This is a genomic window from Phycicoccus endophyticus (assembly GCF_011326735.1).
Classification (GTDB): domain Bacteria; phylum Actinomycetota; class Actinomycetes; order Actinomycetales; family Dermatophilaceae; genus Phycicoccus; species Phycicoccus endophyticus.
The window spans coordinates 1-112102 of the sequence record NZ_JAANCN010000002.1 but is presented as its reverse complement, the minus strand read 5'-3'; the positions used below and the strand labels follow the sequence as shown (position 1 = coordinate 112102).

Below are 112102 nucleotides of genomic sequence, written 5' to 3'. Positions count from 1 at the left end.
AGGCCACGAGCATGCCCATGGCGAAGGCGCCGGTGACGTTGACGAGCAGGGTGGCCCAGGGCACCGTGCCGGGGATGTGCGGCAGCGCGAGGCCGACCGCCCAGCGGCCGAGGGAGCCGATGGCGCCGCCGAGGGCGACCGTGCCGAGCAGGGCACCGTCGAGCCGTGCGGGGACGAGCGCCACCGGTTACGCCCGCATGCTCGCGAGGTGCTCCGCGATCCGGCCGATCGCCTCGGTGAGCGTCTCCTCGTCGGGCAGGGTGACGAGCCGGAAGTGGTCCGGTGCGAACCAGTTGAAGCCGGTGCCGTGGGTGACGAGGATCTTCTTGGACCGCAGCAGGTCGATGACGAACGCCTCGTCGGACTCGATCGGGTAGACCTGCGGGTCGAGCCGGGGGAAGCAGTACAGGGCCCCCTGGGGCTCGACGCACGAGACGCCGGGGATCTCGGTGAGCAGCCGCCAGGCCAGCTTGCTCTGCTCCCGGAAGCGCCCGCCGGGGCCGATCAGCTCGTCGACCGACTGGTAGCCCCCGAGGGCGGTCTGGATGGCGTGCTGGGCGGGCACGTTGGCGCACATGCGCATGTTCGCCAGCAGTGTCAGGCCCTCGAGGAAGTCCTCGGCCAGGTGCTTGGGGCCGCTGACCATGACCCAGCCGGCCCGGTACCCACACACCCGGTAGGCCTTGGACAGGCCGCTGAAGGTGAGGCAGAGGACGTCGTCGCCGGCGAAGGAGGCGGCGTGGTGGTGGACGGCGTCGTCGAAGAGGATCTTCTCGTAGATCTCGTCGGCCATGACGACGAGGTCGTGCCGGCGGGCGATGTCGACCAGGGCGCGCACCGTCTCCTGCGAGTACACCGCCCCCGTCGGGTTGTTCGGGTTGATGACGACGATGGCGTGCGTGTTCGGCGTGATCTTGGCCTCGATGTCGGCCAGGTCGGGGTTCCACCCGTTGTCCTCGTCGCACCGGTAGTGGACGGGCGTGCCGCCGGAGAGCGAGACGGCGCCGGTCCACAGGGGGTAGTCGGGGGCCGGGACGAGGATCTCGTTGCCGTCGTCGACGAAGGCCTGCAGGACCATGGTGATCAGCTCGGAGACGCCGTTGCCGATGAAGACGTCGTCGACGCCCGTGCCTCGCAGGCCCCGGGACTGGTAGTACTGCGCGACGGCCGTGCGGGCCGAGTAGATGCCGCGCGAGTCGGCGTACCCCTGGCTCTGGGGCAGGTTGTGGACCATGTCGGCCACGATCGCCTCGGGGGCCTCGAAGCCGAACGGCGCGGTGTTGCCGATGTTGAGCTTGAGGATCTTCTGCCCCTCGGCCTCGAGCCGCTGGGCCTCGACGAGGATCGGGCCTCGCACGTCGTAGCGGACGTGCTGGAGCTTCTTGCTCTGGACGATCCGGCGCATGGGGACAGTCTTCCAGCCCGGGCCCACCGGGCGGGTGAGGGTCCACCCCGTGCCGGGAGCGGCGGGGCGCAGCGGCCGGCGGCCCGGGTTGCGGGCGGCTTACCGGTGCCGGCGGGACGGGGGCGGGCGGCCGGGGCCGGCCCTAGCCTGGGCCGGTGGCCCGGATCCTGCTCGTCGAGGACGACACGACCGTCCGCGAGGCCGTCGCGGCGTACCTCACGCGCGCCGGCTACGACGTCGACGCCGTCGGGGACGGGACCGAGGCCGTGCAGCGGTACGCCGGGGCGCCGGCCGACCTCGTCCTGCTCGACCTCATGCTGCCCGGGCTCGGCGGGCTCGAGGTCACCCGCCGGCTGCGCTCGATGCGCCGCGACCTGCCCCTGATCATGGTCACCGCACGCGGCCAGGAGCACGAGCGGGTCCAGGGCCTCCAGCACGGCGCCGACGACTACGTGACCAAGCCCTTCAGCCTGCGTGAGCTCGAGCTGCGGGTGCGCTCGCTGCTGCGGCGCACCGCGGCGCCGGCGGCGGAGGTCACCGACGTGCTGCGGGACGGTGACCTCGTCGTCGACCTCGGCGCCCGCGCGGTGCACCGGCGGGGCGAGCCGCTGCCTCTCACGGCGCGCGAGCTGGACCTGCTCGCGTGGCTCGTCCAGCACCCGGGGGTCGCCTGGTCGCGCGACCAGCTGATCCGCGAGGTGTGGGGCTGGCAGGTCGGTGACGCCTCGACGGTCACCGTGCACGTGCGGCGGCTGCGGGAGAAGGTCGAGCTCGACCCCAGCGCCCCGACCCGGCTGGCGACGGTGTTCGGCCGGGGCTACCGGTGGGACCCGACCCCGCCGGAGGGGGGCGAGGCGTGAGCCCGGACGCCAGCGCCGTCCTGCTCTCGGCGGTCGTCACCGCGCTCGCCGGGGTCGTGGGCGCCCTCGTCCTCGCGCGGCTCTCGCGGCACCGCCCTGTGGTCGCGGCGCTCGGCGCGCCCCTCGTCCTCGTGGGGTCCCTGGCCGCCGGGGTCGCCGTCGCCACCCGCTCGATGCTCATCGGCGAGGACGACTACCGCACCCTGGTGTTCGTCCTCCTCGCCGGTGCGCCCATGGCCGTCCTCGTCGGCGTCGTCCTCGCCCGCCGGGTGTGGCGCCTCGAGCGTGAGTCGGCCGCCGCCCGGGCGGCCCACGAACGTGACCGCGAGGTCGAGCGGTCCCGCCGGGAGACCATCCGCTGGCTCTCCCACGACCTGCGCACCCCCCTGGCCGGGATCCGGCTGCTCGCGGAGTCGCTCGAGGACGACGCCGTCGCCGAGCCGCACGCGGCGCACGCACGGATCGTCCACGAGGTCGACCGGGTCGACGGGATGGTCGACGACATCGCCGAGCTGTCCCGGCTGCAGGCCCCGACGGCGACCCGGCGCGAGCGGGTCGAGCTCGACGACGTCGTCTCGGACGCCGTCGCCGGTGTCGGCCCACTCGCCGACGCGGCGTCGGTGGCCGTCGTCGGCGGCGAGCTCGCCGGGACGACCGTGCTCGGCGACGCTCGCGCACTGACCCGCGCGGTGAGCAACGTGCTCCGGAACGCGGTCCAGCACACCGACGCCGGCGGGCAGGTCCGCGTGGTGACGAGGAGGGAGGGCGACGCGGTGGTCGTCGAGGTCACCGACGGGTGCGGCGGCGTGCCGCCGGAGGCCCTCGAGCACCTCTTCGAGCCCGGGTGGCGGGGCGACCACGCCCGGCACGAGCGGGGCATGGGCCTCGGGCTGACGATCACCCGGGAGGTGGCGCGTGCCCACGGCGGTGACGCGCACGCCGCCAACCTGCCCGACGGCTCGGGGTGCGTCGTCGCGCTCAGCGTGCCCCGGGGCGGCGCCACGGAGTGACCACCGCCGCCGCTGGTGCCACAATCGCGCCCGTGGACGACCTCGTCGTGGAGCGCGTGCTGCGGGCGGTCGAGCAGGTTCCCCGCGGCCGGGTCGTCTCCTACGGGGACCTCGCGGCACTCGTCGGCATCGGCCCGCGGCAGGTGGGCTCGGTCATGCGGGCCTACGGCGGGAACGTCACCTGGTGGCGGGTCACGAACGCCTCGGGGGACCTGCCGGTCCCCCTGCGCGAGCGGGCCCGGCAGGCCTGGGCGCAGGAGGGCATCCTCGTCAAGCCGAACGGGCGCGGCTGCGCGATCGCGCGCTACCGCGCCGACCTGGGCGCGCTCGCGCTCGCGTACGAACGGGTCTGCGCCGACCTGCCGTCCTGACCCTCACCACGACGCGGACCGCCGGGCGCGCGCGGGTCACGCCGCCGCGGCCGGGTGTGAGACTGGGGCATGCGCCCGCTGCCGACCCTCGCCCCGCGACGCCGGTCGACGCGGGCGCTCGCGCTGCTCGCCGGCCTCGCCGTCGCGGCCGGGTGCTCGCCCGTCGGCCCCGCCGACGAGGAGGACCCGGCTCCGCCGAGCAGCACGAGCCCGTCAACGAGCGCAGCCCCGACGACCGCGTCGAGCAGCCCTGCACCGCGCAGCACCCGGGCGCCCGCGCTCGACGTCGAGGTCGTCGCCGACGGGTTCGAGCACGGGTGGGACGTCGGCTTCCTCCCCGACGGCAAGGCCCTGGTCACCGAGCGACCGGGCCGAATCTCGCTCGTCTCCTCGCTGCGCGAGGGGGCGAAGGTCACCCGGGTCGAGGCCGACCTCGAGGACCTGTTCGTCGCGAGCGAGGGCGGCCTCATGGGGATGCTCGTCCACCCGGACTTCGCCTCCTCCCGCGAGTTCACGACCTGCCAGACCCACGCCGAGGGCGGCAATCCCGTCGACATCCGGCTCGTCACGTGGACGCTGTCCGCCGACGGGTCCTCGGCGACGCGCGAGCGGACCCTGCTCGACGGCCTGCCGCTCTCGACCGGTCGGCACTCCGGCTGCCGGCTCGAGCTCGACGCGGGCGGTGCGCTCGTCGTCGGCACCGGCGACACGGCGGTCGGCTCGCTCCCACAGGACCGGACGAGCCTGGGCGGCAAGACCCTGCGGCTCGACCTGGAGACCGGCGACCCCATGCCGGACAACCCGTTCGCCGACTCCGACGACCGCAACGAGCGGCACGTCACGAGCTACGGCCACCGCAACATCCAGGGCGTCGCCCTGCAGCCGGGAACCGGGCGGGTCTACACCGCCGAGCACGGGCCCTCCTTCGACGACGAGGTCAACGTCCTCGTGCCCGGAGGAAACTACGGCTGGGACCCGGCGCAGGGCGGCACCGTCGGCGGCTACGACGAGAGCGTCCCGATGACCGACCGCAAGCGCTACCCGGACGCCGTCCCCGCGATCTGGCAGTCGGGGAAGACGACCCAGGCGATCTGCGGGGCGGAGTTCCTCGAGGGCGAGCAGTGGGGCGCCTTCGACGGGGCGCTCGTCGTCACCGCCCTCAAGGGCGCCAAGCTCCTCGTCCTCACCCTGAAGGACGACGGCTCGCTCGCCGACGTCGCGATCCCCACGGCGACGAACGGTCCGTACGGGCGGCTGCGCGCGGCTCGGCTCGGACCCGACAAGGCCCTCTACGTCACGACGACGAACGGCGACGACGACACGCTGCTCCGGATCACCCCGCGCACCTGAGCGGGGTGGCACCGGCCACGGAGCTCAGTGGTCGACGATCGTCGTCGTCACCGACGTGACCGACGGGCGGCGCGGCGTCGAGGAGAAGCCGAACCGGCACGGTGGGTCGACGGGAGCGAGCCGGCCGAGGTCGCTCCCCTCGAACGACCCTCGCAGCGCGGTGACGGCCCGCACGTCCGTCGCGCCGTAGTACTCGCGGCGTCCGGCCCGGGCGGTGCCGCGGGTCCGCACGCCGCGTAGGACGACCCGGGCGACGGGGTCGGCCGCGGTCGCGAAACCCGGGCTCTCGGCCACCGGACGCGGCAGCACGCGCAGCAGCCGCCCGAGCGCGGTGCGACGGCCGACCTCGAGCGACAGGTCGAGCGAGGGGGAGGCGATCCGCCATCCGCCCGGGGCGTCCTCCACCGCGACGGGCTCGAGCCGCACCTCGTCGAAGGTGTAGGTCGTCGCGACGAGGTCGGCGACCTGCTCGGTCGGCGCGAGGAGCACCCGGTGCCCGTCGGCCCGCTCGACCATCGCGTCCGCGAACCCCCCGAACGGCGACTCCTGCCACCGGCCGACGACCACCCGGACCCCCGAGGTCGAGCCCACCCCCGCGATCCGTCCGCGGAACCGTCCTCGCTCGCCCACCCGCCCATCATCGCCGACGACCTGCATCGCCGACCGCCTCGGGCCCGCCTCCTGGGTCCGTGTGGCCTCGATGCGGAGGGCCGCCCGGCTAGGGTCCGGTCATGGATGCGCAGGCAGCGGCGTCGAGGGCCACCGGCGGCCTGCCGCCGTCGGCCCGCCGCGGCTACGGGCTCGGCTCCGTCGCGACCGGCTCGTTCGGCACCGTCCCCGGCTTGTTGCTCCTGCCGTACCTCACCGACCGGCTCGGCGTCGCGGCCGGGGTCGCGGGGCTCGTCGTCTTCCTCCCCAAGGCGTGGGACGTCCTGCTCAACCCGGTCGCCGGGCGGGTCAGCGACCGCTCGAGCCACCCCGGGGGTCGCCGACGCCCCTTCCTGCTGCGGGCCGGGATCCTCCTCGCCGTCGCCTTCGTGCTGCTCTTCTCCGGCCCGACCGCGCCGACCGGCATCGCGGCGGCCTGGGTCGTCGTGCTCTTCCTCGCCTGCGCGACGGCCTACGCGTTCTTCCAGGTCCCGTACGTCGCGATGCCCGCGGAGATGACCGACGACTACGACGAGCGCACCCGGCTGATGACCTGGCGGGTGGCGGTCCTCGCGCTGGCGATCCTCGTGTCCGGCGGGCTCTCGCCGGTCGTCCGTGACGCGCTCGGCCCGACGTGGGGCTACCGGGGCGTCGGGCTGTTCGTCGGCGTCCTCATCCTCGTCGGGACCGTCGGCGCCTGGTGGGGGACCCGGACCGCGCCGACCCGGCGGGCGGCGACGGCGGGCGGAAGCCTCGCCGACCAGCTGCGGGTCGTCGGGGCCTCGCAGGAGTTCCGGGCGCTGCTTGCCGTGTTCGTGCTCCAGGCCCTCGCGACCGGCGCGATGCTCGCCGGGGTCGACTACGTCGCCCGGGTCCTGCTCGGCAGCACCGGCGCCTCGACCGTCCTCTTCGTCTGTTTCGTCGGGCCGGCGCTGCTCGTCACCCCGCTCTGGCAGCGGCTCGGGGAGCGGCGGGGCAAGCGCACCGGGTACCTGTGGGGCTCGCTCCTCCTCGGCGCGGGCGCCCTGGCGACCCTGGCCGCGACCGGCCTCGGCACCGTCGCGACGGCGGTCACCGTCGGCGTCGTGGGCGTCGGCTACGCCGCGTGCCAGATGTTCCCGCTCGCGATGCTCCCGGACGTCGCGGCGGCCGACACGGCGCGGACCGGTGAGGACCGGGCCGGCACCTACACCGGCGTCTGGACCGCCGGCGAGACCCTCGGCCTGGCCCTCGGGCCCTTCCTCTACGCCGCGGTGCTCGCGGTGGGTGGGTACGTCTCCTCCACCGACGCCGCCGCCGTCCAGCCCGACTCGGCGCGATGGGCGGTCGCCCTCGGCTTCACGGTGCTGCCCGCGCTGCTCGTCGCGACCTCGCTGCTCCTCCTGCGCCGCTACCGGCTCGACCCGAAGGTGACCCCATGACCGGCCCCGCCGACACCGACCCCACCGGCACCGACCCCACCGGCCTCGCCGCGGGCCGGGGTGCGGGGCACGTGCTCGCCGAGCTGCGCGCCCTCCAGGCGCACGACCTGCCGACCCACGGCGGTCGCACGCTGGCCTACGTCTACGACTCCGGGCTCGCCGACGCCGACGCGCTCGGGCGCGAGGCGCTCGCGATGTACTCCTCGTCCAACGGCCTGGACCCCACCGCCTTCCCCTCGCTGCTCCAGATGGAGAACGACCTCGTCGCCGAGGCCGCCGCGCTGCTCGATGCACCGCCCGGCGCCGTGGGGTCGGTGACCTCCGGGGGGACCGAGTCGATCCTGCTGGCGGTGCTCGCCGCCCGCGAGGGCGCGCCCGGTGTCGAGGCGCCGAGCATGGTCCTGCCCTCGTCGGCCCACGCCGCCTTCCTCAAGGCCGGGCACCTGCTCGGGGTGCGCCCGACCGTCGTCGACGTCGACCCCACCACCCTGCGGGCCGACCCGGCGGCGATGCGCGCTGCCGTCGACGCCTCCACCGTCCTCGTCGTGGCCTCCGCGCCCTCCTACGCCCACGGGGTCCTCGACCCCGTCGCGGACGTGGCGGCCGTCGCCGCCGAGCGCGGGGTGCGCTGCCACGTCGACGCCTGCATCGGCGGCTGGGTGCTGCCGCACCTGGAGGTGCCGGAAGCGTGGACGTTCGCGGTCGACGGCGTGACGAGCGTGAGCGTCGACCTGCACAAGTACGCCTACACGCCCAAGGGCGTCTCCCTGCTCGTGCACCGCGACGCGGCACTGCGCCGCGGCCACTTCTTCGCCTCGGCCCGGTGGCCGGGCTACACGATGCTCAACAGCACGGTGCAGTCGACGAAGTCCGGCGGCCCGCTCGCGGCGGCCTGGGCGGTGACCCGGCACATCGGCCGCGAGGGGTACGCCCGGCTCGCCCGCGAGGCGCGCGCGGCCACGGTGGACCTGACCCGCGCGGTGCGCGACGTCGAGGGCCTGCGGGTCGTCGCCGAGCCGGACTCGACCCTCCTGGCGCTCGCCACCGACGGCTCGTGCGACGTCTTCACGCTCGCCGACGAGATGCTCGCCCGCGGGTGGTTCGTGCAGCCGCAGATGACCTTCGGCGCGCTGCCGCCCACCCTGCACCTCACCCTCTCGGCCGCGACCGCCCCGTCGGTACCCGAGTTCGTCACGGCTGTGAAGGAGGCCGTGGCGGCGGCCCGCGCGAGCGGCCCGGTGCCGGTCGACCCGGGCCTGGCGGGGATGCTCGCGAGCCTCGACCCGGCCGCCCTGGACGAGGCCGGCTTCGCCCGGCTGCTCGCGGCCGCGGGCCTGGCCGGGCCGGACGGGGAGCTCACGCTGCCGCAGCGGATGGCCCCGGTCAACGCCCTCCTGGACGTCTGCCCGCCACCGCTGCGCGAGGCCCTGCTCCTCGGGGTGCTCGACCGGCTCTCCAGGCCCACGGCGCGGTGAGCACTGTTGCCTCCGGGGCCGCCCGGCGTGTTGGCTAGGGCCACCCAGGCACCGCTGCCGGAAGGACGACGATGGCCACGACCCCCGACCCGCACCTGTCGCACACCGTGGGGGTCCTCGAGCCCCCGCTGCTCGAGCAGACCATCGGCGACAGCCTCGACGCGACCGTCGCGCGCCACCCGGGGCGCGAGGCACTCGTCGACTGCGCCCAGGGGGTGCGGCTGACCTACGCCGAGCTCGGCGCCGAGGTCGACCGGCTGGCGCGCGGCCTCGTCGCCGCGGGGCTGGAGAAGGGGGACCGGATCGGCATCTGGGCCCCGAACTGCGCGCAGTGGACCCTCGTCCAGCTCGCGACGGCCAAGGTGGGCGCGATCCTCGTCAACATCAACCCGGCCTACCGCAGCCACGAGCTGACCTACGTGCTCGGGCAGGCGGGCATCCGGATGCTCGTCACGGCCGAGTCCTTCAAGACCTCCGACTACGTCGCCATGGTCGAGAGCGCCCGCCCGCAGTGCCCGGCGCTGGAGCAGGTGTTCGTCATCGGCCAGGAGTCGTGGGACCGGCTGCTCGAGGGCGCCTCGGCGGTCAGCCCCGAGCGGCTGCGGATGCTCCAGGCCGCGCTCGAGCCCGGCGAGCCGATCAACATCCAGTACACGTCGGGCACGACCGGCTTCCCCAAGGGCGCGACGCTCTCGCACCACAACATCCTCAACAACGGCTACCTCGTCGGGGAGCTGTGCGACTACACCGAGGCCGACCGGATCTGCATCCCGGTGCCCTTCTACCACTGCTTCGGCATGGTCATGGGCAACCTCGCGGCGGTCACGCACGGTGCGTGCATGGTCATCCCGGCGCCGGGCTTCGACCCCTCCGCCACCCTCGCGGCGGTGGCGCAGGAGCGCTGCACGTCGCTCTACGGCGTGCCGACGATGTTCATCGCCGAGTGGGCCCTGCCGGACCTCGAGAGCTACGACCTGTCCTCGGTGCGCACCGGGATCATGGCCGGCTCCCCGTGCCCGGCCTCGATGATGACCCGGCTCATCGAGTCCGGCATCGAGGAGATGACCATCTGCTACGGGATGACCGAGACCTCGCCGGTGTCGACCCAGAACCACACCGACGACACCTTCGAGCAGAAGGTGAACACCGTCGGGTCGGTGCATCCGCACCTCGAGGTCAAGGTCGTCGACCCGGTGACCGGCGAGACCGTTCCCCGGGGGACGCCGGGTGAGTTCTGCACCAAGGGCTACTCGGTCATGCTCGGGTACTGGGAGGAGCCGGAGAAGACCGCGCAGGTGCTGCGCGACGGCTGGATGCACACCGGGGACATCGCGGTCATGGACGAGGACGGGTTCGTCCAGATCACCGGCCGGATCAAGGACATGGTGATCCGCGGCGGCGAGAACGTCTACCCGCGCGAGATCGAGGAGTTCCTCTACACCCACCCCGACGTCGAGGACGTCCAGGTCGTCGGGGTCCCCGACGAGCGCTACGGCGAGGAGCTGTGTGCCTGGGTGCGGATGAAGGAGGGCGCCCCGGCGCTCACCGCCGAGGCCGTGCGCGAGTTCTGCACCGGACAGCTCGCCCACTACAAGATCCCGCGCTACGTCAAGGTCGTCGACGAGTTCCCGATGACCGTCACGGGGAAGGTGCGCAAGGTCGAGATGCGCGAGCGCTCGGTCGCCGAGCTGGGGCTCTGACCAGGGCCGACAGGGCACTTGCGCGTCCCGGCGGTAGGTTGTGGGCCAGCGCCGTCCGGCGCCGTCCATGACAGGGAGGACCGCATGACCACCGACCAGCTCCTGCTGCTCCTGCTCGTCGTCGTCGTCGCAGTGCTCCTCGTGTGGCTGCTCGTGCGCCGCTCCTCGGCGCGCCGTGACGAGGCGCGCGCGCAGGCCGAGGGGCTACGTGCCGAGGCCGAGGGCCTGGCGCCGGCCGTCGCCGGTCAGGAGGCCTTCGCCGAGCAGGCCGAGGAGCGCGCCGACGTGGCCCGGGCCGAGGCCGACCGGCTCGCCGCGGAGGCCGCCGAGCACCGGGAGAGCGCGGAGAGCACGCGCACCGACTACGACGCGATGCTGGCGCGCGCCGACGCCGTTGACCCCGACGTGCGGGCCTCGGCCGACCTCACCGAGGAGCGCCGGCCACAGACCCGCGCCGAGGCTCGCCGGTTGCGTGAGGAGGCCGAGCGCAGCTCGTGGGCCGGCCGCCCCGCGGTGCCGCTGCCCGGCGCCGCGAGTGCCGTGGCGGCCGGGGCCGGCGCGGCCGAGGGCCTGGCGCGGCGGGAGGAGCCGTCGGCCGAGCCGTCCGACGTGCTGACCGAGGACCCGAGCGCCCGGATCGCCGCGGCCGCGGACTACCGCGACGACCCCGGCGAGGACGCCGTCGCCGACCCCGGCGAGCAGGCTGCCCCCGACCCCGACGAGGTGTGGAGCGCGGCCGAAGCGGGTACGGAGCCGGCGAGCGGCGACGAGGCCGAGCGCGTCTCGTCCGCGGCCACCGACGCCCAGGAGCCGACCGGCGAGTGGGGCGGCCCGCGCGAGCCCGCCGAGGAGAGCGAGCAGGTGGAGGACATGAGCGAGCACCACGCCGAGGAGGACCGGACCCCCGCCGAGCAGGCCGAGCAGGTCCCGGCCGAGCAGGCCGACCCGCCCGAGGGGCCCGAGGTCGCCGAGGACCCGGGGTCGGCCGCGTTCGCCGAGCCGGAGCCCCCCGGGGACGAGGAGCCCGCGCCGCAGGAGGAGCCCGAGCGGGACTGGGCCGCGGACGAGGGGGAGATCCTCGCGGACACCAGCGACCGGGCCGACCGCCTCGCGCAGGAGCGCGAGGACATGCAGCGTGAGGCACTCGACGCCGGGATGGACACCGGGTCGCTGCCCGAGCCCCCGCCCGCCGACGAGCCGACCTCGACGGGCGACGAGCCGACCGCCGACGAGCCGACCGCGACGGGGGACGAGCCGGAAGAGGACCCGACCGAGGACGAGGCGCCGAGCCCGGACGACGACGAGGCGCCGGCCGCCGCCGGCCGGCGGGTGAGCGACTTCCGCGAGATCCGCGACGGCGGGTACGGCGTCGGCTCGGCCGCCCCGATCGAGGACGGTGCCCAGCCGATGGACCATCCCGTCCAGGCCTACCGCGACACGATGACCTTCCGGCTGCCGGAGGACCCCGGCTACGACTCCACCGAGCCGGACGTGTGGTTCTACGACGCCGGCGCGGCCGAGCGCAGCGGGTTCCACCGCTCCGAGGGCTGACTCCACCGGCGCGCGTGCCCGGGTCCTCGGCGCAGGTCCCGGGCACGTCGGCGTGTGCCGCGTGACACACCCGCTGACGCGCTCAGCCCGACCCGATAGGTTCGGTCCTGGTCTGCCCAGCGAAGAGGAGTCTCAGTGCGTATCGGTGTGCCTCGTGAGTCCCGGCCCGGGGAGACCCGTGTCGCGGCGACCCCCAGGACCGTCGAGCAGCTCGAGGGCCTGGGGTACACCGTCTTCGTCGAGGACGACGCCGGCGCCGCCGCCGGGTTCACCGACGACGCCTACCGCGAGGCCGGTGCCGACGTCATCGGCGAGGCGGTGTGGAACGCCGACGTCATCCTCAAGGTCAACGCCCCGACCGAGGAGGAGACCGCGCGCCTGCGGCCCGGCCAGCTCGTCGCGGCGCTGATGTCGCCGGCGCTCGACCCCGACCTGCTCGAGCGGCTCGCCGCCCGCGGCGTCACGGCGATGGCCATGGACGCCGTGCCACGGATCAGCCGGGCACAGTCCCTCGACGTGCTCTCCTCGATGGCGAACATCGGCGGCTACCGCGCCGTCATCGAGGCCGCCCACGAGTTCGGGTCCTTCTTCACCGGCCAGGTCACCGCCGCCGGCAAGGTGCCGCCGGCGAAGGTGCTCGTCGTCGGCGCGGGGGTCGCCGGGCTCGCGGCGATCGGCACCGCGAGCAGCCTGGGCGCCGTCGTGCGCGCCTTCGACGCCCGCTCCGAGGTCGCCGAGCAGGTCGAGTCCATGGGCGCGCAGTTCCTCCGGATCCAGGTCGAGGACGAGGGCCCCTCGGCCGACGGCTACGCCCGGGAGACCAGCGCCGACTTCGACGCCCGGGCCGCCGAGCTGTACGCGGAACAGGCCCGGGACGTCGACATCGTCATCACGACCGCGCTCATCCCCGGCCGCCCGGCACCGCGGCTGCTCACCGAGGAGATGGTGGCCTCGATGAAGCCCGGCTCGGTCGTCGTCGACATGGCGGCCGCCAACGGTGGCAACGTCGCCGGCACCGTCGCGGGGGAGAAGGTCGTCACCGAGGGCGGGGTGACCATCCTCGGCTACACCGACCTGCCCGGACGGCTGCCGACCCAGGCCTCGCAGCTCTACGGCACCAACCTGGTCAACCTCGTCAAGCTGCTCACGCCGGAGAAGGACGGCGAGGTGGCCCTCGACCTCGAGGACGTCGTCCAGCGCGGGATGACCGTCGTCCACGAGGGTGAGGTGCTCTGGCCGCCGCCGCCGGTCCAGGTCTCGGCCGCGCCGAGCCCGGGCACCGACGTCGTCACCGTCGACACCACGAGCGCCGCCACGCCGCGCGCGCCGATGGGCGCGCAGACCAAGCTGGCGCTCGCCGGGGTCGGCGCGGCGCTCTTCCTCCTCGTCGCGGCGTTCTCACCGGCGCCCTTCCTCGGGCACTTCATGGTGTTCATGCTCGCCGTCGTCATCGGCTTCTACGTCATCGGCAACGTCCACCACGCGCTGCACACGCCGCTGATGTCGGTGACGAACGCGATCAGCGGCATCATCGTCGTCGGCGCGCTGCTCCAGGTGGGGCACGACAGCGTGTGGGTCTCCGTGCTCGCCTTCGTCGGCATCCTCGTCGCGAGCATCAACGTCTTCGGTGGGTTCCGGGTGACCGCGCGAATGCTCGAGATGTTCAAGCGCGAGGAGGCGGCCCGATGAGCGCGACCCTCGTCCAGGGCGCGTACATCGTCGCCGGGCTGCTGTTCATCCTCGCCCTCGCGGGCCTCTCGCGGCACGAGACGGCCCGCCGCGGCAACCGGTTCGGCATCGCGGGGATGGCCATCGCGCTCGTCGCGACCGTCCTGTCCGCGACCGCCGGCGACGGCGGGTCGGGCGGGCTCGGCTTCCTCCTCATCGCCGCCGCCATGCTCATCGGCGCGGGGATCGGGCTCGACCGGGCGCGCAAGGTCGAGATGACGGGTATGCCCGAGCTCATCGCGATGCTGCACAGCTTCGTCGGGCTCGCCGCCGTGCTCGTCGGGTGGAACAGCTCCTACGAGCTCACGGCGTACCCGACCATCCACGACGTCGAGGTGGCCGTCGGCGTCTTCATCGGTGCGGTCACCTTCACCGGGTCGATCGTCGCGTTCCTCAAGCTCTCGGCGCGGATCGCCTCCCGCCCGCTCACCCTGCTGTTCCGCAACCAGCTCAACCTCGGGGCGCTCGGCCTCTTCCTCGTCCTCACCGTCGTCTACGCCGTGCTGCCGCAGGACGCCACCGTCGGGCGGCACCTCGTGCTCGGGCTGCTCACGCTGCTCGCGCTCGCCCTCGGCTGGCACCTCGTGGCCTCGATCGGCGGCGGCGACATGCCCGTCGTCGTCTCGATGCTCAACAGCTACTCGGGGTGGGCGGCGGCCGCGGCCGGGTTCCTCCTCGACAACGACCTGCTCATCATCACCGGTGCGCTCGTGGGCTCCTCCGGTGCCTACCTGTCCTACATCATGTGCCGGGCGATGAACCGTTCGTTCATCTCCGTGATCGCCGGCGGCTTCGGGGTCGAGGCGGGCACGTCGGCCTCGGGCGACGAGGACTACGGCGAGCACCGTGAGGTGACCGCCGAGGGGGCTGCCGCGCTGCTCGAGGGTGCGCGGTCGGTCGTCATCACGCCCGGGTACGGGATGGCCACCGCGCAGGCCCAGCACGCCGTGGCCGAGCTGACCACGCGGCTGCGGGCACAGGGCGTCGACGTGCGCTTCGGCATCCACCCGGTCGCCGGACGGCTACCCGGGCACATGAACGTCCTGCTCGCCGAGGCCAAGGTGCCCTACGACATCGTCCTGGAGATGGACGAGATCAACGACGACCTCGCCGACACCGACGTCGTCCTCGTCATCGGCGCGAACGACACGGTCAACCCGGCCGCGGCGGAGGACCCCACCTCGCCGATCGCCGGGATGCCGGTGCTGCGGGTGTGGGAGGCGCGTGACGTCGTCGTCTTCAAGCGCTCGATGGCCACGGGGTACGCCGGCGTGCAGAACCCGCTGTTCTTCCGGGAGAACACCCAGATGCTCTTCGGCGACGCCAAGGAGCGCGTCGAGGACATCCTCCGCGCCCTCTGACCCCGTCCCCTCCTCCTCTCGCCCCGCCCCCGCCCCCGCCCCCCGGCTCCCCGGCGCGAGTGCGCAGGTGGTCGCTCTGGCAACCATCTGCGCACTCACGGCAGGTGGGGCGCCGGCCCTTCCCGGCGCGAGTGCGGACGTGGTCGCTCTGGCAACCACCTGCGCACTCGAGGCGGGAGGCGGGGCGCGGCGGGGCGCCGGTAGGCTGCGCGGCGTGAGCCAGCCGAGCGTGCCCGACCAGCCCACCGCCATCACCTACGCGGCCGCCGGCGTCGACGTCGAGGCCGGCGACAAGGCCGTCGAGCTGATGAAGGAGTCGGTGCGCCGCGCCACCCGGCCCGAGGTGCTCGGTGGCCTCGGCGGCTTCGCCGGGATGTTCGACGCCAGCGCCCTGGCGCGCTACCGGCACCCGGTGCTCGCGACGTCCACCGACGGGGTCGGCACCAAGGTCGCCATCGCGCAGGCGCTCGACCGGCACGACACCATCGGCTACGACCTCGTCGGCATGGTCGTCGACGACATCGTCGTCTGCGGCGCCGAGCCGCTGTTCATGACCGACTACATCGCCTGCGGGCACGTCGTCCCCGAGCGGATCGCCGCGGTCGTCGGCGGCATCGCGGCCGCCTGTGCCCAGGCCCGGGTCGCCCTCGTCGGGGGTGAGACCGCCGAGCACCCCGGCCTGCTCGGACCCGACGACTACGACGTCGCCGGAGCCGCGACCGGGGTCGTCGAGCACGACGCCGTGCTCGGTCCCGACCGGGTGCGCCCCGGCGACGTCGTCCTCGGGCTGGCCTCGAGCGGGCTGCACTCCAACGGGTACTCCCTCGTCCGGCGGGTCGTCGCGCAGGCCGGCTGGGCGCTGGACCGGCACGTCGACGAGCTCGGGCGCACCCTCGGGGAGGAGCTGCTCACCCCGACGCGCGTCTACACCGCCGACCTGCTCGACCTCCTCCGCGCGGACGGGGCCGAGGTGCACGCGCTCTCCCACGTGACCGGGGGCGGGCTCGCGGCGAACCTCGCACGGGTGCTGCCGCCCGGGACGCACGCCCGCCTGGACCGCGCGACCTGGACCCCGCCGGCGGTGTTCACCACCATCGGCCGCCTCGGCGCGGTGCCCCGAACCGACCTCGAGCGCACCCTGAACATGGGCGTGGGCTTCGTCGCCGTCCTGCCCCCGGAGGCCGTCGACGCCGCGAGGACCCACCTGACCTCCCGCGGCATCGGCACCTGGGTCATGGGCGAGGTGCGCGACGCGGCCGCGGTCGGGGCCACCGGCGGGGACGTGACCCGCGGCGCCAAGGGAGTCGACGGCGGCGCCGTCGAGCTGGTCGGCGAGCACCCGCCCGCCTGAGCCGGCACCCCCGAACGGGCACGCCCGACGGGCGCCGCTCAGACGACGGTGACCTGGGGGGCGAAGAGCGCCATCGCCGCCAGCGCCCGCACGTGGTTCTGTGGGGTCGAGCCCGCGCACGCGTCGGCGGCGACCTCGACGGTGACGCCGGCGTCGGCCATCGGCAGCGCCGTGGAGATCACGCAGCAGTCCGTCGACACCCCGGCCAGGGTGACGTGGGCGTCGGCGCCGAGGAGGTCGCGCAGCACCGGCCACTTGCCGAAGGTGCCGGCCGTCACCACGTGGGACGCCATGCCGGCCAGCTGCGGGACCACGGCGTAGAGCGGGTCCGCATCGGGGACGAGCGCGAACGGCCACTCCTCGTAGTACGGGCCCCACGACCCCCCGAGCGACGGGTCGGCGACGAACCGGGTGACGACGGTGCGCTCCGGGCCGTGCTCGCGCGCCAGCGAACGCATCCGCCCGACCGCACCGGCGAACATCGGCGAGCCCCAGGGCGAGGCGCCGGGGTCGGCGAAGACGACCTGGGGGTCGACGACGACCAGCCAGTCGTCGCGGTCCGGCATCAGGCCACCGGCTCCGACCCTCCGGCACCCGGAGCACCGCCCGGCGCGGCCTCGGCCCCCGCCTCGGCCCCCGCCTCGACCCCGGCCCCGACCGGTGCCGCCTCCTGCCGGGCGACCCTCCCGCGGCGCAGCACGAGGGAGCCGAGCAGCCCGAGGACGAGCGCCACGAGGACGCCGAGGTTGGCGTACGCCCAGGTGCCGTCCTTGCCGCCGATCGGCCCGAGGAGGTAGCCCTGCCAGTTGTTCCACGAGGCGTCCTCGCTGAACAGGTTGACGACGAGCCCCCAGCCGACGAGCGAGGCGACGACGAGGGTGCCGGTGGCCACCGGGTCCCAGGCGCCGTACCGCCCGCGCGTCGTGAACAGGTCGTCCTCGGCGTAGTCGCGCCGGCGCAGCCAGATGTCGCCGATCATCAGCCCCGCCCACGCCGCGAGCGGCACGCCGAGGGTGATGAGGAAGGACTGGAACGGCCCGAGGAAGCTCTGGGCGAAGAAGACCACCCAGATCGTGCCCAGGGTGAGGATGACGCCGTCGACGAGTGCCGCGGCCGGCCGCGGGATGCGCACGCCGAGGGAGAGCAGGGTCAGGCCGGAGGAGTAGATGCCCAAGGTGGCACCGGAGACGAGCGAGAGGATGACGGCGACGAGGAAGAGCACGAGCAGCCACGTCGGCAGCAGGGTGGCGAGGGTGCCGATGGGGTCGTCGGCGATGCCGTTCATCAGCTCCTCGTCCGACCCGGCGAGCAGCAGCCCGTAGAGGACGAGGACCACGGGGGCCACCGCACCGCCGATCGTGTTCCACGCGACGATCGCGCCGCCGGGGGCGTCCCGGCGCTGGTAGCGCGACCAGTCGGCGGCGATGTTGATCCAGCCGAGCCCGAAGCCGGTCATCACCATGACGAGCGCACCGACGACCGCCGCCGGCGAGCCACCGGGCAGCGCGGAGACCGCGGACCAGTCGACGTGGTCGGCCGTCAGGGCGATGTAGCCCACGGTGACCAGGCCGGTGACCCAGGTGAGCACCGACTGCAGGCGCATGATGATGTGGTAGCCGGCGACCGAGGCGCTGACGATCAGCGCCGCCACGACCGCGGCCGCGACGATCTTCGTCCCCGTGCCGCCGCCCCAGCCGAGGCGCTCGAAGATCGTCGAGGTCGCGAGCACGGCGAGGATGGCGAGGAAGGTCTCCCAGCCGATCGAGGTCAGCCAGGAGACGACGCCGGGGACCTTCTGGCCGGTGACCCCGAAGGCCGCCCGGGAGAGGACCATCGTCGGGGCCGAGCCGCGCTTGCCGGCGATCGCGATGACGCCGCACAGGGCGAACGAGACGGTGATGCCGACGACCGCGACGACGACGCCCTGCCAGAAGGAGACGCCGAACTGGAGGACGAACGCGGCGTAGGAGATCCCGAAGACCGAGACGTTCGCCGCGAACCACGGCCAGAAGAGGTCGCGAGGGGAGGCCGTGCGCTCGGCCTCGTCGATGATCTCGATGCCGGTCGTCTCCACGCCGAGACGCCGTGTCTCGGCTGCACTGGGGGTGCTCATGGGGCGAGCATGGCAGACGCGCCGATGCTGCGGCGGCACCCGGGCCGGCGGCTCAGGTGCCGCGCGGCCCGCCGTGAGGGGGTCCGGGGCGGCTCAGCGCCGCCCGGATACCCACTGCCCGTCGTCGTCCTCGTCGTCCCAGCCGCGGTCGCCCACGGTGTCGCCGTCTCCGGTCTGGGAGTGCAGTTCCCGCTCAAGCGCTGAGAGGTCGGTGTCCGGGCTGAAGTACTTCAGCTCCCGGGCGACCTTCGTCTGCTTGGCCTTGGCTCGGCCGCGCCCCATGGCGTGACCCCCTCGTGCGTCTGCCGGGGCGGCACCGCAGGGTCGGACGGCCCCGCCGGGGGTCATCCCACGCCGCGGGGCGGCTCCGGGAATGGTGTGCATATCGTGACGCCAACGATACATGGCCGAACAGGCCCTCGGCGACGTCACCCGACCGGGCGGCGGCCCTCGCCCTCGCGTCCCGACCCGTGAGACGCGACGGACCGGGCTGGAGGTGCGGTCAGCGCCGCCCGGGCAGCCACGGGACGGGCCCACCGGCCGCGATGCGGGCCTCGGCCAGCCGGTCGGCGGCGACGGCGGGGCTGACCCGGTCGGCGTCGGCGGCCTGCAGGACCGCCAGCGTGCTCTCGAAGATCGCGCGGGTGCGCTCGCGGGCCCGATCCAGGTCGAACCCGTGCAGCTCGTCGCTCACCTGGATGACACCACCGGCGTTGACGAGGTAGTCGGGGGTGTAGACGATGCCGCGCCGGGCGAGCCGCTGCGCGGTGCCGTCGCCGGCGAGCTGGTTGTTCGCCCCTCCGCACACGACCCGGGCCCGCAGGACCTCGACGGTCTCGTCGTCGAGGGCGCCGCCGAGGGCGTTGGGGCTGAAGATGTCGAGGTCGGTGCGGGCGAGGACCTCCGCGTCGGCGACCTCGCGCACCGCGGGGTGCCGCCGGCGCAGCGCGTCGACCGCGGACCGGTCGACGTCGCAGACGACCACGTCGGCGCCCTCCTCGAGCAGGTGCTCGGCCAGCCGGGCCCCGACCTTGCCGACGCCGGCGAGCCCCACCCGCCGCCCGGCGAGGGTCGGCTCGCCCCAGACGTGCTGCGCCGCAGCCCGCATCCCCTGGAGGACGCCGAAGGCCGTGAGCACGGAGGAGTCGCCCGCGCCCCCGCGCTCCGGGGAGCGGCCGGTGGCCCATCGGGTCTCCTCGGCGACGACGTCCATGTCCGCCACGTAGGTGCCGACGTCGCACGCCGTGACGTACCGGCCCGCGAGGGACTCGACGAACCGGCCGTAGGCGCGCAGCAGCTCGGGGGTCTTGTCGCGGTGCGGGTCCCCGATGACGACCGCCTTGCCGCCGCCGTGCTCGAGCCCGGCGAGGGCGTTCTTGCTCGACATCGCGCGCGAGAGGCGCAGGACGTCGGCGAGGGCAGCGTCCATCGAGGGGTAGGGGTGGAAGCGGGTACCGCCGAGCGCCGGCCCGAGCGCGGTCGAGTGCAGCGCGATGACCGCGCGCAGGCCGGTGTCGGGGTCGGAGCAGAACGCGACCTGCTCGTGGCCGGCGAGGTCGACCAGGTCCGTGGGGGGCATGCGGCCACGGTAGCCCCGCGCCGACGTCCTCGGGCGGACGCAGCGGTTTCGCAGCGGGGGCGTAGCGCGGGCGCCCAGGATGGTCCCATCGCGCTCCCGGGGGGACGGAGGCGCGAGGCCCGCGCCACCGGGGGGATGGTGGCGCGGGTGCACCACCGAGCGGGGTGCGGACCGGTCGAGGGGGTCGGTCCGCACCCCGAGGGGGCGGCCCGGCCCGGTGGGGTGTAGCAGGATGACGTCATGACGGCAGCGCGCAGCATCAGGGTCGGGTACAAGGCGTCGGCGGAGCAGTTCGCCCCGGGGGAGCTGGCGGGCTTCGCGGTACGGGCGGAGGAGCTGGGGCTGGACTCGGTGACGATCAGCGACCACTTCCAGCCCTGGCGCCTCGAGGGTGGTCATGCGCCGAGCTCGACCGCGTGGATGCCGTGGGTGCTCGCCCGGACCGAGCGGGTCATGGTGGGCACCTCGGTGCTGACCCCGACGTTCCGCTACAACCCCGCGGTGATGGCGCAGGCGTTCGCGACGATGGCCTGTCTGGCACCGGGGCGGGTGATGCTCGGTGTCGGCACGGGCGAGGCGCTCAACGAGATCGCGGTCGGGTCGGTGCGTGCGGGCGAGTGGCCGGAGTTCAAGGAGCGTTTCGCCCGGTTGCGGGAGGCGGTGGCGGTGATGCGGCGGCTGTGGACCGAGGACCGGGTGACCCACGAGGGGGAGTACTACCGGCTCGAGGACGCGGCGGTCTACGACCGCCCGGAGGTGCCCGTGCCGGTCTACGTCGCCGCCGGGGGGCCGATGGTCGCCCGGTACGCGGGCCGGCACGGGGACGGGTTCATCTGCACGTCCGGCAAGGGCGAGGAGCTCTACCGGGACAAGCTCGTGCCCGCCGTCGACGAGGGCCTGGACAAGGCGGGGCGCGACCACGGCGAGATCGACCGGATGATCGAGGTCAAGGTCTCGTGGGATCCCGACGCGCAGCGGGCGCTGGAGAACACCCGGTTCTGGGCACCGCTGTCGCTCAGCCCGGAGCAGAAGCACTCGATCCACTCGCCCGAGGAGATGGAGCGGGCCGCCGACGAGCTGCCGATCGAGCAGGTCGCCCAGCGGTGGGTCGTGGCCAGCGAGCCGGAGCAGGTCGTCGAGACGCTGCGGTTCTACACCGACCTGGGCTTCGACCACCTCGTGGTCCACGGCCCGGGCCAGGACCAGGAGCGCTTCCTGACCACCTTCGCCGAGCAGGTGCTGCCGGGGCTGCGCGAGCTCGTCCCGGCGACGCGGTGAGCGGACCGCTCGCCGGCGTCCGCGTCGTCGAGCTGGCCGGGATCGGGCCGGTGCCGTTCGCGGCGACCTACCTCGCCGAGCTCGGGGCGGACGTCGTGCGGGTGGACCGGCCGGGCGAGGCGAGCCCGCTCGCGCTGGCCGGGGGGATGCGGCGGTCGCGGCCGAGCATCGCCGTCGACCTCAAGCATCCTGCTGGCGCCGACGTGGTGCACCGGCTGCTCGCGCAGGCCGACGTGCTCCTCGAGGGGAACCGGCCCGGGGTGCTCGAGCGGCTCGGGCTGGACCCGGTGCTGCTGCTCGAGCGCAACCCGCGTCTCGTCGTCGGGCGGATGACCGGCTGGGGGCAGGACGGCCCGTGGGCCCGGCGGGCGGGGCACGACCTCACGTACGCCGCCGTCTCCGGGACGCTGCACGCGCTCGGTGCCCGGGAGCGGCCGGCCACACCGCTGCCGCTCGTGGCCGACTTCGCCGGCGGGGCGATGTACCTCGTGGCCGGGGTGCTCGCCGCGCTCGTCGGGCGCGCCTCGACGGGCCGGGGCCAGGTCGTCGACGCGGCGATGTCCGAGGGCGCGGCACATCTGGTGACGATGGTGCACGAGATGCTCGGGGCCGGGGACTGGCGGGACGAGCGCGGGGTGAACCTGCTCGACGGTGGGGCGCCGTTCTACGACGTGTACGAGTGTGCCGACGGTCGTTTCGTCGCGGTCGGCGCACTGGAACCGGGGTTCTGGCGGGAGCTCGTCGACGTGCTGGGTGTCGAGGTCGCCGGTGAGCAGTACGACGCGGCGACGTGGGACGCGCAGCGGGCGGCGTTCGAGTCGGCGTTCGCGGCGCGCACCCGGGACGAGTGGGCCGCGGCCTTCGAGGGCAGCGACGCGTGCGTCGCCCCGGTCCTGTCCCTGCACGAGGCGCCGGACCACCCGCAGGCCGTGGCGCGCGGGACGTTCGGTGCGGCCGGCGACCCGGGGGCCGCCCCGGCCGTCGACGGTGGGCATCCCGTGCCCCGGGTGGTGCCCCGGTTCTCGGCCACCCCCGCCCGCCCGCCGGGGTCCGCGCCGGCCCCCGGAGCGGACACCACGCGCTACCTCCTGGCCCACGGGTTCACGGCCGACGAGGTGGCAGCGCTCATCCGCAGCGGGGCGGTCCGCCAGCCCTGAGGTCGGCCGGCCCGCTCCGTCCGGCCTGCCGCGAGAGGGCTCCCGGCAGGTCGTGCGCTTGGATGGGGGCATGAGCACCGCACGGGTCCGCGTGGAGGCGGACGGAGCCATCGGCCGGATCACCCTGGACGCCCCGGAGCGGCTCAACGCCGTCGACCCCGAGATGTGCGAGGCGGTCGTCGAGGCCGTCCGCACCTTCGACGCCGACCCGGCCGTCCGGGTCATCGCCCTCACCGGCGAGGGGCGAGGGTTCTGCTCCGGCGCCCCCCTGACCGCCGAGGGCGCCCAGCTCGGCGTGCTCGAGGCCGGGGCCGAGCTCGTCACGACGGTGCTCGGGGCGCGTACCCCGGTCGTCGCCCTCGTCCACGGTGTGGCGGCCGGCATCGGGGTCCCGATCGCGCTCGCGTGCGACTACGTGCTCGCGGCGGACGAGGCCCCCTTCGTCCTCGCCTTCGCGCGGATCGGCCTGATGCCGGACGGCGGAGCCACCGCCCTCGTCACGGCGGCGGTCGGCCGGGCCCGGGCGATGCGGCTCGCGATGAGTGGTGAGGCGCTCCCGGGCGCCACCGCGGCGCAGTGGGGTCTGGTCGCCGAGAGCGTCCCCGCGGCAGGGTTCGCCGACCGGGCCGAGGAGCTGCTCGCCCAGCTCGCGAGCGGGCCGACCCTCGCGCTCGCCGAGACCACCGCGGCGGTCAACGCCGCGGCGCTCGACCTCGAGGCCGCCCTCACCCGCGAGGACGCCGGTCAGCGCCGGCTCGCGGCCACCGAGGACCACCGTGAGGGTGCCGCCGCGTTCGTCGTCAAGCGGGCGCCGAGCTTCCGGGCGCGCTGAGGGCCGCAGGCGCGGTGCCCCTCAGCCCCCGAGACGCTCGGCGAGCTCGGTGAGCGAGCCGACGGTCAGTGTCGGCGGGCGCATCGTCGCCGGGTAGGGCACCCCGAGCCGGTCGACGTACGCGGCCTGGAGGCCGGCGCTCACCGCGCCGTGGGTGTCCCAGGGATGGACCGCGACGAGCATCGCCGCCGCCGGCTCGACCCCGCAGACCTCGAGGGCATACCGGTAGGCGGAGGCGTCCGGCTTCCACCGGGGGGCGTCGGCGACCGACAGCACGTGCTCGACGAGGCCGTCGAGCCCGGCGCGCCCGAGGAGCCCCTCGGCGACCGCGGACGCGCCGTTGCTCAGGGTGACCAGTCGGATGCCGCGCGCCGCGAGCGCACGCAGGCCCGGCTCGACGTCGGGGTGCAGGGGGAGGGCCATGAACGTCTCGAGGACGGCGTCGGCGGCCCGCTGCACGTCCGCCGGCGCTGCGGGGGTGGTCGCGGCGAGGGACCCGAAGGAGGCGCGTGCGAGCTCGGCGAAGGAGGGGTTGTCCCCGGTGACGGTCAGGGCCATGCCGTCACGCAGCAACCCGGCGAACCAGGTCGCGGCGAGGTGCTCGGGCAGGCCGACCTCGGCGAACCGGGCCCGGACCGGCGTCATGTCCGAGAGGGTCTCGTTGACGTCGAGGACGAGCAGCTGGGGGGCGCGGGGGTGGCTCATGTCCCCATCGTCACCCCGAGGAGCGCCCGGGATGTCGGGAGCGACGGGCAGGATGTCCGGATGGACGTCACGCTCGGCGAGCTCGTCGCGGTCTCGCGCGAGGTCGCCGCCACGCGCTCGCGCACCGCCAAGACGGAGGTGATCGCGGCCCTGCTCGCCCGGGCGGACGCCGCCGAGGTGGGCACCGTCGTGGCCTTCCTCTCGGGCGTCCTGCCGCAGCGGCGCCTCGGGGTGGGGCACCGCTCGCTCGGCACGCTGCCCGCGGCCGCTGCCGAGGCCTCCCTCACGGTCGCCGACGTCGACGCCGCCTTCGACCGGCTCGCCGCGCTCGCGGGCGAGGGGTCGGCCGGTGCCCGCCGTGCCGAGGTCGGCACGCTGCTCGGGCGGGCGACGGCCGACGAGCAGCACTTCCTCGCCGCCCTGCTCACCGGCAACCTCCGGCAGGGGGCGCTCGACGGCGTCGTCCAGGCCGCCCTCGCGCGAGCCTTCGAGATCCCCGACGCCGTCGTGCGTCGGGCCGTCATGCTCGCCGGGTTCACGCATGTCGTGGCGGGCATCGCGGCCCGCGGGGGCCGGGCGGCGCTCGAGGAGGTCGGGCTCGTCGTCGGGCGGCCCCTACGGCCGATGCTCGCGGCCTCCGCCAAGACGACCGACGAGGCGGTGGGGTCCTTCGCCGGCGAGCGGATGCTCGTCGACGGCAAGCTCGACGGCATCCGGGTCCAGGTGCACCGGGTCGCCGGCGCGGTGAGCGTCTTCACCCGCAGCCTCGAGGAGATCACCGAGCGGGTGCCCGAGGTCGTCGAGGCGGTCGCCGGGCTGCCCGGCGGCGACCTCGTCCTCGACGGCGAGGCCATCGTCCTCCTCGACGGCGGGCGGCCGGCGCCCTTCCAGGTCACCGGTGCCCGCACGGCCAGCACGGCCGACGTGGGGCGGCTGCGCTCGCAGGCCCCGCTGACCACCGTCCTCTTCGACGTCCTGCACGCCGACGGGCGTGACCTCGTCGACGTCCCCGCACTGGAGCGGCACGAGGTGCTGGCGGCCCTCGCCCCGCAGCTGCTCGTGCCGCGGGTCGTCACGGCCGACCCGGCCGAGGCCGCGCGCTTCTTCGACGAGCTCGTCGCCGCGGGCCACGAGGGGGTCGTCGTCAAGGACACGGCCTCTCCGTACGCGGCCGGGAGGCGGGGGAGCGGCTGGGTCAAGGTCAAGCCCCGGCACACCCTCGACCTCGTCGTCCTCGCCGTCGAGCGGGGCTCCGGGCGGCGCCGGGGGTGGCTGTCGAACATCCACCTCGGGGCTCGCGACCCGGAGGGCGGTGGGTACGTGATGGTCGGCAAGACCTTCAAGGGGATGACCGACGAGATGCTGCGCTGGCAGACGGCGCGCTTCGGCGAGCTCGCCGACGGCCCGATCGACGGGTACGTCGTGCGGGTGCGCCCCGAGCAGGTCGTCGAGGTGGCCCTCGACGGGGTGCAACGCTCGTCGCGCTACCCGGGCGGGGTCGCCCTCCGGTTCGCCAGGGTGCTGCGCTACCGCGAGGACAAGGGCCCGGACGAGGCCGACACCATCGCCACGGTGCGGGCGCTTCGCGGCTGAGCGGGCGGGCTCAGCGCCGGGCCACCGCGCCGACGAGCGCGCCGACGAGCCGGCCCAGGGCCACGAGGATGCCGATGGCGCTGCCGACGAGGGCGACCACGAGCAGGCCACGCACGAGCAGGTGCCAGCCCTCGGAGAGCTCGAACGGGAAGACCGCCCACACCCGCAAGGTGGCGCCCAGCCCGACGAGGGTCGTCACGACCTCACCCGCCGCCCGCACGGGGCCGGTGCCCCGGACCACGTAGACGGCCTCGGCCGCCGCCGACACCCACAGGGCGGCGTTGACCAGCCCGAGCACCCGGGGGGTGGCGTCGGTGAGGAAGGGCAGCGTCTGCCATCCGGGTGCGACGTTGACCAGGTAGAGGACGACGAGGTTGACGAGGGCCCCGACGACGTGCCCGGCGGGCGAGACGGGCACGCGGGACGGGGCCCGGGTCGGCGTCGACCCCGGGTGCACGGCGTCCATGACCACTCCAGCCGGCGGTGACGCTGGAGCCCGCCCGGTCGGCGGGCGCACGCCCCGCCGGCCCCAGCATCCCATCGGTCACGGGGCGCGGCTGCCGACCGTCGCCAGGCTCACACCGGCGGCGGTGGAGGGCCCTCCAGCAGAGGCGCCAGTGCCTCGGCGAACGGGGCCAGGCGGGCCCGCATGACGACGTCCAGGTCCTCCGCGGGCGTGCCCTCCTCGGCCCAGGACCGGGTCACCGAGTCCGCCACGGCGATCAGGGCGCGGACGACCTCGGCGACCCGCGCGGGGTCGGCGGTCGTCCGGGCGCGGACGGCGCCCACGAGCCCGGCGGAGAGCCGCTCGACCCCGGCGGCGTGGTGGGCTCGCAGCTCCTCGACGGAGCGGACGACGCCCCAGCGGGCTGCCATCGCGTCGTGCTCCGCGCGCGGGAGCGCGACCCCGGCGACGATGGCGGCGGTGAGGGCCTGCAGGACGGGCAGGTCCTCGCCGGCCTCGAGGGTGGCCACGACCCGACGCTCGATGTCGGGCAGGTCCTGGGCGAGCAGGTCGCGCTTGCTCGGGAAGTAGTTGAAGACCGTGCTGCGGCTCACCCCGACGGCGCGCGCGACGTCGGCCATCGACGTGCGGTCGTACCCGTGGGTGGTGAACAGGCCGACGGCGACGTGCCGGATCTGCGCGCGCGTGGTCTCCGGTGGTCGTCCCGGCGTCCGTCGGCTCACGGTGCTCCTCGGTGCTCGGTCGGCCCGGTGGGCGGGGCTCCCACCCGCAGCGCGTAGAGTTTCTGTACTGAGTACAAGTATAGGAGGCCCCATGAGGTCCGTCCGCGTCACCGGCCCCGACCGCGTCGAGTGGGTCGAGGTCGACCCGCCCGTCGCCGGCCCTCGCGACGTCCTGCTCGCCATGAGGGCCTGTGGGATCTGCGGGTCCGACGCCTTCTACACCCACGTCGGCGGCATCCCTCCCCGTCAGGGGGCCACGCCGCTCGGTCACGAGCCGGCCGCCGAGGTCGTCGAGGTGGGCTCGCAGGTGACGGGCCTCCAGGTCGGCGACCACGTCGTCGTCGACACGATGCGCCTGCGTGACGGGCTGCTCGGCAGCGGCGGGGCGCAGGGCGCCCTGTCCGAGTACGTCCTCGTCGAGGACGCCGCGCCCGGGGTGCAGCTGCGGGTCATCCCCGAGCACATCCCCTGGGAGGTCGCGGCACTCAACGAGCCGATGGCGGTCGCCCACCATGCGGTGCGCCGCTCCGGCGCCGCTGAGGGAGACACCGCGGCGGTCTTCGGTGCCGGGCCGATCGGCCTCGGCGCCGTCCTCAGCCTCAAGAGCCTCGGTGTGGGGCACGTGGTCGTCGCCGACGTGCAGCCCTCGCGGCTCGAGAAGGCCCTGGCGGTCGGAGCCGACGCCGTGGTCCGCTCCGACGAGGAGGACGTCGTCGCCCGGCTGCGCGAGCTGCACGGCGAGGCGACCGACGCCCTCGGTCACGCCGGGAAGGCCGGCACCGACGTCTACCTCGACGCGGCCGGGGTGCCGGCGGTGGTGCAGGACGCCCTGCGGGCCGCCAAGCACCGCGCGGTGCTGTGCATCCCCGCCGTGCACAAGGAGCCGGTGCCCGTCGACTTCGCCCAGGTGCTGGCCGCGGAGGTCGACATCCGGCTGGCGATGGGGTACCCGAGCGAGATCTTCGAGGTGACCGACGCGATCATCGAGCACTGGGAGCGGTACGCGCGGATCATCAGCCACACGCTGCCGTTCGAGCGCGCCCTCGAGGCGCTGACCCTTGCCGCCACCCCCGGCGCCGCCGACAAGGTCGTCGTGACCTTCTGAGTGGCCAGGGGCGGGGTCGAACCGCCGACCTTCCGATTTTCAGTCGGACGCTCGTACCAACTGAGCTACCTGGCCGGACCCGCACGACGCGGCCGCCGAAGCGGCGCATGCGTGGAGGAGCGACCCCGACGGGACTCGAACCCGCGACCTCCGCCGTGACAGGGCGGCGCGCTAACCAACTGCGCTACGGGGCCTTGGCTGTGCAAGACCGTATCCCCAACGGGATTCGAACCCGTGCTACCGCCGTGAAAGGGCGGGGTCCTGGGCCGCTAGACGATGGGGACCCGACTCTCGTCGAACCCTCCACGTCGCGCGGACCGTCGGCGCTCGGATCCGTCGAGGACTCGGAAAGCATAGGGGACGCCGCGTCCGCCGCCAAAACCGGGTCCCGCCCCGCGTCAGCGCCCGGGAAGGGGCCCGGGAGCCCCGCGCAGCGCGGCCCGGACGAGGTCGATCGTCTCGACCTCGCTCAGCCCTTCGCGCCGCGCGAGCCCGGCGAGGTCGCGGGCCGCGCGCCGCACGGCGTCGTCGGCGGCGGGCACGCCGGCGGCGACGACGGTGCCGGTCCGGCGGCGCGTCGTGACCAGACCGGCCGACTCGAGCTCGCGGTAGGCCCGGGCCACCGTCCCGGTGGCCACCCCGAGGTCCCCCGCGAGGGCGCGGATGGTCGGGAGCCGGTCGCCGGGGCCGAGGGCCCCGGTCGCGATGTGCCCGGCGACCTGCGCCCGCAGCTGCTCGTACGGCGGCTCCGCGGCGCCGAGGTCGACGGTCAGTGTGGTCATCGCGCGACGACGCCCGGCGCCGATGCTCGAGGCCGCGGCTGCGCCTCGTCCCGGCGGGTCGGGGCCGAGACGAGGGCCACGACCGCGAGGCCGAGGGCGAGGACGGCGACCACGAGGAGGGTGACGGCGAGGTGCTGCCGCCAGTCGAACGGAGCCTGCCCGGGGATCGGTGCGCCGTTGTTGCGGAGGGACTCGGCGAGCGACCGGAGGGAGGAGCTCGCGACGAACGCGGTGCCCGCCAGGGTGAGGAGTGTCCCGACCGTGCTGACCCGCAGCAGTCGAGCGGTGCTCGCGACGCGGGCCGCCCGGTCGAGCTGCGCGTGCTCGGCATCGAGCGCCGGCCGGTGCTCGACCGTGCGCAGCCCCCACGAGGTCACCAGGACGCAGAGCAGGAGGGCGGCGAGGATCGGGGCGGCGTACCGCGCCCCCGGGAACGGCGAGCTGGCCGAGGATCCGGTGGCCCACTCGGCCCCGACGCTGCGCCCGTCGGGGCCGGCGAGCAGGGTGCCGCCGACGCATACTCCGGCAAGCGACCAGGTGGCGCCCCACCACAGGCGGTGGAGCAGGCGCGGTGGTTCCGGCCGGGGCCGGATCCCCGCCGTGCGGAGGGTGCCCGACGGCCGGGGCCACGTGCGTTCGAGGACCGTCGCGGCGAGGACGACGAGGGTGGCGATCGCCAGCGGCGTGACGGCCAGGGCGCGGTCGTCGGCGACTCGGAGGGCGAGACCCCCGAGGACCATCGAGACGAGGACCGTGGCGCCCGTGGCGAGATGGACGCGTCGGCGGGCGGCGCGGCCGACGTCGTCGGACGCCCGGGGGAGACCGGCGGTGACCCCGGTGAGGAGGCCGACGAGCAGCACCCCGAGGACGAGGGCGAACGACACGGGCAGGACGACCAGGGCCAGGAGGCTCATCGGATGCTCCTCACGCAGACGGGAACGGGTACGGCCCCAGCATGTCCCTCAATGAAACATTGTGTCAATACATTGATTCAATGATTCGACCTCGGGACGGGCCGGCGGACCGCCTGATCCGCTACCCGTCGCCGGCCGCCCACGCGCGGACGCGGTCGACCTCCCAGGTCGTCACGACGCGCTCCGCCGGCACCCCGAGCCGCTCCGCCCGCTCGCACCCGTAGGCCTTCATGTCCAGCTGGCCCGGGGCGTGCGCGTCGGAGTCGATGCTGAACAGGCAGCCGAGGTCGAGGGCGAGCTCGACGAGGTCGTCGGGCGGGTCGCAGCGTTCGGGGCGGCTGTTGATCTCGACGGCGGTGTCGTGCTCGGCGCAGGCCTCGAAGACCGCGCGCGCGTCGAACTCCGAGGGCGGGCGGGTGCCCCGGGAGCCGGTGACGAGCCGCCCGGTGCAGTGCCCGAGGACGTTGACGCGGGGGTTGCTCACGGCCGCCACCATCCGCGTGGTCATCGGCCCGGCGTTCATCCGCAGCTTGCTGTGCACCGAGGCCGTGACGAGGTCGAGCCGGCCGAGCATCTCGTCGGTCTGGTCGAGCGAGCCGTCGTCGAGGATGTCGACCTCGATGCCCTTGAGCAGGGTGAACCGGCCGGCGAGCGAACGGTTCACGCCGTCGACGATCTTCAGCTGACGGCGCAGCCGCTCGACCGAGAGGCCGTTGGCGACGCGCAGCTGGGGGCTGTGGTCGGTGAGGACCATCCACTCGTGCCCGAGCTCGACACCGGTGAGCACCATCTCGTCGATGGGCGAGCCGCCGTCGCTCCAGTCCGAGTGCAGGTGGCAGTCCCCGCGCAGCGCGGCGTAGAGCTCCTCGCCGCCGTCGACGAGCGGGCCGCCGGCCTTGTCCTGGAGCGAGCCGAGGTAGCCGGGTAGGTCACCGGCGACCGCCTCCGCGATGACGCCGGCCGTGGACTTCCCGATGCCGTCGAGGTCCTGGAGCGTGCCCGCGTCCGCGCGCTCGGCGAGCTCGCCCGGGTCGAGGGCGCGCACGGTCTTCACCGCGTTGCGGAACGCCTCGACCCGGTAGGTGCCCGCCCGGGTGCGCTCGAGCAGGAACGCGATGCGGCGCAGGGCGTCCACCGGGTCCACCGGCGCCTCGAGCGGCTCGAGCAGCGCGACCATACGGCCGATGCTGTCACACCCGGCCGCGTGCTCAGCCCGTGGCGTCGAGGGCGGTGAGCAGCCGGTCGACGTCCTCGGCGTCCGTGTACGGCGCGAGCCCGACCCGCACCCCGCCGGCGTCACCGAGGCCGAGGTGGCGCGAGCACTCGACGGCGTAGAAGCTGCCCGCGGGGGCGTTGACGCCGCGGGCGGCCAGCGCTCGGCGCACCTCCTGCGGGTCGTGCCCGGCCAGGGTGAACAGCAGCGTCGGCGTGCGCCGGGCGGCGTTGGAGAAGACCCGCACACCGGGACGGTCGCGCAGCGCCGGCTCGAGCACGCCGAGCAGCCGCTCCTCGTGCTCCTCCAGCGCCGCGACGGAGGCCCGCAGCCGGGCCCGCCGGTTCTCGGGGGTCACCGGCGCGTCGAGGTCGTCGAGCCGGGCGAGCAGGTCGACGGCGGCGGTCGTGCCCGCCATGAGCTCGTAGGGGAGGGTGCCGAGCTCGAAGCGCTCCGGCACCACCTCCGGCGACGGGAGCAGCTTGTCCGGGTGGAGGGTCTCCAGCCAGCCCGGGTCGGCGGCGAGCACCCCGCAGTGCGGGCCGAGGAACTTGTACGGCGAGCAGGTCCACACGTCGGCGCCGACGGCCTCGACGTCGACCGGGACGTGCGCGGTGGCGTGCACGCCGTCGACCCAGTGCACGGCCCCGACGGCGTGCGCCGCTCGCGAGATCGCCGCGGTGTCCGGGCGGGTGCCGATGAGGTTGGCCGCCGCGGTCGTCGCGACGAGGCGGGTCCGCGGCGTCAGCGCCTCCTCGACGGCCGCGGTGGGCAGCTCGCCGGTCTCGGGGTCGAAGTCGACCCAGCGCACGCTCGCCCCGGCGGCGGCGGCCAGCTGCACCCACGGCCGGATGTTCGCGTCGTGGTCCAGCCGGGTGACGACGACCTCGTCGCCCGGGCCCCACTGCGCCGCGAGGGCGCGCCCGACGTCGTAGGTCAGGGCGGTCGCACTGCGTCCGAACACGACGCCCCGGGGGTCGGCGCCCAGCAGGTCGGCGACCGCGGCACGGCACTCGGTGACCACCTGCTCGGCGCGGCGCTCGGAGGCGGTCACCGTGCCCCGGTTGGAGATCGCCGAGGTCAGTGTCCGGGCGACGGCCTCGCCGACGACGTCCGGCACCTGGCTGCCTCCGGGGCCGTCGAAGTGCGCCGCCCCCTCGGCCAGGGAGGGGAAGTGCGACCGGATGCGAGCGACGTCGTAGGCCATGGACTCATCCTCGCGCACGCCCGCCGGGTGCCGGGTGGGGCGGGCCGGCCGCGGCACGGCCCGCCCGGACTACCAGGAGGTGTGCAGGGGGCGGCCCTCGGCGAAGCCGGCCGTGCTCTGGAGGCCGACGGTCGCCCGCTCGTGGAACTCCTCCAGGGTGGCGGCCCCGGCGTACGTGCACGCGCTGCGCAGCCCGGCGACGATCTGGTCGATGACGTCCTCGACGCTCGGCCTCTCCGGGTCGACGTACATCCGGGCGCTGCTGATGCCCTCCTCGAACAGCTCCTTGCGGGCACGCTCGTAGGCGGTGTCGGTGGCGGTCCGGTGGCGCACCGCCCGGGCCGAGGCCATCCCGAAGGACTCCTTGTACTGCCGCCCCTGCTCGTCGGTGTAGAGGTCGCCGGGGGACTCCAGCGTGCCCGAGAACCACGAGCCGACCATGACGTTGGACGCTCCGGCCGCCAGCGCGAGCGCGACGTCGCGGGGGTGCCGCACGCCACCGTCGGCCCACACGTGCTTGCCGAGCTCGCGTGCGGCCGAGGCGCACTCGAGCACCGCGGAGAACTGTGGCCGACCGACGGCGGTCATCATCCGGGTCGTGCACATCGCCCCGGGGCCCACGCCGACCTTGACGATGTCGGCGCCTGCCCGAACCAGGTCACGGGTCCCCTCGGCGGAGACGACGTTCCCGGCGACGAGCGGGACCCCGAGGTCGAGGGCGCGCACCGAGCGCAGCACCTCGAGCATCTTCTCCTGGTGGCCGTGCGCGGTGTCGATGACGAGGACGTCCGCGCCCGCCTCGGCGAGGGCCGCTGCCTTGGCCGCGACGTCGCCGTTGATGCCCACGGCGGCGGCGATCCGCAGCCGCCCGGTGTCGTCGACGGCCGGGGCGTAGAGGTGGGCCCGCAGTGCCCCGGCCCGGGTGAGCAGGCCGACGAGCCGCCCGTCGGGGGCGATGACCGGCGCGAGCCGCCGGCGCGCGTGCGAGAGCACGTCGAAGGCCTTCTCGACGTCGACACCGTCGTCGAGGGTGACCATCTCGCGCACCATGACGTCGGCGAGCTGGGTGAACCGGTCGACCCCGGTGAGGTCGGTCTCGGTGACGATGCCGACCGGCCGCTCGCCCTCGACGACGATGCCGGCACCGTGGGCGCGCTTGTGCAGCAGGACGAGCGCCTCGCCGGCGGTCGTCGACGGGGCGAGGGTGATCGGGGTGTCGTAGACCAGGTGGCGCGACTTCTGCCAGGCGATGACGCCACGCACGACGTCGACCGGGATGTCCTGGGGGATGACGGTGAGCGCGCCCCGTCGTGCCGTCGTCTCGGCCATCCGGCGCCCCGCCACGGCCGTCATGTTCGCGACGACGAGGGGCACGGTGGTGCCCGTGCCGTCGCTGCTGCGCAGGTCGACGTCGAGCCGGCTGGTCACCGAGGAGCGGCCCGGCACCATGAAGACGTCGTCGTAGGTGAGGTCGAGCTGCGGCTGGAGGCCGTTGAGGAAGCGCACGTCATCAGGGTAGGTGCGCCCCGGGCCGGCACGTCACCCGTGGGGGGCGGGTGCGGCAGGATGCGGCGGGTGAGTCTCATGGAGCCCTCGCCGGCCGACGTGCGCCGGCGTGCCGGCCTGCGCCGGATGCGCCTCGTCGCGCTCTCGCTCCTGCTCCTCGCGGCGGCCGTCTTCCTGGCCACCCTGCGCCTCGACCACGGCGGGGCCTGGGGGTACGTCAACACCGGGGCCGAGGCGGCCATGGTCGGCGCCCTGGCCGACTGGTTCGCCGTGACCGCGCTCTTCCGCCACCCGCTCGGCCTGCCGGTGCCGCACACGGCGATCATCCCCCGGCGCAAGGACGACATCGGGCGCAACCTGCAGGAGTTCGTCACCGAGAACTTCCTCACCGACGAGATCGCCCGCGAGCGGCTCGCCGCGGCGCACGTCAGCGAGCGGGTCGGCGCCTCCCTCGGCCGGCCGGCCACCCGGCGCCGGATCCTCGCCGAGGTGGTGCGCGTCGTGCGCGCCGGCCTGGGCAGGTTCGACGAGGCCGAGGTGCGTGCGCTCCTCGGCGACCTCGTCGTCCCCCGGCTCGTCCGGGAGCCGGTCAGCCCGATCGCCGGCGCCCTGCTCGAGGGCGTCGTCGAGGAGTCGACCCACCACGGGCTGGTCGACCTCGGGCTCGAGCAGCTGCACGACTGGCTGCGCGAGAACCCCGGCACGTACGCCGACCTCCTGGGCGCCCGGGCCCCCTGGTGGACGCCGCCGTGGCTCGACGACCGCGTCATCGCCTGGACCTACGAGCAGGTCCTCGGCTGGCTGCGGGAGATCCGGAGCGACCCCCGGCACCCGGCGAGGCTCGCGCTCGACGACCTGCTGCGTCGCCTGGCCGAGGACCTCCAGCACGACGAGGGCGTCATGGCCCGGGCCGAGGCGCTCAAGGAGCGCCTGCTGACCCACCCCCAGGCCACCGAGACCGCGGTCGGCCTCTGGCGCTCCTTCCGGGCCGCGCTCGAGGGAGCGATGGCGGAGGAGACCTCGTACTTCCACGCCCGCGGGGAGGAGCTGCTCGAGCACCTCGGCCGCCACCTCGTCGAGGACCCGCAGTGGAAGGCCGTCGTCGAGGCCCGGTTGGCCGAGGCCGTCTCGTTCGTCGTCAACACCTACGGCGACGAGCTCGCCGAGGTGATCTCGGTGACCGTGCAGCGGTGGGACGCGCGCGAGGCCTCCGAGCGGATCGAGCTGCACGTCGGCCGGGACCTGCAGTTCATCCGGATCAACGGGACGGTCGTCGGCGCCCTTGCCGGGCTCGCCATCCACGCCGTCGCCCGGCTCCTCGGCTGACCTGCGTCAGCGGCGCTTCGGCGGGAGCGGGAGGAACATGCTCGTGCGCTCCATGTACGCGCGGTAGCCGGGGCGCTCGGCCATCTGCGACTCGAGCAGCCGGGCCCCCGTCGCGAACGCCAGGAAGTACGTCATGAGCACCGGGGAGAGCACCGTGAGCACCCCGGGCCACGCCCCGGCGGCGAGCAGCCACAGGCCCCACCAGACGGCGGAGTCGCCGAAGTAGTTGGGGTGGCGGGTGTAGCGCCACAGCCCGCGGTCCATGACCTTGCCCTGGGTGTCGGGGTCGGCCTTGAACGCCTTCAGCTGGGCGTCGCCGACGGCCTCGAACGTCACGCCGACGAGGTAGACGAGCACCCCGAGAGCGGCGACCCAGCCGAGCCGGGAGTCCGTGGCCGCCGCGACCTGCAGCGGCAGCGAGACGAACCACGCGGCGACGCCCTGGGTGCCGAACACCCGCACGAGGGCGTAGCGGAACCGACGGTCCTCGGGCACCTGCGACAGCATCGTCTCGTACCGGGGGTCCTCGCCCCGGCCGAGCGCCCGGCCGCGGATGTGCCACGCGAGCCGCCCGCCCCATGCCGTGACGAGCAGCGCGAGGAGCAGCGACCGCCCGGACTGCTGGCCCAGCAGGTACGCCACCCACCCGATGAGGACGAAGACCAGCCCCCACGTGATGTCGACGACCGCGACCTTGCCGGCCCGCTTCGCGAGGACCGCCGTGACGGCCATCGCGAGCAGCGACGCGAGCGCCGAGCCGACGAGGACGACGCCGAGCGTGCCGAGCGAGAACCCCTCGCCCATCAGCGGGCCGGGTCCGTGACGGCGGGCTCGCCGCCGGGGCGGCGCAGGAGCAGCTGGTCGACGCCCATCCGGTGGTCCCGGAAGGCCTGCGAGCCGCCGACGAGGTAGAGCCGCCACACCCGGGCGCCCTCCTCGCCGATGAGACCCACGACCTGCGCCCACCGCTCCTCGAGCGTTCGGTGCCAGGCGTCGACCGTCCACACGTAGTGCTCGCGCAGCGCGTGCACGCCGCGCACCTCGAGCCCGGCGCCCTCGAGGAGGCCGAGCGTCTCCCCGACCGGGCGCATCGTCATGTCCGGGGCGATGAACGCCTCGATGAACGGGCCGCCACCGGGGTGCGCGCCCCGCCGGGACATCTGCTGGACGAGGACGTAGCCGCCGGGGCGCACGCTGCGGTGGAGCATCGCCGCGTACGTGCCGTAGTTGCGCTCGCCGACGTGCTCGCCCATCTCGAGGGAGGCCACGGCGTCGAACGGCTCGTCGCGGACCTCCCGGTAGTCCTGCAGCCGCACCTCGACCCGGCCCTCGAGCCCGCGGCGGTGCACCCGCTCCTGGACGAAGGCCTGCTGCTCGGCGGAGATCGTCACCCCGGTCACCCGCGCCCCGAAGTGCTCGGCCGCGTGGAGGGACAGGGCGCCCCAGCCGCAGCCCACGTCGAGCAGGCGCATCCCGTCGGAGAGGCCGAGCTTGCGGCAGACGAGGTCGAGCTTGGCGGCCTGCGCGTCCTCGAGGGGCATCTGCGGGCCGTCGGCGAAGAACGCCGCCGAGTAGGCCAGGTTCGGGTCGAGGAGGAGCTCGTAGAACGCGTTGGACAGGTCGTAGTGGTGGCTGACCGACGCGCGGTCGCGCGCGAGGGAGTGCAGCCGACCCGAGACGACCGCCTGGGTCGCCGGAGGCGCGGGCGGGCGGCCGAGAGCCCCGGCGTCCCGGGCGAGCCGGACGAGGTCGGGCAGCAGGCGGACCACGCGAGTGGCGGTGAGCGGCGGGATGCCGCGCTCGGCCACCGCCGCGCGGACGGTGTCGAGCGCGGTGCCGAGGTCGCCGTGGACCTCGAGCTCGCCGGTGACGTAGGCCTGGGCGGCGCCGAGCTCGCCGGGGTGCCAGAGCAGCCGGGTGAGGGCTCGCGGCGAGCGCAGCTCGACGAGCGGCCGCTCGGGCACGCCGCCGGGTGCGCCCGGGTCCGGTCCGGCGTCCGGCCCGGCCTCCGAGCCGTCCCAGGCCCGCAGGCGCACCGGCAGTGGGCCGCCGAGGAGGGGCCGCAGTGCGGCCTCGATCCGCCCGGCGACCCCGGGCGGGGTCGTCGTCGTGGTCACGGGCGGGGTTCGGAGTCGGACGGCCCGGTGGATGGGGCGCGCTGGAGGCCGCGGCGCCGCTCGCGGGCGGCCTCGGTCAGCTCGGAGACGCTGGCGACCAGGTCGGGCCCGAGGTGGTGGGCCGCGATCTCGTCGAGGACCCGCGGGGTCGTGCCCCGTCCGGCGAGCCAGAGGGGGTGCCGCTGCGCGATCCGCCCCAGGGTCGGCCCGTGGGCGCGGAAGCCGGCGGGGCGGCGGGCCGCGAGCACCACGGCGTCGGGCTCGATGAGGTCGGCCGCCGAGGAGAGCGAGGCGATGGGGGTGTCCGGGCCGAGGTAGCGGATGCGCCAGCCGGCCCGGCCGAGGAGCACGCCGAAGCTGAGCAGGATGATGTCGTGGAACTCGCCGGGCGGGCAGGCGAGCACGGCGACCGGGCCGGTGCCGATGCCCCAGGTGAGCGAGAGCGCCCCGAGCCGCCGGCGCACGAGGCTGCTCGCGAAGTGCTCCTGGGCGACGCCGATGCGGCCGAGCTCCCACATCTCGCCGACGCGCGCGAAGAAGGGGACGACGACCTCGACGATGGCGCTCTCGACGGAGCGGTCGAGGAAGGCGGTGTCGAGGACGGCGTGGGCACGGTCCTCGTCGAGGGCGGTGACCGCGTCGAGGAGCTGGGCGACGAGCACCGGCGGGTCGGTGCGCATGGGGTCGGTGTCGCGCCGGCTCTCGCGCGCGGCGTGGGCACCGTCCCCCTCGCCGCCCGTGGCCGCGTCGCCGGCCCGCTCAGCGGCGAGCACCTGGCGGCAGGCCTCCATCGCGCTGACCCCCTGATCGCGCAGGCTGACGACCTCGCGGACGCGGCGCTCGTCGTCGCTGCCGTAGAGCCGGTAGCCGCCGGGGGAGCGCACGGGCGTCAGCAGCCCGTACCGGGACTCCCACGCGCGCAGGACGTGCGTGCTGACGCCGACCCGGCCGGCGAGCTCGCCAATCCGCATCGACGGTGGGACCGAACGCCTCATCCCGCTTACGGTAGGCGCTCGTCGCAGATTTGACAAACCTTTGACGAGACTCGACGGAAGGCTCTACGGTCATGGACATGCCCGCCTCTGCCACGGTGCCCCCGCATGCCCGGCGACGGGTCGCGGTCGTCGGATCCGGGGTCTCCGGGCTCACCGCCGCGCACGTCCTGGCAACTCGCGACGACGTGACGCTCTACGAGGCGGACGACCGCCTCGGCGGCCACGCGCACACCCACACCGTGGCCGGCCGGCACGGCGAGCTGGCCGTCGACAGCGGCTTCATCGTGCACAACGACCGCACCTACCCCCTGCTCTCCCGACTCCTGCGCGAGCTCGGCGTGGCCACCCGCGACACCGAGATGTCGATGAGCATCCGCGACGAGCGCCGGGGCCTGGAGTACGCCGGCGGGCGCGGGGTGCGCGGGTTCGTGGCCCGTCCCCGCCAGCTGCTCGACGCCGAGTACCTCGGAATGCTCGGCGCCGTGCGGCGCTTCCACGGGCTCGCCGCGCGCTTCCTCGCCGAGACCGACGACGAGGACACCACGACCTACGGGGAGTTCATCCGCGACGCCGGTCTGCCCGAGGCGTTCACCCGCCTCTATGCCGTGCCCGTCGTCGCGTGCGTGTGGTCCAGCGGCGGCGGTGCGGCCCTGGAGTACCCGGCGCGCTACCTCTTCCGCTTCCTCGAGCACCACGGGATGCTCTCGGTCGGTGACTCCCCGCAGTGGCGCACCGTCGTCGGCGGCTCCCGCACCTACGTCGACCGGCTCGTGTCCCGGCTGCCCGCCGTGCACAGCGGAGACCCGGTCACCGCGGTCACGCGCACCGACGACGGGGTCGAGATCCGCTCCGCCTCGGGCCGACTCGACCGGCACGACGGTGTCGTCATGGCCACCCACGCCGACGACGCGCTCCGCCTGCTCGTCGACGCCACCCCGGCCGAGAAGGAGATCCTCGGCGCCTTCCGCTACTCCCGCAACGAGACCGTGCTCCACCGCGACGGCTCGCTCATGCCCCGCGCGCGCCTGGCCCGCGCCTCGTGGAACTACCTCGTCGACGAGGACGAGAGCCGGGGCGCGGTCGTCACGTACTGGATGAACCGCCTCCAAGGGCTGCCCGCCGACGACCCGCTCTACGTCACGCTCAACGCGACCGAGCGGATCGACCCGGCGCGCGTCGTCGCCACCATGGAGTACACCCACCCCCTCTACGACCTCGAGGCAGTGCGGGCCCAGCGGCGGCTGCCCGAGCTGAGCACGGAGCGCACCGCGTTCGCCGGCGCCTACCACGGCTGGGGCTTCCACGAGGACGGCTGCCGGTCGGGGGTCGAGGCCGCCCGCGCGTTCGGGGTCACGTGGTGAGCGCGTCATGACCACCGTCGCCGACCTGCCCCCGCTGCCGGCGCTCGTCGTCGGCCGGGTCCACCACACCCGCCACCGGCCGTTCCGGTACGCCTTCAGCCACCGGCACACCCAGTGGCTGCTCGACCTCGACGCCCCGCCGCGGCTGCCGCGCTGGCTGCGCCCGCTCGCCGGCTTCCGGGGCGAGGACCACCTCGCCGGCGCACCGGGGCTGGCCGCCCTCAAGGCCAACGTCCTGCGGGTGCTCGAGCGCGACGGCGTGGGCACGAGCGCGGGCGACCGGGTCGTCATGCTCGCCCACGCGCGCGTGCTCGGGCACGTCTTCGACCCGATGTCCGCGTTCTGGGTGTTCGCCCCCGGCGGCGCGCTGCGGGCGGTGCTCGTCGAGGTGCACAACACCTACGGTGGCCGGCACGCCTACGTGCTGCGGCCGGGCGCCGACGGCCGTGCCGAGACCGACAAGGACTTCTACGTCAGCCCCTTCAACGACGTCGAGGGCGAGTACGCCATCCGGCTGACGATGACGCCCGAGCGGGTCGGGGTCGCCATCCGGCTGCTCGTCGGCTCCGAACCCCTGCTCACCGCGAGCGTGTCCGGGGCGCCCCGGCCGGCGACGACGGCCCGGGTGGCCCGCACCGCGGCGCGGTACCCGTTGATGCCCCAGCGGGTCAGCGGGCTCATCCGCCTCCACGGCATCCGGCTGTGGCTGCGCAGGCTGCCCGTCCGGCCCCGTCCCGAGAGCTCCCTGGAGTCCGTGTCATGAGTGCCCACGCCCCCCACCTGCAGCTGGCCAGCCCGCGGCTGCGCTTCCCGCGCGTCCTCACCCGCGGTGCGGTCGCCCGGCGGGTCACCGAGCTCGCCGTGCGCCCGATGCCCGTGCGCCTGCGCTACCCGGACGGCACGGTCGTCGGGGCCGGCGGGCCGGACAGCCCGGTCCTCGAGGTCGTCCGCCCCGACGCCCTCTACCGCCGCCTCGAGGAGCACCCGAAGATCGGGCTCGGGGAGGCGTACATGGCCGGCGACTGGCGGGCCGCGGAGGGCACCGACCTGGCCCAGGCCCTCATGCCGTTCGCCGCCCGGATGGGCGAGCTCGTGCCGAAGCCGCTGCTCTCCCTGCGCGGCCTCGTCGACCGCGCCATCCCGCGCACCCAGCGCAACACGCTCGAGGGGTCGCGGAGCAACATCAGCGCCCACTACGACCTCTCCAACGACCTGTTCGCCGCCTTCCTCGACCCGTCGATGTCCTACAGCTCGGCGATGTTCGACCCCGCCGCCCCGCTCGCCGGCCAGGACCTGCACGCGGCCCAGGTGCGCAAGGTCGAGGCCGTCCTCGACGCCGCCGACGTGCGGGCGGGCACCCGCCTGCTCGAGATCGGCACCGGCTGGGGCGAGCTCGCCGTGCGGGCCGCGGCGCGGGGGGCCCGCGTCACCTCGGTGACGCTCTCGGCCGAGCAGCGCGACCTCGCCGTCTCGCGGGTCGCCGCGGCCGGGTACACCGACCGGGTCGAGGTGCTGCTCCAGGACTACCGGGAGACGACCGGGACGTTCGACGCCGTCGTCAGCGTCGAGATGATCGAGGCCGTCGGCGAGGAGTACTGGGAGGAGTACTTCCACACGATCGACGGCCTGCTCGCCCCCGGTGGGGCCGTCGCGATCCAGGCCATCCTCATGGAGCACCACCGGCTGCTCGCGACGAAGGGGTCCTTCGGCTGGATCCAGAAGTACATCTTCCCCGGGGGCCTCATCCCCTCGTTGCAGGCCATCCGCGACGTCACGCATGGGTCGACGACCTTGCGGGTAGGTCGGGTGCAGGCGTTCGGTGTCGACTACGCCGAGACCCTGCGGCGGTGGCGCGAGAGCTTCACCGCCCGCTGGGCCGACATCGAGCCTCTCGGGTTCGACGAGACCTTCCGTCGGATGTGGGAGTTCTACCTCGCGTACTGTGAGGCCGGGTTCGCCACGGGCTATCTCGACGTCGCCCAGATCCGCTTCTCCAGGAGGTAGACCCGTGTCCACGACGATCGAACGCACCATCACCACCGCGGCCCCGCCGGCCGACGTGCTGCCGTACCTCGCCGACTTCCGCAACGCCACCGAGTGGGACGCCGGCACCGTCTCCTGTGAGCGCGTCAGCGGCGACGGCGGGGTCGGCACGCGCTACCGCAACGTCTCGAAGTTCGCCGGGAACACCGTCGAGCTCGAGTACACGACCGAGGAGCTCGGGGAGGACCGGATCGTCATCGTCGGGCGCAACGCGACGACGACGAGCCACGACACGATCACCGTGCGGCCGGAGGGCACCGGGTCGGCGGTCACCTACCGCGCCGAGTTCGAGTTCAGCGGGATGGCCCGCTTCCTCGGCCCGGTGATGACCCCGCTGCTCGAGCGGCTCGGCGACCGCACGGCCGCCCAGCTCGAGGAGGTGCTCGAGCGCCGGTGAGCGACACCCCCGGCGCCGGTCGCCGTGCCCTGGTCACCGGCGCGACCGGCTACATCGGCTCGCGCCTCGTCCCCGCCCTGCTCGAGGGGGGGTGGACCGTGCGCGTCGTCACCCGCGACGCCTCGCGGCTGGCCGACCGGGCGTGGGTCGAGCGCGCCGAGGTCGTCGAGGGTGACGCGACGTCGCGCTCGACCCTCGCCGAGGCGCTGGCCGACGTCGACGTCGCCTACTACCTGCTGCACTCGATGGACAGCGACGGCGGCTTCGTCGAGCGCGACCGCGAGCTGGCGCGCACCTTCGGGCGGGCCGCGTTCGAGGCCGAGGTCGGCAGGATCGTCTACCTCTCCGGGCTGCACCCGCAGGAGGGCCCGCTGAGCGACCACCTCGCCTCGCGGGTGGAGGTCGGCGACCTGCTCATGGCCAGCGGCGTCCCGACCGCCGTGCTCCAGGCGGCGGTCATCCTCGGGTCGGGGTCGGCGTCCTTCGAGATGCTGCGCCACCTCACCTCGCGGCTGCCGGTCATGGTCACCCCGAAGTGGCTCGAGAACCGGATCCAGCCGATCGCCGTGCGCGACGTCCTGCACTACCTCGTCGGGGCGGCCGACCTGCCGCCGGAGGTCAACCGCACCCTCGACGTCGGCGGCCCCGAGGTGCTCACCTACCGCGAGATGATCACCCGCTTCGCCCGCGTGGCCGGGATGTTCCCGCGCACCATCGTCACCGTCCCGGTGCTCACCCCGCGGCTGGCGAGCCGGTGGGTCGGCGTCGTCACGCCGGTGCCCACCGGGCTGGCCCAGCCGCTCGTCGAGAGCCTGCTGCACGAGGTGGTCTGCCAGGAGCACGACGTCGACGAGCTCGTCGGGCCGCCGCCCGGTGGGCCGCTCGGCTACGACCGCGCGGTCACCGACGCGCTGGCCGGCGACGACGCCGACCCACGGCCCGAGCCCGGCACCGTCGACCCCGCCCGGGTCACCGCGGCCGACCCCCCGTGGGCCGGCGGTGGGGGCGGGTCCTGAGGATGGACCCCCGTGGCTGAGGTGCGCCCGCTCGCCGAGCTGCGCGCCTTCGTGCGCGCCGCGCTCGTCGACCCCGTGCCGCGCGACCACACCGAGCCGGACTGGGCCTTCCGGCGGCGACGGGTCGTCGCGGTCGTCACCCTGCTCGTCGGGGCCGCCGTCCTCGGCTGGGCCCTGCGGATCGAGCCGGGCGACCCGACGTTCTACCTCGCCACCTTCGCGCTCGCCGGGGTCTGGGCCGTCGGGGCGTTCGCCTCGGGCCCGCTGCACCTCGGGCACGCCCGCACCCGCACCGGCCACGGCGAGAGCCGCGCGGTCGTGCAGTCCCTCACGCTCGGCGTCGTCCTCCTCCTCGTCTTCCTCGCGGGGGCGGTCGTCGTCGCCCAGCTGCCGGCGCTGCGCGACCCGGTGCAGGAGCTGCTCGACCACGCGCGCTTCGGCTCGCTCGTGGTCGTCACCGTGGTCACCGTCGTCAACGGCATCGCCGAGGAGCTGTACTTCCGCGGCGCCCTCTACGCCGGCGTGGGCCGCCGGCACGCCGTCGCCGTGACGACGCTCGTGTACACGCTGGTCACCGCGGCCTCGGGCATCCCCCTGCTCGTGCTCGCGGCCGCCCTGCTCGGCGTCGTCGTCGGCCTGCAGCGGCGCGTGACCGGCGGCATCCTCGGGCCCGTGGTCACCCACCTGACGTGGTCGCTCGGGATGCTCTACCTCCTGCCGTACGTCCTGGACCGGCTCTCGTGACCGGGGAGCACCGATGACCTCCGTGCTGTGGCTACGCCGCGACCTGCGCCGCCGCGACCACCCGGCCCTGCTCGCGGCCCGGGAGGCCGCGGGCGAGGGCGACCTCGTCGTGGCGTTCGTCGTCGACCCGCGGCTGTGGGCCACGGCCGGGCCGGTGCGGCGGGCCTGGCTGGCGGGCACGCTGCGGGCGCTCGAGGACTCCCTCGGCGGCGCCCTCACCCTGCTGCACGGCGACCCCCGCCGGGTCGTGCCCGAGCTCGCCCGCCGGGTGTCCGCGTCGTCGGTGCACGTGACCCGGGAGAGCACGCCCTCGGGGTCCGCGCGGGACGCCGAGGTCCGTGAGGCCCTCGGGCGCGCCGACGTGGCCTGGGCCGAGACGGGCACGCCGTACGCCGTCGGCCCGGGGCTGGTGCGCAACGGCTCGGGGGACCCCTACCGGGTCTTCACCCCGTTCGCGCGGGCCTGGCGGCGGCACGGCTGGCCGCAGCCGGCGCCGACCCCCCGGGAGCTGCCGCTGCGGCACGCCCGCAACGACGCCGACGCCACCGCCGCCCTCGACGCCGCGCTCGCGGCCACCGACCTGCCCGAGCTGCCGACCCCGGGGGAGGAGGCCGCGCTGCGTCGGTGGCGCCGCTTCCGCGACGAGCACCTCGCGGGCTACGACACCCAGCGCGACCGGCCGGCGGCCGACGCCACCTCCCGGATGTCGCCCTACCTCAAGCTCGGGGTGGTGCACCCGCGCACCCTGCTCGCCGACCTGGAGCACCGGCCCGGGCGGGGCGTCGAGGTCTTCCGCGACGAGCTCGCGTGGCGGGAGTTCTACGCCGACGTGCTGCACCACAACCCGGGCAGTGCCTGGCGCGACCTGCGCCCGCTGCCCGGCATGCGCTACGACGAGCCGGAGGACGCCCTCGAGGCGTGGCGCCGGGGCGAGACCGGCTACCCCGTGGTCGACGCCGGGATGCGCCAGCTGCTCTCCCAGGGGTGGATGCACAACCGGCTGCGGATGATCACGGCGAGCTTCCTCACCAAGGACCTGCACGTGTGGTGGCCGGCCGGCGCCCGGCACTTCCTCGACCGGCTCGTCGACGGCGACCTGGCGTCGAACAACCACGGCTGGCAGTGGGTCGCCGGGACGGGCACCGACGCCTCGCCGTACTTCCGGGTGTTCAACCCGGTCACCCAGGGCCGCCGCTTCGACCCGAGCGGCGACTACGTGCGCCGGTGGGTGCCCGAGCTGCGCCACCTGCCCGGAGCGGCCGCGCACGAGCCGTGGGAGCACGACGACGGCTACGCGCACGGCTACCCCCGCCGGATCGTCGACCACGCCGAGGAGCGCCGCGTCGCGCTCGAGCGCTACGAGGCCACCCGCCGGTAGAGTGGGTGGCGACGAGGGGAGTACTTCCCAAGTCCGTCACCGGTCAGGACGAGCGCCCCACGGCGCTCCCGGTGCGGCGCCGCGCCTCGCGGTGAAGGAGACCTCAGGACCGCCCGCGCTGCCCTGAGGAGCCTCATGCCCCACCTCTCGACCGTCCGCACCCTCCTTCCCGCCGCCGAGCCGGCCGCCGCCCAGGAGTCGGTCGGCACCCCGCTGCTGTGGGCCGTCACCCTCGGCGCCGTCCTGGCCCTCTTCGCCCTCGACTTCGTCCTCACCCGCCGCCCCCACGAGGTCTCGATGGCCGAGGCGGTCGGCTGGTCGGTGTTCTACATCGCCCTGCCGCTCGCGTTCGGGGTCCACGTCTGGCTGCTGCACGGGGGTGAGCGCGGGCTGGAGTACTACACCGGCTACCTCGTCGAGAAGTCGCTGTCGGTCGACAACCTCTTCGTCTTCATGCTCCTGCTCGCCGCCTTCGCCGTGCCGGAGGAGCTCAAGCAGCGGGTGCTGCTCATCGGGGTGGCCGGGGCGCTCGTCCTGCGCGGCGTCTTCATCGCCGTCGGCGCCCAGCTCGTCGCGTCGTTCTCGTGGACCTTCCTCGTCTTCGGCCTCGTCCTGCTCGCCACGGCGGTCAAGGTGCTGCGCGACGCCCTCTCCCCGCACGAGGCGGAGGTCGACGTCGGCTCGCTGCGCACCGTGCGGCTGCTGCGCCGGGTCTTCCCGGTGGTCGAGGACTACCGCGGGCCGAGGCTGAGCGTGCGGGAGGGGGGCCGGCGGGCCCTGACCCCGCTCGCGCTCGTCGCCGTGGCCCTCCTCGGCACCGACATCGTCTTCGCCGTCGACTCCGTGCCGGCGGTGTTCGGCATCACCGGCGACCCCTACCTCGTCTTCGCCACCAACGCCTTCGCGCTGCTCGGCCTGCGCGCGCTCTACTTCGTCCTCGAGGGGGTGCTCGGCGCGCTGGAGCACCTCGGCCACGGGCTGGCGGCCATCCTCGCGTTCATCGCCGTCAAGCTCGTCCTGCACTGGGCGCACGGCATCTGGCCGAGCACGCCAGAGGTCCCGACGCTCGCCTCGCTCGCCGTCATCGTCGGCATCCTCGCGCTCGTCACGGTGACGAGCCTGGTCGCCCGGCGGCGCCGGGAGGAGGACGCCGCCGACGGCCGGGAGCCGACCCGGCAGGGGTGAGTGGTGTCCGGGCCGACCGCGTCACTACGGTGGGGTGGTGAGCCCCGACGCGCCCTCGACCCGGGCCGTCGACGTCCCCGACGGCGCCGGGGAGGTGCTCGACCAGGGGGCGCTCGTCCTGCGCTGGGCCCCCACGGGCCAGGCGCCGGTGCTCTTCGCCCATCCCACCGTCCCGGTGCGGGCGGGCCGCCCCCCGCACGCCGGTGTGCCGGTGTGCTGGCCGTGGTTCGGGGGCGGGCCGAGTGGTGACGCCACGCCCTCCCACGGCTGGGCCCGGAGTGCCACGTGGGCCTTCGTCGGCGAGGACGTCGACAGCCGCGAGACGACGCTGCGCTACCGGCTCACCTCACAGGACGCCTCGGGGCCCCGGTGGCCGCACCCGTACCGCCTCGACCTGGTCGCCCGCCTCGGCGCGCACCTGGAGGTGGCGCTGACGACGACGAACACGGGGCCGGAGCCGGTGACCTTCGAGGAGGCCCTGCACGCCTACCTCGCGGTCGGAGACGTGCGCGAGGCCACCCTCACCGGGCTCGACGGTGCGCCCTTCCACGACAAGGTGACCGGCGAGGACGCCGTCCAGGCCGGTGACCTCGTACTCACCGGCGAGACCGACCGGGTCTACCGCAGCGAGGCACCCGTCGTGCTCACCGACCCGGTGCTGGGACGTCGGCTGCGGGTGGAGACCACGGGGGCCGCCGACCGGGTCGTGTGGAACCCCTGGTCGGACGCCGCGGCCGGGCTCGACGACGTCGGGGACCAGTGGCCGCACCTGCTGTGCGTCGAGGGGGCGAACGTCCTGGGCGACGCCGTGACGCTCCCACCCGGCGACGCCCACACGCTCACCTACCGTCTCTTCGTGGAGGATCTGTGACCAGCTGGCTCGACACCCCGACGCACCGCGAGTGGCTGGGCCGTGGCCTGGCCGACGTGCTCCGCTTCGCGATGGGCTCGATCCGCCGCGAGGGGGGCTTCCACCACCTCGCGGCGGACGGGACGCCGCTGCCCGGCCGCGCCCCGCTGCTCTTCCTCACCGCCCGGATGGCCTACACGGCGGCCACCGGTGTGCGCCACGGCATCCCGGGCTCCGGTGAGCTGCTCGAGCACGCCGTGACGTCACTGACCGGGCTGCATGCCGACCCCGTCCACGGCGGCTGGCTCACCGAGCCGGGCGTGGAGACGCGCAAGTCGACCTACGACCACGTGCACGTCGGGCTCGCCGCGTCCGCCGCGCTCGGTGTCGGGCACCCCGGTGCCGCATCCCTGCTCGAGCAGGTGGTCGAGGTCGTCGACTCCCGGCTGTGGGACCCCGACACCGAGACCCTGCGGGAGTCCTTCGCCCCCGACTGGTCCGACCCCGAGGACTACCGCGGGGCGAACGCCAACATGCACGGGGTCGAGGCCTTCCTCGCGATGGGCAGGGCCACCGGCGACGCCGTGTGGCACCGGCGTGCGCTCGCCGTCGCCGAGCGGCTCGTCGACGGCTCGGCCCGCGCGCACGGCTGGCTGCTGCCGGAGCACTACACGGCCGCATGGGAGGAGCTGCCGGAGTACAACCGGGAGGAGCCGATGCATCCCTTCCGGCCGTACGGCGCCACCTTCGGGCACTCCCTGGAGTGGGCCCGCTTCCTGCTCCAGCTCGAGTCCTCCCCGCTCGTCGGGTCGCCGGCCTGGCTCCTCGAGGGGGCCGAGGCACTGGCCCGGCGCGCGCTCGACGGCGGCTGGGCGCTCGACGGGCGACCGGGGCTGGTCTACACCGTCGGGTGGGACGGCGAGCCGGTCGCCGACGTCCGGCTGCACTGGCCGGTGTGCGAGGGCATCCAGCTGAGCGCCTCGCTCGCGCGCCGCACCGGGGATGCGCACTGGGAGGGCTGGTACCGGCGGCTGTGGGACCACGCCGTGCGCTACTTCGTCGACGAGCGCGGGACGTGGCGCAACGAGCTCGACGCGGACATGCACGAGGCCGGCCGGATCTGGCCGGGCCGCCCCGACGTGTACCACTGCGGCGGGGCCCTCGCCGGCCCGCTGGAGGCGTGACCGGGGCCCGGGCGCTCAGAGCAGCCCGGCGCCCTCGGCGACGAGCACGAGGCCGAACACCGCGAACAGCGCGGCCGCGCCGTAGCGGATCGCCTTCTCGGGCAGGGTGCGGCCGAGCAGCGCGCCGACCGCGATGGCGAGCGCGTCGGCGGCCACCATCCCGACGGTGCTGCCGACCCAGGTGCCGAACCAGCCCTCGCGGGTGGCGAGGGTGATCGTCGCGAGCATCGTCTTGTCGCCGAGCTCGGCGAGGAAGAAGGCGCCCCCGACGGCGAGGATGGCGGCACCGGTGCTGCGCCGTGCCTTGTCGCGCTCCTCGTCGGTGAGCTCGTCGCCGCGCAGGGTCCAGGCCGCGAAGGCGAGGAAGGCCAGCCCGGCGAGGACCGCGACGACGCCCTGGTAGTCGGCGAACGCGGTGCCCACCGCGGCGCCGATGCCGACGGAGGCCAGGTGGACCAGCGCCGTGGCGACGGTGATGCCGACGAGGACGTCGCGGGCGCGGTAGCGGGCGGCGAAGGTCATCGCCATGAGCTGGCTCTTGTCGCCGAGCTCGGCGACGAAGATCACCGCGGTGCTGAGGAGGAAGGCATACATGGTGGAGGCCAACGTACGGGGTCGCGGACGCCACAGCCGCACGGGGTTCACCCGGGAACGCCTGTGGTGCACCCTGGAAGAGTGACCTCGGTGTCGCAGGCGCACGGCTCCACCGCCTGGCACACCCTGCCGGCGGAGGTCGTCGCCGAGCGCGTCGGGGCGGACGCCGTCCACGGCCTGAGCGCCGAGGAGGCGGCCGCGCGCCTGGCCCGGTCCGGGCCCAACGTCCTGCCCGAGGGTGGCGGGCGGCGGCTGCGCGACCTCGTCCTCGAGCAGCTGCGGGACGTGATGATCCTGCTGCTCCTCGCGGCCGCGGTCGTCTCCGGGCTGCTCGGCGACGTCGTGGACACCGTCGCGATCGTCGTCATCCTCGTGCTCAACGGGGTCATCGGGGTGGTCCAGGGCTACCGGGCCGAGCGGGCGCTGGAGGCCCTGCGCGCCCTGGCGGCGCCGCGCGCCGCCGTGGTGCGGGACGGCCGCCCGCTCGACGTCGACTCCGCAGAGGTCGTCGTCGGCGACCTCGTGCTGCTCGAGGCCGGCACCGTCGTCGCCGCCGACCTTCGCCTCGTCGACGGTGCCGCCCTCCAGGTGGCCGAGGCGGCGCTCACCGGTGAGTCGGTGCCGGTGAGCAAGTCCGTGCGGCCGGTCGAGGACGCCACGGCACACGTGGGGGACCGCACGTGCATGGTCCACCGGGGGACCGAGGTGACGGCCGGCCGTGGGGCGGGGGTCGTCGTCGCCACCGGGACCGACACCGAGATCGGCCGGGTCGCCCAGCTCATGACGAGCACCGACGAGGTCCGTACCCCGTTGCAGCGCAGGCTCTCCCACCTCTCGTCTCGGTTGGCCGTGGCAGTCGTGGTGATCTCGGCCGTCGTGTTCGTCAGCGGCCTCCTGCGCGGCGAGGACCCGCTCCAGATGCTGCTCACCGCGGTGAGCCTGGCGGTGGCCGCCGTTCCCGAGGCGCTGCCCGCCGTCGTCACCATCTCGCTGGCGCTCGGCGCGTCCGCCATGGTGCGCCAGCAGGCCCTCGTCCGCCGGCTGCCCGCGGTCGAGACCCTCGGGTCGGTCACCTACATCTGCTCGGACAAGACGGGGACGCTGACCCGCAACCGGATGTCGGTCGAGGAGACCTGGACCCCGGGCGGCGACCTCCCGGGGCTCTCGCGTGCCCTCGTGGCGTGCAACGACGCCGTGCTGCTCGACGGCGAGGCCTCCGGCGGCCGGGGCGACCCGACCGAGCTGGCCCTGCTGCACTATGCCGCCGAGGGTGCGGGGGGCGGCCCGGACGTGGCCCCGGTGCCTCGACGGGCCGAGATCCCCTTCGACGCCGAGCGCCGGCGGATGCTCACCGTGCACGACGCGGCGGTGGGCGAGCCGGGGGGCTACGTCGCCTACGCCAAGGGCGCGCCCGAAGTCTTGCTGCCCCGGTGCGCGGCCGACCCGGCGACCAGGGCGCGGGCGGAGGAGCGGGCCCGGCGGATGGCCGGGGACGGGCTGCGGGTGCTCGCCGTGGCCCGGCGTGGCCTCGACCGGCTGCCCGAGGACCTGGCCGACGTCGAGGACGGGATGACGCTGCTCGGCCTCGTCGGGCTGCTCGACCCGCCGCGCGAGGAGGCCGCGGCCGCGGTCGCGGAGTGCCGGGCGGCGGGGATCGTCCCGGTGATGATCACCGGCGACCACCCGGACACGGCGCATGCGGTGGCCGCCCGGGTCGGGGTGGCCGAAGCCGACCACGACGCCACCGACGTCCTCACCGGGCGTGAGCTGGCGGCCCTCGACGATGCGGGGCTGGCCTCCCGGGTGCTCGACGCACGGGTGTACGCGCGGGTCGACCCGGAGCAGAAGATCCGCATCGTGCGGGCACTGCAGGCGGACGGCCAGGTGGCCGCGATGACGGGTGACGGGGTCAACGACGCGCCCGCTCTGCGCCAGGCCGACATCGGGGTGGCGATGGGGGCCGGGGGTACGGACGTGGCCCGGGGTGCCTCGGCGATGGTCCTGCTCGACGACAACTTCGCGACGATCGTCAGCGCGGTGCGCGAGGGCCGCCGGATCTACGACAACATCCGGCGCTTCGTGAAGTACACGCTGACGAGCAACGCCGGCGAGATCTGGGTGATGTTCCTCGGGCCGCTGCTCGGCCTGCCGCTGCCGCTGCTGCCCCTGCAGATCCTGTGGATCAACCTGGTCACCGACGGCCTGCCGGGGCTGGCGCTGGCCCGGGAGCCGGCCGAGCCGACGGTGATGCGCCGGCCGCCACGTCCTCCGGGGGAGAGCATCTTCGCGCACGGCGTGGTCTGGCACATCGGCTGGGTCGGGCTGCTCATCGGCGGGGTCTCGCTCGGCGGGATGGCGTGGGCCTACCTCGCCGGCGAGGACAACTGGCAGACGGTCGTCTTCACCGTGCTCGTCCTCGCCCAGCTCGGGCACTCGCTCGCGGTGCGCTCGGAGACCCAGCCGTCCTTCGGCCGGCGGTTCGCGACCAACCCGGCGCTGCTCGGTGCGGTCGTGCTGACCGTCGGTCTGCAGCTGGCCGTCGTCTACCTCCCCTGGCTGCAGGGGGTCTTCAGGACCGACGCGCTCAGCGCCGCCCAGCTGGCCGTGTGCGTCGCGCTGGCGCTCGTGGTCCCGGCGGCCGTCGAGGTGGAGAAGACCCTGGTGCGTCGCGGTCTGCTCTACGCCCGCCCGGCAGCGCCGGTGGCGTGACCCGCTGCGGCCTCGAGTCCGCCCCGCGGGCGGCAGGTGAACCCTGGAGCCGGACTCGAGGACGGGTGGCGGGGTTGACCAAACGACTGCCAGTCCCGTGCCTGGCACCGGGCGCTCTCGTCATCTCCCCTCTCGGGCTCAGCGCGCGTCGCGCACGACCGCGCCGCGCACGGCGGTGACGAGCACCTCGCGCAGCTGCTCTGCGAAGCGGAGCGCGGAGTGCGCCCACTTGGGCTCCTGCTCGTAGAGCAGCCGGAGGGTGGGGCTCGGCCGGGACAGCTGGTAGAGGTGGCCGGCGACCCCCATGGCGGTGGCGAGCACGGTTTCGGCCCCGGGGCGCGACAGCCCCTCGACCGCGCCGACGAGGGCGGCCACCATCTCCTCGTAGGCGGCGTCGGCGGCGCTCTTGTAGGCGCGAGCGCGTTCGAGGCGCACGGCCCCCTCGAGGCTGAGGACCGTGTGGAGGAGCAGGTCGCAGAAGACCGGGTGCCGGGTCAGGGACTGGGCCAGCGCCGCGCCCGCCTCCGCGGGGCCGAGCCCGGTCCGCCCCGCGAGGAGACCGAGCAGTTCACGCCGCCAGTCCTCCCATCCGCGCTCGGCGAGGGTGAGGAGCAGCTCCTCGGTGGAGTCGTAGTAGCGCCGCAGCGCCGAGGGGTGCAGGCCCACCCGCGAGGTGACCGCCGTGAGCGTCACGCCCCGGACGCCGTCCTCCGTCGCGAGGTCCAGCGCCGCCGCGAGGAACGCCTGGGCGCGGTCCTCCTTGGCCTGCGCCGAGCGGGCACGGCGGGCGGCAGCGGGCATGCGCCGACGATAACGCACGTCGTTTGACATATCCGCCGCGGTCTGCCTAGCCTGACAACGCAAGGGCATTGCGTTAAATCGGAGAGGATGACGGGATGGACCAGGTGTACTTCGTGACGGGCTCCTCGCGCGGGCTCGGCCGGCGGGTCGTCGAGGCCGCGCTCGAGGACGGCGCCCGGGTCGCTGCGACGGCCCGCGACCCGCGCACCCTCCAGGACCTCGTGGCCCGCTACCCCGGACGGGTACGCGCGCTGCCCCTCGACGTCACCGACGCCGACGCCGCCGCGGCCGCCGTCGGTGCGGCGGTCGAGGCCTTCGGGCGCCTCGACGTCGTCGTCAACAACGCCGGCCAGGGCGACCGGGTCGCGTTCGAGGACACCTCGCTCGAGGTCTTCCGCCGGCAGCTCGAGACGAACTTCATGGGAACCGTCCACGTCACCCGGGCGGTCCTGCCCGTGCTGCGCGAGCAGGGCGGGGGGCGGATCATCCAGGTCTCCTCGCTCGGCGGACGGATCGGGAGCCCGGGCATGACGGCCTACCAGTCCGCCAAGTGGGCCGTGGGGGGCTTCAGCGAGGCCCTCGCGGCCGAGGTGGCGCCCCTGGGCATCCGGGTCACCGTCCTCGAGCCCGGCGGGATGCGCACGGACTGGGCGGGCTCGTCGATGACCACCCCGCCGGTCAGTGCCCCCTACGAGCCGACCGTCGGAGCCGCGGCGCGCGCCATGGCCGGCTTCGAGCACATGGCGACGAGCGACCCGGCGAAGGTGGCCGCGCTCGTGCTGCAGGTCGCCCGGCTCGACCGGCCGCCGCTGCGGCTGCTCGCGGGCAGCGACGCCTACGAGTACGGCCGGGAGCGGTGGCGGCAGCGGGTCGAGACCGACGCCCTGTGGGAGCGGCTGAGCCGCAGCACGGACGCCGACGATGCCCGGGGCCGCTGGCAGGAGCAGCGGGGGACCAACCTCCCGGCCGCCGAGGCATGACGTCGCCGACGGGGGGTACTCCGTCCTCCGACTGATGCCGGTGCGCGCAACAGCCCGCGAGGGGCCCCGACCCCGGGGCGACGGGCGGGCTCGGCGAGGCGGCGCCAGGTCGCGCGCCGTCCGGGGAGTGAGCCCCAAAGAGAACGATCGGTTTGCCACGACCGCGGACGTGTGTCACAGTGAGAACGACCGATCGTTCTCTTTGAACGACCAGTCCGGGTCGGAGCAGCTCCGACCCGCCCCTCGATCTCTGGAGCACTCCCATGGCAGCTGTCCCCGACGTGACGCCCACGTCGTCCCCCACCACCGTCCTGCGCCGGCTCTACCTCGGCCGGTTCGTCTTCGCGCTCCTCTGGGCCGCCCTCTTCGGCGCCGTCGCCGGCGACCTCGGGGCCCCCGCGCGGCTCCTCCTCGTCCTCTACCCCGTCGTCGACCTGGCCGCGGCGCTGGTCGACGTGCGCTCCCGTGGCACCGACGGGCGCAGCCCCGCCGTGCTGTACGCGAACGTGGCCTTCAGCGCGGTCGCCGCCGTGGCCCTGGCCGTCGTCGGCGGCGAGCCGACCGGCGTGCTCGCCACCTGGGGCCTGTGGGCCGTCGCCGCGGGCGCCACCCAGCTCGCGGTCGGTGTCGCACGGCGCGCCGTCGGGGGGCAGTGGCCCATCATGCTGAGCGGCGGCCTGTCCGTGCTCGCCGGCATCGCGTTCCTGGCGATGTCCTCCGGCGGCTCGAGCGTCACCGGGATCGCCGGCTACGCCACCCTCGGCGGCATCTTCTTCCTCGCCTCGGCCCTGCGCCTGGGCCGGGGCTCCGCCGACCGGACGGCGGCCGACCGATGACCGCGACGCACGAGAGCGTCGACGTCGTCGTCATCGGCGGCGGGCCGGCGGGCGAGAACGTCGCCGACCGGGTCGTGCGCGGCGGGCTGAGCGCCGTCGTCGTCGAGGCCGAGCTCGTCGGTGGCGAGTGCTCCTACTGGGCCTGCATGCCCACGAAGGCACTGCTGCGCAGCGGCAGTGCGCTGCGGGCGGCGCAGGCCCTCCCGGGGCTGCCTACGCTCACCGGGGCCACCCTCGACGTGCCGGCGGTCCTGGCGCGCCGGGACCGGTTCGCCTCGGGCTGGAGCGACGAGGGGCAGGTCTCCTGGCTCGACAGCGCGGGCATCTCCCTGGTCCGTGGCCGCGGGCGCATCGTCGGCCCGCGGCAGGTCGAGGTCCGCACCGTCGACGACGAGGATGTCGTCCGCCTCACGGCCCGGCACGCGGTGGTCGTCGCCACCGGCACCTCGGCCCTCGTCCCGCCCATCCCCGGGCTGGCCGAGGCCCGGCCGTGGACCAGCCGCGAGGCGGCGGCGGCCGACCACGTCCCCGCCCGCCTCGCGGTCGTCGGAGGCGGTGTCGTCGGCGCCGAGATGGCGACCGCCTTCACCCGGCTGGGCTCCCAGGTCACCGTCCTGGCCCGCGACGGGCTCCTCCCCACCGTCGAGCCGTTCGCCGCCGAGCTGGTGGCCGACTCGCTGCGGGCGGCCGGGGTCGACCTGCGCCTCGGCGCCGAGGTCACCTCGGTCCGCCGCGAGCAGGGCGTCGTGCGGGTCGGGCTCGGTGACGGCCGCGAGGTCGAGGCCGACGAGGTGCTCCTCGCCGTGGGGCGCACCCCGAACACCTCCGGTCTCGGTCTGGCCTCGGTCGGTCTTCGCGACGGCGACTGGCTGCGGGTCGAGGAGTCCCTGCGCGCGCTCGGGGCGGACGGGTCGGTCCTCGAGGGCGGGTGGCTCTACGCCGTCGGTGACGTCAACGCCCGCGCCCTCCTGACCCACCAGGGCAAGTACCAGGCGCGGGCGGCGGCCGACGCCATCGTCACCCGCGCCGCCGGTGGCCCGCTCGAGGAGGGTGAGTGGGGGTGGCACGTGGCCACCGCGGACCACCGCGCGGTACCTCAGGTCGTCTTCACCGACCCGGAGGTGGCCGCCGTCGGGCTGACCGCCGCCGCCGCGGAGCGGGCGGGGTACCGGGCCCGGGCCGTCGACTACGAGATCGGCGACGTCGCCGGGGCCTCGCTGCACGCGGACGGGTACCGCGGGCATGCGCGGATGGTCGTCGACGAAGGCCGCGGTGTGCTCCTCGGTGCGACGTTCGCCGGGCCCGACGTCGCCGAGCTGGTCCACGCCGCCACGGTCGCCGTGGCCGGTGAGGTGCCGATCGCCCGGCTCTGGCACGCCGTGCCGGCGTACCCGACGATCAGCGAGGTCTGGCTGCGCCTGCTCGAGGCCTACGGGCGGCCGCACGCCGCACCGGGCATCGGCTCCGCCGGTGGCCGCGGCCGCGGGACCGGGGCTGGCTAGGATCCCCGGATGAGCACCAGCGAGGCCGTGGTCTCCGAGCCGCGCGAGCGGCTGCTGCGGGTCGCCAGCGAGCTGTTCTACGCCAAGGGCATCCACGCGGTCGGGGTGGAGGAGATCGTCTCCAGCGCCCACGTGACGCGCGCGACGCTCTACCGCCACTTCGAGGGCAAGGACGCGCTCGTCGCGGCCTACCTGCACGCGGCCGACCGGTCGATCCGCAGCACGGTCGAGTCGATCATCGCGGCCGAGCCCGGCCCCGAGGCCCGGGTGCGCGGGGTCGGCGCGATGGTGCAGGGGCAGATCCGCTCGGAGGGCTTCCGCGGCTGCGCCTTCCTCAACGCCGCGGCGGAGTTCCCCGACGACGACAACCCCGTGCACCGCGCGGTGCTCGAGCACCGGGACTGGTTCCAGACGACGATGGCCGAGCTCTTCGCCGAGACCGACGTCGCCAACCCCGGGCCGGCGGCGCGGCACTTCGTCATGCTCCGCGACGGCGCGATGGCGGCCGGGTGCCTCACCGACCCCGAGGGCGTCTGTGCCGTGTTCGAGCGCGGGGTCGAGGGGCTGCTGGCGGCGCGGGGCCCCGCGCCGGCGGGTTGAGCCTGCTGGGCCCGGACAGCCCAACCGGAACTGTGCCTCCCCGTTCGGCTCCATGGGTCAACGGCAGAGCGTGTTACCGCGACCTCTGCGGTCGCCCTTGCCACCAGGCGAACGCCGACAGGATCGCGAGCCACACAAGGGTGGATGCTGCCGCAAGTGGTGCGGGGGTGTTGAGGCGCAGGCGATACGACGGCCCGCGATAGAGGAGCGACCACACGCCTCCGAGAGGGTGGCACAGCAGCAGGGGCCGCCATGCTTCCCCCGCGCTCACGGCCAGCAACAGCACCCCGCTCGCGACGACAGCGAAGATCACCGTCGAGGTGCGCCGCGTCGACCAGCGCCCAGCCATCGACAGAAGAACCGCCAGCGCCGCAGCAACCACCGTGAGCAAGAGCGGCAGCAGGCCGGTCCACGACATGGATGCCGGTGCCGGCGGCGCTGACGGGCCCACCATGCCTCGCCGAACCGAGTCAGCGACCCCGAACAACAGGCCGCCGACGGCCATGACGCCGACGCACGTGACGCCCACAGCCAGAGCGAGGACGACGTCACAGAAGACACGTTCGCTGCGGGGCACTCCGGCGAGGTGATACTCACGGCCCACCCCCGAATCCTCGTCGCGGCCAAGGAAAGCAACAGCGCTGAGGAAGGTCGCCACCGGTGCCACGAGCGCCGCGGCGCTGAGCGAAGACGCCAAGCCCGCCAGCGGTGGGACCGACGTGTCGACACCGCTGATCACCGGTGGCCACACGCAGACCACGACGGCCGCAACGACGGCCCCGCCGACGACGGCGACCGGCAGGTTGCTCCTCGATACGACCACTGCCCGCTCGCGAAGCACCTCACCGTTCACGAGCACACCTGCCGCGTCGAGAGGGACTCGACAATCCACGCACCTCGGCGTCGGGACATGCAGAAGGTCACCGACTGCGCGAATCCATCAGCGACGACAGCTGCCGTGCCCTCAGAGCCGATGTCAACGACATGCACGTCCAACGTCGGGGGGCGAGCCCCCACCACTTGGCGAAACGGCCCAATGGTGCGTGCAGCGGACGCCTGCGCCGTCAAGGAGTCAGCCGCCGCGGTGTTGTGCGTCCACACCGCCTCCAGAAAGGTGCGGGTCCGTGCGGCGGGATCCGTCCCGCTGAGTTGTTGGAGGACAGTGGACGGCCGAGACGACCACGGCAGCGTCCGCGTCAGAAACGTCGGCAGCACAGAACCAGCGGCCACGCAGGCCGCAACCCCTACCGCCGCAACAGAGCGGAAGGTCAGGCGGCGCCCATCACCACCAGGGGACGTGGTGCCGCGACTGGGCGAGGACTCGGACATCGACAGTCGAAAGACGGCCCACAAGGTCACGAGACAGATGGATGCCACGGCCGTCGCCCCAACCTGTGGGGCGACGCCTTCACCGCCACCCGCTATGACGCGCAACGCCGAAACCGGCCACAGGCTTCGAACCAGATCACCGAGGCCGCCTCTCGGCGCGAAGGCCACAGCCACAGTGATCATCACCGTGGTCAAGGACACCATCAACGCGGTGGCCGTCCGCCGACCTCGCAGCAGCGACCCCGCCCACAGACCGAACAGTGTCGAAGACAGCACCGCAATGGTCAGAAGACGGGGGATCGCGACGTCGGCAGAGGGAGGTGATCCCGGCAGCAGTAACGCAGCAAGGCTACGGGTCACGACGAAAAGGCCCAGCCCCACCAGCAGGACTGCGCAGATCAGCACAACCCGGGCCGCCGTCCATCGCACGGCGTCCAGCCCCAACGCTTGCCGGTCAGCGCCGACACGGTCGTCGGTATCTGGGCACATCATCCACAGCGCCACGACGAGGGCGAAGGGAAGCAACAACCGGGGTGCCGCGTCCGCGGCCGCGCCGAGCGCAGACGACACGGCACGCGCGGGCGAGGCGCTGCCCACGGCGGTGACGACGACGAGCAAGGCGGAGACAGTGAGGACTGGCCCTCGCCGAAGGAGCACGAGCGCTTCGCGGATCACGGAGCGGCTGCGCCTGTCTCAACCGTGGCGAAGTACAGCTCTTCTAACGACCCCACCCCGGTGATGCTGCCGGTTTCGCCCTCCGCGACCACCACGCCCCGGTTCAGCATCACGTAGTCGTCGCTCGACGCCTGCACCTCGTGAAGCATGTGGCTGGACAGCAACACGGCTCGTCCGTCGGCCTTCAGGCTCGCAACAAGTCGCCGGAACCACCGAATCCCCTCAGGGTCGAGCCCGTTCGTCGGCTCGTCAAGGACCACAACGTCGGGAGCGGCCAGCAGGACACGAGCGATCCCAAGCCGCTGCCGCATCCCCTGGCTGTACCCCCCGACTGGTCTCTCTGCCGCACCGGCAAGGTCCACCTGGTCCAGCAGCTCGGGGATCCGCTCGCGCCGTGCCCGGTCACCGCCACACATCACGAACAGGTTCTCTCGCCCGGAGAGGCGCGGGTGAAAGCGTGGCTCCTCAATCATCCCGGACAGGCCCGGAACCGGGCGCTCCGCCTGAACGTCTCGCCCACACACGACGACGGTGCCGACGTCGGGCCGCTCCAACCCCACGACCATCTTCATCAGCGTGGTCTTGCCGGCACCGTTGGAGCCGACGAGCCCGAGGCACCGACCCCGTGACATCTGCAGGCTGACTGGGCCGACCGTGCTCCCCGAGGGGTAGTCGCGCCGAACGCCGTCCGCAACGACGAGGGTCTCGACGCTCACAGCCACTTCACGCCACCCGCAGTGCCCAACGCGACGAGTTGTCCGGACGGCAGGTATACCGCGTGGCTGACGTTCTCAACGGTTCGTTGGAGGCTGCCGTCTCCGGCATAGACGCGGGCCGTCTTCCCATCGGTGACGACGAAGGCATCCTCTCTCGGGTTGGCCGAGACCCGGGCCTCGCCCTGGAACTCTCGCGTCCACCTTGCCTTGCCCGCAGATGTCGAGACCTGCACCGTCGTGGTCGTTGCTGAGGCACCAGCCGAGAACTGCGCGACCACGAGACCGGACCTGGTGAAGGAGCACTCGCTGGGGTCTTTCACGCCCGGCACCACGGTCCGTGTACCGCCCTTGGCGATCAGCACACCGTCATCGCCCCCGAACGCGACTCGCCCACCGGCTCCGGCGCAGCCAAAGAAGCCGTGCGCAGGCAGTTCCGCTCCCAGGACCCACCCATCGTGCCCCGCGGTCAGAGAGCGCACGACGGATGCACCATCGGGACGTGACCCGATCACGAGGCTGGCCCCGGAAGACCCCTGCACTACCGCGACCTGCGCGGACGCCGCGGGCACTCGACTGCCTCCGATACTCACCCACGCGCTGCCGCTCGCGTCACCTTGGACCAGCACCGACTTGGCGCCAGTCGCGGCCACAACGGTTGACTTGAACGCCGAGGGGTACGACGCGGTCGCACCACCAAGATTCAACGGGGTGACTGTGGGAGTTCCCAGGCCGTTCAGGGCGTCGATGCCGCCGCTGGCCACAGCCGCGGGGCACGTGCCCGCACAGACCACGGTGTCGCCGTCGGCGAATGCGCGTGTCGACGTCCACGCGTCGCCTCCGCTGCGGGACACCCCGCGAACGGTCTGGCGCTGGCCGTCCAGCACAATCGCCCCCGCGTCATCGGCAGCGACAATGTAGGACGGCTCACCGCCAGGCTTGCCCGTGGGCGGCCCACTGGATGTGCTTCCTCCCCCGCGGAAGAAGGACCACAGGTACACGCCGAGCGCGCCGACAACCACGACGGCTAGCGCGCGTACTGCGCCCCGAACAGCAGGAGACCGGTCCACGGAAGGAGCCTAGGACCCCCGCAGAGGTTCTTCGTGTAGGCGTTGCAGGACGGGTCGCCCCCGACGGTGGCGACCCTCCAGGAGACCCACTCGGGGTCCGGTCCGGTCGGTGGTGTAGGCGTCGGCCCGCGCCTCGAGGCGTTCGTGCGCCTGTGCAGGCTGTCGAAGACGGTGTCGCTGATGAACTCGGGTTTCACGGATCCGCCGAAACACCTGGCACGCATCAACCGGAACACTGTCGCCGATCGCCCGACAGCGAAACGTCCAAAGATCAGGCGAAGGCATACAGCGATGTTGGTGGGCCCCGTGGGTCTCGAACCCACAACCTACGGAGTGCTGAGTCGCCCTGTTGGTCAAGACCGGGCACAGGCGCTGACCTGCGAGAACGGTGGTCGCTGTAGCTCGCTGGTGGTGGTTGCTCAGCGCTGCATGTGACCCCACATGTGACTCCGGTGAGAGACGACAGTCCATCCGGCAGTTCGCTCATCTCGGGGTGGGAAGCTCCGAACCTCGCACGGAGCTTCTCGTTCGTGAGGCATCCACATCTCTGCGGCTGTCGGAGCCGCAGGCGGAACCGTCTACGCCCGCCTCGGGCGGGGGCGTGGGGCAGCCGCCCTGCGCTGACTCGGCGCGACACGGAGGTTTGCCGTCGCGTAGTTTCTGACCCAAGTAGCCTGTCAATTGCCTAGAGTGTGGCCATGCCGCCGGAAGAGCCGCCGTTAGAGCCGATCCATGCGGACACCCTAAAACCGTACGTATCCGTTGTGGTTCTTACCTTTCCATCAGGGACTTTCTCCCCGTTGAAGGTCCTTCGGAAGGCGTTGCTTCGATTTGTAACGACGCAACGCGCTCGAAACGGCGCGGAGGTAGTGTCAGATGGCCTCGAAGGGCTGGATGAAGCCTTGGATGACGAGGACTCGCAGGTCAGCGCCGATGCCTTTGCTTACAGGAAGCAGACACGGCCGGGATGGGCCCAGAAGGATTCGCCTTATCTCGACACCACCTATTCACTATGTGTTTGGATCGCGCGCGAAAACTGGATTGCCATAAGTTGCGATGGAACCATTGAAGCCAAGCTGCAGAGATGGCTCGACGCATCGCCGCGTCCAGTCTTTCGGCGCGTGCCCGCAGGCATCATCAATTCCACGCTTCTTTCCGGAGACGCCAAGAACCTCTGGCTCCGCGGGGCTCATGGACGTAGACGGACAAAGGCGGACTCGAAGACGTTAAGCGGCCAAAGCGTTGGCGAAGCGCTGAATCCTCTAGATGATAGCACTTTCGCACTGGGTTCGGCACGCGCTAGTGTCAATGTCTCACCCGAGTTCAGCGCATTGACCGGAATAGTGGGAACAACGCCACGAAGGTCAAAAATATGGTTCTCCTCAACACATACGTTTGCAGAGTTTCGCGAGACTTGTCTTGATCTGCTTCGCGCCCTAGCCCACGCGTCTGCTTCGGGTGCAGAGGACGAACACCCGTTCCCGCTCTTGGCAACCGAATCAACAGATCTCGGTGGAGTATCTGGCGCCTATGAATTGACCTGGTGCGACCCGGATGACCTGCCGTCAGCGGAAGTGAGTAGCGAACTCTTGGCAGCCTGGGACACCTTGAACCGTGCGACGGTCATCGTCACAGGGGGCCCCGACGCGCGGTTCACAGCCTTGGTAGGACTTGACGGCACTGTTGGCGGCAGCCTCAGCTGTACGCCTTCGATTGCGAAGTCCAAGGTGGACCTATCCTTCGGCTACCACGGCGAACCAACGGACTCGGCTCAAGTGCGTCCTGTGCTGGCCGCCCTAAAATTCACCCAACTTCTCACTGTCCACTATGACTCGGGCCATTCGGTGACACAAGAAGCGGTTTACAAGAGCAAGATCGAAGATCACGAGTTTCGTTCTTGGCGATGGGAGTCCTTCAGCGGATATGACATTTCCCGCGAGAAGCCCTCTTTCTCTGTGGCTCAGAAAATTCATGACGCGATCGGAGACGGCGACAAATCGCTGTTCTCATGGGTGCTAAAGACTTTCGGCAAGCGAGGGTATCTCACCTGTGATGACGGGTCCAACGAGGTGGCCGATTTCGTCCTCGTCGCAGACGACGGCGAGCTCTCATTGATCCATGTCAAGGGCGCAAACTCGGCCAGCCCCATGAGGCAAATCAGTGCCAGCAGCCTCGAAGTGGTAACTGGGCAAGCGGTAAAGAACCTACGACACCTAGATGCGGAGCGATTGAGTCAAACCCTAAGGCGAGCTCCTGTCGCGTCTCCTGCCGTCTGGCTATATGGTCGCCGGGAGCGCGACCGAGCCGACATGATCGAATTTCTTGAGACGAGGAACTCTAGGGCTCCATCGAAAGTGATAATTGTGCAGCCGCACATCACTGAACCCGCCAGAGCCCGTGCGTTGATGGCCGCGGGGCGGCCGTTTGAGCTGCAGCGGCTGCGCTTGGTGGAAATGTTGCTCAATCACGCTCGCGCGGGGGCGATCGGCCTAGGTAGCGACCTAGTCGCGATCGGAGATTCGCTCGAGGAACCCGTGAGCGTTTAGGTGCTCACAGGCCGGCCTTAACCTGATGTGTTGCCGCTGGGAGAAGCCTCACCGTGAGGTCTGGGGTGGGCCGCCTTGGTTGGCGCGAATCAGCGCTCCAGCGGGAGGGGTGAAGACGCGCCGAGGACGGCGCGCCAGCGCCGCCCGCAGGCGCAGCCGAGCGCAGCCAGGCTCTTGATCCGTAAGAGGTCTATTCGGCAGTTCCCGTGCGCAAGCGGTCGCGCTGGCACCCAGTGTGGTGCAGACCTACTGCCTGGAGACCGGAGGGGCAAGATGGTTGGCGGGTGGGGCTAGGCTGAGACCTCAAGGGTCCACGATTGGGAGTCGCCAGTCCGAGTCCTGAAAGTGGAGTAGTGGCAAGGTGCGCGATTCTGTAGCGCGAGATTGGCAGGCCGCAGTGACATCAGGGGCTTTCGTAAATCCAAAGGTGGGCACCATCGGCGATGCTGTCGACGCCTGGTATCGCTATTACGCGGGCTACTCGTCTGCATTCGTGGAGCATGCTCTCGAAGAATTGGCCGGCGCCGAGGACTTGGTGTTGGATCCCTGGAATGGCACCGGAACGACGACCGTTGTCGCGGCCAGTAGGAACGTTGCCGCCGTCGGCTTCGACGTGAATCCAGCACTCGTGGTCGTCGCCAGAGCAAGGCTGCTAGGCATGGGCGCGTGGGCGAGCATCGGCCCACTAGGGCAAGACGTTGTGTCTCATGCGGCTAGGGTCGATCTGGACGAAGACCCCCTTCTTTTCTGGTTCACACCAATGGCCGCGGGATCTCTTCGCGGTGTGCAGCAGAGCGTTGAGCGACTCCTCGTCGATCCTGGTTCCGCCTCTCGACCCCCGTACCAGGGCGCCTCAGGCATGAGCACGTTGGCCGCCTTCTTCTACACCGTCCTGTTCCGGACGGTTCGGGTTCTCATCGCGCCCCGCGCCGGAACCAATCCGACGTGGTGGAAGCAGGTTGCCGAGGCAGACCGACTCGACCCGAGCCCTGAGACGATCGTCAATCAGTTCCAGGCCTCAGCGGCGGAGCTAGCCGCCGGCCTCCACCGGGACAACTACGTCGGCGGTGTCGACGTGCAGGCACGGCTCGGCGACAGCCGCGACCTGCCCCTTGAAGCCCGCACGGTGGGCGGCGTGATCACCTCTCCGCCCTACTGCACCCGGATCGACTACGGGGTGGCTACCCGCCCGGAACTGGCCATCCTTGGTGCCGGCGAGCGCGACCTCAAGGAACTTCGCGATCAGATGGTCGGCACGCCCACGATGACCGGCAAGCGAGGCACGGCTGAGCAATGGGGGGCCACGGCGACCGCCTTCTTGGACGGTGTAGCCGCTCACGCCAGCAAGGCATCGGCCGGCTACTACACCAACTACTTCCGGCAGTACTACGCCGGGATGTGGGACTCCCTGGCTGAGCTCCACCGGGTCATGAAGGAGGGCGCACCCGCGGTCCTGGTCGTGCAGGACAACTACTACAAGGACCTGCACAACGACACGGCGAAGATCTTGGGGGAGATGGCGATCGCACTTGGGTTTGACAGGGCCGAGCGACACGACTTCCCGGTCATCCGTAACCGGGCGAGCATGAACCCTCGCACCCGGCAGTACCGCAACAAGGCCTCGGCTGTGGAGAGCATCCTGGTCCTTCGCTAAGAGTAACGTGGAAAACATGGAAGACGTGGTAGCATGGCTTTCATGGAATTCGCTCATGAGCTCGTCGAGGTGGTCGCGGCGCTCAGCGACGCCAACGACGCGCTGATCGAGGCAACCACCTCCGGCGACGCGACCGAGGTGAGTCGACTGCTCCAGCACGTCGCCGTGCTCGAGCGGCGCCGCAACCAGTTGGTCCACCCCAAGCGGGACCGGACGCCCGTCCCTTCCCCGTACGAATCCTCGACCCCGCTGCGCGACCAGGTGATCCGGGCCCTGCAGCTCACGGGACGTCCCTCCAGCGCCCGGCTGGTTTCCGATGCCACCAAGGCGCGCTGGGCCGAGCGCGTCGACACCGCCAAGCTCTCCTCACTGCGCCGAGACGAGGCCAGAAGCTGGCGCAAGTCGCAGGAACTGCCCGGTCGGCAGGAGCGCGACGTGTACATCGTGCCGGCCCTGACCTACGACCGGTTCACACCTGTGCGCGGGACGGTTGCCCTTTCCACCTGGCCCACCAGTCTGCGACTGATCGCACCGCTGTCCCCACGCGTCGACATGCTGCACAGTGCCATCGCGCTGGCAGGCGAAGCCACGAGCGTCGCCAACACGAACTATGAGGCGCCCATGCTGCGCCTGGTCGCCCGGCTGGGATCAACCATCCCCGGCGTCAAGCCCTTCGGGGCCGACCCCAGCACGGTGACCGATGCTGCCCGAGCGGAGCTGGAGGAGATCGAAGAGACCGACGAGCTCGAGCGGTCTCATGCCTCCGAGCGAGCCCACGCCCAGCTGGACCGCGAGTCGCTCCTGTTCGGCACCGCGATCCGCACCCTCACCTCCCGCGCCGCCGGAGGATCGCGATGACCAACACGCCGGTCACGCTCGAGGGCTTCCGCGGGGAGTTCCCGCGCCAACCCCTCAACGCCCGTCGGGTCGCCGGCGCGCTCGAAGCACCCGGGTGCCAGCGCCGGACCGCCCTCGACGCCGCCGGCGTCAACCTCGACAAGCTCGGCAGCCTGATCAGCGGCGAACCTCGCGACCGTCAGTCGCCGTTCGCCCTGACCCGCGGCAACCAGTTCGAGCAGCAGGTGGTCGCCAACGGGATGGCCGAGATCGTCGCGCTCGCACGGCGACACCTCGACCTGGCGATCCCCGAGGTCCGCCAACACGACCTGTCTGCCGCTGCCGTACGCGAGGCCTACCCTGGCGTTACCGGCGCCAGGATGAACGAACTCCGAGCGCGGCTTACCCGTCAGCGCACCGAGGAGATGCTCACCGACCCGGCCCAGGCCTACAACCTCATCCGCCACGCCATGACCCGGCTCGACTTCGGCGGCGAGACCGTCTACCTCGAGCAAGACGTGTTGGCCTTCGCAATCGACGGGCGCATCCACGTCGTCGAGATCAAGTCCTACCCGCGTATCGATGGCCGCGCCGACCCCACGAAGGCGTCGGCCACCGTCCGCCAGACCGCGGTCTACGTGCTGAGCCTGCAGCAGCTCGTGGTCGAGATCGGCGCACCGCCCGAGGTCGTCAAAACCACCACGATGATCGTACTGCCGGAGAACCTCTCGTTCCGGCCGACCGCGGTGACCATCGATATCGACATGTATGTGCGCCGACTGGCCCGCCAGCTCGCCTCGGTCCCGCGCGCCGCCGACATCCTCGACGCCATCCCCGCCGGCACCCAACTGCCGGCCCACCCCGACAACGGGGCCGACAACGACGAGGTCGGCGCGGCTGCCACCGCAGCCCGCGAGGCCCTCGCCGTCCTGCCCCCGCGATTCACCGATGGCTGCGTCTCCTGCCCGCTGTTCCACTCCTGCCGAGACGAGGCAGAGCGCCACGGCTCCATCGCCCGGCTCGGTACCGCGGTGGCAGGTGCGTGTGGCGACGTCACCAGCATCGCCGCGGCGCTCGACCTCGCCGACGGCCGTCGAGCACCGGCCAGTCCCTCCGAAGCCGCGGTCGCCGCCGCCCTCGCCCGCGGAGCAGCCGCTGCCCGGATCGCCACGGGGGGACTCGCATGAACGCCCTGCGCACCCACCAGGCCCTCCAAGCCGCCGCCGAGCGACGCGCTGTCACCACGACGACCCGGCGGCACGTCCACCTCAGCTCTAGTCCCCTCGTCGTCGTCGGCTACCACCTCGCCGGCGACCCCGGCGCCCCCCTCGCCTTGGTCTGGGGCACGGCTCGAGACGAGACACCGCACTGCATGGTCGTGCCCGAACCCCGCAACCGCGCCCTCCGATTCGAGGCCCTCGACGAGTTCGCCATCGACCTTCTGGCCTACCTCTCGAGGTTCGAGGTCCGCGACGATGGCGGCACCTGCGTGGACGCCCCGCAGCTCGTGGTCCCCAACGCGGGGACTGCGGAGTGGCTCGGGGGGATCGTGGGTCGCTTCACGCGCAACCTCCGCACCGACGGAGACGCGCCGCCTCCGGCATCGGTACCACTGGCAGGAAAGCACCTGTCCTTCTTCGGCGATCTGCTGCCGGGAAGCAGCCTGATGATCGCAGCCACCGATGCGCTCACCCTCCACTGGCAGACAGGTCAGCTTCCCTCCGAAGACCTCAACTTGGCAGCCCTGCTTGGGTGGATCGACCCGCCCGACGGGCTGGACGGCCCCGCGGCAGCCCGGCTGGGCGAACAGGCACCTCCCGCTGGCCCCGACTCCGACCCCAACTGGGACGCCGACGTCCTCGCGGACCTAATCCGGAGTTGGCACGTTGCCGGAGACGACCCAGCCGCGCAGGCTGCGGTGCGCGGCGAGCTCGAGGGGGAGATCCGCGAGCAGCTGGTGCCCGCGTGGATGGACTGTTGGAGGGCGCTGGACCAGCTCGTCGCCCTGCCGGCCGGAGACCACGTCGCCGGCCGGTGGTTGTCCGACCGCAAGGTGTGGACGGCCCACAGCGCCCGCATGGCAGAGGGGCGTGCCTTCTTCCGCAACATCCCGACTCCGGTCCAGGCAGCAGGTCGGTTGCGCTTCTTGGAGTCGCGCACCCAGAATCTTCAGCGAGAGATGGCGTGGGATGACCCGCTGGTCATGGCGGCGCTGGTTGCCTCCGGTGAGGCGCTCGCCGGACGAGTCGTCGCCGTGGATGCCGACCGCCAGACCTTCAACGCCAACGGGCGCAGGCAGCGTCGACCGATGATCACCCTAGAGCCCACCCTCGACTTCGCACGGCCAGCCGGAACCAACCTCTACCTCTCGAGGCATCCGAGCGTGAAGCTGGAGGTCCTGCCCAACGACGCCAGCGGACTGATCCGCGTCGAGGTGCTCAAGGGCGCCAACCAGACCAAGACCCTCGGCCTTCTGCCCACCGCGGGCGACGAGATCGTCTTGAGCCCCTACGGACGGCCCGAGTTCTACCAGCGCTCGACAGTCCAGGAGATTCCCTGGACCCACCTGCAGCTCGTCGAAGACAGCGAGGAGTCGTAATGCACGCCGAGCCCGTGACTCCCGCGGAGGCGGCCGCCGCCACCCGCGAGCAGATCTGGGGCACCCTCACCGCGGGCGCCCGCTCCACGCTGGTCGACAGCCCTCCCGGCGCCGGCAAGTCCACCCTCGTGCGGGAGATCGGTCGGCGCGCCCACCGACGGGCGCAGGTTCCGATCGTCGTCCAAACCAACGACCAGGCTGACGACATGATCCGCGGATACGTCGCCGACCAACGCCGCGGTGCTGCACCCGTGCGCCTGGGGCGCCTCCACGCCGGCGACTACCTCCCACCTGCAGACATCCGCACCCAGCAGGGCTTGACCTTCAGCAAGTCGCTCACCGACCTTCACGACTGTGACGTCATCGTCGCGCCCGCGGCCAAGTGGGCCACGGTCGACTTCGACCACTCCTGGCCCTTCGCGATCGTGGACGAGGCATATCAGATGCGCTCCGATGCACTGCTCCCGATCGGGGCGATGATGAGCTCGCTGCTGCTGGTTGGTGACCCCGGCCAGCTCGCGCCGTTCACCACCGCGGACGACACCAGATTCCGCGGCCGGCCGCTGTCACCGCTCGAGACGGCCGCCGCCACTATCCTGACTACCCAACCCGAGACTGTGCGCCTGGCCCTGCCCGTCTCATGGCGGCTACCCAGCCAAGCAGCCGACCTGATCTCCGACGCCTTCTACGAAGTTCCCTTCACCGCCGGCACCCAACCACATCAGCGTCGCCTCAGCCGGGGCATCGCGTCACTCCACCGCGGACGGGCAGCAGATGCCGTGAACACGGCAGCGCGACGCGGTTGGGCCTACGTCGAGCTCGACGACGTGCCGATGCCCCCAACCGATCCCGATGCCGTCCAGGCGATAGTCGATGTCGTAGAGGAGCTCATCAGCGCCGACATCGCGCTGGAGGACGAGTACGGCACCAGGCCGCTGTTGCCGAGCGATATCGCCGTCGGGGTGACCCATCGCGATCAACGAGACCACGTCCGGACCGCGCTCCAGGTTGCCCGCGCCCGGACAGGGATGCCCGTCGACGAGGTCGTGGTCGACACCGCAAACGTGCTCCAAGGGCGTGAGTTTCAGATCGTCGTGGTCTGGCATCCACTCTCTGGTCGTCGTGACGCGAGCCAGTTTCACCTAGATGCCGGTAGGTTGTGCGTGCTGTTGAGCCGACATCGGCAAGCCTGCATCGTCGTCTCGCGCGGTGGAATTCGTGACCAACTAGCTGGTCACTCGCCGACTGAACCGGTCTGGCTGGGAGAGTCGGCACCCACGCTGGACGGGTGGCATGCGCACCTGGCGGTACTCGACCACCTAACTGATCACGCGGTCTGAGCCGAGGTCAAGGACCTCGAGCACGTTGAGCGACGAGCAGCCGAAAGGTCGCACTGCCTGACACGGGCGGCGGCTAGTTGGATTTTGGTCAGCAGCTGGTGATTGATCGTTGTCGCGCTTCAGGCGAGAGAACGACTCCAAGCACGATCTTTGACGGAAACTGCAGGGCCATGTCTCCAGACTTTGGGCTGGTTCCTCGTAGCGGAGCATCTGGAGGGCCGGGCGGGTTGGGTCAAGGGTGGCCGAAGGCCATCACGGAGTGACGCCGGAGGCGCCCTTGACGCGTTCCGGCGGGCCCGGATGATGAGGAGCGGGGGAGCCAGACTCTCCGCGACGTCCGCGCGTGAGGTGCGTCGAGCGGCATCGCCTTCCAAGACTTTGTAAAATTTCGGCTTCTCCTTGAACGAGCACCCCGCGGTTTGGCGGACTTGATCGCGGAGGTCCTTCCGGGCCGCCTGCCGTTCGACCAAGGGGACACCATGAACACACTCGCGGCGCTGTCCAGCGCCACCGGCGACACCGCCAACCTGCAGGCGTGGATCAAGGAGAACATCATCCCGCTGCTCCTCCTGCTGATCGCCGTGATGCTCTTCGTCTTCGCCCAGCGCGGAGACAACGCCAAGGCCATGCGCGTCGTCGCCGGCGTCGTCATCGCCCTCGCCGTGCTCGGCGTCGCCACCACCGGCCGGGCCGACGACGTCGGCACCTGGCTCGCCTCGCTCGTCACGGGCTGAGCCATGCGCCTGCCCGTCGACGACGAGATCTACAACGTCAACGCGGTCTGGCTCGGCCCACCGGGCAAGACCCTCCCGTTCCGCGCCCGCTACGTCGCCTACGGCGTGGGTGCCGCGGTCTTCCTCCTGCTGCAGATGCTTGAGCGCCGCCTCGGCATTGGCCTTGGGTTCTTCGCCTTGGCGTACACGCTCCTGATCACGATCGCCGTCACCAAGGTGATCCTGCGAGTCGTCGACCACGACCGCCCGCTCGGCTCGGTCCTGCGGGGGTTCGTCAACGAGGTCAGCGCACCCCGCGACCACACGCGTGCTGTGACCTCCACCCTCCGTCCGGCCCGGGTCCGCGCCGTCCTCTCGCGCCCGGGCCGGGCTGCCCCTCGAGGGCGCCACTCCGCCAGAGGGACCACACAGGGCGGAGCGGAGTCGTGAGCAGCCGGGGCCTCGCGCTGCGGCGGATTGTCGGCCACTGCTCCAGCGCCGGTGACCGCATCACCGCCTGGTACCGCCTCGCGCCGCAGGGCTGGTCCTTCCGACCCGACAGCGCGCGTGAACGGCTCATCGTGGACACCGCCGACGCCCTCGCACAGCTCACCAAGCGCTCACTGCACCTGCGGATCACTACTCGCCCGTACCCGGTCTCACGCTGGGCCGAGTCGCACGACACCAACGCGCCTGCTCCGCTGCCCGGGTGGCCCGAGCACCTGATCCGAGACCAGATGCATCTGGCGAGTCGGTCCATGGCGGACAAGGAGGTCTACCTCGGGGTCGACCTCGGTGCCACCAAGCGGTTCCTTCACAGCATGAGTGGAATGGTCGGCCCCGCGGGTGACCGAGAGGTTGCGGCTATGGCGAAGCCGATCCGCGCCCTCGACGAGTTGATGCGGCACCCGGGGCTGGCTGGGGATCCGGCAACTCCGCGGCAGCTCGAGTGGCTGCTGCACCGCTCGTGCTCCCTCGGCCTCCCCGCCCCACTCACGCTGGGTGCCGCTGAGCACCCGGAGTGGGAGCGGGAAGACCTGCACGAGTTCACCGATCACGTCACCTGGACCGCAACGCCTTACGGACGCACCATCCAGGTTCGCGGCGAGCACGACGGAGCACAGGTGGAGCGTCACGTGTGCGTCCTGTCCGTCGGCCGGATGACCGATCTCGACATCCCGCTGGGGGTGCCGTGGATCCAGCGCACCGACCAGCTGTCGTTCCCTGTCGAGTGGTCCGCACGGGTGACCATTGAGGGGGCTGCCCGATGCGGCCGGTCCTGCAGTCGAGCCGACCTCGAGGTGCAGGCCAATTGCCCTCAAGCGGTGTCGAACTCCCCGGCGTTCACGCGTCCGACGAGTTCTTCCACTACAGGCTCCTTTGCCTCGCCGGGTTGGAGGGTGACCTTGTGGACGACCTTGACTCGCCTGGCCCCACCCGTGGCAACACGCACGACTCCGACCTTCCAGGGCCGCTTGGCGCGAATGTCGTCGACCAGGCCACTGAGCAGCAAGTATGCGATCAAGGTGGGCACATCCAGCGGAGCGAAAGAGCTGGCCATCATCTCTCCGCGGTGCACTGCTCTCACGAAGTATTCGTGCTTTCCTCGGACTATGCGAACGTCCTCGTCTTGCGGGGTGAACGGGAGCGCGGCGTCTCCCCTGAAGTCGAAGAGCTCTCGGATCGTCGACCGTCCGGTCGCCGCGAAGGACTGCCATCGGTCGGACGCCATGGTGGAAGTATGGAGGGGCGAGGGGAGAACCGGGACGGTTTCGGTGGCACCACTGGCTTGCCTCGACAGAACCAACCCACGTCGATTGCCTGCTTGCGGTGCGGAGATCGAGCCTCGTCCAAGGGGCTCTGTTCACAGCCGTGTGTTCCCTCAGGTGTTTCCTGAGCCGAGATGAGTCGGCTCGAAGAGCACGGCGCAAGTCGCTGACCTGCGGCTTTGGTGGGCCCCGTGGGGCTCGAACCCACAACCTACGGATTAAAAGTCCGCAGCTCTGCCACTTGAGCTAGAGGCCCGCGCCGCCCGGAGATGACCCCGGCGGGCGCCGGGCGACAGTATCGCGCACCCACGGCCGAGCGCGGCCGCCCAACACCTGGCCGGGCGACCGCCGGGGCTCAGGCGCAGTCGCGGCAGATGTTCGTGCCGGGCTTGGACTCCTGCGAGCGGTGGACGAGCAGGAAGCAGCTCATGCACGAGAACTCGTCGGCCTGCTTGGGCACGACCCGCACCTCGAGGGAGAGGTCGGAGAGGTCGGCCCCGGGGAGGGTGTGCCCGTCGACGGCCTCGGTGTCCTCCTCGAGCAGGTCGGTGGTGGGGCGCGAGCGGGCGGCGTCGAGCTCGAGGACGTTGTCGCTCTTCTCTTCCTCGCCGTCGCGAACTCGAGGAGCGTCGTAGTCGGTGGCCATGGGATGCACCTTTCGTTCGGCGAGGGAGGGCGAGTCCCGAGCAGTGGACCCCGCGCGGGTCCGGTCGGATGAACGGGTGATGCCCCCCGCGTGTTCCCGGCAAACCCCCGGCTCAGCGCCCGAGCGCGAGAACCACGGTGATCACGGCGAGCACGAGCGCCGTCGGCGCCCAGGCCCAGTGCACCCGGCGGGCCGCGGCCTGCGCCCGCCGCCGCTGCACGTCCCGCCGGCGCACGCGCACGAGCGGCGCATCGAGCGAGCTGAGCGTCGGCGTCGGGTCGGACGCGGCCCCGGCGTCGGAGGCCCTCGTGGACGCGGCCACCTCCGGACCCTCCTCGTCGACGAGCGCGGCACCGACGACCTCGGCGGCCGGGTCGTCGCCGACGAGCTCGGACTCGGGTAGCCCGAGCCGCTCGCCCAGCTCGCGGGCGCTGGCGGGCCGGTCCTCGGGCCGCTTGGACAGGCACTGCTCGACGAGCGCCCGAAGCCCCGGTGGCACGTGGCCCGGCAGCGGCGGGGGCGGGTCGTTGACCTGGGCGAGCGCGGTGGCCACGGGCGTGTTCTTCTCGAACGGCCGCCGGCCGGTGAGCATCTCGTGCGCGACGATGCCGAGCGCGTAGAGGTCGCTCGCCCCGGTGGCGACCTCGCCGAGGGCCTGTTCCGGGGAGAGGTAGTGCGGGGTGCCGACGACCTCTCCGGTCTGGGTGTGCCCGGCGCCGTCGAGGGCCCGGGCGATGCCGAAGTCGGTGAGCTTCACCGTCCCGTCGGAGGCGATGAGGATGTTCGCCGGCTTGACGTCGCGGTGGACCACCCCCGCGTCGTGCGCCGCGCCGAGGGCGAGCGCCGCCTGGCCCATGAGCGAGCGCACCCGCGCCGGCTCCAGCGGCCCCTCACGGCGGACGAGCTCCGAGAGCGGCTCACCGTCGACGAGCTCCATGACGATGTAGGCCAGGGCGTCTTCCTCGCCGTAGTCGAAGACCGTCGCGATGTTGGAGTGGCAGAGGTTGGCCGTGTAGAGCGCCTCGTCCCGGAAGCGGCGGGCGAACACCGGCTCGCCGTCGGTCGTCGGCCGCAGGACCTTCACCGCGACCTGCCGGTCGAGGACGGTGTCCTCGGCGCTCCAGACATCGCCCATCCCGCCGGACGCGACCCGCTCCGACAGCGTGTACCGACCGCCGAGGCAGTACCCCTGCGCGAGGCGGTTCACCGGTGAGGACCCGTAGACACGCCCCCGACAGTACCGCGTCGGCGCAATGACCTGCAATGTCGAAGGTTCGTCGAATCATCCCTGCCCGGTCTCGCGGTCCCGGGCGACCTCGGACGGCAGCGGCTCGAGCTCGACCGGGTGCCGCGGCCCGTCGTGCGCGGCCTCGGCGCGCCGCCGCCCCGGCGGGCTGCCGCGACGCTCCGCGGCGAGTGCCCGGCGGCGGATGGCCCGCCCCTCGCGCACCCGGTCCTCGAGCTTCTCGCGCGCCTTCTCCGACTGCGTGGTGTCCCGCGGCGGCAGGAGCAGCTCCCGCTCGGCCGCCATCCCCGCCTCGAGCTCGCGCACCCGCTCCAGCTCGGCGTCGACCTCGGCACCGAGCAGCAGGGCGATGTTCGTGATCCACACCCACAGGAGGAAGACGATGACGCCGCCGAGCGAGCCGTACGTCGACTCGTACTTGCCGAAGTTGCCGACGTAGAACCCGAAGGCCACCGAGGCGAGGACCCACACGACGATCGCGAGCACGGCGCCGGGGGAGATCCACCGCATCCGGGGCTGACGGATGTTCGGGGTCGCGTAGTAGAGGACGGCGACCATGGCGATGACGAGGACGAGCATCACCGGCCACTTGACGATGCCCCACACCGTGACGCTCTGGTCGCCGAGCCCGATCGTGTTGCCGACCGCCTCGGCCACCCCGCCGCTGACGACGAGGCCGACGAGCACGAGGGCCGCCCCGACGACGAGCCCGAGGGTGACCGCGAAGTTCACCGGCCGCAGCTTCCACACCGGACGGCCCTCGTCGATGCCGTAGACCCGGTTCAGCGCCCGCCCGAACGCCCCGACGTACCCCGAGGCCGACCACAGCGCGGTCGCCAGGCCGAGGACGAGGGTGACGCCGGCCGCCTGGCTGCCCACCATGTCCTCGATCGGCCCTCGCAGCTGCTCGGCGACGTCGCCCTGGCCGAGCTGGCGGAGCAGGTCGAGCATCGTCGCGACCGTCTCCTGTCCCTGCCCGAAGACCCCGAGCAGCGAGACGAGGGCGAGCAGTGCCGGCGCGACCGAGAGCACCGAGTAGTACGTGAGCGCCGCCGCGAGGTCGGTGACCTGGTCGCGCTGGAACTCGGCGAAGGCCGCCTTGAGGGTGACCATCCAGCCGCGTGGGGGCACCTCGGTCGGGGAGCCCGCCTTGCGGGCGTCGTCGGCGTGCGGGGCGCGTCGCTCGCGCTCGGCGGCCGATCCCTCGCTGGCCATCTCGTCCTCCACGGCGTCGGGGTGGTGCCACGGGCACCCGGGTCGGCCCCAAACCTAGCGGCGTTCCCGGCCCGTGCCACGCGCAGTGACCAGCGCGAACCCGGTGGGCCGCGCTCACGGCCCGATGCCTCCCGGGCCGCACGGGCGTCCCCACCACCTGACACACTCGAGGGATGACCAGCGACGGAGGCCGCCCCGTGCCCCGCCGGCCCGTGCACTTCGGGCCGGAGGAGCTCGAGGCGCACGGCGGGACGCGCCCCGGCCCCGCGGAAGCCACCGAGGTGGCCCACCAGACCGCCGCCATCCTCGTCGGCGCCGGGCGCGCCGCCCACGACCCGCAGGTCACCTCTCGGCTCGTCGCCCTCGTCGACGACCTCGGCCTGCCGACGGTCGCCGACCTGTGGTCCTCGCGCCCCGCGCGCACCCTGCCCGGCGCCCTGTGGCGGCTGTACGCCCTGCGCGAGTGGGTGCAGCGCCGCCCGGAGGAGGCCAGCCGCGAGTACGTGGCGGGCATCCGGTTCACCGACGTCGCCCACGCCGTCGCCGGCATCGCCGAGCCGCCCCGCCCCGAGGAGCTGCGGCGGGTCGCCGACCAGATCCTCGCCGGGGTCTTCGACGGCGACCTCGCCATCGCGCTCGAGCGGGCCGCCGCGTTCTGCGCGGTCACCGCCGCCGGCCGGGCCGAGCTCGCCCACGACACCGAAGGGCTCGACCCCGCCGGGGCGAGCGGCCTGACCCGCAGCGGCGGCGCGCTGCTCGCCACCGGGGAGGACCTCAAGGCGTGCGCCAACCTGTGGCGGGCCGGCGACCTGGACTGACGGGCCCGGTGTGGTCGCAAGGGCGCTCACCGTGCCGACCACCGGCGCACGCGGGGTGCGCGGCGGGAACATCTGCGCCGCCAGGAGACGTTAGGGTCAGTCGTGGTGCCGGGCCGCGGCAGCCCCGGGTCCCAACATCAGCCGCTACGAGCGGCCACGCGCCGTGAGGCGCTCCCGGCCCGGCACCCTCTCCTTCACGGCTCCTGAGAGCCTGCGCGCCCACCCCCCGTCGCCGGACAGTCTGCGGACAGGTTCGCGCCGTACCGTGTGCGGATGGCAGGGGACCCCTCGCTCACCGACGACGACCTCCAACGCGAGATCGACCTCGTCGGCGCCCTCGTGCTCGCCGCCTCGCAGACCGACGGCCCGCTGAGCCAGGAGCGCATCGACGAGATCCTCGGGGTGGACGACCCGCCCGGGGCGGACGCGGACGCGGACGCGGCCGAGGCCGCCCCGCCCGCCGCCGGCTGACCCCGCCCGCCATCCCGCCTTGAGTGCGCGGGTGGTCGCCCCGGCGACCACCCGCGCACTCGAGGCGGGAGAATGAGGGTGGTTCGGCATGGGTGCGCGCCTGGGCCTAGCCTGTACCCCGACCACCAGGGCCGTCCGGGAGAGGAACCGTGGCCTTTCGCCGCACCGCGCAGGACCCCACGTTCTACGAGCTGTTCACCGCCTCGGCGCGCCAGCTCGTCGAGGGTGCTGCCCAGCTGACGGCGCTGCTCGGTGCCGAGGGGGAGGAGCGCGAGGCCATCCTCGCGCGGATGCACGAGATCGAGGGCGCCGCCGACGACGCCACGCACGCCATCGTCCGCAAGGTCGGCGGGGCGTTCGTCACCCCGTTCGACCGCTCCGACATCCACGCCCTCGCCGTCGCCCTCGACCAGTGCGTCGACCTCATGGAGGCGGCGGTCGACCTCATCGTCCTCTACCAGGTCGACGAGGTGCTGCCCCGCGTGGCCAAGCAGGTCGAGGTGATCTCCCGGATGGCCGACCTCACCGTCGACGCCATGCCGCAGCTGCGCTCGATGAAGGAGATGGGCGACTACGGGGTGGAGATCGCCCGGCTCGAGAACCGTGCGAACAAGCAGTACCGCCGGATGCTCGCCGAGCTGTTCAACGCCAAGAAGGCCGACCCCCTGACGGTGATGAAGCACAAGGACATCATCGACGCGCTCGAGGCGACCGCGAACGGCTTCGAGCAGGTCGCCCTGACCGTCGAGGCGATCGCCGTGCGGGAGTCCTGACGGCCGTGGAGTGGTGGCCCACGGCCCTGGTCGTGCTCCTCGCGCTGGGCTTCACGTACACCAACGGCTTCCACGACGCCGGCAACGCCATCGCCACGTCGATCTCGACCCGGGCCCTGACCCCCCGGATCGCGCTCGCGCTCGCCGCGACGATGAACGCCGCCGGCGGGCTCGCCGGGGTGCGCGTCGCGGAGACCATCGGCGGGGACATCGTCACCGTCCCGGACGACGCCTCGGGCACCCTCGTGTGCGTCGGCGCCCTGCTCGGGGCCACCGCGTGGAACCTGCTCACCTGGTGGCGGGGGCTGCCCTCGTCCTCCTCGCACGCCCTCGTCGGCGGCCTCGGTGGCGCCGCGCTCGTCGCCGGCGCGGTCGTGCACTGGGGCGCGGTGGTCGACAAGGTCGCCATCCCGATGGTGCTCTCCCCGCTCGTCGGCGCGGCCGGCGGCTTCCTCCTCATGGCGCTCATCCTGCGGGTGTTCCGGTCGGCCGCGCCCGGGCCGACGGTGCGCGGCTTCCGCTACGCCCAGACCGTCTCCGCCGCCGCCGTCGCCTTCGGGCACGGGATGCAGGACGCGTCCAAGACCGCCGGCGTCGTCGTCCTCGCCCTCGTCGCCGGCGGCCACCGCCCGGGCTCGGACACCTCGACGCCGTGGTGGGTGCTGCTGCTGCTCGCGCTCGTCCTCGGCCTCGGCACGTACGCCGGGGGGTGGCGGATCATGCGCACCCTCGGCCGCGGGCTGATCCACCTCGACCCGCCGCAGGGCTTCGCCGCCGAGACCGCCGCGGCCTCCGTGCTCTGGGTGGCGACGATCACCGGGGCGCCGATCTCGACGACGCACGCCATCACCGCGGCGATCACCGGCGCCGGCGCCACCCGCTCGGCCAAGGCGGTGCGCTGGGGGGTGGCCCGCTCGATCGTCGTCGCCTGGCTGCTCACGGTGCCCGGCGCCGCCCTCGTCGCGGGCGTGCTCGTCCTCGGCGGCCTGCTCCTGCTCTGAGCCCTGCCGACGGGCGGACGGCGCCCCACGCGCCACGCCCGGGCGGGAGTTCACAGGTCGGTCACCGGGCGTTCACCCTCGTCCGCACGCGGCGACACCTGCCCTCCCTAGGTTTCGAGGCAGTCGGCAACGGTGCTGGCCTCCTCGCGGCCTGCACGGGCCGCAGCCGAAGATCAGAGAGGGACCTTTCGTGAAGCTCCACCGCATCGGGGTGACGGCCGTGGTCGCCGTGGCATCCCTGGCTCTCGCTGCCTGTGGCAACGACAACCCCACCGGCTCGGACTCCTCCTCCGACTCCGGGTCCGGCGGCGGTTCGCTCTCCGGCACGCTCAAGGGCGCCGGCGCCAGCTCGCAGGAGTCGGCGATGACGGCCTGGATCGCCGGGTACCAGAGCGTCCAGCCGGACGTCACCGTCCAGTACGACTCGGTCGGCTCGGGTGCCGGCCGGGAGAACCTCATCTCCGGTGCGGTCGACTTCGCCGGCTCGGACGCCGCCCTCGACGAGGACGAGCGCGAGTCGGTCAAGGACACCTGCGGCCCGGACGGCGCGATGAACATCCCCGTCTACATCAGCCCGGTCGCCATCCCCTTCAACATCGAGGGCGTCGACGAGCTCAACCTCAAGCCCGACACCCTCGCGCAGATCTTCGACCAGAAGATCACCAACTGGAACGACCCGAAGATCAAGGCCGACAACCCCGACGCCGACCTGCCCGACCTGAAGATCACCGCGGTCAACCGCTCCGACGAGTCGGGCACCACGGAGAACTTCATGGAGTACCTCTCCGCGGCCGCGCCGGACTCCTGGTCCTACGAGGTCGACAAGAACTGGCCGGTCTCCGGCGGTGAGGCCGCCGCGCAGACCACCGGGGTCATCGAGGTCGTCGGCAGCACCAACGGGGCCATCGGCTACGCCGACGCCTCGGCGGTCGGCTCGCTCAGCTCGGCCAAGATCGGCGTCGGTGACGAGTTCGTCGCCTTCTCCCCGGAGGCCGCCTCCAAGGTGGTCGACGCCTCCGAGCTGTCCGCGTCCGACGTCGACGGCGACCTCGCCCTCGACCTGGCGCGCGACACCACCGAGTCCGGTGCCTACCCGATCGTCCTCGTGAGCTACCACATCGTGTGCCACACCTACGAGGACCAGGAGACCGCCGACCTCGTCAAGGACTTCGTGGGCTACGTCATCTCCGAGGACGGCCAGCAGGCCGCGGCCGACGCCGCCGGTTCGGCCCCGATCTCGCAGGACCTGCGCTCGAAGGCCGAGCAGTCGCTCGAGCTGGTCAAGGCCGGCAGCTGAGCTGACCACCGGACCCGTCGTGCACCGCGAGGCGGCGGCCACCTGGATACTCAGGTGGCCGCCGCACCGCCCTGCCGGGCCCGCTCCGGTCGCCTCCTGCCCCCACCCCCACGACCCGCGAGGACCCCGATGAGCGCTCCTCCCGCCGCCTCCGAGCGGCCCCCCGCCCCCGCCAAGCCGCCCCGCCGCCCCGGCGACGTCGTCTTCAGCGGGCTCTCGACCGCCTCCGCGTTCAGCATCCTGCTGATCCTCGCCGGCGTGGCGATCTTCCTCATCTCCAAGGCGCTGCCGGTCTTCGGCGCCGACCCGGCGGAGGTCACCGGCGGCGAGGGCTTCCTCTCCTACGTCTGGCCCCTGGTCTTCGGCACCCTCGTCGCCTCGCTCATCGCGATGCTCGTCGCGACGCCGGTGGCCGTCGGCATCGCCCTGTTCGTCTCGCACTACGCGCCCAAGCGGCTCGGCACCGCGGTCGGCTTCGTCATCGACCTGCTCGCCGCGGTGCCCAGCGTCGTCTTCGGCATGTGGGGCTTCCAGGTGTTCGCGCCCAAGCTCGTGCCGCTGTTCGGCTGGCTGGAGGAGCACCTCGGCTTCCTGCCGTTCTTCGAGTCCGCCTCCCGGACCGGGCGCACCCTGCTCACGGCGTCGCTCGTCCTCGCCGTGATGATCCTGCCGATCGTCACCTCGGTCTCGCGCGAGGTCTTCCTCCAGACGCCCCGCCTGCACGAGGAGGCCGCCCTGGCCCTCGGGGCCACCCAGTGGGAGATGATCCGCACCGCGGTCCTCCCGTTCGGGCGGCCGGGCGTCATCGGCGGCACGATGCTCGGCCTGGGCCGCGCGCTCGGCGAGACGATGGCGGTCGCGATCATCCTCTCGCCCGGGGTCTTCACGTGGAACCTCATCGACACCGGGAACACGACGGTGCCGGCCGAGATCGCCCTGAACTTCCCCGAGGCGGCCGGCCTGCGGCTCTCCGAGCTCATCGCCGCCGGTCTCGTCCTCTTCGGCATCACCCTCGCGGTCAACCTCGCCGCCCGGGCGGTCGTCGAGCGCCGCGCCGAGTTCTCGGGGGCGAACTGATGAGCGTCGAGACCGAGCCGACGGCCCGCCAGCGCAAGCTCAGCGAGATCGAGGGCGTCGACCTCGACACCGTGCGGGCCTCCTCGAACCGGCAGTCCTACATCGTCCTCGGGCTCGCCGTCGTCGTCGGGGCGCTGCTGTGGCTGCTCGGCCTGCACCCGGCTCTCGCCGTCGTCCTCGCGTTCGTCGCCTACCTCGTCATCGTCTACGCGGTCTACCGCTCGACGGCGGGCAGCCGGGTGGCCGTGGACCAGGTGGCCCGTGGTCTCGTGCTCGGCGCCTTCGTGCTCGCCCTCGTCCCGCTGGTCTCGCTGCTGTGGACGGTCATCGTGCGCGGCGGAGCCACCGTGGTCAGCCCGGCCTTCCTCGGGCAGACGATGAACGGCGTCACGGGGCTGCAGGACCAGGCGACCCAGCGTGACGGCGCTGAGCTCATCGGCGGGGCCTACCACGCGATCATCGGCACCCTGATCATCACCGGGCTCGCCGCCCTGATCTCGGTCCCCATCGGGGTGTTCACCGCGATCTTCCTCGTCGAGTACCAGCCCAAGGGCCGGGTCTCCCACCTGATCCGCTTCCTCGTCGACGTCATGACCGGCATCCCGTCGATCGTCGCCGGCCTGTTCGCCTTCGCCCTGTGGGCGGTCCTCTTCGGCATCGGGACCAAGAACGGCTTCGCGGGCGCGGTCGCGCTCTCGGTGCTCATGATCTCCACGGTCGTGCGCAACAGCGAGGAGATGCTGCGGATCGTGCCCAACGAGCTGCGCGAGGCCTCGCTCGCCCTCGGGGTGCCCAAGTGGCGCACCATCGCCAAGGTCGTCCTGCCGACGGCCGCCTCCGGGCTGGCCTCGGGCATCACCCTGGCGATCGCCCGGGTCATCGGCGAGACCGCACCGCTGCTCGTCGCCGTCGGCTACGCCCGCGGGCTCAACGTCAACCCGGCCGAGGGCCCGATGAACACCCTCGCGGTCTACGCGTACTACATGTTCACCAAGCCCCTGAGCCCGGGCTACCGTGAGCCGAGCCTGGACCGGGCCTGGGCCGCGGCGCTGCTGCTCGTGCTCATCGTCGTCGTCCTCAACCTCTCGGCCCGGTTCATCGCCCGGGCCTTCGCCCCCAAGACCGGTCGCTGACCAGGAGAGCCGCACCAGCATGTCCAAGCGCATCGACGTCAAGAACCTCGACATCTACTACGGCGACTTCCACGCCGTGAAGAGCGTGTCGATGACCATCGAGCCCCGGTCGGTCACCGCCTTCATCGGCCCGTCCGGGTGCGGCAAGTCCACGGTGCTGCGCACCCTGAACCGGATGCACGAGGTCATCCCCGGCGCGCACGTCACCGGCGAGGTCCTCATGGACGACCGCAACCTCTACGCCAAGGAGACCGACCCGGTCGACGTGCGCCGTCAGGTCGGCATGGTCTTCCAGCGGCCCAACCCGTTCCCGACGATGTCGATCCGCGAGAACGTGCTCGCCGGGGTGAGCCTGAACTCCAAGCGGCTCTCGAAGTCGGCCGCGGACGAGCTGCTCGAGCAGTCGCTGCGCGGGGCCAACCTGTGGACCGAGGTCAAGGACCGGCTCGACCGGCCGGGCGCCGGCCTCTCCGGCGGCCAGCAGCAGCGGCTGTGCATCGCCCGGGCGATCGCCGTCCAGCCCGAGGTCATCCTCATGGACGAGCCGTGCTCGGCGCTCGACCCGATCTCCACCCTGGCCATCGAGGACCTCATCAACGAGCTGAAGAGCGACTACACGGTCGTCATCGTCACGCACAACATGCAGCAGGCCGCCCGGGTCTCGGACCGCACCGGCTTCTTCAACCTCGAGGCCACCGGCATGCCCGGCGAGCTCGTCGAGATGGACGACACCCCGAAGATCTTCAGCAACCCGAGCAAGAAGGCCACCGAGGACTACATCTCCGGCCGCTTCGGCTGACGCGCCCTCGGGTGGGCGAGCGCCGGAGGCGGCGGCCGCGCCCGGCGGCGCTCAGGGCAGGTGGCGCTCGACGGCGACGACGCGCGCCGTGGGCCCGGCGCCCGCGACGTGGCAGACGAGCGCCTCGCCCTTGACCAGCTTGGTCGCGGCCGACCGCTCGAAGCGCTCCCGCTCGGGCGCGCCGGCGTCCTCGAGCAGCGGGCGCAGCACGTCGAGCAGCGCGGGCAGCACGGGCCCGTGCGTGCACAGCACCGCCGGGCGCGCCCGCTCGAGCATCCGCTGCAGTCGGGCCGGGGCGCGCGAGGGGTCGTCGGCGAACCCCTCCTCGGCCAGGCTCTCCCGCTCGCGCACCCGCATCCCGGCCACGCCGGCGAACGGGGCGACGGTCTCGAGGCAGCGCACCGACGGCGAGCTGACCACCCGCTCGGGGGCGTAGGCCGCGAGGACCGGGACGAGGGCCCCAGCGCGCTCACGGCCCGCCCGGGTCAGCGGGCGCCGGGTGTCGTCGTGGCCGTCCCACGCCGAGCGGGGCACCGCCTGGGCGTGCCGGACGACGACGAGCGGCCAGGTGTCGAGAGTGCCCGCCTGGTGGTGGCGGACGAGGGCGAGCAGCTGGTCGCGGTCGCGGGCGTAGTCGAGCCGGTCGTGCGCCTCGCGGTGGGAGAGCCAGGCGACGTCGTCGATCTCGTTGACCAGCCGGCCCGAGCCGCCGGTCACCCGGGCGGCCCAGTACCGCACGACCTTGTCCGAGGGGGTGCCGTCGCGGTCCAGGAGGGTGTAGCGCGCCTCGGGCAGCGGGAGCCCGAGGCGGACCGTCAGCCCGGTCTCCTCGTGCGTCTCGCGGGTCGCCGCCGCGGCCCAGTCCTCGCCGGGGTCGAGCTTGCCCTTCGGCCAGGACCAGTCGTCGTAGCGGGGACGGTGGACGAGGGCGACCTCGAGCGTGGCACCGGCCACGCGCCAGGGGATCGTCCCGGCGGCCGGGATCGTCGTCGGCATGGGGTGCTCAGCGGCGCCGCGCCTTGCGGCGGCGCTTGGCGTGCATCTCGATGAGGGAGTCCTGCAGGTCCTCCAGCGGGCGGCCTTCGGCGTCGAGGTGGTGGCGGGTCCAGCGGCCGTCCCCGCCGAGCGCCCAGTGCGCGTAGTGGTCGGACATGCCGCGCTCGATGAGCGAGCGCAGGTCCTCGAGGTGGCGCTCGTCGGTGAGCCGGACGAGCGCCTCGACCCGCCGGTCGAGGTTGCGGTGCATCATGTCCGCGCTGCCGATGAACGCCACCGGCTCCCCGGCGCCGCCGAAGTAGAACACCCGGGAGTGCTCGAGGAAGCGGCCGAGCACCGAGCGCACCCGGACGGTCTCCGACAGGCCCGGGACGCCCGGGCGCAGGGCGCAGATGCCGCGCACCCACAGCTCCACCCGCACCCCGGCCTGCGCGGCCTCGTAGAGCGCGTCGATGACCTGCTCGTCGACGATCGAGTTGACCTTCCACGCGATCAGGCCCGAGCCGGGGTTCGCGCGCTCGTGCTCGATCTCCTGGCGGATGTGCGCGACGAGCCCCGAGCGCATCGCCCGCGGCGCGACGAGCAGGCGCTTGAAGCGGCTGCGGGGCGCGATGCCGGAGAGCTGGTTGAACAGCCGGCTGAGGTCCTCGCCGACGTGCTCGTCGTCGGTGAGCAGGCCGAGGTCCTCGTAGAGGCGGGCCGTCTTGGGGTTGTAGTTGCCGGTGCCGACGTGGCAGTACCGGCGCATCCCCTCGGCCTCCTGACGGATGACGAGGCAGAGCTTGGCGTGCGTCTTCAGCCCGACGATGCCGTAGACGACGTGCACGCCGGCGTGCTCGAGCTTGCGGGCCCAGGAGATGTTGTTCTCCTCGTCGAAGCGGGCCTTGATCTCGACGACCGCGAGCACCTGCTTGCCCGCCTCCGCCGCGTCGATGAGGGCGTCGATGATCGGGCTGTCGCCGCTCGTGCGGTACAGGGTCTGCTTGATCGCGAGGACCTGGGGGTCGGCCGCCGCCTGCTCCAGGAGCGCCTGCACCGACGTCGAGAACGAGTCGTAGGGGTGCTGGAGGAGGACGTCCTGCTTGCGGATCGCGGCGAAGATGTCGCGCGCCTTGGCCGACTCGGTCGGGGCCAGGTCGGGGTTGGTCCGCGCGACGAACGGCTCGAAGTGCAGCTCGGAGCGCTCGAGGTCGGCGATCGCGTTGAGCGCCCGCAGGTCCAGCGGCGCCGGCAGCCGGTACACCTCCGAGGCGGCCACCCCGAGCTCGCGGACGATGAGGTCGAGGACGTGGTCGTCCATCGCGTCCTCGACCTCGAGACGCACCGGCGGGCCGAAGCGCCGCCGGCTCAGCTCGCGCTCGAGCGCGGTGAGCAGGTTCTCGGCGTCGTCCTCCTCGACCTCGAGGTCCTCGTTGCGGGTGACCCGGAAGGTGAAGTGCTCGCGGATCTCCATGCCGGGGAAGAGCTGCTGGAGATGGGCGGCGATGACGTCCTCGAGCGGCACGAACCGGGTGTCGTACATGTCGGCGAGCGGCGACTCCTCCGGGCCGGGCTCCACCCGCAGCAGGCGGGGGAGCATCGGGGGCACCTTGACCCGGGCGAAGTGCTCCTTGCCGCTGCGCGGGTTGACGAGGATGACCGCGAGGTTGAGCGAGAGCCCGGAGATGTACGGGAAGGGGTGGGCGGGGTCGACGGCGAGCGGGGTGAGCACCGGGAAGAGCCGGTCGGTGAACACCGTGCCGAGCCGCTCGCGCTCGTCGTCGGAGAGCTCGTCCCAGCGGACGATGGAGACCCCCTCCTCCTCGAGCTCGGGGCGGACCTGCTCGGCGTAGACCCGGGCGTGCATCGTCATCAGCTCGTGCGCGACGTGGCTGATCTGCTCGAGCACCTCACGCGGCTCGAGGCCGGAGGCCGAGCGCACGGCGATGCCGGTGGCGATCCGCCGCTTGAGCCCGGCGACCCGCACCATGAAGAACTCGTCGAGGTTCTGGGCGAAGATCGCCAGGAAGCGTGCCCGCTCGAGCAGCGGGACGTTCTCGTCGCCGGCGAGCTGGAGGACCCGCTCGTTGAACTGCAGCCAGGAGATCTCCCGGTCGAGGAAACGGTCGGCGGGCATGCCCTGGTCCGGGGCGGCCTCGGCGTGGTGGTGGCCCATCCGCACGAACCGGCCGTTGGCGCCGCGCGGCTGCTGGTGGCGGGTCTCGCTGGCCGAGGCGCTCGCGATGGACACCTCGCTGACGATGGCCGCCTCCGCGACGTCGACCGCCGTCTCGTTGCTCATGCGTCCCATCCTGACAGGTCGGGGCGCGCGGACGGTGGGCCGATCGTCAGGAGTACTGGACGTCGACGGCCGCGTCCTCGAACCCGTACCGGGCGTAGGTGCGCCGCGCCGCGGTGTTGTCGCCGTCGACGTACAGCTCGACCTCGGCGAGCCCGCGCCGGGCGAGGTGGGCCAGGCCGAGGCCGGTGACCGCCGCGCCGAGCCCGCGGCCCTGCTGCGCCGGGTCGACCCCGACGACGTACACCTCCCCGGTCCCGCTGCGCGGCGCGCCCGGCGCGCTGTCCGGCCGGGTCCCGTCCGCCGGGCCGGTCTCGACCTTGGTCCAGTGGAACGCGGCGAGCCGGCCGTCGTGCTCGACGAGGAGCAGCCCGGCCGGGTCGAACCACGGCTGCGCCATCCGCTCGCGCAGGTCCTCCACGGTGAGCCGGCCCTGCTCGGGGTGCCCGGCGAAGGCGGCGGCGTTGAGCCGGACCCACGCCTCGTCGTCCCGGCCGGGCTCGAACCCCCGCACCGTGTACCCCTCGGGAAGGGCCGGGTCGGCGGTGTCGGCGTCGGTGAGCGGGCGGGTCATCCGGTACAGCTCGCGGCTGCGGCGCAGGCCGACGGCGGCCGCGAGCGCCCGGGCCCCCGCCAGGTCTCCGTGCGCCCACACGCTGCGCGCCCCGTCGCCGCGCGCCGCGTCGAGCAGCGCCGCGCCGTGCCCCTGGCGCCGGGCCGCCGGGTCGACGACGAGCTCGGCGACCGCCTGCGGACTTCGGGCGTCGGCCACCTGCGCATAGCCGACGAGCTGGCCCGCGTCGTCCCGGCGCAGCAGATGGGCGACGCCCTCGCGCTGCGCGCCGAGGGCGAGCCGGAAGGCCTCGGAGACGGCCGCGACACCGTCCGCGGCCTCGGCCCGCTCCCACAGCTCGCGCACCTTGGCGGCGGTCGCCTCGTCGACGGCCCCGAGCCGCTCGGTGAGCGGCACTCAGCCCTCGACCTCGTCGAGGTCCTCGGCGGCCTCCGGGACGAACCGGTAGCCGACGTTGCGCACCGTGCCGATGAGCAGCTCGTGCTCGGCGCCGAGCTTGGCGCGCAGCCGGCGGACGTGGACGTCGACGGTGCGGGTGCCGCCGAAGTAGTCGTAGCCCCAGACCTCCTGGAGCAGCTGGGAGCGGGTGTAGACCCGGCCCGGGTGCTGCGCGAGGTACTTGAGCAGCTCGAACTCCTTGTACGTCAGGTCGAGCAGCCGGCCGCGCAGCCGCACCGAGTACGTCGCCTCGTCGATGACGAGCGCGCCGGCGGTGATCGGGCCGGCCTCGTCCTCGGCGCTCTCGCCCCGGCGGCCGACGGCCAGCCGCAGCCGGGCCTCGACCTCCGCCGGGCCGGCCGTGTCGAGCAGGACGTCGTCGACCCCCCACTCGCTCGTCAGCCCGGCGAGGCCGCCCTCGGTGACGACGGCGAACAGCGGCGCGACGACGCCGGTCGTCGTGAGCACGCGGCACAGCGACTTGGCCATGGCGAGCTCGCGCCGGGCGTCGATGAGCACCGCGTCGGCCTCGGGCGCGTCGACCAGCGCCGAGGCCTCCGCGGGCAGGATGCGAACATGGTGCGAGAGCAGCCCGAGCGCCGGTAGGACCTCGGACCCGGGCGCCAAGGTGTTCGTCAGCAGCAACAGGTGGGCCATCGCCCCACAGAATAGGGTGTCATGGACGGAGGGCACGGAGCCTTGCCCGAGGGTGGGACACACGACACGGCCGCCGGCATGCTCCGGGTGCGGTACTGGGCCGGTGCCCGGGCCGCCGCCGGGGTGGAGTCCGAGCAGGTCGAGGCGCTCCCGAGCGTGGCCGCGCTGACCGAACGGATCGTCGCGGGCCGGCCGGCGCTCGCCGAGGTGCTGCCCGTGTGCTCGGTCCTCGTCGACGGCCTGGCCGCCTCGGGCGACACGCCGCTGCCGCCGGGGGCGCTCGTCGAGGTGCTGCCGCCCTTCGCCGGTGGGTGATGCGAGGATGCCGGGCGTGGACCAGGAGGCGGCACCGAGCACCGGGGGGCCGGTCGAGCCCGAGACCCGGGCCGCCCGCCGTGCCCGGGTCGAGGCCATCCGGCGCCACCCCGTGCTGCCGGAGATGGCCCTCGTGCCGCGCCCGCTCGTCGTCGTCGCCACCGTCGTGCTCGTCGGGCTGCTCGTCCCGCTGCTGCGCACCGACCCGGTCCTCCTCGCCGGCGGGCTGGCCTGGACGGGCGTCGTGCTCGCCTGGGGCTGGCCGCGGCTGCTCGGCAGCTCGAGCCGCTTCGGCTCCTCGCTCGCCGTCGGCGTCGCCGCGGTGGCCGCCCCCGTGCTCGGCGTCGTTCCCGGCGAGGAGCCGTACCTGCGGCTCGTCCCGGTCGGCCTGGCCGTCGGCCTCGGGGTGATGTTCGTCCACCAGATCGCCCGGCGCGACGGCCGTCCCCGGCTCACCGAGTCGATCGGCGTCACCTCCTTCGGGCTCGGCCTGGTCACGGTCGGCACGACGTGGCTGCCCCTGGCGTACTCCGGCCGGGCGACCGACCTGGCGAGCGCGGCGTTCGTCGCCGTGGCCGTGGGCTCGCTCGCCGACCTCGCGGCCGGGGTGCGCCTGCTGCGGGCGTGGCTGCTGCCGGTCGCGATGGTCCTCGGGGCCGCCGGGGCGATCGTCGCCGCGAGCATCCTCGGCTTCCCGCAGGCCTCGAGCGCGGCGCTCGTCGGCCTGCTCGCGGCCGCCGTCGCCCATGCCCTGCGCCGGGCCCTCGTCGTCCTCCCGCCGGTGACGGCGCGCCGCAGCCAGCTCGCGGTCGCCGCCGCCGGGGTGCTCGTGCCCGGCGTGGTCGTCTACGGGGCGGCGCTCGTCCTCATCGGCTGACCGGCGGGCTCCCTACACTGGCCGGCATGGTCTTCCAGCTCGACGTCTCCCTGCACGAGGATCTCGCCCCGCTCGCCTGGCTCGTCGGCACCTGGGCCGGCGCGGGCGTCGTCGGCTACCCGACGATGGAGTCCGAGCGGTTCGGCCAGGAGGTCGTCTGCAGCCACGACGGGCGCCGGTTCCTGCGGTGGGAGTCGCGCACCTGGCTGCTCGACGACGAGGGCAAGCAGGTGCGTCCGCTCGCGACCGAGCTGGGCTTCTGGCGCCCGGTGACCCCCGGCAGCGACGGCACGAACGTCGAGCTCCTGCTCGCCCACCCCACCGGGTTCGTCGAGCTCTACGCGGGGGTGGCCGAGCCGGCCAAGGTCGAGGTGCACACCGACGGCGTCATGCGCAGCCCGGACGCCAAGGAGTACACCGCCGCCCAGCGGATGTACGGCTACGTCGCCTCCAACCTCATGTGGGTCATGGACATGGCCGCCATGGGCCACCCCATGCAGTCGCACGTCTCGGCCGAGCTCAAGCGGGTGGAGTGACCCGGCCGCCTCGGGCGCGTGCCGGCGCTCAGGGCGTGACGAACACGTCGAGGTAGTCCTCCATCGTGTCGGTGCGCAGCGCCTCGCCGAGCAGGGCCATCCGCTTGGTGTCGACGACGTCGATGCTGCCCGCCTGCGGGTCGGACGCGAAGCCGCTGAAGGGGGCGGTGGCGAACACGACGTCGGAGGAGCGGATCCCGCGCAGCTCCAGCGCATAGTCCTTCATCGCGCCGATGGTCAGGTCCCGGTCGACGACGAGGTTCTCGGTCGCGGCGTCGGTGAAGCGCGCGACGGCCAGCGGGTTGGTCAGCGTCGAGCGGCTCGTCGCCTTGAGCAGCAGCGCCTTGACGAAGGCCAGCTGGCGCCGCCCCCGGGAGATGTCACCCTCGCTCAGCTCGTAGCGCTCCCGGACGAACGCCAGCGCCTGCTCGCCGTCGAGGTCGTTCCACCCCCGGTGGATCGCAGCGCCGCCGTTGCCGGAGGCGTCGTTGCCCTCCTCGGCGTAGACCCGCACACCGCCGACGGCGTCGGTCATGTTCTTGAAGCCCTCGAAGTTCGTCCGCGCGACGTGGTCGATCTTGATGCCGAGCAGGTTCTGGAGGGTCTCGACGAGCAGCGGCTCCCCGCCGTAGGCGTACGCGGCGTTGATCTTGTTCTTCCCGTGCCCGGGGATGCTCACGTAGAGGTCGCGGGGGAAGTGGATCATCTCGATGCTCGTCGGGTCCTCGGGGACGTGGACGAGCACGATGACGTCCGAGCGTCCCCGGTCGCTGCCACGGCTGTCGGAGCCGACGACGAGGAAGTTGGTCCCGACGCCCGAGCTCGGCACCTCGATGGGGGAGCCGTCGGACGCGGTGCTCGGGGGTGCGGCGGTCGGCAGCAGGTCGGCACGGGTGATGTTGTCCGACACCCGCCAGCCGAGGTAGCCGACGAAGCCGCCGACGGCGACCACGACGAGCAGCACGAGCATGCCGAGGACGAGCAGGACGCGCCGGCCGCGTCGACGCCGTGGGGTGGGCTGGGCGGCCTCCTCGGGCGGGCCCTCCCCGCCGTCGTCTCCGGCCTGGCCGTCACGCCCCACGAGCTCCACGTCCCGGTCGGTCACCGGGCCAGTGTAGGTGCGGGTGGCGGCGGGGAGGCTCCTTCGGCCTACATTGGAGGGGTGAGCGACCTCGGGGAGCGGCTGCGTGCGCGCGGCAAGCGCCTGACGACGCAGCGCGAGCGGGTGCTCGCCGCCGTCGGGCGGCTCGGGCATGCCACCCCCGAGGACATCGTCGAGGCGGTCGCCGCCGACGGGGGGCGGGCACTGCCGGTCTCGACCGTGTACCGCTCGCTCGACGCCCTCCAGGAGCTCGGGTTCGTCGGGCACACCCACGTCGACCACCGCACGCCGAGCTACCACCTCGCCGAGCACGCCACCCACCTGCACCTGCTCTGCCGCGGCTGCGGCTGGGTCGGTGAGGTGCCGCTGGCGACCGCCGACGAGCTCGTCGCCCGGCTCGACGAGCGGGTCGGCTTCGCCGCCGACGTCAGCCACGCGGCCGTCCACGGGCTGTGCCGTACCTGCCGGGAGGGCTCGTGAGCGCCGCCCTTCCCTCGCCGGTCCCGCCCGCCGGCCAGGACGCACCGGCCGCCGGCGCGGCCTCGCCGCTGCTGGCCCGACCCGGCGCGGTCGAGGCCGAGGGGCTCGACGCCGGGGTCGCCGCCCACTACGGCGACCCGATGCGCGAGCAGCGCCTGCTCGCCGAGGGGCTGGCCGTCGTCGACCTCTCCCACCGTGGGGTGGTGACCGTCTCCGGCCCGGACCGGCTCTCGTGGCTGCACTCGATGACCACCCAGGAGCTCACCGGCCTGCCACCGCGGACCTCCCGCGAGACCCTCGTCCTCTCGCCCAAGGGGCACCTCGAGCACGCGGTGCACGTCGTCGACGACGGGGAGCGGGCCTGGCTGAGCGTCGAGCCCGGGACGGCTCCGGCGCTCGTGGCCTGGCTGGAGTCGATGCGCTTCATGCTGCGCGTCGAGGTCGCCGACGTCTCCGGCTCCTGGGCGGTGCTCGGGGAGCCGATGGGCGGCGAGTCGGCCGAGGGCGAGCCGCTGGCCTGGGTCGACCCGTGGCCGGGGCTCGTCGGCGACACCGTCGCGTACGGGCCGCCCGAGGGCCATCCGGCTCTCGGGCGGGCCTGGCGCGAGCTGCTCGTCCCGCGCGACCGGCTGGCCTCGGCGGTCGGTGACCGTCCGCTCGCCGGCGTGTGGGCCGCGGAGGCGCTGCGCGTCGCCGCCTGGCGGCCCCGGCTCGGTCTCGAGACCGACCACCGCACCATCCCCCACGAGCTGGACTGGCTGCGCACCGCCGTCCACCTGCACAAGGGCTGCTACCGGGGGCAGGAGACGGTCGCGCGGGTGCACAACCTCGGGCGGCCGCCGCGGCGGCTCGTCTTCCTCCACCTCGACGGCTCGGGGCACGTGCTGCCCTCGCGGGGCGCGCCCGTCATCGTCGGGGAGCGCGAGGTCGGCCGGCTGACGAGCGTCGCCCGGCACTACGAGGACGGCCCGGTCGCCCTCGCCGTGGTCAAGCGGTCGGTGCCCGAGGACGTCGACTGCCTCGTCGAGGGCGTGGCCGCCGCGCAGACGCCCGTCGTGCGGGGGTAGCGCGGCGGTCCGCGGGGGAGCCGCAGCACCGGGAAGGGCGGCAGCGTTCGGCCCCGTCGGCACGGAGCCTGGAGGGGCCGGCGGGCCGGCTGCCATGATGGGCCCCATGACGCCGCCGCCCGGGGTGACCGGCACGCTCATCACCGTCGCGCCGACCGGCGCCGAGCACGCCAAGGCCGACCTGCCGCAGCTGCCGACGACCCTCGAGGAGGTTCTCGAGACGGCCCGGCGGTGCGAGGCGGCCGGCGCCTCGGTGGTTCACCTGCACATCCGTGACCGGGAGCACCGGCCCACCCTCGACGGGGGCTACCTGCGCGCCGCGGTCGAGGCGGTGCGGGAGGCGACCGACCTCGTCGTCCAGCTCTCGACCGGCGGGTCGGTGCACGACCCCCTGGAGCACCGCCTCACCGTGCTGGACGCCGAGCCGGACTCGTGCTCGCTCACCTGTGGGACGACGAACTTCGGCGACGACGTCTTCCTCAACCCGTGGCCGTTCGTCGCCGAGCTGTACGTCCGGGCGCGCGAGCGGGAGGTCGTGCCGGAGTTCGAGCTGTTCGACCTCGGGCACGTGGCGACCCTCCGCCGGCTGCTCGACACCCACGGGCTGCCGTTCGGTGGGCGCGTGCACGTCGACTTCGTCACCGGCGTCCCCGGGGGGATGCCGGCGACGACGGCCGCGGTGATGGCCGGCGTCGCGATGCTGCCGGAGGAGGTGACGTCGTGGTCGGCCACCGGGATCGGCCGGGGACACCTGCCCGTCATGGCGGCGGCCCTGTCGGCCGGGGGGCACCTGCGGGTCGGGATGGAGGACAACGTCGTGTTCCGCAGGGGCCGGGTCGTCGAGCACAACGACGAGCTCGTCGCGCGGGCGGCCGAGCTCGCCCGGCTGCTCCAGCGTCCGCCGCTGACCTGCGCCGAGGCGCGCGAGCTGCTCGGGGTGCGGGAGCGTCGCCGGCGCTGACCCGCCGGCGTCGGGCGCCGCGTCGATGTCCGAGGAGTGGACCACGAGCGAGCTGCGGGATGACGCGACCCATTATCTGACGTTATGGAGTCCATGCGTTCCGTGATCGGTTTCCCCGCGGTGGTCAACGAGAAGGCGGCCCGCGTGGTCGCCGCGTGCGTCGTGGTCGTCGCGGCGACGGCGCTGGTGACGGGGTGGCTGTGGCTGAGCGTCGTCCTCGCGGCCGGGTTCGCCCTGCGCGTCGCGAGCGGTCCGCGGCTCGACCCGTTCGGCCGGTTCGCCACCGCAGTGGTCGCTCCGCGGCTCGGGGCGCCGCGCCTGGTCTCCGGGGCGCCCAAGCGGTTCGCCCAGGGGGTGGGGCTGGCGTTCACCGCGGCGGCGAGCGTCGCGCTCCTCCTCGGTGCGCCCGCGGTGGCCGCCGTGCTCCTCGCCGTGCTCGTCGTCTTCGCCTCGCTCGAGGCGTTCGCCGGGTTCTGCGCCGGGTGCTTCGCGTTCGGCCAGCTGATCCGCCTCGGGCTCGTCTCGGACGACACCTGTGTGGAGTGCGCCGACATCTCCCTGCGCCGGCGCGAGAGCGCCACCGCCTGAGGCCCTCGCGGGCGCCGGTCGTCTCGGGAGGTGCCCGCTGCGCCAGGTGCGCGACCGGCACCGGTGTGACGGGGGTCGCGCTTGCCTGAGTTTGCATGATGCTAACTGGAGCAAGCATACTGGGGGACGTGAGCAAGAACCCGCTGAACGACCTCGGTGAGAGCCTGGGGGACTACCTGCGCGAGCAGCGCACGTCCGCCCAGCTCTCGCTGCGGCAGCTGTCCGCGCTCGCCGGTGTCTCCAACCCCTACCTCTCCCAGATCGAGCGCGGGCTCAAGCGCCCCAGCGCCGAGATCCTCCAGCAGCTCGCCAAGGGCCTGCAGGTCTCGGCCGAGTCCCTCTACGTCCGGGCCGGCATCCTCGACGCCGAGGCGGCCGCCCCCGTGGCCCGCACGTCCGACGTCCGCCGCGCGCTGGCCGAGGACCCGGTCCTCACCGCCCGGCAGAAGCGCACCCTCCTCGACATCTACGACTCCTACGTCGAGGACGACGCCCCGTGACGCCGCCTCCCGGCGCCGGCACGACCGACCGGCAGCGCCGCCGGCCCCGACCCACAGCCCACATCCCGCCCTCCCCCCTGAAGGAGCCCGCCATGGCCGTTCTCGACGACCTCCGCAAGACCCTCGACACCACCCCCTTCTACGCCCTCGCCGGCGCCACCGACCTCGCGGTCGAGAAGGTCCGCGAGGCCCAGAAGCGGGCCGACGCCCGCCGGGCCGAGCTCGCCACCCGCGCCGAGGCCGCCCGCACCGAGCTGGCCCCGGCCGCGCTCCAGAAGCGCGTCGACGCCGTGACCGGCCAGGTCAAGGACCTGCCCGCCACCGCCCTCACCCGAGGGCTCGTCGTCGGCGGCAAGGTCTCCGAGGGCTACGCCGACCTCGCGACCCGGGGCAAGACGCTCGTCGGGCGGCTGCGCACCCAGCAGGCCACGCAGGACCTCGTCGCGCAGGCCGAGACCACCCTGGCCCAGGCCAAGGGCGCGGTGACCACCGCGCGCAAGGCCGTCGCCGACGTCGAGCGCTCCGCCCGGGCCACGGTGACCACGGGCCGCCGCGAGGCCGCGCACGTCGCCTCGGTCGTCTCCGGTACCGCCACCGAGGAGGCCCAGCGCGCCCAGACCGAGGTCGCCGCCTCGGCCAAGCGCACCCGCACCGCCGCCAAGCGCACGTCGACGACGACGACCAAGGCCGCCCGGCGCACCACGTCGGCCACGAAGGCCGCGCGCACGAGCGCCCGCAAGACGGCCAAGGCCTCGACGGCCGCGGCGCGCACCTCCGCCGAGAAGGTCGGCGACTGACCCACCCCGGCGCGCCCGGCGCGCCCTGTCACCGACCCCCCTTTCCGGTGACGCCCCGGTGCCCCGGCTCGGACCCGTCCGAGCCGGGGCACCGGTCTGGACGCGCCCGTCCGGGCGGCCGGCCTCCGGCGCACCCACCGGCCGGTGGCGGCCCCCGGCGCCGGCGCTAGTGTCGGCCGGGTGCCTCAGCCCACGCCGCCGGCCCTCGCCGCCGCCCCCGTCCTCGCCCACGTCGTGCGCGGCGGCATCGTCGAGTCCGCCCACCGCGCCAGCGTCGCCGTCACCGGCCCGGACGGCGCGCTCGAGCAGGCCTGGGGCGACCCGGACGACCCCGTCCTGCCGCGCTCGTCGAACAAGCCCCTCCAGGCGCTGGCCATGCTGCGCGCCGGGCTGCGCCTGCCCGAGCCCCACCTCGCCCTCGCCTGCGCCAGCCACAGCGGGGAGGCGATGCACCTCGAGGGCGTGCGGGCCATGCTCGCCGACGCCGGCCTGGGCGAGGCCGACCTGCAGAACACCCCCGACCTGCCCCACGACCCGCTCGAGCGGGACGCCTGGGTGGCCGCCGGCCGCCCGGCCAGCTCGCTCGCCCAGAACTGCTCGGGCAAGCACGCCGCGATGCTCGCCACCTGCCGCGCCGCCGGGTGGGACCCCGCCACCTACCGTGACCCCGGGCACCCCCTCCAGCGTGCCGTCGCCGAGACCCTCGCGGACCTCACCGCCGGCCCGGTCGGCCCGGTCGCCGTCGACGGCTGCGGCGCACCGGTCATGGCCGTGCCGCTCACCGGTCTCGCCCGGGCCTTCGGACGCCTCGCGGCCGCCGAGCCCGGCACCGACGAGCGGGCCGTCGCCGACGCGATGCGCCGCCACCCCGAGCTGCTCGGCGGCACCCGGCGCGACGTCACCGCGCTGATCCGGGCCACCCCGGGGCTCCTCGCCAAGGACGGAGCGGAGGCCGTCTACGCCGTGGGCCTGCCGGACGGCCGTGGCGTCGCGCTCAAGGTCGCCGACGGTGGCCAGCGCGCCCGCGGGGTCATCCTCGCGGCCCTCCTGCGGCGCCTCGGCGTCGAGTCCACGGCGTACGGGCGGCTCGAGGACGCGCCGGTCCTCGGCCACGGCGAGCCGGTCGGCGCCGTCGTCGCGGTCGGCCTCGAGGAGCCGGCGCCGTGAGGACGGTGCTGCAGCGGGTCTCCCGCGCCGCCGTCCGGGTGGGCGGCGACGTCGTCGGGGAGCTGACTCGCCCCGGGCTCGTCGCGCTCGTCGGGGTCACGCACGACGACGGCCCGGAGCAGGTTGCCAGGACCGCCCGCAAGATCGCCGAGCTGCGCCTGCTCGACGGCGAACGGTCGCTCCTCGAGGAGTCGGCGCCGGTCCTCGTCGTCTCCCAGTTCACGCTCTACGCCGACACGGCCAAGGGTCGGCGCCCGTCGTGGAACGCCGCCGCGCCCGCCGCGGTCGCCGAGCCGCTCGTGGCCGCCGTCGTCGAGGCGCTGCGTGGCCGCGGGCTCGAGGTCGCGACCGGCAGCTTCGGCGCGCACATGGAGGTCGAGATGGTCGGGGACGGCCCGGTGACCATCGTCCTCGACGTGTGAGCACACCCCCTACGCTGTCCCCATGCGGATCCTCGGCGAGCTCCAGTACTGGATCGTCCTCGCCCTGTCGCTGGCCGCCCTCGGCGTCGAGGTGTTCGCCCTCGTCGACTGCGCCCGGCGGCGCTCGGACGCGTTCACGGCGGCCGGCAAGCGGACCAAGGGGTTCTGGCTGCTCGTCACCGGCATCGCGACCCTCGTCGGCGTCGTCGCGCTCGGCGGCCTCGGCCTGCTCGGGATCATCGCCGTCGTCGCCGCCGGGGTCTACCTCGCCGACGTCAAGCCCGCGCTCGACCAGGTGATGGGGCGCGGCAGCGGGAGGCAGGGCCCCTACGGCCCCTGGTGAGCGAGCGCGCTCGCCGGCCCCGCGGCTGCCCGCGGCGCGGCCGTGGAAGACTCGTCGGTATGACCTCGACCTCCGCCGCGTCGCCCCCCGCGCCGGGGCCTCGCCGGGTCGCCATGGTCACGGTGCACACCTCGCCGCTGGCCCAGCCGGGCACCGGCGACGCCGGCGGGATGAACGTCTACGTCCTCGAGGTCGCCCGGCAGCTGGCCCGCGCCGGCACGGCCGTGGACCTGTTCACCCGCGCGACGAGCGCGAGCCAGCCCGACGTCGTCCAGGTCGAGCCCGGCGTCGTCGTGCGCCACGTCCCCGCGGGGCCCTACGAGGGGCTGTCCAAGGAGGAGCTGCCCGGCCAGCTGTGCGCGTTCGCCGCCGGCATGATGCGCGTCGCCGCGCACGCCCCGGCCGGCTACTACGACCTCGTGCACTCCCACTACTGGCTCTCCGGGCAGGTGGGCTGGCTGGCCGCCGACCGGTGGGGCGTCCCGCTCGTGCACTCGATGCACACGATGGCCCGGGTGAAGAACCTCCACCTCGCCGACGGTGACGAGCCGGAGCCGCGTGGCCGCGAGATCGGCGAGGTGCAGGTCGTCGAGGCGGCCGACCGGCTCGTCGCGAACACCCGCCGGGAGGCCGACGAGCTCGTCGAGCTCTACGACGCCGAGCCCGAGCGGGTCGCCGTCGCCGAGCCCGGCGTCGACCTCGCGACCTTCACGCCCGGCTCGCGGGCCGAGGCGCGCGCGGTGCTCGGGCTGCCTCCCGACGCGGTGCTCCTGCTGTTCGTCGGGCGCGTGCAGCCGCTCAAGGGCCCGGACGTGCTCGTCCGCGCGGCGGCCGAGCTCGCCCGCCGGCGCCCCGACCTGCGCGAGCGGCTCGTCGTCGCGGTGCTCGGCGGGGCGAGCGGCTCCGGCGTCCGCACCCCGATGGGCCTGGAGGACCTCGCGGCGCGGCTCGGCATCGGGGACCGGCTGCGCGTCGTCCCGCCGGTGGAGCGGGCCACGCTCGCCCAGTGGTACCGCGCCGCCGACGCCGTGGCGGTGCCCTCGCACAGCGAGTCCTTCGGCCTCGTCGCCGTCGAGGCGCAGGCGTGCGGGGCCCCGGTGGTCGCGGCGAACGTCGGCGGGCTGCCGACGGCCGTCGGGGACGCGGGGGTGCTCGTCGACGGGCACGACACCGCCGACTGGGCGACGGCACTCGGGCGGGTCGCCCTCGACGCCGAGCGGCGCCGGGTGCTCGGCCGTCGCGGTGCCGAGCACGCGCAGGGGTTCGGCTGGGCGCGCACCGCCGAGAAGCTCCTCGCCGTCTACCGCGGGGCGCTGGCGGCCCCCAAGGACGTCTCGATCCACGACGCCCAGCGGCTGCGCGACGTGCCGCCGGCGGTCATCCCGTGAGCGCCGGCGACCTCCTCGCCGTCGTGCGGGGCTTCCTCGACGACTCCGGCCTGGAGTGGGAGCAGGGCGCCCGCGACGACGAGCTCGTCGTCGCGCTCCCGGGTGACAAGAAGCTGCGGACCGTCGTCTCCCTCGTGTGCGGCGAGAAGGCGCTGTCGGTGTCGGCGTTCGTCATCCGCAACCCCGACGAGAACCACGGCGAGGTGTACCGCTTCCTCCTCAGCCGCAACCTGCGCCTGCCCGGGCTCGCCTACGCCGTCGACCGCGCCGGCGACGTGTTCGTCACCGGGCGGGTGCCCGCCGCCGGGGTCGACGCCGACTACCTCGACCAGCTGCTCGGGGTCGTGCTCGCGGCCGCGGACGAACCGTTCAACGAGCTGCTCGTCATGGGCTTCCTCACCTCGATGCGCAAGGAGTGGCAGTGGCGGGTCTCGCGCGGCGAGAGCCTGCGCAACCTCGAGGCGTTCCGGCACATCCTCGAGCGCCCCGGCGACCCGCCCCGCGCCTGACCTCCGCTCCGCCGGAAGACCTCTCCCATCCACGTCGATCTCGACGGCCCGCGCACATCTCGTCGAGCCCTGGTGCCATGACGCACCGGGTGGGCGAGATCGCCACGGGGCAGCGAGCACCGCAGGGGTCGGAGAGGTCTTCCGGTGGGGGCGGTGGGTGGACGGGCGGCGGCGGGGCCTCGCTAGGCTGGCGGACATGACCGAGTACACGCTCATCCTCCTGCGGCACGGCGAGTCCGAGTGGAACCGCAAGAACCTGTTCACCGGCTGGGTCGACGTCGACCTGTCCGAGACGGGGCGCGAGGAGGCCGTGCGCGGTGGCCGGCTGATGCGCGAGGCCGGGCTGCTCCCGGACGTCGTGCACACCTCGGTGCTGCGCCGGGCGATCACTACGGCCAACCTCGCGCTCGACGCGTGCGACCGGCACTGGATCCCGGTGCGTCGCAGCTGGCGCCTCAACGAGCGGCACTACGGCGCCCTCCAGGGGCTCGACAAGGCCGCGACCCGGGAGAAGTACGGCGAGGAGCAGTTCATGCTCTGGCGGCGCAGCTTCGACACCCCGCCGCCCCCCATCGAGCGCGGCAGCGAGTACGACCAGTCCGACGACCCGCGCTACGCCGGGCTCGACGTGCCCGCCACGGAGTGCCTCGCCGACGTCATCCCGCGGATGATGCCGTACTGGGAGCAGGACCTGCAGGCCGACCTCGGGGCCGGGCGCACCGTCCTGGTCACCGCCCACGGCAACAGCCTGCGCGCCCTCGTCAAGCACCTCGACGGCATCAGCGACGCAGACATCGCCGGGCTGAACATCCCCACCGGGATGCCGCTGGTCTACCGGCTCGGCGCCGACTTCATGCCCACCGGCCCGGGCGAGTACCTCGACCCCGAGGCCGCCGCCGCGGCCGCTGCCGCCGTCGCCAACCAGGGCCGCTGACCGCCCCGGCGGTCCCTCCCCTCATCGCCACCGCCGCCCCGGCGGTCCCTCACCGCCGGCCGGCCACCGCTCGTCAGTCGACGACGCGCGTGAAGTCGGTCGAGGTCGGGAAGAGATCGAGCAGCCACCGTCCGCGCGGTGGGACCTCGTCGTAGGTGACCCGCCCCGCGGCGTCCCGGAGGCGCACCCGCAGCGACGGGGTGCCGAACACCCCTCGCACCGGCACCGTCGCGCCGTGTCCGGCGAGCGGCACCCGGGCGGAGACCGGTCCGCCACCGTGGGCGCCGAAGAGCTGGACGGTCGCGGCCGGCCCGGGGACGACGACGACGGCCGTGGAGTCCTCACCGCCCCCGCCGGGGAGCTGGACGGTGGGGCTGTCGGCGGCGACCGCCGGCACGACGCGGGGGGCCAGCGTCACCTCGACAGGTGAGCCGCCGGTGCCCGCCGTGAAGGTCAGGGTCCGCACGAGCGCCCCGCCGGGAAGGGTGAGGTCGACGAGCCGAGCCCTGCCCCGGGCGGGGTCACCGAGGATGCCCACGAGCGCGTTGCGCGGAAGGGCAGTTGTCGTCGTGTGCACCCGGATGTCCCGCACGGGCACACGCGTGGCGGCGGCGACCGTCCGGACGAGCTGGCCGGTCGCGTCGCCCGCGCGGTACTGCGGGTCCCACGACGTCGGGTGGGTGACCGGTCCGTCGTAGTCGCCGCACCGGGCCCGGGCCGCCGGTCCGAGCCGGCGCTCGAGGGTGGCCGCGCGGACACCGTCGGTGAGCGGGAGCGAGGTCCACTCCCGCACCACCTTGCCCCCGGCGGTCGGGCGCACCGTGTCGGACAGCTGCATCGAGCGCACCTCGGGGCCGGCGAGGGCCAGCAGGACGCCGGCGCGGCCGTGAGGGACGGCGAGGACGAGGGCGGACGCCCCGGGCTGGGTGAAGGCGGGGTCGCCCGCCCGCAGCTCCTCGGCCGGCTGCCCGGCCCGCCCGGACCACGCCTGGAACACGACGCCGTCGTCGTCCGCCTCCGGCGTCGTGGCCGCGACGACGACGCGCGCGCCGTCGACGTCGGCGGCGTAGAGCAGGCGGGCCCCGGGCGCGGCCGCCGCGACGAGTGCCGCGACGTCGGGGTCCCGCGCGAGGTCCCCGCGCGCCGGCCAGCGCCGGACGTCCTGCCAGGCCGGGTCCTGCGGGCCCGCGGTCGTCGGGACGGCCCGCCGGGTCGAGGTGGCCGAGGCGCCCGAGCCGCCGGCGTCGTCCCCGGGGAGCCACCCGGCCGCCCCCGCGGCCGCCACCCCGAGGCCCACGGTGACCACGGTGGCGCCGGCGAGGAGCAGCCGGCCGCGCCGGGCCCCCGGCTCCCCGGCCGGCGCCCCGACGGGAGGCTCCTGCGGAGCGTGGTCGGCCAGCCGGCGCAGCACGTCCGCCAGGTCCTCCTCGAGGCGGTGGTCCGCCGGCGCCAGGCCGACGGCCGCACGCGCCTCGCGGTGGGCGAGCAGCATCGGCTCCGCCGACAGGCCGAACGGGCCACCGGGAGGCCGGCTGGGCCCGGGGAACAGGCCGCGCGCCTCGGCCGGTGTCAGCTCCCACACCACGCGCGCTGCCGCCTCGGCTCGCCGAGCGGCGGGCTCGGCGGCGAGCGCGTCGAACAGCGCTGCGGGGACGGGGTCGTCCGGGGCGGCCACGGCCGCTCGCAGAGCCGGGTCCGCCTCGGCCGGCCGGTCGCCGCGGGCCGGCGACGGCCGGTGCGGCCACCGCGCCCCGAGCCACCCTCCGCCGCGTCGCGGGTCGCCGAGACGGGCCAGGAGCGCGGCCCGGGCGGCCGCCGTCGGTACGCCGTCCTCGAGCATCGCCGCCCACCGGCGGCGCAGGATGCGGACGACCTCCGTGGTCACCTCGAGCGCCCGGGCGGGGGCGAGGGTCGCGACGAGCGCGACGCCCTCGAGCTCGGCCCAGCGGGCCCGCACGAAGTCCTCGAACCCGTCCCCCTCGTCGATCATCGCCCCATCCTCGCCGTTATCCCGGCGCGGGGCGAGGACCTGCGTCGCGGCGGGGCGTCAGGTGGCCGGTGAGGCGTCGGCGTCCTCGGCGTCCTCGTGGCTGCCGTCGGCCTCGTCGCCCCACTCGCCGGTGACGATCCAGATGACCCGCTCGGCCACGGACACCGCGTGGTCGGCGAACCGCTCGTAGTAGCGCCCGAGGAGGGTGACGTCGACCGCCGTCTCGGTGTCGTGCGGCCAGTCCTTGCTCGTCACCTGCTCGAACAGCTCGCGGTGCAGCCGGTCCATCGCGTCGTCCTCGCGGGCGATGGCGCGGGCGGTCTCGACGTCGCGCGCGGCGATGACCGACCCGGTCTTCTCGACGATGAGCTCGGCGACCGCGCCCATCTCCCGGAAGGTCCCGCGCAGCTCCGGCGGCACCGCCGAGTTCGGGTAGCGCAGCCGGGCGACCTTGGCGACGTGCCGGGCCAGGTCGCCCATCCGCTCGATGTCGCTGCTCATCCGCATGCTCGTGACGACGACCCGCAGGTCGGTGGCCACCGGCTGCTGGAGCGCGATGAGGTCGAAGGAGAGCAGGTCGATGTGCTCGCGCTGGGCGTCGATGTCGGCGTCGGCGGTGATCACCGAGTCGGCGAGGTGGACGTCCGCGTCGAGCAGCGCGGTGGTCGCGCGGCTCATCGCCGACGCGGCGAGATGGGTCATGTCGACGAGGCTCTCGGCGATCCGGTCGAGCTCGTCGTGGTAGGCCTTGCGCATCACGGCTGGGGGTCTCCGGTGTGGTTGCGGAGGGGCAGGAGTCACGGGCGACATGGCGGCGCCGTCGCCCCTGCAGCCTCTCAGGTGCTGGTGAACCATAGACACCCCTGAGGTGAACTTCGGGCAACCCGGCCCGGCGGGGGGCCTCTCGTGGCGAGGAGCACTCCGCGGACGGCCGTACGCTGGCGGCGTGGACGCGACGATCGCGGCGGGCCTCGGCGGTCTCGCTGGCCTCGGCATCGGGGCCGCCGCGGTGCTCGCTGCACGCTGGTCCGAGCGCAGCCTCGCCGAGGGCCCGCCCCCGGAGGACCCGCCGCTGGCGCGCGGTGTCGGCGACGTCCTCGCGGTGCTGCGCTCGATCGCCATCGTCCTGGACTCCTCCGACGCCGTCGTCAAGGCCTCCGCGCCGGCGCTCACCTACGGCCTCGTGCGGCACGGTGAGCTGGTCCACCACGAGCTGCGGCACATCGCCCGCCAGGTGCGCCGCGACGGCGTCATCCGCGAGGCCGAGCTCGACCTGGCCCGAGGGCCCAACCCCGACGGCAGCGTCGTCATGCGCGTGCGGGTCGCCCCGCTCGGCGTCAGCCACGTGCTCGTCCTCGCCGAGGACCACACCCACGCCCGGCGGGTCGAGGAGGTGCGGAGGGACTTCGTCGCCAACGTCAGCCACGAGCTGAAGACGCCCGTCGGCGGCATCTCGCTGCTCGCCGAGGCCGTGCTCGACGCCAAGGAGGACCCCGAGGCGGTCACCCGCTTCGCCGAGCGCATCCGGGTCGAGTCCACCCGGCTCGGCCGGCTCGTCCAGGAGATCGTCGACCTCTCCCGGCTGCAGGTCGCCGACACCCTCCACGAGCCGCAGCTCGTCGACATCGGCGCCGTCGTCCTCGAGGCGGTCGACCGGGTGCGGGTCGCCGCGGAGGCCAAGTCGATCGACCTCGGCCTGGCGACCGAGCGCGACCTGCGGGTGTTCGGCGACGGCGAGCTGCTCGTCACGGCCGTCGCCAACCTGCTGACCAACGCGATCAACTACAGCGAGGCCCGCACCAAGGTCGGCATCGGCGCCCGGAAGGTGGGCGAGACCGTCGAGATCGCGGTCACCGACCAGGGGCAGGGCATCCCCGCCGCCGAGCAGGAGCGGATCTTCGAGCGCTTCTACCGGGTCGACGCCGCCCGGTCCCGGGCGACCGGCGGCACCGGGCTCGGCCTGGCCATCGTCAAGCACGTCTGCGCCAACCACGGGGGCGAGGTCACCGTGTGGAGCGAGGAGGGGCGTGGCTCGACGTTCACCATGAGACTCCCCGTCGCGGCCCCCGAGGTCGCCGACGACGGGGACCCCGCGGCCGACCCCCCGCCCGGCGTGGCCGCCGCCACCGGAGGAGAGGGCACCGCATGACGCGCATCCTGATCGTCGAGGACGAGGAGTCGTTCTCGGACCCGCTGTCCTACCTGCTGAGCAAGGAGGGCTACGAGGTGTCCGTGGCCGACAACGGCAACGACGCGCTCACCGAGTTCGACGCCGCGGGAGCCGATCTCGTGCTGCTCGACCTCATGCTCCCGGGCCTGTCCGGGGTGGACGTCTGCCGTGCGCTGCGCCAGCGCTCCAACGTGCCGGTCATCATGCTCACCGCCAAGGACAGCGAGATCGACAAGGTCGTGGGGCTCGAGCTCGGCGCCGACGACTACGTGACCAAGCCGTACTCCTCGCGCGAGCTGCTCGCCCGGGTCAAGGCCGTGCTGCGGCGGGGCGCGGAGCCGGAGGAGCTCGTGCCGACGACCCTGGAGGCCGGGCCGGTGCGGATGGACGTCGAGCGGCACGTCGTCACCGTCCAGGGGCAGCAGCAGTCGCTGCCGCTGAAGGAGTTCGAGCTGCTCGAGCTGTTGCTGCGCAACGCCGGCCGGGTGCTCACCCGCGGCCAGCTCATCGACCGGGTGTGGGGGAGCGACTACGTCGGGGACACCAAGACCCTCGACGTCCACATCAAGCGTCTGCGGGCCAAGGTGGAGCAGGACCCGGGGGCGCCGACGCACATCGTCACGGTGCGTGGGCTCGGGTACAAGTTCGAGGCGTGAGCCGCCGGCGGCCGGTCGGCCGGCCCTCGGCGGTCAACCGGTCGGGCGGTCAGCCGGCGGTCGGGGTGGGGCTCGCGCTGGCGCTCGGGGCGAGCCCGGCGTAGTAGCCCTCCGCGGCGAGCACGGGGACGCTGACGACGTTCTGCCCGGCCTCGCGGGTCTGCACGGTCAGCTCGACGAGGCTGCCGGGAGCGGCGGGCACGGCGCCGAGGTCGACGGTCGAGGTGGGGCTGGAGAGCGCCTCGCCGGAGTAGGCCGGCACCGACGTCGTGGCGCCCGTCGTCCCCTCGAGGCCGAACGCGACCTCGACGGCGTCGCCGGAGTCGTTGACCGCCTGCCCGACGAGGACGCCGGGCTCACCCTCGCCGTCGGTGACTACGGCGATGTTGCGCAGGTCCAGCCCCGGGATGGTCAGGTCGACCCCGTCGGCGGGGATGTAGCTGTAGTCGGTCTGGGCCGGCGAGAAGACACCGCAGCCGGCGGCCAGGAGGGCGGCGGTGGCGATCCCGGCGAACCGGAGGGCTGAGGCGGCGCGCTTCGTCACGCCGCACAGGATAGCGGGGTCCGAGCGGCCGTCGTCGGGCGCGGGCGGGAGGTGGTCCGCGCGGGTCGCGCGGGGGCTCGTCCGGGGGTGCACGCGGGCTCCCGTGGGCGCGTCCGGGCGCGCGCGTGCAGCACGCGCAAGGGGGTTCTGTCAAGCCCCGATTTTTCGGTGTGGACGGTCGTTTCAGGCCCCTGACCTGCACAGATGCTCGTCCGCTCCATTGGGCGACGTCGGCGTGTCGTGGTACCCTGGACGTCGCGAAAGGGGACAACAACACATGGTTTTCAAGGTCGGCGAAACGGTCGTGTACCCGCATCACGGGGCCGCACGGATCGAGGAGATCAACACCCGCACGATCCGCGGAGAGGAGAAGCTCTACCTCAAGCTCATGGTCGCGCAGGGTGACCTGGTCATCGAGGTCCCTGCCGAGAACTGTGACCTCGTCGGTGTGCGTGACGTCGTCGACAAGGCGGGCCTCGACAAGGTCTTCGAGGTGCTGCGGACCCCCTACGCCGAGGAGCCGACGAACTGGTCGCGCCGGTTCAAGGCCAACCTCGAGAAGCTCGCCTCCGGCGACGTCATCAAGGTGGCCGAGGTCGTGCGCGACCTCTGGCGCCGCGACAAGGACCGTGGCCTGTCCGCCGGCGAGAAGCGGATGCTGGCCAAGGCCCGGCAGATTCTCGTCTCCGAGCTCGCGCTCGCCGAGAAGACCGACGAGGACAAGGCCGAGTCCATCCTCGACGAGGTCCTCGCCTCCTGAGCCCGGCGGTCGCCCCGCGACCTGCCCGCACTGACGTGACCGACGCCCACGCCGCCCGCAGCGGCGTGGGCGTCGTCGTCGTCGCGGCCGGCTCCGGGTCCCGGCTCGGGGCCTCGCTCCCCAAGGCGTTCGTGCCGCTCGCCGGCCGACCGATGCTGGCCTGGGCGCTGGAGACCGTCGCCGCCCTCCCCGGGCTGCGCTCGCTCGTCGTCGTGGTGCCCGAGGCGCTCGCCGACCCCTCGCTGCCGCCGTGGTCCGCGGTGTCGCTGCCGGTCGGTGCGCACGTCGTCGCCGGAGGGGCCGAGCGCACCGAGTCGGTCGCCGCCGGGCTGGCCGCGCTCGACCCGGGGTGCGACGTCGTCCTCGTCCACGACGCCGCGCGCTGCCTCACCCCGGTCGCCGTCTTCGAGCGGGTCGTGGCTGCCGTGCGCGCCGGCGCCGACGGGGTGGTGCCGGGGCTCGCGGTCGTCGACACCGTCAAGACCGTCGACGCCGACGGCGTCGTCACCGGCACGCCCGAGCGCACGACGCTGCGGGCGGTGCAGACGCCGCAGGGCTTCCCGCGCGAGGTGCTGCTCGCCGCGCACGCCTCGGGGATGGTGGCGACTGACGACGCCGCGCTCGTCGAGCGCACCGGGCACCGGGTGGTCGTCGTCGACGGCGACCCGATGGGCTTCAAGGTGACCACGCCGGAGGACCTCGAGCGGGCCGAGCGGCTCGCGGGCGGCCCGCGCGCCCTGGGAGGCGGGTCGCCGGGTGCGACGTCCGGCCGGTCCGCGGGCCTAACATCGTCGCCGTGAGCGAGATGCCCCGCGTCGGCGTCGGTGTCGACGTCCACGCCGTCGCGGCCGAGGGCTCCTCCCGTCAGCTGTGGGTGGCCGGGCTGCTGTGGCCGGGGGAGCGTGGGCTCGAGGGGCACTCGGACGCCGATGTCGCCGCGCACGCGGCGTGTGACGCCCTGTTCTCGGCCGCCGGCATCGGCGACCTGGGGGCGCACTTCGGCACCGGGCGACCCGAGTGGGCCGGCGCCTCGGGGTGCACCCTGCTCGCCGAGGCGGCGCGCCGGGTCCGTGCGGCCGGGTTCGACGTCGGCAACGTCGCGGTTCAGGTCGTCGGGGTGCGCCCGAAGATCGGGACGCGGCGGGCCGAGGCGGAGGCGGTGCTGGCGGCCGCGGTCGGTGCGCCGGTGTCGGTGAGCGGCACGACGAGCGACGGGCTCGGGCTCACCGGGCGCGGCGAAGGCCTGGCCGCCATCGCGACCGCCCTCGTCATCCCCACCTAGACCGCCACCACCGAGTCCTTTCCCCCTTCTCCATCTCCCCGCCCCCCTGAACCGCCCCGTGTCTGATTCGACCAATAGGTCACTTCAGGGACGCGGGCCGGCCCCGTCGCGTGCGTGATTCGACCAATAGGTCACTTCAGGTACGCGGGCCGGCCCCGTCGCGTGCGTGATTCGACCAATAGGTCACTTCAGGGACGCGGGCCGGCCACGTCCCGTGCGTGATTCGACCAATAGGTCACTTCAGGTACGCGGGCCGGCCCCGTCGCGTGCGTGACGTGACCTATTGGTCGATTCGGGGACGCCGGGCCGCCGTCAGCGCCGGGCCGAGGTGACCCGACGGTCCGCCCCGACGATCCGGGCCATCCGCTGCAGCTCGGCGACGTGACCGCACAGCGCGTCCCGCCCAGCGGGGGTGAGGATGACGGTCGTCACCTGGCGTCCGCCGCGAGCCGCACGCTCCAGCCGGGTGTAGCCGCGCGCACTCAGCGCCTTGAGGTGCTTGGACAGCGCGGAGTCCGACAGCTCCATCGCCTCGCGCACCTCCCCGAAGTCGCGCCCGGCCGTGGGCACGAGGAAGGCGCAGATCCGCAGCCGGTGCGGCTCGTGGATCACCTCGTCGAACACGGGATGGGGCACACGCGCAGGATACGTCCGCTTTCCCCGCCGGAAAGGCTCCCGGACGCGGGAGTTCGCCGGTGCTGCGCCGGAACGGGCCCGGGCCGCTGCCGTCCCCGGCCGGCGCCGGGCTAGCGTGACAGGAGCAGCGTCGCTTCACCGAGGAGGAACCGTGCCGCAGACCGTCCAGGGTGTCATCGCCCGCACCAAGGGAGCGCCCGTCGAGCTCGTCGACATCGTCGTGCCGGACCCCGGCCCCGGGGAGGCCGTCGTCGCCGTGGAGGCGTGCGGCGTCTGCCACACCGACCTGCACTACCGCGAGGGCGGCATCAACGACGACTTCCCGTTCCTGCTCGGGCACGAGGCCGCCGGGCGCGTCGAGGCCGTCGGCGAGGGCGTCACCGAGGTGCAACCGGGCGACTTCGTCATCCTCAACTGGCGCGCCGTCTGCGGGGAGTGCCGCGCGTGCCGCAAGGGCGAGCCCTGGTACTGCTTCGCCACCCACAACGCGACCCAGAAGATGACCCTCACCGACGGCACCGAGCTGACGCCGGCCCTCGGCATCGGCGCGTTCGTCGAGAAGACGCTCGTAGCCGCCGGGCAGTGCACCAAGGTCGAGGAGGCGGACGCGGCCGCGGTCGGGCTGCTCGGCTGCGGCGTCATGGCCGGCTTCGGCGCCGCGGTCAACACCGGCGGCGTCACGCGGGGTGACTCGGTGGCGGTCATCGGATGCGGAGGGGTCGGCAACGCGGCCATCGCCGGCGCGTCGATCGCGGGCGCGACCACGGTCATCGCCGTCGACCTCGACGCCCGCAAGCTCGAGGCCGCACGCCGATTCGGTGCGACGCACACCGTCGACGCCTCGGCCGAGGACCCGGTGGAGGCGGTGCGCTCGCTCACCGGGGGGTTCGGCGCCGACGTCGTCGTCGAGGCCGTGGGCCGTCCCGAGACGTACGAGCAGGCCTTCTACGCGCGCGACCTCGCCGGCACGGTCGTCCTCGTCGGGGTGCCGACGCCGGAGAAGGAGGTGACCCTGCCGATGATCGACATCTTCGGGCGGGGCGGGGCGCTGAAGTCCTCCTGGTACGGAGACTGCCTGCCCTCGCGCGACTTCCCGATGCTCGTCGACCTCTACCGGCAGGGACGCTTCGACCTCGACGCCTTCGTCAGCGAGCGCATCGGCATCGGCGACGTCGACGCAGCCTTCGAGAAGATACACCGCGGCGAGGTCCTGCGCTCGGTCGTCGTGCTGGCCGGGGACCCGGCATGACGCCCACGGCGGACGTCGGGGCGCCGGTGCCCACCTCGCCCGGCGGCGTGCGGGTCGAGCGGGTCGTGACCTCCGGGGTCTTCGAGCTCGACGGCGGGTCGTGGGAGGTGGAGAACAACGTCTGGGTCGTCGGTGACGACGCCGCGTGCCTCGTCGTGGACGCCGCGCACGACGCACGGGCCATCCTCGAGGTCGTCGGCTCGCGCCGGGTCGTCGGTGTCGTGTGCACCCACGGGCACAACGACCACGTCAACGCCGTCGCCGACCTCGTCGCCGAGACGGGGGCCACGTCGTGGCTGCACCCGCAGGACCGCGTGCTCTGGGACATGAGCCAGGACGCCGCGCCCGGCGGGGAGCTCACCGACGGGCAGGTGCTCACCGTGGGCGACGTCGACCTGAGGGTGCTGCACACCCCGGGTCACGCCCCCGGGGCCTGTTGCCTCTACGCGCCGGCGCTCGGGGTGGTCTTCAGCGGCGACACGCTCTTCCAGGGCGGGCCCGGGGCGACGGGGCGCTCCTACAGCGACTTCCCGACGATCATCGCGTCCATCCGCACGCGGCTGCTCGACCTGCCGCCGGAGACGGTCGTGCTGACCGGGCACGGCGACCCGACGACCATCGGGGCCGAGGCGCCGCATCTGCAGGAGTGGATCGACCGAGGCCACTGAGCGCCACGGACGGCCGCCGGAAGACCTCTCCCGCTCCTGGCGAGCCCGCTGGACCATGCTCGCCTCGTCGGACCCTGCCGCCATGGCAGCAGGGTCCGACGAGGTCGCCAGTGCCGAGCGACATCGACATCACCCGGAGAGGTCTTCCGGCGGGGTGGGGGCGGGGCGCGGGGTCGAGGGCGGCGGCGGGCCGCAGGTAGCCTGTGGCAAGTGACCCTCAGGCTGTTCGACTCCCTCACGCGCGAGCTGCGTGACTTCGTCCCCGTCGTGCCCGGCAAGGCGGGGATCTACATCTGCGGGCTCACGACCCAGGCGCCGCCGCACATCGGGCACGTCCGCTTCGCCGTGGCCTTCGACGTCCTCCGCCGCTGGCTGGAGCGCGGGCACGGCTACGACGTCACCCTCATCCGCAACGTCACCGACATCGACGACAAGATCCTCGCCCGCTCCGCCGCCGACGGCGAGCCCTGGTACGCCCTCAGCTACCGCAACGAGCTCGAGACCGCCGACGCGCTGGAGTCGCTCGGGGTGCTGCCCCCCACCTACGAGCCACGGGCCACCGGGCACGTCCCGGAGATGGTCGGCCTCATGGAGACCCTCGTCGAGAAGGGGCACGCCTACGCCGCGGCCGACGCCTCCGGCGACGTCTACTTCGACGTGCGCAGCTGGCCGAGCTACGGCGAGCTGACCCGCCAGAGCCTCGAGGACATGGCCGAGGCCGAGGATGCCGACCCGCGCGGCAAGCGCGACCCGCGCGACTTCGCGCTGTGGAAGGGGCACAAGCCGGACGAGCCGGAGACGGCGTCCTGGCCGACGCCGTGGGGCGTCGGGCGCCCTGGCTGGCACCTGGAGTGCTCGGCGATGGCCCGCAAGTACCTCGGCGACACCTTCGACATCCACGGCGGCGGCGTCGACCTGCGTTTCCCGCACCACGAGAACGAGGTCGCGCAGTCGCGGGCCGCCGGGCTCGGCTTCGCCAACTACTGGCTGCACAACGCCTGGGTGACGATGGGCGGCGAGAAGATGAGCAAGTCGCTCGGCAACTCGCTGCGGGTCTCGGAGGTCGTCAAGGAGCACCGCCCGCTCGCCGTGCGCTACTACCTCACCGCCGCGCACTACCGCAGCACCATCGAGTACCACGAGGGCTCGATCGAGGAGGCCGCGACCGCCGTCGAGCGCGTCGAGGGCTTCCTGCGCCGCGCCCTGCCCGGGGTCGACACCCTCGTCCCCGACGCCAGGACCGCACTCCCGGAGGACTTCCGGGCCGCGATGGACGACGACCTCGGTGTCTCGGACGCCCTCGCCGTCATCCACCAGGCGGTGCGCGCCGGCAACACGGCGCTCGACGACGGCGACCACGACGACGCCGCCGACACCGCGCGGCAGGTCGTCGCGATGACCGACATCCTCGGGGTCAACCCCCTCGACCCGGCGTGGTCGACCGGGGGGTCGGACGTCGACGACGTCACCGCGGCCCTCGACGCCCTCGTGGCCGAGCGGGTGGCCGCCCGGGCGCAGGCCCGCGCCGCGCGCGACTACGAGACGGCCGACGCCATCCGGGACGCGCTCACCGCGGCCGGGGTGACGGTCGAGGACACCGCGGCCGGCGCGCGCTGGACGATCACCCGCGGCAAGGGGGACTGACGTGGCCGGCAACAGCCAGCGCCGGGGAGCGGTGCGCAAGGGCGGCAAGAAGGGGCCGACGGCCGGCTCGGGCGGCCAGCGGCGCAAGGGCCTGGAGGGCAAGGGCCCGACCCCGAAGGCCGAGGACCGGCCGCACCACAAGGCCCACCGGGGCGCCAAGGGCGCCGGCACCCGGCCCGGCGGGCCGGCAGGCACCGGTCGCGGGCGGCCCACCGGAGCGCGCCGCAAGACCCCCTCGAGCGAGGTCGTCGCCGGGCGCAACGCCGTGATCGAGGCGCTGCGGGCGCACGTCCCGGTGACGACGATGTACGTCGCCGGGCGGATCGACGCCGACGACCGGGTCCGCGAGGCGGTCAAGACCGCCGCCGAGCGTGGCATCCCCGTCCTGGAGACGCCCCGCGGTGAGCTCGACCGGCTCACCGACGGCGCGGTGCACCAGGGGCTGGCGGTCCAGGTGCCCCCGTACGAGTACGCCCACCCGCGCGACCTGCTCGACCCGCAGGCGCCGGGCGTGCCGCTGCTCGTGGCGCTCGACGGCATCACCGACCCGCGCAACCTCGGCGCCATCGTCCGCTCGGTCGCCGCGTTCGGCGGCCACGGGGTGGTCGTCCCGAGCCGCCGCTCGGCCGGGATGACCGCGAGCGCCTGGAAGACGAGCGCGGGCGCCGCAGCGCGCATCCCGGTCGCCCAGGCAGCCAACCTCACCCGGGCCCTGGAGGACTTCCGCACGGCCGGCTTCTTCGTCATCGGCCTCGACATGGACGGCGAGGTCGAGCTGCCCGACCTCGAGCTGGCCTCCGAGCCGCTCGTCGTCGTCGTCGGCTCCGAGGGCAAGGGCCTCTCCCGGCTCGTCCGCGAGACGTGCGACCAGATCGTCTCGGTGCCGATGAGCTCGGCGGTGGAGTCGCTCAACGCCGGCATCGCGACCGGCGTCACACTCTACGAGGTCGCCCGCCGCCGTCGCCCCTGAGGGCGCCGCCGCGGGCACTGCCGCCGGGCGGCACCGACCGCGGCAGGCCCCGGACACCCGGCGCGCGCACGTCCCGGACCTCGCCGCGCCGCCGAGCGGGGTGTGCCAGGATCGAGCCGCGGAAGGTGCCGGTCCCTACGGCGCCCCGCCCACAGGAGGGATGAGCAATGTCCGACCAGAACCCGCCGCCCCCCGGGCCGGAGACCCCGAGCGACGGCACCGCGCCGGCCGGCGGCAGCGCCGGCTCGACGCCCCCGCCGCCCCCTGCGGCCGAGGGCACCGGCGCTGCGGCGCCCCCGCCGCCACCGCCCCCGGCGGCGAACCCCTACGGCGCACCGCCGCCCGCACCGGCGTACGCCGCGGGTGCACCTACCGGGCCGGTCACCCGGCCGCCGGCGATCGAGCGGGCCGTCCTGCTCATGCGGATCGGCGCGGCCCTGTCGGTGGTCTCGCTGCTCAGCGTGTTCTTCATGGGAGACCAGCTGCGTGACGCGGCGCGCCAGAGCCTCGAGGACTCGGGCCAGACCGCCGACCCGGCACTGCTCGACACCACCGTCGCCGTGGCGACGGCGTTCTCGGTCCTGCTCGGGCTGCTCGGGGCCGGCCTGTGGCTGTTCATGGCCTGGGCGAACGGCCGGGGCAAGTCGTGGGCGCGGATCGTCGCCACCGTGCTGTTCGGCTTCTCGGTGCTGTCCTTCCTCGCCAGCCTGGTCCAGCCCACGGGCGGGGTCTCGCGCATCCTGAGCGTCATCCAGGTCGCGCTCGGCGGCTACATCATCTACCTGCTGTGGCGCCGGGAGTCCTCGCAGTTCTACGCGGCCAGCAGCGCTCCGACGCTCTGAGGTCGTCGCGGGCGCCCGGC

The 112102-nt window shown here is 73.6% G+C and carries 110 protein-coding genes and 4 tRNA genes (1 of these 114 cut by a window edge); 73 read left to right on the top strand and 41 right to left on the bottom strand.

Annotated elements, in window-relative coordinates; genetic code table 11:
• Window positions 1-184: the 5' portion of a fluoride efflux transporter FluC gene (locus G8D98_RS03590; RefSeq protein WP_205859692.1), read on the bottom strand. It extends 227 nt beyond the left edge of the window; 184 of the gene's 411 nt are visible here — the first part of the coding sequence; it begins with the start codon at window positions 182-184; its stop codon lies off the left edge, out of view.
• 3 nt (window positions 185-187) lie between these two features.
• Window positions 188-1405, bottom strand: coding sequence for a pyridoxal phosphate-dependent aminotransferase (locus G8D98_RS03585; protein ID WP_166099222.1), 1218 nt, complete (start codon window positions 1403-1405; stop codon window positions 188-190).
• Between the two features lie 155 nt (window positions 1406-1560).
• Here G8D98_RS03585 and G8D98_RS03580 point away from each other — a divergent pair, with 155 nt between their 5' ends.
• From G8D98_RS03580 to G8D98_RS03565, 4 genes are all read left to right on the top strand, one after another.
• Window positions 1561-2265, top strand: a complete 705-nt coding sequence (locus G8D98_RS03580) for a response regulator transcription factor (RefSeq protein ID WP_166099219.1) — start codon at window positions 1561-1563, stop codon at window positions 2263-2265.
• Window positions 2262-3275 (top strand): sensor histidine kinase, encoded by a 1014-nt coding sequence (locus G8D98_RS03575; RefSeq protein WP_166099216.1) that lies wholly within the window; start codon window positions 2262-2264, stop codon window positions 3273-3275. The genes G8D98_RS03580 and G8D98_RS03575 overlap by 4 nt, the downstream gene beginning before the upstream one ends.
• A 32-nt stretch (window positions 3276-3307) precedes the next feature.
• Window positions 3308-3646, top strand: coding sequence for an MGMT family protein (locus G8D98_RS03570; protein ID WP_166099213.1), 339 nt, complete (start codon window positions 3308-3310; stop codon window positions 3644-3646).
• A 69-nt stretch (window positions 3647-3715) separates the two neighbouring features.
• A complete protein-coding gene (locus G8D98_RS03565) occupies window positions 3716-4996 on the top strand; it encodes a PQQ-dependent sugar dehydrogenase (RefSeq protein WP_166099210.1) in 1281 nt (426 codons plus the stop codon).
• Window positions 4997-5020: 24 nt separating this feature from the next.
• Here the strand turns inward: G8D98_RS03565 and G8D98_RS03560 are convergent, their stop codons facing one another.
• Entirely contained in the window at window positions 5021-5626 is a 606-nt protein-coding gene (locus G8D98_RS03560; RefSeq protein ID WP_229661869.1) for a hypothetical protein, read from the bottom strand.
• Window positions 5627-5727: 101 nt separating this feature from the next.
• Between G8D98_RS03560 and G8D98_RS03555 the strand changes: the two genes are divergently transcribed.
• The 7 genes from G8D98_RS03555 to purM all read left to right on the top strand — a co-directional run bounded on the left by G8D98_RS03555 (window position 5728) and on the right by purM (window position 16231).
• Window positions 5728-7065, top strand: a complete 1338-nt coding sequence (locus G8D98_RS03555) for an MFS transporter (protein ID WP_166099203.1) — start codon at window positions 5728-5730, stop codon at window positions 7063-7065.
• On the top strand, window positions 7062-8540 hold the full coding sequence (locus G8D98_RS03550) for a pyridoxal phosphate-dependent decarboxylase family protein (RefSeq protein WP_166099201.1): 1479 nt from the start codon (window positions 7062-7064) through the stop codon (window positions 8538-8540). Before G8D98_RS03555 ends, G8D98_RS03550 begins: the two co-directional genes overlap by 4 nt.
• 71 nt (window positions 8541-8611) lie before the next feature.
• Window positions 8612-10240, top strand: a complete 1629-nt coding sequence (locus G8D98_RS03545) for an AMP-binding protein (RefSeq protein WP_166099199.1) — start codon at window positions 8612-8614, stop codon at window positions 10238-10240.
• Between the two features lie 84 nt (window positions 10241-10324).
• Complete coding sequence (locus tag G8D98_RS03540; RefSeq protein ID WP_166099196.1) at window positions 10325-11791, top strand: sunset domain-containing protein; 1467 nt, start codon at window positions 10325-10327, stop codon at window positions 11789-11791.
• Window positions 11792-11926: 135 nt separating this feature from the next.
• Entirely contained in the window at window positions 11927-13480 is a 1554-nt protein-coding gene (locus G8D98_RS03535; RefSeq protein WP_166099194.1) for a Re/Si-specific NAD(P)(+) transhydrogenase subunit alpha, read from the top strand.
• Window positions 13477-14880 (top strand): Re/Si-specific NAD(P)(+) transhydrogenase subunit beta, encoded by a 1404-nt coding sequence (gene pntB / locus G8D98_RS03530; protein WP_166099192.1) that lies wholly within the window; start codon window positions 13477-13479, stop codon window positions 14878-14880. The genes G8D98_RS03535 and pntB overlap by 4 nt, the downstream gene beginning before the upstream one ends.
• 214 nt (window positions 14881-15094) lie before the next feature.
• Entirely contained in the window at window positions 15095-16231 is a 1137-nt protein-coding gene (purM, locus tag G8D98_RS03525; RefSeq protein ID WP_229661870.1) for a phosphoribosylformylglycinamidine cyclo-ligase, read from the top strand.
• Window positions 16232-16269: 38 nt separating this feature from the next.
• Here the strand turns inward: purM and G8D98_RS03520 are convergent, their stop codons facing one another.
• From G8D98_RS03520 to G8D98_RS03505, 4 genes are all read right to left on the bottom strand, one after another.
• Window positions 16270-16797 carry a cysteine hydrolase family protein gene (locus G8D98_RS03520; RefSeq protein WP_166099189.1) on the bottom strand — a complete coding sequence of 176 codons (528 nt, stop codon included), beginning with the start codon at window positions 16795-16797 and terminating at the stop codon, window positions 16270-16272.
• Window positions 16797-18344 carry a purine-cytosine permease family protein gene (locus G8D98_RS03515; protein ID WP_166099186.1) on the bottom strand — a complete coding sequence of 516 codons (1548 nt, stop codon included), beginning with the start codon at window positions 18342-18344 and terminating at the stop codon, window positions 16797-16799. The genes G8D98_RS03520 and G8D98_RS03515 overlap by 1 nt, the downstream gene beginning before the upstream one ends.
• Window positions 18345-18437: 93 nt before the next feature.
• The gene (locus tag G8D98_RS03510) at window positions 18438-18626 is read right to left on the bottom strand and encodes a DUF3073 domain-containing protein (protein WP_166099183.1); all 189 of its coding nucleotides are present in this window, start codon (window positions 18624-18626) and stop codon (window positions 18438-18440) included.
• 220 nt (window positions 18627-18846) lie between these two features.
• Window positions 18847-19923, bottom strand: a complete 1077-nt coding sequence (locus G8D98_RS03505) for a Glu/Leu/Phe/Val family dehydrogenase (RefSeq protein ID WP_166099180.1) — start codon at window positions 19921-19923, stop codon at window positions 18847-18849.
• Window positions 19924-20163: 240 nt separating this feature from the next.
• Between G8D98_RS03505 and fgd the strand changes: the two genes are divergently transcribed.
• The 3 genes from fgd (at window position 20164) to G8D98_RS03490 (ending at window position 23190) form a co-directional block, all read left to right on the top strand.
• Window positions 20164-21201 carry a glucose-6-phosphate dehydrogenase (coenzyme-F420) gene (fgd, locus tag G8D98_RS03500; protein WP_166099179.1) on the top strand — a complete coding sequence of 346 codons (1038 nt, stop codon included), beginning with the start codon at window positions 20164-20166 and terminating at the stop codon, window positions 21199-21201.
• Window positions 21198-22358, top strand: coding sequence for a CaiB/BaiF CoA transferase family protein (locus tag G8D98_RS03495; RefSeq protein ID WP_166099177.1), 1161 nt, complete (start codon window positions 21198-21200; stop codon window positions 22356-22358). Before fgd ends, G8D98_RS03495 begins: the two co-directional genes overlap by 4 nt.
• 70 nt (window positions 22359-22428) lie before the next feature.
• Window positions 22429-23190, top strand: a complete 762-nt coding sequence (locus G8D98_RS03490) for an enoyl-CoA hydratase-related protein (RefSeq protein ID WP_166099174.1) — start codon at window positions 22429-22431, stop codon at window positions 23188-23190.
• 21 nt (window positions 23191-23211) lie between these two features.
• Here G8D98_RS03490 and G8D98_RS03485 read toward each other — a convergent pair whose 3' ends face one another.
• On the bottom strand, window positions 23212-23895 hold the full coding sequence (locus tag G8D98_RS03485) for a haloacid dehalogenase type II (protein ID WP_166099172.1): 684 nt from the start codon (window positions 23893-23895) through the stop codon (window positions 23212-23214).
• Window positions 23896-23955: 60 nt separating this feature from the next.
• Here G8D98_RS03485 and G8D98_RS03480 point away from each other — a divergent pair, with 60 nt between their 5' ends.
• Window positions 23956-25488 carry an ATP-dependent DNA ligase gene (locus G8D98_RS03480; RefSeq protein ID WP_166099169.1) on the top strand — a complete coding sequence of 511 codons (1533 nt, stop codon included), beginning with the start codon at window positions 23956-23958 and terminating at the stop codon, window positions 25486-25488.
• Between the two features lie 10 nt (window positions 25489-25498).
• On the opposite strand, the gene G8D98_RS03475 is transcribed toward G8D98_RS03480, so the two are convergent.
• A complete protein-coding gene (locus tag G8D98_RS03475) occupies window positions 25499-25954 on the bottom strand; it encodes a hypothetical protein (protein ID WP_166099167.1) in 456 nt (151 codons plus the stop codon).
• A 110-nt stretch (window positions 25955-26064) separates the two neighbouring features.
• Window positions 26065-26676: a TetR/AcrR family transcriptional regulator gene (locus tag G8D98_RS15315; RefSeq protein ID WP_205859691.1), complete on the bottom strand. Its 612-nt coding sequence runs from the start codon at window positions 26674-26676 to the stop codon at window positions 26065-26067.
• A 91-nt stretch (window positions 26677-26767) separates the two neighbouring features.
• Here G8D98_RS15315 and G8D98_RS03465 point away from each other — a divergent pair, with 91 nt between their 5' ends.
• Complete coding sequence (locus tag G8D98_RS03465; protein WP_166099165.1) at window positions 26768-27781, top strand: zinc-dependent alcohol dehydrogenase; 1014 nt, start codon at window positions 26768-26770, stop codon at window positions 27779-27781.
• A gap of 1 nt (window position 27782) precedes the next feature.
• Here G8D98_RS03465 and G8D98_RS03460 read toward each other — a convergent pair.
• The 8 genes from G8D98_RS03460 to G8D98_RS03425 form a co-directional block, all read right to left on the bottom strand.
• A tRNA-Phe gene (locus G8D98_RS03460) sits at window positions 27783-27856 on the bottom strand.
• Between the two features lie 45 nt (window positions 27857-27901).
• Window positions 27902-27975, bottom strand: a tRNA-Asp gene (locus tag G8D98_RS03455).
• 17 nt (window positions 27976-27992) lie between these two features.
• Window positions 27993-28065: transfer RNA gene (locus G8D98_RS03450), tRNA-Glu, on the bottom strand.
• A 114-nt stretch (window positions 28066-28179) separates the two neighbouring features.
• On the bottom strand, window positions 28180-28563 hold the full coding sequence (locus G8D98_RS03445) for a GntR family transcriptional regulator (protein ID WP_166099162.1): 384 nt from the start codon (window positions 28561-28563) through the stop codon (window positions 28180-28182).
• Entirely contained in the window at window positions 28560-29477 is a 918-nt protein-coding gene (locus G8D98_RS03440; protein ID WP_166099160.1) for a hypothetical protein, read from the bottom strand. Before G8D98_RS03440 ends, G8D98_RS03445 begins: the two co-directional genes overlap by 4 nt.
• Before the next feature lie 121 nt (window positions 29478-29598).
• Window positions 29599-30654 (bottom strand): PHP domain-containing protein, encoded by a 1056-nt coding sequence (locus G8D98_RS03435; protein WP_166099158.1) that lies wholly within the window; start codon window positions 30652-30654, stop codon window positions 29599-29601.
• Between the two features lie 31 nt (window positions 30655-30685).
• A complete protein-coding gene (locus G8D98_RS03430; RefSeq protein WP_166099155.1) occupies window positions 30686-31897 on the bottom strand; it encodes a cysteine desulfurase-like protein in 1212 nt (403 codons plus the stop codon).
• A 69-nt stretch (window positions 31898-31966) separates the two neighbouring features.
• Window positions 31967-33403, bottom strand: coding sequence for a GuaB1 family IMP dehydrogenase-related protein (locus G8D98_RS03425; RefSeq protein ID WP_166099152.1), 1437 nt, complete (start codon window positions 33401-33403; stop codon window positions 31967-31969).
• A gap of 78 nt (window positions 33404-33481) precedes the next feature.
• On the opposite strand from G8D98_RS03425, the gene G8D98_RS03420 reads away from it, so the two are divergent.
• Window positions 33482-34729: a DUF445 domain-containing protein gene (locus tag G8D98_RS03420; RefSeq protein ID WP_308788824.1), complete on the top strand. Its 1248-nt coding sequence runs from the start codon at window positions 33482-33484 to the stop codon at window positions 34727-34729.
• Between the two features lie 6 nt (window positions 34730-34735).
• Here the strand turns inward: G8D98_RS03420 and G8D98_RS03415 are convergent, their stop codons facing one another.
• From G8D98_RS03415 to G8D98_RS03405, 3 genes are read right to left on the bottom strand one after another with little or no spacing between them, the layout of a single operon-like run.
• Window positions 34736-35533, bottom strand: coding sequence for a DUF1295 domain-containing protein (locus G8D98_RS03415; protein WP_166099149.1), 798 nt, complete (start codon window positions 35531-35533; stop codon window positions 34736-34738).
• Window positions 35533-36846, bottom strand: coding sequence for an SAM-dependent methyltransferase (locus G8D98_RS03410; protein ID WP_166099146.1), 1314 nt, complete (start codon window positions 36844-36846; stop codon window positions 35533-35535). Before G8D98_RS03410 ends, G8D98_RS03415 begins: the two co-directional genes overlap by 1 nt.
• Window positions 36843-37841: a MerR family transcriptional regulator gene (locus G8D98_RS03405; protein WP_166099144.1), complete on the bottom strand. Its 999-nt coding sequence runs from the start codon at window positions 37839-37841 to the stop codon at window positions 36843-36845. The genes G8D98_RS03410 and G8D98_RS03405 overlap by 4 nt, the downstream gene beginning before the upstream one ends.
• A gap of 77 nt (window positions 37842-37918) precedes the next feature.
• Between G8D98_RS03405 and G8D98_RS03400 the strand changes: the two genes are divergently transcribed.
• The 10 genes from G8D98_RS03400 to G8D98_RS03355 all read left to right on the top strand — a co-directional run bounded on the left by G8D98_RS03400 (window position 37919) and on the right by G8D98_RS03355 (window position 47999).
• On the top strand, window positions 37919-39202 hold the full coding sequence (locus G8D98_RS03400; protein WP_166099141.1) for an NAD(P)/FAD-dependent oxidoreductase: 1284 nt from the start codon (window positions 37919-37921) through the stop codon (window positions 39200-39202).
• Between the two features lie 7 nt (window positions 39203-39209).
• Window positions 39210-39965 carry a DUF1365 domain-containing protein gene (locus tag G8D98_RS03395; protein WP_166099139.1) on the top strand — a complete coding sequence of 252 codons (756 nt, stop codon included), beginning with the start codon at window positions 39210-39212 and terminating at the stop codon, window positions 39963-39965.
• Window positions 39962-41206 (top strand): SAM-dependent methyltransferase, encoded by a 1245-nt coding sequence (locus G8D98_RS03390; protein WP_166099136.1) that lies wholly within the window; start codon window positions 39962-39964, stop codon window positions 41204-41206. The genes G8D98_RS03395 and G8D98_RS03390 overlap by 4 nt, the downstream gene beginning before the upstream one ends.
• 4 nt (window positions 41207-41210) lie before the next feature.
• On the top strand, window positions 41211-41642 hold the full coding sequence (locus G8D98_RS03385) for an SRPBCC family protein (RefSeq protein ID WP_229661872.1): 432 nt from the start codon (window positions 41211-41213) through the stop codon (window positions 41640-41642).
• Window positions 41639-42658, top strand: a complete 1020-nt coding sequence (locus G8D98_RS03380; RefSeq protein ID WP_166099133.1) for an NAD(P)H-binding protein — start codon at window positions 41639-41641, stop codon at window positions 42656-42658. Before G8D98_RS03385 ends, G8D98_RS03380 begins: the two co-directional genes overlap by 4 nt.
• Window positions 42659-42679: 21 nt before the next feature.
• Window positions 42680-43402, top strand: a complete 723-nt coding sequence (locus tag G8D98_RS03375) for a CPBP family glutamic-type intramembrane protease (protein WP_166099648.1) — start codon at window positions 42680-42682, stop codon at window positions 43400-43402.
• A 13-nt stretch (window positions 43403-43415) separates the two neighbouring features.
• Window positions 43416-44780, top strand: a complete 1365-nt coding sequence (locus G8D98_RS03370) for a cryptochrome/photolyase family protein (RefSeq protein ID WP_166099131.1) — start codon at window positions 43416-43418, stop codon at window positions 44778-44780.
• Between the two features lie 135 nt (window positions 44781-44915).
• The gene (locus G8D98_RS03365) at window positions 44916-45965 is read left to right on the top strand and encodes a TerC/Alx family metal homeostasis membrane protein (RefSeq protein WP_166099129.1); all 1050 of its coding nucleotides are present in this window, start codon (window positions 44916-44918) and stop codon (window positions 45963-45965) included.
• 37 nt (window positions 45966-46002) lie between these two features.
• Entirely contained in the window at window positions 46003-46836 is an 834-nt protein-coding gene (locus G8D98_RS03360; RefSeq protein ID WP_166099126.1) for a D-hexose-6-phosphate mutarotase, read from the top strand.
• Window positions 46833-47999: an AGE family epimerase/isomerase gene (locus G8D98_RS03355; protein ID WP_166099123.1), complete on the top strand. Its 1167-nt coding sequence runs from the start codon at window positions 46833-46835 to the stop codon at window positions 47997-47999. The genes G8D98_RS03360 and G8D98_RS03355 overlap by 4 nt, the downstream gene beginning before the upstream one ends.
• A 15-nt stretch (window positions 48000-48014) precedes the next feature.
• Here G8D98_RS03355 and G8D98_RS03350 read toward each other — a convergent pair whose 3' ends face one another.
• On the bottom strand, window positions 48015-48593 hold the full coding sequence (locus tag G8D98_RS03350; RefSeq protein WP_166099121.1) for a TMEM165/GDT1 family protein: 579 nt from the start codon (window positions 48591-48593) through the stop codon (window positions 48015-48017).
• 81 nt (window positions 48594-48674) lie between these two features.
• Between G8D98_RS03350 and G8D98_RS03345 the strand changes: the two genes are divergently transcribed.
• Window positions 48675-51302: a cation-translocating P-type ATPase gene (locus G8D98_RS03345; RefSeq protein ID WP_205859690.1), complete on the top strand. Its 2628-nt coding sequence runs from the start codon at window positions 48675-48677 to the stop codon at window positions 51300-51302.
• Window positions 51303-51440: 138 nt separating this feature from the next.
• On the opposite strand, the gene G8D98_RS03340 is transcribed toward G8D98_RS03345, so the two are convergent.
• Window positions 51441-52103, bottom strand: coding sequence for a TetR family transcriptional regulator (locus G8D98_RS03340; protein ID WP_166099118.1), 663 nt, complete (start codon window positions 52101-52103; stop codon window positions 51441-51443).
• Window positions 52104-52198: 95 nt separating this feature from the next.
• Here G8D98_RS03340 and G8D98_RS03335 point away from each other — a divergent pair, with 95 nt between their 5' ends.
• From G8D98_RS03335 to G8D98_RS03320, 4 genes are all read left to right on the top strand, one after another.
• Window positions 52199-53083, top strand: coding sequence for an SDR family NAD(P)-dependent oxidoreductase (locus tag G8D98_RS03335; RefSeq protein WP_166099116.1), 885 nt, complete (start codon window positions 52199-52201; stop codon window positions 53081-53083).
• Between the two features lie 263 nt (window positions 53084-53346).
• A complete protein-coding gene (locus G8D98_RS03330) occupies window positions 53347-53919 on the top strand; it encodes a hypothetical protein (protein WP_166099114.1) in 573 nt (190 codons plus the stop codon).
• Entirely contained in the window at window positions 53916-55421 is a 1506-nt protein-coding gene (locus tag G8D98_RS03325) for a dihydrolipoyl dehydrogenase family protein (protein ID WP_166099111.1), read from the top strand. Before G8D98_RS03330 ends, G8D98_RS03325 begins: the two co-directional genes overlap by 4 nt.
• A gap of 9 nt (window positions 55422-55430) precedes the next feature.
• On the top strand, window positions 55431-56021 hold the full coding sequence (locus tag G8D98_RS03320; RefSeq protein ID WP_166099108.1) for a TetR/AcrR family transcriptional regulator: 591 nt from the start codon (window positions 55431-55433) through the stop codon (window positions 56019-56021).
• Window positions 56022-56094: 73 nt separating this feature from the next.
• On the opposite strand, the gene G8D98_RS03315 is transcribed toward G8D98_RS03320, so the two are convergent.
• The 4 genes from G8D98_RS03315 to G8D98_RS03300 are packed head-to-tail and all read right to left on the bottom strand — an operon-like array spanning window position 56095 to window position 59808.
• Window positions 56095-56874, bottom strand: coding sequence for a hypothetical protein (locus G8D98_RS03315; RefSeq protein ID WP_166099106.1), 780 nt, complete (start codon window positions 56872-56874; stop codon window positions 56095-56097).
• Window positions 56871-57968, bottom strand: a complete 1098-nt coding sequence (locus G8D98_RS03310; RefSeq protein ID WP_166099103.1) for a hypothetical protein — start codon at window positions 57966-57968, stop codon at window positions 56871-56873. Before G8D98_RS03310 ends, G8D98_RS03315 begins: the two co-directional genes overlap by 4 nt.
• A 53-nt stretch (window positions 57969-58021) precedes the next feature.
• On the bottom strand, window positions 58022-58741 hold the full coding sequence (locus G8D98_RS03305; RefSeq protein WP_166099100.1) for an ABC transporter ATP-binding protein: 720 nt from the start codon (window positions 58739-58741) through the stop codon (window positions 58022-58024).
• The gene (locus G8D98_RS03300; protein WP_166099098.1) at window positions 58738-59808 is read right to left on the bottom strand and encodes a hypothetical protein; all 1071 of its coding nucleotides are present in this window, start codon (window positions 59806-59808) and stop codon (window positions 58738-58740) included. The genes G8D98_RS03305 and G8D98_RS03300 overlap by 4 nt, the downstream gene beginning before the upstream one ends.
• Before the next feature lie 698 nt (window positions 59809-60506).
• On the opposite strand from G8D98_RS03300, the gene G8D98_RS03295 reads away from it, so the two are divergent.
• The 8 genes from G8D98_RS03295 (at window position 60507) to G8D98_RS03260 (ending at window position 69947) form a co-directional block, all read left to right on the top strand.
• Complete coding sequence (locus G8D98_RS03295; RefSeq protein ID WP_166099096.1) at window positions 60507-62354, top strand: hypothetical protein; 1848 nt, start codon at window positions 60507-60509, stop codon at window positions 62352-62354.
• A 427-nt stretch (window positions 62355-62781) separates the two neighbouring features.
• Window positions 62782-64008, top strand: a complete 1227-nt coding sequence (locus G8D98_RS03290) for a class I SAM-dependent methyltransferase (protein ID WP_166099092.1) — start codon at window positions 62782-62784, stop codon at window positions 64006-64008.
• Window positions 64009-64050: 42 nt separating this feature from the next.
• The gene (locus G8D98_RS03285; protein WP_166099089.1) at window positions 64051-64866 is read left to right on the top strand and encodes a hypothetical protein; all 816 of its coding nucleotides are present in this window, start codon (window positions 64051-64053) and stop codon (window positions 64864-64866) included.
• Window positions 64863-66032: a hypothetical protein gene (locus G8D98_RS03280; protein WP_166099086.1), complete on the top strand. Its 1170-nt coding sequence runs from the start codon at window positions 64863-64865 to the stop codon at window positions 66030-66032. The genes G8D98_RS03285 and G8D98_RS03280 overlap by 4 nt, the downstream gene beginning before the upstream one ends.
• Window positions 66029-67444: a hypothetical protein gene (locus G8D98_RS03275; RefSeq protein WP_166099084.1), complete on the top strand. Its 1416-nt coding sequence runs from the start codon at window positions 66029-66031 to the stop codon at window positions 67442-67444. Before G8D98_RS03280 ends, G8D98_RS03275 begins: the two co-directional genes overlap by 4 nt.
• A complete protein-coding gene (locus tag G8D98_RS03270) occupies window positions 67444-68784 on the top strand; it encodes an AAA domain-containing protein (RefSeq protein WP_166099081.1) in 1341 nt (446 codons plus the stop codon). Before G8D98_RS03275 ends, G8D98_RS03270 begins: the two co-directional genes overlap by 1 nt.
• Window positions 68785-69263: 479 nt before the next feature.
• Complete coding sequence (locus G8D98_RS03265) at window positions 69264-69518, top strand: hypothetical protein (protein ID WP_166099078.1); 255 nt, start codon at window positions 69264-69266, stop codon at window positions 69516-69518.
• 3 nt (window positions 69519-69521) lie between these two features.
• Window positions 69522-69947 carry a hypothetical protein gene (locus tag G8D98_RS03260; protein WP_166099075.1) on the top strand — a complete coding sequence of 142 codons (426 nt, stop codon included), beginning with the start codon at window positions 69522-69524 and terminating at the stop codon, window positions 69945-69947.
• Between the two features lie 868 nt (window positions 69948-70815).
• On the opposite strand, the gene G8D98_RS03255 is transcribed toward G8D98_RS03260, so the two are convergent.
• The 5 genes from G8D98_RS03255 to G8D98_RS03235 all read right to left on the bottom strand — a co-directional run bounded on the left by G8D98_RS03255 (window position 70816) and on the right by G8D98_RS03235 (window position 74373).
• A complete protein-coding gene (locus G8D98_RS03255) occupies window positions 70816-71229 on the bottom strand; it encodes a hypothetical protein (protein WP_166099073.1) in 414 nt (137 codons plus the stop codon).
• Window positions 71230-71446: 217 nt separating this feature from the next.
• A tRNA-Lys gene (locus tag G8D98_RS03250) sits at window positions 71447-71522 on the bottom strand.
• 99 nt (window positions 71523-71621) lie between these two features.
• On the bottom strand, window positions 71622-71912 hold the full coding sequence (locus tag G8D98_RS03245; RefSeq protein ID WP_166099070.1) for a DUF4193 family protein: 291 nt from the start codon (window positions 71910-71912) through the stop codon (window positions 71622-71624).
• A gap of 112 nt (window positions 71913-72024) precedes the next feature.
• Window positions 72025-73119, bottom strand: coding sequence for a serine/threonine-protein kinase (locus tag G8D98_RS03240; protein ID WP_229661873.1), 1095 nt, complete (start codon window positions 73117-73119; stop codon window positions 72025-72027).
• Between the two features lie 75 nt (window positions 73120-73194).
• Window positions 73195-74373 carry a YihY/virulence factor BrkB family protein gene (locus G8D98_RS03235; RefSeq protein WP_205859689.1) on the bottom strand — a complete coding sequence of 393 codons (1179 nt, stop codon included), beginning with the start codon at window positions 74371-74373 and terminating at the stop codon, window positions 73195-73197.
• A 173-nt stretch (window positions 74374-74546) separates the two neighbouring features.
• Here G8D98_RS03235 and G8D98_RS03230 point away from each other — a divergent pair, with 173 nt between their 5' ends.
• From G8D98_RS03230 to pstB, 8 genes are all read left to right on the top strand, one after another.
• A complete protein-coding gene (locus G8D98_RS03230) occupies window positions 74547-75191 on the top strand; it encodes a hypothetical protein (RefSeq protein ID WP_166099067.1) in 645 nt (214 codons plus the stop codon).
• A gap of 273 nt (window positions 75192-75464) precedes the next feature.
• On the top strand, window positions 75465-75662 hold the full coding sequence (locus G8D98_RS03225) for a hypothetical protein (RefSeq protein WP_166098978.1): 198 nt from the start codon (window positions 75465-75467) through the stop codon (window positions 75660-75662).
• Window positions 75663-75811: 149 nt separating this feature from the next.
• A complete protein-coding gene (locus G8D98_RS03220) occupies window positions 75812-76435 on the top strand; it encodes a DUF47 domain-containing protein (protein WP_166099064.1) in 624 nt (207 codons plus the stop codon).
• Between the two features lie 5 nt (window positions 76436-76440).
• A complete protein-coding gene (locus G8D98_RS03215) occupies window positions 76441-77436 on the top strand; it encodes an inorganic phosphate transporter (RefSeq protein WP_166099062.1) in 996 nt (331 codons plus the stop codon).
• Between the two features lie 190 nt (window positions 77437-77626).
• Complete coding sequence (pstS, locus tag G8D98_RS03210; RefSeq protein WP_166099060.1) at window positions 77627-78733, top strand: phosphate ABC transporter substrate-binding protein PstS; 1107 nt, start codon at window positions 77627-77629, stop codon at window positions 78731-78733.
• Between the two features lie 129 nt (window positions 78734-78862).
• A complete protein-coding gene (pstC, locus tag G8D98_RS03205; RefSeq protein ID WP_166099056.1) occupies window positions 78863-79810 on the top strand; it encodes a phosphate ABC transporter permease subunit PstC in 948 nt (315 codons plus the stop codon).
• Window positions 79810-80943: a phosphate ABC transporter permease PstA gene (gene pstA, locus G8D98_RS03200; protein ID WP_166099053.1), complete on the top strand. Its 1134-nt coding sequence runs from the start codon at window positions 79810-79812 to the stop codon at window positions 80941-80943. Before pstC ends, pstA begins: the two co-directional genes overlap by 1 nt.
• A gap of 19 nt (window positions 80944-80962) precedes the next feature.
• On the top strand, window positions 80963-81742 hold the full coding sequence (pstB, locus tag G8D98_RS03195; RefSeq protein WP_166099050.1) for a phosphate ABC transporter ATP-binding protein PstB: 780 nt from the start codon (window positions 80963-80965) through the stop codon (window positions 81740-81742).
• A gap of 51 nt (window positions 81743-81793) precedes the next feature.
• Here the strand turns inward: pstB and G8D98_RS03190 are convergent, their stop codons facing one another.
• Genes G8D98_RS03190 through G8D98_RS03175 form a run of 4 tightly spaced genes read right to left on the bottom strand, consistent with a single transcriptional unit; the run spans window position 81794 to window position 86685 of the window.
• Entirely contained in the window at window positions 81794-82738 is a 945-nt protein-coding gene (locus G8D98_RS03190) for an NUDIX hydrolase (RefSeq protein WP_166099048.1), read from the bottom strand.
• 7 nt (window positions 82739-82745) lie between these two features.
• Window positions 82746-85019: an RNA degradosome polyphosphate kinase gene (locus tag G8D98_RS03185; protein ID WP_229661874.1), complete on the bottom strand. Its 2274-nt coding sequence runs from the start codon at window positions 85017-85019 to the stop codon at window positions 82746-82748.
• Between the two features lie 46 nt (window positions 85020-85065).
• The gene (mshD, locus tag G8D98_RS03180) at window positions 85066-85986 is read right to left on the bottom strand and encodes a mycothiol synthase (protein ID WP_166099044.1); all 921 of its coding nucleotides are present in this window, start codon (window positions 85984-85986) and stop codon (window positions 85066-85068) included.
• Window positions 85987-86685: a response regulator transcription factor gene (locus tag G8D98_RS03175; RefSeq protein WP_166099042.1), complete on the bottom strand. Its 699-nt coding sequence runs from the start codon at window positions 86683-86685 to the stop codon at window positions 85987-85989.
• A gap of 78 nt (window positions 86686-86763) precedes the next feature.
• On the opposite strand from G8D98_RS03175, the gene G8D98_RS03170 reads away from it, so the two are divergent.
• Genes G8D98_RS03170 through G8D98_RS03160 form a run of 3 tightly spaced genes read left to right on the top strand, consistent with a single transcriptional unit; the run spans window position 86764 to window position 88413 of the window.
• Complete coding sequence (locus G8D98_RS03170; protein WP_166099040.1) at window positions 86764-87000, top strand: MoaD/ThiS family protein; 237 nt, start codon at window positions 86764-86766, stop codon at window positions 86998-87000.
• A gap of 16 nt (window positions 87001-87016) precedes the next feature.
• The gene (locus tag G8D98_RS03165) at window positions 87017-87877 is read left to right on the top strand and encodes a hypothetical protein (protein ID WP_166099037.1); all 861 of its coding nucleotides are present in this window, start codon (window positions 87017-87019) and stop codon (window positions 87875-87877) included.
• Window positions 87878-87903: 26 nt separating this feature from the next.
• Window positions 87904-88413 (top strand): heme-binding beta-barrel domain-containing protein, encoded by a 510-nt coding sequence (locus G8D98_RS03160; RefSeq protein WP_166099034.1) that lies wholly within the window; start codon window positions 87904-87906, stop codon window positions 88411-88413.
• Window positions 88414-88441: 28 nt separating this feature from the next.
• Here the strand turns inward: G8D98_RS03160 and G8D98_RS03155 are convergent, their stop codons facing one another.
• Complete coding sequence (locus G8D98_RS03155; protein ID WP_229661875.1) at window positions 88442-89518, bottom strand: LCP family protein; 1077 nt, start codon at window positions 89516-89518, stop codon at window positions 88442-88444.
• Window positions 89519-89575: 57 nt separating this feature from the next.
• On the opposite strand from G8D98_RS03155, the gene G8D98_RS03150 reads away from it, so the two are divergent.
• From G8D98_RS03150 to G8D98_RS03095, 12 genes are all read left to right on the top strand, one after another.
• Complete coding sequence (locus G8D98_RS03150; RefSeq protein WP_166099032.1) at window positions 89576-89995, top strand: Fur family transcriptional regulator; 420 nt, start codon at window positions 89576-89578, stop codon at window positions 89993-89995.
• Between the two features lie 68 nt (window positions 89996-90063).
• Window positions 90064-91062: a CAF17-like 4Fe-4S cluster assembly/insertion protein YgfZ gene (gene ygfZ / locus G8D98_RS03145; protein WP_229661880.1), complete on the top strand. Its 999-nt coding sequence runs from the start codon at window positions 90064-90066 to the stop codon at window positions 91060-91062.
• Window positions 91063-91168: 106 nt separating this feature from the next.
• Window positions 91169-92023, top strand: coding sequence for a beta-keto acid cleavage family enzyme (locus G8D98_RS03140; RefSeq protein ID WP_166099028.1), 855 nt, complete (start codon window positions 91169-91171; stop codon window positions 92021-92023).
• 93 nt (window positions 92024-92116) lie between these two features.
• Window positions 92117-92611 carry a DUF4395 domain-containing protein gene (locus G8D98_RS03135; protein ID WP_166099025.1) on the top strand — a complete coding sequence of 165 codons (495 nt, stop codon included), beginning with the start codon at window positions 92117-92119 and terminating at the stop codon, window positions 92609-92611.
• A gap of 128 nt (window positions 92612-92739) precedes the next feature.
• The gene (locus G8D98_RS03130) at window positions 92740-93111 is read left to right on the top strand and encodes a helix-turn-helix domain-containing protein (protein WP_229661876.1); all 372 of its coding nucleotides are present in this window, start codon (window positions 92740-92742) and stop codon (window positions 93109-93111) included.
• A 92-nt stretch (window positions 93112-93203) separates the two neighbouring features.
• Complete coding sequence (locus tag G8D98_RS03125; protein ID WP_166099021.1) at window positions 93204-93908, top strand: hypothetical protein; 705 nt, start codon at window positions 93204-93206, stop codon at window positions 93906-93908.
• A gap of 180 nt (window positions 93909-94088) precedes the next feature.
• A complete protein-coding gene (locus tag G8D98_RS03120; protein WP_166099019.1) occupies window positions 94089-95075 on the top strand; it encodes an asparaginase in 987 nt (328 codons plus the stop codon).
• Window positions 95072-95497, top strand: coding sequence for a D-aminoacyl-tRNA deacylase (gene dtd, locus G8D98_RS03115; RefSeq protein WP_166099017.1), 426 nt, complete (start codon window positions 95072-95074; stop codon window positions 95495-95497). Before G8D98_RS03120 ends, dtd begins: the two co-directional genes overlap by 4 nt.
• 22 nt (window positions 95498-95519) lie before the next feature.
• A complete protein-coding gene (locus tag G8D98_RS03110; RefSeq protein ID WP_166099015.1) occupies window positions 95520-95840 on the top strand; it encodes a DUF2516 family protein in 321 nt (106 codons plus the stop codon).
• Window positions 95841-95899: 59 nt separating this feature from the next.
• Window positions 95900-97228 carry a D-inositol-3-phosphate glycosyltransferase gene (gene mshA / locus G8D98_RS03105; protein ID WP_166099013.1) on the top strand — a complete coding sequence of 443 codons (1329 nt, stop codon included), beginning with the start codon at window positions 95900-95902 and terminating at the stop codon, window positions 97226-97228.
• Window positions 97225-97737, top strand: a complete 513-nt coding sequence (locus G8D98_RS03100) for a type III secretion system chaperone family protein (RefSeq protein WP_166099011.1) — start codon at window positions 97225-97227, stop codon at window positions 97735-97737. Before mshA ends, G8D98_RS03100 begins: the two co-directional genes overlap by 4 nt.
• 196 nt (window positions 97738-97933) lie before the next feature.
• The gene (locus G8D98_RS03095) at window positions 97934-98671 is read left to right on the top strand and encodes a phosphoglyceromutase (protein WP_166099009.1); all 738 of its coding nucleotides are present in this window, start codon (window positions 97934-97936) and stop codon (window positions 98669-98671) included.
• Between the two features lie 73 nt (window positions 98672-98744).
• Here the strand turns inward: G8D98_RS03095 and G8D98_RS03090 are convergent, their stop codons facing one another.
• Together G8D98_RS03090 and phoU are read right to left on the bottom strand one after the other, a co-directional pair.
• Window positions 98745-100661 carry a hypothetical protein gene (locus G8D98_RS03090; RefSeq protein WP_166099006.1) on the bottom strand — a complete coding sequence of 639 codons (1917 nt, stop codon included), beginning with the start codon at window positions 100659-100661 and terminating at the stop codon, window positions 98745-98747.
• 57 nt (window positions 100662-100718) lie between these two features.
• Window positions 100719-101417 (bottom strand): phosphate signaling complex protein PhoU, encoded by a 699-nt coding sequence (gene phoU / locus G8D98_RS03085; RefSeq protein WP_166099643.1) that lies wholly within the window; start codon window positions 101415-101417, stop codon window positions 100719-100721.
• 190 nt (window positions 101418-101607) lie between these two features.
• Here phoU and G8D98_RS03080 point away from each other — a divergent pair, with 190 nt between their 5' ends.
• Entirely contained in the window at window positions 101608-102810 is a 1203-nt protein-coding gene (locus G8D98_RS03080) for a sensor histidine kinase (RefSeq protein WP_166099004.1), read from the top strand.
• Complete coding sequence (locus tag G8D98_RS03075) at window positions 102807-103487, top strand: response regulator transcription factor (RefSeq protein WP_166099002.1); 681 nt, start codon at window positions 102807-102809, stop codon at window positions 103485-103487. Before G8D98_RS03080 ends, G8D98_RS03075 begins: the two co-directional genes overlap by 4 nt.
• Window positions 103488-103536: 49 nt before the next feature.
• Here the strand turns inward: G8D98_RS03075 and G8D98_RS03070 are convergent, their stop codons facing one another.
• Window positions 103537-104031, bottom strand: coding sequence for a hypothetical protein (locus G8D98_RS03070; RefSeq protein WP_166098999.1), 495 nt, complete (start codon window positions 104029-104031; stop codon window positions 103537-103539).
• 277 nt (window positions 104032-104308) lie between these two features.
• On the opposite strand from G8D98_RS03070, the gene G8D98_RS03065 reads away from it, so the two are divergent.
• Genes G8D98_RS03065 through ispF form a run of 3 tightly spaced genes read left to right on the top strand, consistent with a single transcriptional unit; the run spans window position 104309 to window position 106073 of the window.
• Window positions 104309-104791, top strand: coding sequence for a CarD family transcriptional regulator (locus G8D98_RS03065; protein ID WP_166098996.1), 483 nt, complete (start codon window positions 104309-104311; stop codon window positions 104789-104791).
• Between the two features lie 35 nt (window positions 104792-104826).
• Complete coding sequence (gene ispD / locus G8D98_RS03060; RefSeq protein ID WP_166098994.1) at window positions 104827-105591, top strand: 2-C-methyl-D-erythritol 4-phosphate cytidylyltransferase; 765 nt, start codon at window positions 104827-104829, stop codon at window positions 105589-105591.
• Window positions 105592-105596: 5 nt separating this feature from the next.
• Window positions 105597-106073 carry a 2-C-methyl-D-erythritol 2,4-cyclodiphosphate synthase gene (gene ispF, locus G8D98_RS03055; RefSeq protein ID WP_166099641.1) on the top strand — a complete coding sequence of 159 codons (477 nt, stop codon included), beginning with the start codon at window positions 105597-105599 and terminating at the stop codon, window positions 106071-106073.
• A 312-nt stretch (window positions 106074-106385) separates the two neighbouring features.
• Here the strand turns inward: ispF and G8D98_RS03050 are convergent, their stop codons facing one another.
• On the bottom strand, window positions 106386-106709 hold the full coding sequence (locus G8D98_RS03050; protein WP_166098991.1) for a transcriptional regulator: 324 nt from the start codon (window positions 106707-106709) through the stop codon (window positions 106386-106388).
• Window positions 106710-106860: 151 nt separating this feature from the next.
• Between G8D98_RS03050 and G8D98_RS03045 the strand changes: the two genes are divergently transcribed.
• From G8D98_RS03045 to G8D98_RS15310, 5 genes are all read left to right on the top strand, one after another.
• Window positions 106861-107958: an S-(hydroxymethyl)mycothiol dehydrogenase gene (locus G8D98_RS03045; RefSeq protein ID WP_166098988.1), complete on the top strand. Its 1098-nt coding sequence runs from the start codon at window positions 106861-106863 to the stop codon at window positions 107956-107958.
• Window positions 107955-108626: an MBL fold metallo-hydrolase gene (locus G8D98_RS03040; protein ID WP_166098984.1), complete on the top strand. Its 672-nt coding sequence runs from the start codon at window positions 107955-107957 to the stop codon at window positions 108624-108626. Before G8D98_RS03045 ends, G8D98_RS03040 begins: the two co-directional genes overlap by 4 nt.
• A 210-nt stretch (window positions 108627-108836) precedes the next feature.
• Window positions 108837-110270, top strand: coding sequence for a cysteine--tRNA ligase (cysS, locus tag G8D98_RS03035; RefSeq protein WP_166098982.1), 1434 nt, complete (start codon window positions 108837-108839; stop codon window positions 110268-110270).
• A gap of 1 nt (window position 110271) precedes the next feature.
• Window positions 110272-111240, top strand: a complete 969-nt coding sequence (gene rlmB, locus G8D98_RS03030) for a 23S rRNA (guanosine(2251)-2'-O)-methyltransferase RlmB (RefSeq protein ID WP_166098980.1) — start codon at window positions 110272-110274, stop codon at window positions 111238-111240.
• 167 nt (window positions 111241-111407) lie between these two features.
• A complete protein-coding gene (locus G8D98_RS15310; RefSeq protein ID WP_188744894.1) occupies window positions 111408-112082 on the top strand; it encodes a hypothetical protein in 675 nt (224 codons plus the stop codon).
• The last annotated feature ends 20 nt before the right edge of the window (window positions 112083-112102 follow it).

Bases quoted from the DNA above. Each gene is read 5' to 3' on its own strand.
- G8D98_RS03585 (WP_166099222.1), bottom strand. From the start codon at position 1,405: ATGCGCCGGATCGTCCAGAGCAAGAAGCTCCAGCACGTCCGCTACGAC.
- G8D98_RS03565 (WP_166099210.1), top strand. From the start codon at position 3,716: ATGCGCCCGCTGCCGACCCTCGCCCCGCGACGCCGGTCGACGCGGGCG.
- G8D98_RS03555 (WP_166099203.1), top strand. From the start codon at position 5,728: ATGGATGCGCAGGCAGCGGCGTCGAGGGCCACCGGCGGCCTGCCGCCG.
- G8D98_RS03550 (WP_166099201.1), top strand. From the start codon at position 7,062: ATGACCGGCCCCGCCGACACCGACCCCACCGGCACCGACCCCACCGGC.
- G8D98_RS03545 (WP_166099199.1), top strand. From the start codon at position 8,612: ATGGCCACGACCCCCGACCCGCACCTGTCGCACACCGTGGGGGTCCTC.
- G8D98_RS03540 (WP_166099196.1), top strand. From the start codon at position 10,325: ATGACCACCGACCAGCTCCTGCTGCTCCTGCTCGTCGTCGTCGTCGCA.
- pntB (WP_166099192.1), top strand. From the start codon at position 13,477: ATGAGCGCGACCCTCGTCCAGGGCGCGTACATCGTCGCCGGGCTGCTG.
- G8D98_RS03520 (WP_166099189.1), bottom strand. From the start codon at position 16,797: ATGCCGGACCGCGACGACTGGCTGGTCGTCGTCGACCCCCAGGTCGTC.
- G8D98_RS03515 (WP_166099186.1), bottom strand. From the start codon at position 18,344: ATGAGCACCCCCAGTGCAGCCGAGACACGGCGTCTCGGCGTGGAGACG.
- G8D98_RS03510 (WP_166099183.1), bottom strand. From the start codon at position 18,626: ATGGGGCGCGGCCGAGCCAAGGCCAAGCAGACGAAGGTCGCCCGGGAG.
- G8D98_RS03505 (WP_166099180.1), bottom strand. From the start codon at position 19,923: ATGCCCCCCACGGACCTGGTCGACCTCGCCGGCCACGAGCAGGTCGCG.
- fgd (WP_166099179.1), top strand. From the start codon at position 20,164: ATGACGGCAGCGCGCAGCATCAGGGTCGGGTACAAGGCGTCGGCGGAG.
- G8D98_RS03490 (WP_166099174.1), top strand. From the start codon at position 22,429: ATGAGCACCGCACGGGTCCGCGTGGAGGCGGACGGAGCCATCGGCCGG.
- G8D98_RS03485 (WP_166099172.1), bottom strand. From the start codon at position 23,895: ATGAGCCACCCCCGCGCCCCCCAGCTGCTCGTCCTCGACGTCAACGAG.
- G8D98_RS03480 (WP_166099169.1), top strand. From the start codon at position 23,956: ATGGACGTCACGCTCGGCGAGCTCGTCGCGGTCTCGCGCGAGGTCGCC.
- G8D98_RS03475 (WP_166099167.1), bottom strand. From the start codon at position 25,954: ATGGACGCCGTGCACCCGGGGTCGACGCCGACCCGGGCCCCGTCCCGC.
- G8D98_RS03465 (WP_166099165.1), top strand. From the start codon at position 26,768: ATGAGGTCCGTCCGCGTCACCGGCCCCGACCGCGTCGAGTGGGTCGAG.
- G8D98_RS03445 (WP_166099162.1), bottom strand. From the start codon at position 28,563: ATGACCACACTGACCGTCGACCTCGGCGCCGCGGAGCCGCCGTACGAG.
- G8D98_RS03440 (WP_166099160.1), bottom strand. From the start codon at position 29,477: ATGAGCCTCCTGGCCCTGGTCGTCCTGCCCGTGTCGTTCGCCCTCGTC.
- G8D98_RS03435 (WP_166099158.1), bottom strand. From the start codon at position 30,654: ATGGTCGCGCTGCTCGAGCCGCTCGAGGCGCCGGTGGACCCGGTGGAC.
- G8D98_RS03430 (WP_166099155.1), bottom strand. From the start codon at position 31,897: ATGGCCTACGACGTCGCTCGCATCCGGTCGCACTTCCCCTCCCTGGCC.
- G8D98_RS03420 (WP_308788824.1), top strand. From the start codon at position 33,482: ATGGAGCCCTCGCCGGCCGACGTGCGCCGGCGTGCCGGCCTGCGCCGG.
- G8D98_RS03415 (WP_166099149.1), bottom strand. From the start codon at position 35,533: ATGGGCGAGGGGTTCTCGCTCGGCACGCTCGGCGTCGTCCTCGTCGGC.
- G8D98_RS03405 (WP_166099144.1), bottom strand. From the start codon at position 37,841: ATGAGGCGTTCGGTCCCACCGTCGATGCGGATTGGCGAGCTCGCCGGC.
- G8D98_RS03400 (WP_166099141.1), top strand. From the start codon at position 37,919: ATGCCCGCCTCTGCCACGGTGCCCCCGCATGCCCGGCGACGGGTCGCG.
- G8D98_RS03395 (WP_166099139.1), top strand. From the start codon at position 39,210: ATGACCACCGTCGCCGACCTGCCCCCGCTGCCGGCGCTCGTCGTCGGC.
- G8D98_RS03390 (WP_166099136.1), top strand. From the start codon at position 39,962: ATGAGTGCCCACGCCCCCCACCTGCAGCTGGCCAGCCCGCGGCTGCGC.
- G8D98_RS03370 (WP_166099131.1), top strand. From the start codon at position 43,416: ATGACCTCCGTGCTGTGGCTACGCCGCGACCTGCGCCGCCGCGACCAC.
- G8D98_RS03365 (WP_166099129.1), top strand. From the start codon at position 44,916: ATGCCCCACCTCTCGACCGTCCGCACCCTCCTTCCCGCCGCCGAGCCG.
- G8D98_RS03350 (WP_166099121.1), bottom strand. From the start codon at position 48,593: ATGTATGCCTTCCTCCTCAGCACCGCGGTGATCTTCGTCGCCGAGCTC.
- G8D98_RS03340 (WP_166099118.1), bottom strand. From the start codon at position 52,103: ATGCCCGCTGCCGCCCGCCGTGCCCGCTCGGCGCAGGCCAAGGAGGAC.
- G8D98_RS03335 (WP_166099116.1), top strand. From the start codon at position 52,199: ATGGACCAGGTGTACTTCGTGACGGGCTCCTCGCGCGGGCTCGGCCGG.
- G8D98_RS03330 (WP_166099114.1), top strand. From the start codon at position 53,347: ATGGCAGCTGTCCCCGACGTGACGCCCACGTCGTCCCCCACCACCGTC.
- G8D98_RS03325 (WP_166099111.1), top strand. From the start codon at position 53,916: ATGACCGCGACGCACGAGAGCGTCGACGTCGTCGTCATCGGCGGCGGG.
- G8D98_RS03320 (WP_166099108.1), top strand. From the start codon at position 55,431: ATGAGCACCAGCGAGGCCGTGGTCTCCGAGCCGCGCGAGCGGCTGCTG.
- G8D98_RS03295 (WP_166099096.1), top strand. From the start codon at position 60,507: ATGCCGCCGGAAGAGCCGCCGTTAGAGCCGATCCATGCGGACACCCTA.
- G8D98_RS03285 (WP_166099089.1), top strand. From the start codon at position 64,051: ATGGAATTCGCTCATGAGCTCGTCGAGGTGGTCGCGGCGCTCAGCGAC.
- G8D98_RS03280 (WP_166099086.1), top strand. From the start codon at position 64,863: ATGACCAACACGCCGGTCACGCTCGAGGGCTTCCGCGGGGAGTTCCCG.
- G8D98_RS03275 (WP_166099084.1), top strand. From the start codon at position 66,029: ATGAACGCCCTGCGCACCCACCAGGCCCTCCAAGCCGCCGCCGAGCGA.
- G8D98_RS03270 (WP_166099081.1), top strand. From the start codon at position 67,444: ATGCACGCCGAGCCCGTGACTCCCGCGGAGGCGGCCGCCGCCACCCGC.
- G8D98_RS03265 (WP_166099078.1), top strand. From the start codon at position 69,264: ATGAACACACTCGCGGCGCTGTCCAGCGCCACCGGCGACACCGCCAAC.
- G8D98_RS03260 (WP_166099075.1), top strand. From the start codon at position 69,522: ATGCGCCTGCCCGTCGACGACGAGATCTACAACGTCAACGCGGTCTGG.
- G8D98_RS03255 (WP_166099073.1), bottom strand. From the start codon at position 71,229: ATGGCGTCCGACCGATGGCAGTCCTTCGCGGCGACCGGACGGTCGACG.
- G8D98_RS03245 (WP_166099070.1), bottom strand. From the start codon at position 71,912: ATGGCCACCGACTACGACGCTCCTCGAGTTCGCGACGGCGAGGAAGAG.
- G8D98_RS03235 (WP_205859689.1), bottom strand. From the start codon at position 74,373: ATGGCCAGCGAGGGATCGGCCGCCGAGCGCGAGCGACGCGCCCCGCAC.
- G8D98_RS03230 (WP_166099067.1), top strand. From the start codon at position 74,547: ATGACCAGCGACGGAGGCCGCCCCGTGCCCCGCCGGCCCGTGCACTTC.
- G8D98_RS03225 (WP_166098978.1), top strand. From the start codon at position 75,465: ATGGCAGGGGACCCCTCGCTCACCGACGACGACCTCCAACGCGAGATC.
- pstC (WP_166099056.1), top strand. From the start codon at position 78,863: ATGAGCGCTCCTCCCGCCGCCTCCGAGCGGCCCCCCGCCCCCGCCAAG.
- pstA (WP_166099053.1), top strand. From the start codon at position 79,810: ATGAGCGTCGAGACCGAGCCGACGGCCCGCCAGCGCAAGCTCAGCGAG.
- pstB (WP_166099050.1), top strand. From the start codon at position 80,963: ATGTCCAAGCGCATCGACGTCAAGAACCTCGACATCTACTACGGCGAC.
- G8D98_RS03190 (WP_166099048.1), bottom strand. From the start codon at position 82,738: ATGCCGACGACGATCCCGGCCGCCGGGACGATCCCCTGGCGCGTGGCC.
- G8D98_RS03185 (WP_229661874.1), bottom strand. From the start codon at position 85,019: ATGAGCAACGAGACGGCGGTCGACGTCGCGGAGGCGGCCATCGTCAGC.
- G8D98_RS03175 (WP_166099042.1), bottom strand. From the start codon at position 86,685: ATGGCCCACCTGTTGCTGCTGACGAACACCTTGGCGCCCGGGTCCGAG.
- G8D98_RS03170 (WP_166099040.1), top strand. From the start codon at position 86,764: ATGCTCCGGGTGCGGTACTGGGCCGGTGCCCGGGCCGCCGCCGGGGTG.
- G8D98_RS03160 (WP_166099034.1), top strand. From the start codon at position 87,904: ATGGTCTTCCAGCTCGACGTCTCCCTGCACGAGGATCTCGCCCCGCTC.
- G8D98_RS03140 (WP_166099028.1), top strand. From the start codon at position 91,169: ATGACGCCGCCGCCCGGGGTGACCGGCACGCTCATCACCGTCGCGCCG.
- G8D98_RS03135 (WP_166099025.1), top strand. From the start codon at position 92,117: ATGCGTTCCGTGATCGGTTTCCCCGCGGTGGTCAACGAGAAGGCGGCC.
- G8D98_RS03125 (WP_166099021.1), top strand. From the start codon at position 93,204: ATGGCCGTTCTCGACGACCTCCGCAAGACCCTCGACACCACCCCCTTC.
- G8D98_RS03110 (WP_166099015.1), top strand. From the start codon at position 95,520: ATGCGGATCCTCGGCGAGCTCCAGTACTGGATCGTCCTCGCCCTGTCG.
- mshA (WP_166099013.1), top strand. From the start codon at position 95,900: ATGACCTCGACCTCCGCCGCGTCGCCCCCCGCGCCGGGGCCTCGCCGG.
- G8D98_RS03095 (WP_166099009.1), top strand. From the start codon at position 97,934: ATGACCGAGTACACGCTCATCCTCCTGCGGCACGGCGAGTCCGAGTGG.
- G8D98_RS03090 (WP_166099006.1), bottom strand. From the start codon at position 100,661: ATGATCGACGAGGGGGACGGGTTCGAGGACTTCGTGCGGGCCCGCTGG.
- phoU (WP_166099643.1), bottom strand. From the start codon at position 101,417: ATGCGCAAGGCCTACCACGACGAGCTCGACCGGATCGCCGAGAGCCTC.
- G8D98_RS03075 (WP_166099002.1), top strand. From the start codon at position 102,807: ATGACGCGCATCCTGATCGTCGAGGACGAGGAGTCGTTCTCGGACCCG.
- G8D98_RS03065 (WP_166098996.1), top strand. From the start codon at position 104,309: ATGGTTTTCAAGGTCGGCGAAACGGTCGTGTACCCGCATCACGGGGCC.
- ispF (WP_166099641.1), top strand. From the start codon at position 105,597: ATGCCCCGCGTCGGCGTCGGTGTCGACGTCCACGCCGTCGCGGCCGAG.
- G8D98_RS03040 (WP_166098984.1), top strand. From the start codon at position 107,955: ATGACGCCCACGGCGGACGTCGGGGCGCCGGTGCCCACCTCGCCCGGC.
- G8D98_RS15310 (WP_188744894.1), top strand. From the start codon at position 111,408: ATGTCCGACCAGAACCCGCCGCCCCCCGGGCCGGAGACCCCGAGCGAC.